Here is a 114887-nt window from a genome sequence, read left to right as displayed (position 1 = left end):
GTGGGTGTGGTGGGTGCCCTCGGGTGCGGGCGTCGTACGGGCGCGGGTCTCGTCGACGAGGACGGTCCAGCGGTCGTCCAGGAGGGCGGCGACCTCGGCGGGCTTGTAGTAGGCGTGCGGGTCGAAGCCGTGGGTGTCGTCAGCGGTGAGGCCGGCGACGTCGTGGCCGACGTACAGCAGGGTCCCGCCCGGTGCGACGGCGGCCAGCAGTGCGCGCAGGGCCGCGTGACCGGGCTCGACCTCCAGCGGGAAGTAGTGGGCGTTCACCAGATCGAAGGAGTCGGCGGGCGGCGGGGTGCGCGAGAGGTCGGCGTGGGTCCAGGTCACCCTCTCGGTGAGGCCCGCCTCGGCGGCGGTGGCGGCGGCACGGTCGAGCGCCGTGCGGGAGATGTCGGTCGCCGTCACCTGCCAGCCCCGGCCGGCCAGCCACAGCGCGTCGCCGCCCTCGCCGCAGCCGAGGTCCAGGGCCCGGCCGACCGGGAGTTCGGCGGTCTCGGTGACCAGTACGCCGTTGACGGCTCCGCTGAAGAGCTGCTCGCGGCTGCCGTAGAGCTCGTCCCAGAACTGCTGGTCCATGGTGATGTCCCCTCGGAGAGTGACGGATGTGCTGCTGCGGCCAAGGTGCCCCGAGCGGAAACGGCGCGGCAAAGTTCGTTGCGGTTTCGGCAACTCGTACGGCTGGGGCCCGCGGGGAGCGGGCGGACGCGGCGTACGTGGGCGCGGGGACGCGGGACGGCGACGTTGCGGGCGCGGGTCTCGTCGACGAGACCCGCGCCCGCAACGTCGCCGTCCCGCGTCCCCGCGCCCACGTACGCCGCGTCCGCCCGCTCCCCGCGGGCCCCAGCCGTACGAGTTGCCGAAACCGCAACGAACTTTGCCGCGCCGTTTCCGCTCGGGGCACCTTGGCCGCAGCAGCACATCCGTCACTCTCCGAGGGGACATCACCATGGACCAGCAGTTCTGGGACGAGCTCTACGGCAGCCGCGAGCAGCTCTTCAGCGGAGCCGTCAACGGCGTACTGGTCACCGAGACCGCCGAACTCCCGGTCGGCCGGGCCCTGGACCTCGGCTGCGGCGCGGTGGCCCACAACCGCAACGCCCGCCGCTACTGGGGCGGTTCGGGCGCCACCCGCGATCCAACTGTTGGTGACTGTCTCCGCCTCGGACTGGTCGGCGGCCCGTTGCAGGCGGCGCCCCTCGTTGGCGTGCCAGGTGATCAGCGCCGACCAGGCGGCGGGCAGCGCAGTCGAACTGCCCGCGCCGAAGCGGCGGACGAGCTGGTCGGCCGTCGGCCGGTCGGCGGGGCGCGGTGTGTGCGTCGGCCGCTCGTACGTGGGGCGTTCGGCGGGCTCGTACGGGTCGTCGGTGTCTGTGTCTGCTTCGGTGTCGATTGGGGTCGGTGAACCGGCTGTCGGCGTCGGGGGGTTGCCGGCGCGGTCGCCCGAGGAACTGCTCTTGTCGTTCAGGATCGGCACGAGTATCAGCACGCCGATGACGGCCGCGATGACGGCGAGCACACCACCCGCCCGGTTCGACCCCCCCGGAGCTTCCCGTGCCGCCGGCTCGTCCGGAGGCGGCACCGGACGAGCCGGCGGCACGGGAAGCTCCGGGGGGGTCGAACCGGGCGGGTGGTGTGCTCGCCGTCATCGCGGCCGTCATCGGCGTGCTGATACTCGTGCCGATCCTGAACGACAAGAGCAGTTCCTCGGGCGACCGCGCCGGCAACCCCCCGACGCCGACAGCCGGTTCACCGACCCCAATCGACACCGAAGCAGACACAGACACCGACGACCCGTACGAGCCCGCCGAACGCCCCACGTACGAGCGGCCGACGCACACACCGCGCCCCGCCGACCGGCCGACGGCCGACCAGCTCGTCCGCCGCTTCGGCGCGGGCAGTTCGACTGCGCTGCCCGCCGCCTGCGCCGCCCGGTCCGGTGTTGCGGCGGGTGGCGCCTGCGCCGCCCGCGATCCAACTGTTGGTGACTGTCTCCGCCTCGGACTGGTCGGCGGCCCGTTGCAGGCGGCGCCCCTCGTTGGCGTGCCAGGTGATCAGCGCCGACCAGGCGGCGGGCAGCGCAGTCGAACTGCCCGCGCCGAAGCGGCGGACGAGCTGGTCGGCCGTCGGCCGGTCGGCGGGGCGCGGCGCCGTGCAGTCGCCGATCACGGCGCGCAGCCCCGACGGGAGCGCGCTCAGATCGGTGGCGGCGCGGCGTACGTGGTTGAGCTGCTGCAACGGCTCCTGGGTGTCCGGGTACGGCAGCTTCCCGCACGCCGGGTAGTACAGCGTGATCCCGAGCGAGTAGATGTCGGACGCCGGAGTGCTCGCCTCCCCCTCGGCCTGCTCGGGAGCCGCGAACGCGACCGTGCCGAGCGTGAGTCGGGTGCTCGTGAGGTCGCCGGCGTGAGAGATGCCGAAGTCGATGACCCGCGGGCCGTCGGCGGTCAGCAGCAGGTTCAGCGGTTTGACGTCGCGGTGGACGATGCCCTTGCTGTGCAGCTCCTTGAGCGCACGGGCCACGCCGGCGCCCGGCCAGTGCACGGCGCGCGGGTCGGTGAGCGGCCCGCGCTGTACGACCAGCGCCTCCAGTGACGGCGCCGGTACGTACTCCATCGCCATCCAGGGGCGGGGCGCGGTCAGGTCGCAGTCGAGGATGCTGGCGGTGTACCTGCTGTTGACGCGGCGCGCGAGGCCGACCTCCCGCTCGAAGCGCCTGCGCGCCTCCGCGCTGACGCCCGCCGGAGCGAGCACGGTTTTGAGCGCCGCGATCCGGCCCGTGGTGGTGTTGCGGCCGAGGTGGATCAGGCCCATGCCGCCGGTGGCGAGCTGGGCGAGCAGCCGGTACGGACCGAGCTGTCGCAGTTCGCCGCTCAGCCCGTACACGCCGGTTTCGAATGGTTCTGACACGGTGCGCCCCCGTTCCTCAGTTCACTGGCAGGGACGCCCCGTATCGGCGAACAGTTCCGTACTCCGTTCTGGTGGCGCGCTCAACTGCCCTGTCAGTGAGGGGAGTTGGTGATCGTCCCGGAGCGGTGCGGCGGAGTCGTTTCGGCGGAGTCAGGACGCCGGAGCGCCGGTGGCCGCGGTCTCGGTCCCGCGCTGCCGCCAACCCAGAGGGCTGACGCCGTAGTGCCGTTTGAACGCGGTGCTGAACGTGAACGGGCTGCCGTAGCCCACCTCCGACGCCACCCGGAACACCGGCAGGTCCTGCTGCCGCAGCAGGTCCGCGGCGAGCGCCAGCCGCCAGGAGGTCAGATACGCCATCGGCGGCTCCCCGACGGCGGTCACGAAACGCCGCGAGAAACCGGCCCGGGACAGGCCGACCTGCTGCGCCAACGAGGCGACCGTCCACGGGTGTTCGGCGCGTTCGTGCATGAGATCCAGCGCGGAACCGATCGCCCGGTCCGCACCCGCGTGCAGCCAACCCGGCGCGCCGGAGGCGGACGAGTGGGCCCAGTGGCGGATCGCGCAGACCGTCAGACCGTCCAACAGCCGGTCCAGCAGGGCGGCTTGACCGATCCCCTCCCCCTGGATCTCGTCGGCGAGGACGTCGATCAGCCTCGTACGGTGCTCGTCCGCGCGCACCAGCACCGACGGTGGCAGCGCCCGGATGAGGCGGGCGGCGACCTCGCTGACGCGCGGGTAGCTGCCGACCAGCATCACGTCCCGGCCCTGCGCCGCGTTCCCCCAGCTCCGTACGCCCTGCCTCATCGGCAGGTCCAGGCTGCCGCCCAGCGGTGTCTCGCAGCGGCCACCGGGGTGGATCACCGCCTGTGGCGCACGGTCGGGGGAGTCGGCGAACAGATACGGATCGGGGCGGGCGATGAGCAGCAGATCGCCGGCGCCGAGGTGCACCGGATCGCCGCCTTCCGGTGCGTAGCACGCCCGGCCGCCGGTGACGGCCACCACCGCGAGCGGGGCCTCGTCCTGCACCCGTACCGACCACGGCGGCGACATCGTCACCCGGAGGAGGAACGCGCCACTGGCACGCGGGGCGTCCAGCAGTGCGGTGAGCGGGTCCATGCCCCCACGGTAGACCGCGCACAGGACGAGTACCGAGGGTTGTCCACAGCCCCGCGGGGCCTGTGCGCCCACCGGCTTGCCGCACAGTTGTCCACAGGGGTCGGTGGACATATTCACATGGACGCGAGCTTCGAAGTCATGGAGCGTCTCGGCAAATCGGGCTTTTCTGGATACATGAATGCGCCACCGCAAGACACTGAAAGCACCGCCCGTCCCACTGCGGGCAACAGCACCCTCCGCCTCCTGGTCCTCCTCGCCGCCACCCTGACCACCGGGCTGACCGCGGGCGTCTTCTTCGACTGGTCGAACGCCGTCATGCCCGGTCTGGGCGAGGTCGACGACCGTACCTTCGTCACCGCCTTCCGGGCACTCGACAGGGCGATCGTCGGACCGCTGTTCATCGGCGTCGGCTTCACCGGAGCGCTGCTCCTCACCGCCGTCTCCGCCGTGCTCCACCGCCACCGGAAGCCGCCGAAGGCGGCGGGCGCGGTGGCGGGCCCGGGGGCGCGAAAGTCGGCGCGTACCGCACTGCGCTGGATCCTCGCCGCGCTGCTGTTCCTCGTACTGGCCTGGGTGATCACCGTCGCCGTGCACGAACCGCTCAACCAGGAGCTGAGATCCTTCGGCGAACTCACCACCGAAGCCGACTGGGCCGAGGCCCGTGCGGCTCTCGACGAGAAGCTCTGGACGGTCTGGAACACCGTACGAGCCCTCGCCACCACGCTCGCCTTCGTCTGCCTCGCCCGGGCCCTGGCCCTCCCCCACGGCCCCGGCACCGACCCGGACCCGGAACGAGTCCGTCCTCGACGAGCAGACTGACCGGCCGCGCCCTCGCCCACATCGCCGAAACGCGGCCGGTCCCGGCGAACCCCGGCGATGCGACACCGACCTGCGAGTCCGGCCCACCGGGCCGCCGCCCGCGGGTCGGCGGCTGCGGGTCGCCGCCCGTGCGCCGCCCTGCCGGGTCGGCGGCAGCCCAACTCCTGCGCCACGACGGCGGGTTCACGGCGACGACGGCCGGGAGGCCGGCGCCTGGGCCGCGGGTCGCGGGCTTCTGCCCCGGTTCCTACCGCCCCGACGCCCGTATGCGCCGCCCGCCCGTACGCGCCCGTACGCGCAGGCGTGGCGCTGTGGGATGCGCGAGGGTCACACCCTCAAGGTGGAGTGACCGAAATCACATTTTATGCAATCACAGGCCCGTGGGCTCGGGAGCCTTTGAAAGTAAGGCATTGGACTCCAATGCCCGCTACCTCCACCTTGCCTTCCTAGGAAGGTAGGGGCCGTGGTTATATTTTGCTTGCTTTTGGAGTCTGTATACCTTCGATTCGAAGGTCAAAGCCCGACTCTTGGTATTCCTGCGTGTGTAAAGTGTCTCTAGCCCGGCTGTCTGGAACCGCCGCCGTATAGGTGGCGACCCCCTGCGTCAACAGGGAGCCGCCGGGGTCCCACGGTTGAGGAGAGACCCAATGACACACACTACGCGCCGCCGGTACCGCAAGTTACTGGTAGCTACTGCGTCACTCGCTACCGCAGCGCTCACGCTGCTCACTCTGACAGGCTTCATAGAGGCCGAACGCGTCTCAGCGGCGGCTGCCATCATGACTGCTGGCGTCGGCTTGGCGTTGATTGTGAAGCGCAAAGATCCTGCTCCCACATCCGAGCGCTGAAGGCGCAAGATCTTCCTGAGCGCCGAGAGCTCATGAATCCCCTACCGGGCTGCGCGCACGCTCTGCGGGGTGCCGTTCAGTTGGACGTTGCCGTGGACGCGGCGCGCGTGGACGCGGGCTGGTGAAGCGGCGGGTTGTGACGAGGCGGGCTGGCCCGTGGGGCACACGGCTGATCGCCCGCGAGCAACGCCCGTGTCCCGGGGCCCGGTTGAGGCTCGCCGGTGCGGACGGCATGCGTGCAGCCGCTGTAGGTTCCCGGGTCCGCCGTCGTGCAGGTGACCAGGTGACCGGCCGACCGGCTGACCGGCCGCGTGGAGCCGTTCCCCAACGGACGACACAGCTCCGAGTCCTCAGGGCCGTGACAGATCCTCGCCGTCGCGGTGCTGCCTCAGGACGCGATCGACGGGTGCGCGCAGGGCGGGTGAGGTCAGTTCCAGCTCGCGGTTGTCGCGGCCGTCGAGCATGTGGTCGAGCCAGCGTTCGTACCAGGCCAGGAAGTCAGTGGATGACGAGACGTCGGGGCCCCGGAAGCCGTCGGAGTTGCCGGTGACGACGCGGCCGGCCAGCGGGCCGGTGATGCCGAGCAGCACCAGGTCGGTGCATCCCGCCTCGATGATGTGCAGGAAAAGGTCACTTCGGTGAGGCGGACCGCCTGCGAACGTGAACCCCCAAGGGCGGCCGGTCTCGCAGCGGGGGTCCATCGTGAACAGCCGACACGACTGCAACGGCAGCAGGCCGTGGAACGGCGAGGCTCCGCCCCCGCCCAGCGTGGTCAGGAAGCGGCGGTAGGGATCGGGCAGTTCGATGTGATGGTCGGTCTCCAACTCGGCGACCTTCGAGTCCGACAACGGGGGTTCGAGGCGGAACCCGTGCTTCTCTTCGCCGAAGGAGTGGCTTCGCCACGCGGTGCAGGGCACTTCGGCCAGCTTGCGTCGGATGCGGGCGATCCGGGAGTCCATGCGAACTCTTCTCTCCCTCCGTCCGCGAACCACCTGCTCACCGGCGCGGATGTCACCGGTGCGATCGGCTGCCGTGAGCCGGTTGTGCCCGGTGTTGCGCGCGGTGTCCCTGCTGCCACGAGTCACCCCGGGACAGTCGGCAGCCTCTCCACGAGCGCTGCGTTCGCCTCCGCCCGAGGTTCCCACACCGGGACCGGACAGGTCACCCACCCGAACACGAACAAGCAACCAGCCGGCGACCTACAGGCCGCTCTCCATGTTGACGAAGCGGGAGTAGTGGCCCTGGAAGGCGACGGTGATGGTGGCCGTCGGGCCGTTCCTGTGCTTGGCGACGATCAGGTCGGCCTCGCCCGCGCGCGGGGACTCCTTGTCGTACGCGTCCTCGCGGTGCAGCAGGATGACCATGTCGGCGTCCTGCTCGATCGATCCCGACTCACGAAGGTCGGACACCATCGGCTTCTTGTCGGTGCGCTGCTCGGGGCCACGGTTGAGCTGGCTGAGCGCGATCACGGGGACCTCCAGCTCCTTGGCGAGCAGCTTGAGGTTCCGGGACATGTCCGAGACCTCCTGCTGGCGCGACTCGGGACGTCGGGCGCCGCCGGACTGCATCAGCTGGAGATAGTCGATGACGACGAGCCGCAGGTCGTGACGCTGCTTGAGGCGGCGGCACTTGGCGCGGATCTCCATCATCGACAGGTTCGGCGAGTCGTCGATGTACAGCGGTGCGTCGGTGACCTGAGGCATCTGGCGGGCGACGCGGTTCCAGTCCTCGTCGGTCATGCTGCCGGAGCGCATGTGGTGCAGCGCCACCCGGGCCTCGGCGGACAACAGGCGCATCGCGATCTCGTTCCGGCCCATCTCCAGCGAGAAGATCACGCTGGGCAGGTTGCTCTTGATCGAGCACGCCCGCGCGAAGTCCAGTGCCAGCGTCGACTTGCCCATCGCGGGACGGGCGGCGATGACGATCATCTGGCCGGGGTGGAGACCGTTGGTGAGCGAGTCCAGGTCGGCGAATCCGGTGGGGACGCCGGACATCTGGCCGCTGCGGGATCCGATCGCCTCGATCTCGTCGAGTGCGCCCTCCATGATGTCGACGAGCGGGTGGTAGTCCTCGGAGGTGCGCTGCTCGGTGACCTGGTAGATCTCGGACTGGGCGGAGTTGACGATGTCGTCCACGTCGCCGTCGGCCGCGTATCCCATCTGGGTGATACGGGTGCCGGCTTCCACCAGGCGGCGGAGAACCGCGCGTTCGTGGACGATCTCGGCGTAGTACTCGGCGTTGGCCGCGGTGGGAACGGCCTGGACCAGCGACATCAGATAGCCGTTGCCGCCGACCTTCGCCAACTCGCCACGCTTGGTGAGCTCGTCGGCGACCGTGATGGGGTCCGCCGGCTCGCCCTTGGCGTAGAGGTCGAGGATGGCCTGGTAGACGGTCTCGTGTGCGGGCTTGTAGAAGTCGGCGCCCTTGAGGACCTCGACGACGTCGGCGATGGCGTCCTTGGAGAGCAACATGCCGCCGAGCACGGACTGTTCGGCCGCGGGGTCCTGCGGCGGGACGCGCTCGAAGGCGCTCCCCGGGTAGCCGACCGAGTCACCGCCGGAGGGGTCGGGATGGCTGCCGTAGCCGTTCTCGCCGTAGGAGTCCGGGCCCTCGCGGTGGTCGGCACGGCGCTGCCGGGCGGGCATGCGTTCGCCGGGGTGGCCGCCGCCGGGGCCGGCCGCCCAGGGGCTCTCGAGACGCTCGGGCTGTGTCACCCCGCGCCACCTCCTCACCGGCCGACGGGCCGCACCCGGCGGTGGGCGGTGCTCGTGCGGCGCTTGTCGACTGCTGCCGTGCGGCGGTGCCGTACGGCTGGTTCGTCACGGCACATTGCTACGGCACCGTACTGACAGATCACGTCCTGCCGGCGATGTGGCCGCGCGCCGAACGGGCGGCGAAGCCGAGTCGCACACGGGGCAGGTGCCGGACAACGGTAAGGCGCGCGGGGTCAGACACCAATTCAGTTATCCACAGGCCCCTGTGGGTGATCGCACCGAACCTGTGGAGAACCCCGGTCTTCCTGTGGGCGAGTCAGGGGACAGTGCTGTGGAGAAGTTGGCGCCCAGCTCTGAACTTCCGTTCTGAGCTGGGGTTTTGTCGTCCACGCTCTGTGTAGGAGAAAAAGTTGGCCGAGCTGGTGAAGTTCTCCGCGCCGACCCGTGTCGCATCGCCCGTTCCGCGCAACTGTAATAGCCCAGTGACCATTGCGATCATTACCTGTGGATGATTGGATCAGACGCATGCCAGAGCACCGCACCGGGCCCGACGCCACGCCCGTCGGCACCACCGCAGCACCCGGGCCGAAGGGCGGGCGCAGGGCCGAAGCCCGCCGCCACGACCGCGAGATCATCGCCCTCGCGCTGCCCGCCTTCGGCGCGCTCGTCGCCGAACCGCTCTTCCTGCTGACCGACAGCGCGATCGTCGGCCACCTCGGTACGCCGCAGCTCGCCGGGCTCGGTATCGCGGCGGCGCTGCTCGGCACCGGTGTGCACATCTTCGTCTTCCTCGCCTACGCGACCACCGCCGCTGTCGCCCGCCGCGTCGGCGCCGGCGACCTCGCCGCGGCGATCCGGCAGGGCATGGACGGAGTCTGGCTGGCGCTGCTGCTCGGCACCGCGGTCGCCGCGGTGCTCTGGCCGCTCACCCCCGCGGTGGTGGATGCGTTCGGCGCCTCGGCGACGGCGGCGCCGTCCGCGGTGACCTATCTGCGGATCAGCGCGCTCGGCATCCCCGCGATGCTCGTGGTCCTGGCCGCCACCGGTGTGCTGCGCGGACTCCAGGACACCCGCACCCCGCTCTACGTCGCCATCGGCGGCTTCAGCGCCAACGCCGCGCTGAACGTACTTCTCGTCTACGGGCTCGGGTTCGGGATCGCGGGCTCCGCCTGGGGCACCGTGATCGCCCAGTGCGGCATGGCCGCGGTGTACCTCGCGGTGGTGGTGCGCGGCGCCCGGCGCCACGGCGCCTCGCTGAGGCCCGACGCCGCCGGCATCCGCGCGTGCGCCCAGGCCGGAGTCCCGCTGCTGGTGCGGACGTTGTCGCTGCGCGCGGTGCTGATGATCGCCACCGCGGTCGCCGCTCGACTGGGCGATGTGGAGGTCGCCGCGCACCAGATCACGCTCACCGTGTGGTCCCTGCTGGCCTTCGCCCTGGACGCCATCGCGATCGCCGGGCAGGCCATCATCGGCCGGTATCTGGGCGCCGGCGACGCGGAGGGCGCGCGGGCCGCGTGCCGGCGGATGGTGCAGTGGGGCGTCGCGTCCGGGGCGGTGCTCGGGGTCCTGGTGGCGGTGTCGGCGCCGTTCGTGGGGCGGCTGTTCAGCGGGGATGAAGAGGTGCGCGGGCAGTTGCTCGCCGCACTGCTCGTGGTCGCGGTGACGCAGCCGATCGCGGGCGCCGTCTTCGTCCTGGACGGAGTGCTGATGGGCGCCGGCGACGGTCCGTACCTGGCCTGGGCCATGCTCGCGGTGCTGGTGGTCTTCGCCCCGGCGGCGTTCGCCGTGCCGGCGCTGGGCGGCGGGCTGACCGCGCTCTGGGCTGCGTTGGCGGGACTGATGATGTCGGTCCGGCTGGCCACGCTGTGGTGGCGGGCGCGTTCCGGAGCGTGGGTGGTGACCGGCGCCGTGCGCTGAGGGCGAGCGCCACCCGCCCGTACGCCCGACGCGCTGCGTCGTCGACGGCGCCGTGCGCGCCTCGCCGCGTCGCGCCGCCGAGTCGGGCCCGCCGAAGCAGCGGGCGGACAGCGACCGCGAACGCCGAAGGGGCCGTGCTCTCCGTCGCAACGGAGAGCACGGCCCCTCGGGCTTGCAGCGGCAGGAGCCGCCGACCGCTTACGCGGCCTGGACCTCGATGCCGACCTTGGCGGTGACGTCAGCGTGCAGACGCACGGAGACCTCGTGGCCGCCCAGGCTCTTGATCGGAGAACCGAGCTCGATACGGCGCTTGTCCAGGTCCGGGCCACCGGAGGCCTTCACCGCGGAGGCGATGTCGGCCTGGGTGACGGAACCGAAAAGACGGCCGCCGTCGCCGGCGCGGACCTTGAGCCGCACCTTGGTGGACTCGAGCTGGCCGCGAACGCTGTTGGCCTGCTCGATCGTGGCGATCTCGCGGATCTTGCGACCGCGACGGATCTGCTCGACGTCCTTCTCGCCACCCTTGGTCCAGCGGATCGCAAAACCGCGGGGGAGAAGGTAGTTGCGGGCGTAGCCGTCGCGGACGTCCACGACGTCGCCGGCGATTCCGAGGCCGGAGACCTCGTTGGTCAGGATGATCTTCATCTGTCGGTCACCCTTTCCTTATCGCGCGGTCGAGGTGTAGGGCAGCAGTGCCACCTCACGGCTGTTCTTCACAGCCGTGGCGACGTCCCGCTGGTGCTGGGTGCAGTTGCCGGTGACCCGGCGGGCACGGATCTTGCCGCGGTCGGAAATGAACTTCCGCAGCAGGTTCGTGTCCTTGTAGTCGACGTAGGAGATCTTCTCCTTGCAGAACACGCAAACCTTCTTCTTAGGCTTGCGAGCAGGCGCCTTCGCCATTGTCTCTCTCCAGTGAAATCAAGAAGTGTGTGCTGAGCCGCACTCCCGGAACCCCTGAACGCCCTCGCCGGACGCCCTGGTTGACGGCTCTAGAAGGGGGGCTCGTCCGAGTAGCCGCCGCCCTGGCCGCCGCCGGAGCCACCGCCCCAGCCGCCGCCCTGCTGCTGGCCGCCGCCACCGGCAGGTCCGCCGGTCGCCCAGGGGTCGCCCCCCTGGCCGCCGCCGCCCTGCTGCTGGCCGCCGCCGTTCCAGCCGCCGCCCTGACCGCCCTGACCGCCCTGGCCGCCGCCGAAGCCGCCGCCCTGGCCGCCACCACGGGACCCGGTCTTGGTGACCTTGGCCGTGGCGTACCGCAGCGCGGGCCCGATCTCGTCCACCTCGAGCTCCACGACCGTACGCTTCTCACCCTGCTGGGTCTCGTACGAGCGCTGACGGAGCCGCCCCTGGGCGATCACGCGCATTCCCTTGGTGAGGGACTCCGCGACGTTCTCCGCGGCCTGACGCCAGACCGAGCTGCGCAGGAACAGCGGGTCGCCGTCCTTCCACTCGTTGGTCTGGCGGTCGAACGTCCGAGGCGTCGACGCGATCGTGAAGTTCGCGACGGCGGCACCGGACGGGGTGAAACGCAGCTCGGGGTCGTCGGTCAGGTTGCCGACGACGGTGATGACGGTTTCGCCTGCCATGGGTGAACCTCTCGGCGGTGCGGGGTGTGGCTGCTGGTGCTGGTAGCCGCGTTGCTGCCGCTACTCGCTGGACTCTTCGGCCCGCTGAACCGGAAACCCGTACGTGACGGGCCCTCGCTCAGTGGGTCGAGGGACGGAGGACCTTGGTCCGCAGAACCGACTCGCTCAGGTTCATCTGGCGGTCGAGCTCCTTGACGACCGCAGGCTCGGCCTGCAGGTCGATCACGGAGTAGATGCCCTCGGGCTTCTTGTTGATCTCGTAGGAGAGACGGCGACGGCCCCAGGTGTCGATCTTCTCGACCTTGCCGTTGCCCTCACGGACGACGGCGAGGAAGTTCTCGATCAGCGGGGATACGGAGCGCTCCTCGACATCGGGGTCGAGGATCACCATCACCTCGTAGTGACGCATGTAAAAACCCACCTCCTCTGGACTCAGCGGCCACGGTCGTTCCGTGGCAGGAGGGTCGTGATGCGTACCTGCTTCGCTGTCCACCGTTGTATCCGACGCCACTGACAACCGGCCGGCGGCTGTGGCGGGGCATCGAGGGAACGGTCGGACTTCGACGCAGACGGTACAGAGTAGCCGCCCCGACCCCTCCGCTTGAAATCCGGCCACCCCTGCACGCAATCTGGACACATCGGGTGTGAGCGGCATCGCACTCCCCGGCGCCGCGCACCCGTACGACCGGCAGGAGGTGCCCACATGGCACATGCGGTACGGGAGCGCGCCCCCGCCTCCCCCCTCGGCAGAGTCCTCAACAGCGACGGCAGAGCGCATCCGGCGGCGAACGCGTTCGCCGCGGCGGCGGCGGTGCTCGGTCTTGTCGCCCTCGCCACGGCCTTCTTCCCCGGGCTCCACCTCATCGCCTCCTGGTCGGGCCTGCTCGGCGTCGGCGCGGGGCTGTGGGGCCAGATGATCTCGTCCACCACGGGCGAGCGCTTCCTGTCCGTTCTCGGCCTGGGCGCGTCGGCGGTCGGCCTCTACATCGGCATCGCACACGGCGGCCTCTGGGGCGGCCTCCTCGGCTGAGCCCCGGCGCCGCCCGTGCGTCCGAGGGGTGCGTACCGCCCGCAGCCTGCCTGCGCACTCCTCGGGGCGTACGCACGCCCCCGGCCGCCTCCGGGTGCCCGCGGCCGGCTGCGAGGACCACACGAAAGGACGACAGCTCCGGCGTCCGGCCCCCACCGGGTCGGCGCCACGGCCGTCACCAGCCCCGCCGTCGGGCTTCGGCGGGGGCAGGTACGGCCACGCGTGGCGAGGGCCCCGCGCAGTAGGCTTCGCGCAGACCCGGCGAAGTAAGCGCGGAGGAGCGCCCCCTTATGAGTCTGACCCTGAGGACGATCAGCCGTGAGCAGCATCTGGAGTTCATCCGGAGCCAGCCCTCGGCGAGCCACTGCCAGGTCCCCGCGTGGGCGGATGTGAAGACGGAGTGGCGCTCGGAGAACCTCGGCTGGTTCGACGACCGCAGCGGGGAGCTGGTCGGCGCCGGGCTGGTGCTCTACCGCCAACTGCCCAAGGTCAAGCGCTACCTCGCCTACCTGCCCGAGGGGCCGGTCATCAACTGGTACGCCCCGAATCTGGAGGAGTGGCTCCAGCCGATGCTGGCGCACCTGAAGAACAAGGGTGCGTTCTCGGTGAAGATGGGGCCGCCCGTGGTGATCCGCAGGTGGGATGCTGCGGCGATCAAGAAGGGCATACAGGACACCGAGGTCAAGCGGCTGCGGGACGTGGAGGCGACGCACATCGAGCCCCGCGCCTTCGAAGTCTCCGACCGGCTGCGGAAGATGGGCTGGCAGCAGGGGGAGGACGGCGGCGCCGGATTCGGCGATGTGCAGCCGCGCTACGTCTTCCAGGTGCCGCTGGAGAACCGTTCGCTGGAAGAGGTCCACAAGGGCTTCAACCAGCTGTGGCGGCGCAACATCAAGAAGGCCGACAAAGCCGGCGTCGAGGTCGTCCAGGGCCGCTTCGAGGACCTGGCGGAGTGGCAGCGGCTGTACGAGATCACCGCCGAGCGCGACAAGTTCCGCCCCAGGCCGCTCAGTTACTTCCAGCAGATGTGGAAGGCCCTCAACACCGAGGACCCGAACCGGATGCGGCTGTACTTCGCGATGCACGAGGGCGAGGCCGTGGCGGCGGCGACCATGCTGGTCGTGGGCGGTCACGTCTGGTACTCCTACGGCGCCTCGGCCAACCACAAGCGCGAGGTGCGCCCGTCCAACGCGATGCAGTGGCGGATGCTCCAGGACGCCTACGCGCTCGGTGCGAGCGTGTACGACCTGCGCGGCATCTCGGATTCGCTCGACGACAGCGACCACCTCTTCGGGCTGATCCAGTTCAAGGTCGGCACCGGTGGCGAGGCTGCCGAGTACATCGGCGAGTGGGACTTCCCCCTCAACAAGCTGCTGCACAAGGCGCTGGACATCTACATGTCGCGCCGCTGACACCCCGTCGAGCCGCGGGGCTTGCCGCCTCGGCGGTGACTCCCGCGGGCGGCCCCCGCGGCCTGTCGCCGCTGAGCTGCCGGTGAGGTTCTGCACCCGCGGCTCGGTGGACTTCGTTCCCGCGAAACCCGACAGACAACAAGAGACCCGACAGACCTCAAGAAAGGTGTCCTACCGGCCATGGCGCTCACCCTCTACGTCGATACTGATCGCTGGCGGGCGCATCAGCGCGCGATGCTCCAACGGTTCCCGGGCATAGTCCCGGTCTGCAAGGGCAACGGCTACGGCTTCGGCCACGAGCGCCTGTCCGACGAGGTGTCGCAGTTCGGTTCGGACGTGCTGGCGGTCGGCACGACGTACGAAGCGGCCCGGATGAAGGACTTCTTCAGCGGCGATCTGCTGGTGCTGACGCCGTTCCGTCGCGGTGAGGAGCCAGTGCCGCTGCCGGACCGGGCGATCCGTTCGGTCTCCTCGGTGGACGGTGTCGCCGCGCTGGTGGGCGCTCGCGTCGTGGTCGAGGTCATGAGCAGCATGAAGCGCCACGGAGTGGTGGAGGAGGACCTGGGTCGGCTGCGGGCCGCGATCGAGGACGTGCGGCTGGAGGGCTTCGCGATCCATCTGCCGCTCGACCGGACCGACGGCACCGACGCGGTGGACGAGGTCATCGGCTGGATGGACCGGCTGCGTGCCGCCCGGCTGCCGCTGGACACCATGTTCGTCAGCCACCTCGGGCCGGACGAGTTCGCCCGGCTCCAGCAGCAGTTCCCGCAGACTCGTTTCCGTGCGCGGATCGGGACCAGGCTGTGGCTGGGCGACCACGATGCGACGGAGTACCGCGGCGCTGTGCTGGACGTGACGCGTGTGACCAAGGGGGACAGGTTCGGCTACCGCCAGGCCAAGTCCCCGGGCGACGGCTGGCTCGTGGTGGTCGCCGGCGGTACGTCGCACGGGGTCGGCCTCGAGGCGCCGAAGGCCCTGCACGGGATGACGTCCCGGGCGAAGGGCGTCGCGCGCGCCGGGCTCGCCACGGTGAACCGCAACCTCTCCCCCTTCGTCTGGGGGGGCAAGCAGCGCTGGTTCGCCGAACCGCCGCACATGCAGGTGTCGATTCTCTTCGTGCCCTCGGACGCACCCGAACCGCGGGTGGGCGACGAGCTCACCGCGCATCTGCGGCACACAACGACCCAGTTCGACCGGCTGGTTGAGCGCTGACGCTCCCCCGGCCTGTTTCACGTGAAACGAGCCGCCCGCGGAACCCCCGCACCCCCGGCCCGAGTTGAGCCGTCAACGCCGAACGCCGGCACACGATTGGGGCCCTTCCTCGCGTCGATCTCTCAGGATCTCGGCGAGGAAGGGCCCCACTCGGTTGCGTCCGGCGGCGGTCATCCGCCGCAGGTGCGCGGACGGATCAGCGCTCGACCTCGCCCTTGATGAACTTCTCGACGTTGGCCTGCGCCTCGTCGTCGAAGTACTGCACGGGCGGGGACTTCATGAAGTACGAGGAGGCCGAGAGGATCGGGCCACCGATACCGCGGTCCATCGCGATCTTCGCCGCGCGGACGGCGTCGATGATGACACCGGCGGAGTTCGGGGAGTCCCAGACCTCCAGCTTGTACTCCAGGTTCAGCGGGACGTCGCCGAAGGCACGGCCCTCGAGGCGGACGTAGGCCCACTTGCGGTCGTCCAGCCAGGCCACGTAGTCCGAGGGGCCGATGTGGACGTTGTCCGCACCGAGCTCGCGGTCACGGATCTGGGAGGTGACGGCCTGGGTCTTGGAGATCTTCTTGGACTCCAGCCGCTCCCGCTCCAGCATGTTCTTGAAGTCCATGTTGCCGCCGACGTTCAGCTGCATCGTGCGGTCCAGGACGACGCCGCGGTCCTCGAACAGCTTCGCCATCACGCGGTGCGTGATGGTCGCGCCGACCTGGGACTTGATGTCGTCGCCGACGATCGGCACACCGGCCGCGGTGAACTTGTCCGCCCACTCCTTGGTGCCGGCGATGAAGACCGGGAGCGCGTTGACGAAGGCGACACCGGCGTCGAGGGCGATCTGCGCGTAGTACTCGACGGCGCTCTGGGAGCCGACCGGCAGGTAGCAGACGAGCACGTCGGCCCGCGCGTCCCTGAGTGCCTGGACGACGTCCACCGGCTCGGCGTCGGACTCCTCGATGGTCTCGCGGTAGTACTTGCCGAGGCCGTCGTGGGTCTCGGCGCGCTGGACGGTGACACCGCTCGGCGGCACGTCGCAGATCTTGATGGTGTTGTTCTCGCTGGCGCCGATGGCGTCCGCGAGATCGAGGCCCACCTTCTTGCCGTCCACGTCGAAGGCGGCGACGAACTCGACGTCCTTGACGTGGTAGTCGCCGAACTGAACGTGCATCAGACCCGGGACGCGGCTGTCCGCGGCGGCGTCCTTGTAGTACTCGACGCCCTGCACAAGCGAGGCGGCGCAGTTGCCCACGCCGGCGATGGCTACGCGAACCGAACCCATTCCGGTTGCTCCCTGTTCGTTCTCGGAGAAGACCCGCGGACGCGGAGTCCCTACTTGATGTCCTCGGACGAGTCCGGCCGGGCACTACCCCGATGCCGGGGCAGCCCGCCCGTGTTCTCTGACTGACGCCGACCTTCGGCGGGTCCGTCCTCGGCCCGGGCCTCCTGCGAGGAGGCTCTTTCGGGCGGGGACTGGTCCCGCTTGTCGCGCCCGGCCCGCTCGCTCTCGATGAGCTCGTTGAGCCAGCGGACCTCACGCTCCACGGACTCCATGCCGTGTCGCTGCAACTCGAGGGTGTAGTCGTCCAGACGCTCCCTGGTGCGTGCCAGCGAGGCGCGCATCTTGTCCAGGCGCTCCTCCAGGCGGCTGCGACGTCCTTCCAGGACCCGCATCCGTACGTCCCGCGAGGTCTGGCCGAAGAAGGCGAAACGCACGCCGAAGTGCTCGTCCTCCCAGGTGTCGGGACCTGTCTGGGCGAGCAACTCCTCGAAGTGGTCCTTGCCTTCGGCGGTGATCGCGTACACGATCTTCGCCCGGCGACCGGTGAGCTGTGCGGTGAGGGGCTCGGTAGTCGCGCTACCCGGCTCCTCGGCGATCCACCCCTGCTGAAGCAGTGCCTTGAGGCAGGGGTAGAGGGTGCCGTAGCTGAACGCCCGGAAGACGCCCAGCGAAGTGTTGAGTCGCTTGCGCAGCTCGTACCCGTGCATGGGGGACTCACGCAGCAGACCGAGAACGGCGAACTCCAGGACGCCCGACCGTCTGCTCATCGAGGTCGACCCATCCCTTCCGCTGTCGCTGTCCGTGTGCGGTGGACCGCCGGTCGTGGTGATGACCACCTGCGACCTGTGTCCGCCGTGTGCCCTATGCCGAGTTGATGTATCGACTCGATACATCCAGACGATAGGGCGCAGGGACACGGTCGGCAAGGTCGGGATCGGCGAAAGGGATTCAGATCACGGAATCGCCAGGCCCCAACTGCCCTGTTTGATAAGGGATGACCTGTTGAGCATCTTCTGTACGTGCGTAACCTGACGCTGTGCAGAACACCACCGGGAACCGATCGGCGTCCCCACGCGTCGTCGTCCTGGATGTAGTGCGCCCTCTTCACCTGGTGGGTCGCACTTCGGGGGGCCGGAAGTACACTGCCGCCTTCAGGCGTGGGTGCCTGACCGAGGAGTAGCTTTTCCCATGAGCGAGCACCGTCGCAAACCGCCGCAGCGCGGTCGTCGTGCCGTGCAGCCGCCGTCCGGCGGCAGGCGTGCGACACCACCCCGGGGCGGGACACCAGCCCCGGGCGGCACACCGCCCCCGGGCGGGACACCGCCCCAGGGCGCCACCACCAGTTCGTACGGTGCGGCGCCGGAGGGGCGCCCCGTCGGCGGCAGAGCCGAGGCGCGCAGAGCCGCGCAGCGCGGTCGCCGCCGCGGAGCCGAGAGCGCCGAGAACGCTTCCGCGCCCGCCTCGACTGCCGCGGCCGGTGGGCGCCGTGGCCGCAGGGCCGAACCGCCGGCAGCGTCCGGCAGGAAGCGTCTGATCGACTATCCGCGTGCGGGCAAGTCGGGGGTGCGGCGCTGGCTGCCGTCCTGGAAACAGGTCATGGCCATGTGTATCGGCTTCGTCGCCCTGCTGCTCGGTGCCGCGGGCATCGGCTACGCCTGGGTCGACGTCCCCGACGAGACCGAGGCGGCCAAGGCCCAGAACAACGTCTACTACTGGGCGAACGACCAGATCCTGGGTCGTGAGGGCGAGACGAACCGGCAGAACGTCGATATCGGCGAGATCCCGAAGTCGATGCAGAGCGCCGTGATCGCCGCCGAGAACCAGACGTTCTACGACGACCCGGGCATCGACCCCAAGGGCATCGCCCGCGCCGTGTTCAACATGGCCAGGGGCAAGGAGACCCAGGGCGGTTCGACGATCACCCAGCAGTTCGTCAAGAACTCCATGCTGAGCCAGGAGCAGACGATCAGCCGCAAGGTGAGCGAGCTGTTCATCTCCATCAAGGCCGGCACCGAGCTGAGCAAGGACGAGATCCTTCAGGGCTATCTCAACACCAGCTACTACGGGCGCCACGCGTACGGCATCCAGGCCGCGGCTCAGGCGTACTACGGCAAGGACGCGGTGGACCTGGAGCCGGACGAGTCGGCTCTGCTGACCACCGTGCTCAAGGGCGCCGACCTCTACGATCCGCACGGCGGCGTCGGGCCCAACAGCTCGGCCAAGGAGAACCGCAAGCGGGCCGAGGCCCGTTGGAAGTGGGTGCTGGACCGCCAGGTCGAGACCGGCGCGATGACCAAGTCGGATCGGGAGAAGTACACCGAGTTCCCCGAGCCGCAGCAGCGGCAGGACCAGAGCGGCAAGGTCGGCCAGGTCGGCTACCTCATGGACATCGCCCGCGCCGAGGTGCTCAACAAGACCAGCATCACCAAGGAGCGCTTCGACCGCGGCGGTTACAAGATCTACACGACCTTCGACAAGAAGAAGGTCGGGCAGCTGGAGAAGTCGGTCAAGCGGGTCCGCAAGGAGAACCTGGACACCGACAAGCGGGACGTGGACAAGCATGTCCAGTTCGGTGCCGCCTCGGTGGTGCCGGGAGACGGCAGAATCATCGCCGTCTACGGCGGTGAGGGCTTCGACAAGGGCCACTACGCCAACAACGCCAACACTCTCGGTGTACCGGTCGGTTCGACCTGGAAGCCGTTCGTGCTGGCGGCGGCGATGGAGAACGGCACCGCCAAGAGCCAGGGCCAGGGGATCTCGCCGGAGAGCAAGTACAACGGCGACAACAAGATCACCATCAAGAACCAGGACGGCTCGGAGTACCTCGACAGCAAGAACGAGAAGTTCCGCCAGGTCAACATGAACGACAAGGACTGGGGACCGATCTCGCTGCGCAAGGCCATGGAGGTCTCGGCCAACACCCCCTTCGTCCAGCTCGGCATGGACGCCGGCATGGCGGAGGTCAGAGACACCGCGATGGCCGCCGGCATCAAGAAGGAGAGCACCAACCCGCACCTCAACCCCTCCTTCGCGCTGGGCACTTCGACCCCGAGCGCGATCCGGATGGCCGATGCGTACGCCACCTTCGCCGCTTCCGGCACCCAGACCGAGCCGTACTCGGTGACCCGGGTGGTCAGCGAGAGCGAGGAGCTGGAGGGCTTCGACAAGCCGACCAAGCGCAGCGCCATCGACTCCAACGTCGCGGACACCGTCACCGACGTGCTCCAGGACGTCATCGAGGGCGAGGAGGGCTCCGGCAAGGCGGCCAGGGCGCTCGGCCGCCCGGCGGCCGGCAAGACCGGCACCACCGACCGCAACGAGTCGGCCTGGTGGGTCGGTTACACGCCGCAGCTCTCCACCTCCGTCGCGATGTTCCGCTCCGACCCCAAGGACGGCACCCCGCTGTCCATGCGCGGGGTCGGCGGCTTCGAGGCGATCAACGGTGGTGCCCTGCCCACCGAGGTGTGGACCGAGTACATGACGGCGGCGCTCAAGGGCAAGGAGGCGGAGGAGTTCCCGCAGCCGAGCCCGATCGACAACGTCGAGGACAGCGAGGGCGTACCGTCCCCGAGCCCGTCACCCGATCCGACCCCCGATCCGACGCCCGACCCGACCGAGTCCGAGGAGGAGCCCTCGGACGAGCCGTCCGAGCCGTCCGAGAGCCCCTCGCCCAGCGACCCCGCGACGCCCTGTCTCCCCTGGGAGCCGGACTGCGACGAGGACGATGCCGGCGGTACCAACGAGGGGCCGGACGGCGGTCAGGACGGCGGCCAGGACGGCGGCCAGGACGGTGGTACCGACGTCGGGGCCTCCAACGGCCAACGCGGCGGCACGCTCTTCGGGGGCTCGCGAAGCCAGGACGATTAGCCGCGAGTGGCCGTCGGGGCAGTGCCCCGCGCGGCCCCGGAGCGCGACCTGTTGACGACAGCGGGCCGGGCGGGTGTGCAGAACACCCGCCCGGCCCGCTGTCAGTCCCCCTCCGGCCGCTGTCCGTCCGCGGCCGGTTGTTCCGTCTGCGGGCCGCTGCCCGGCCCGCGTCCGGTCTGCTGCCCGGTCCGCGCTCGGTCCGCGCTCGGACCGCCGGCGTGCGTCGTGTGCGCCGCCGCGTGCCGGCACGGCGCAACGGGCCTTAGTCCAGGGGGAGTTTGAAGCCCAGGTGGGTCGCCTCGAAGCCGAGCCGCTCGTAGAAGCGGTGCGCGTCCACCCGGGTCCTGTCCGAGGTGAGCTGCACCAGCGAGCACCCGCGCGAACGGGCCTGGTCCACCGCCCAGTTGGTCAGCTCGGTGCCGAGGCCCGAGCCGCGCTCGTCGCTGTGCACCCGGACGCCTTCGATCAGTGCGCGGGTGAGTCCCTTGCGGGAGAGGCCGGGTACGAAGGTCAGCTGCATGGTGCCGACCACCCGGCCGTCGCGCTCGGCCACGGCGAGCAGCTGCTGGGGGTCGGCGTCGATCGCCGCGAACGCCGTACGGTACGGGCCGAGTTCGTTCGGGCTCTCGCGGGTGGCGCCCAGCGGATCGTCGGCGAGCATCGCCACTATGGCCTCGATGTCCTGTTCCATCGCCCGACGGAAGATGAAGTCGCTCATGTCGGAAACCCTAAGTCGCCGTCGCGAGCACCTTCCCGGTGGCCACGGCGCCGAGGAACCGTGCGGTCGTTCGCCGTACGCGCAGGTGTCCGGGAGTGACGGAGCGGATGCTTGTGCCTCTTGTCCGCTGTTGTCGTTCTTGTGAACTTTCCTCGGGATGCGCTGGGTTACCGTACCGCAGCGTGGACTGGCTGATTCCGGGTTCGTGGAGATTTCTTCCTGCGGCACTTGTGTGCGGTTCTGCTGGCGGTATGGTCGACGACGCATCGTGCCGCGCATTGTGAGAAGAGCAGCCGTCCCTGCCCGGACAAATGCACGGCACTCCAGCTGAGAAGAGATTGGGAACTACCGCACACACTTTCGTCACTCCTGTGTGCAGAACCGGTCGCATATGTAAGGGACGAGGGCAGCGCATGACCACGATGTCGGAGGATCACGACATACCGACGCGGGGCAGCAGCGGTGACGAGGGTGGCTGGTTCGCCGCCTCCGCCCGCCCCTCGCCCGCGGGTTCGGGAGCCGCGCGCACCGCACCCGCCGCTCAAACGACGGATTCAGGCCGAACTCGGGAGCGCCCGCTCACTCCCACGCCCGAACCGCACCCCGCCGACGGTGTCGAGGCCGTACCGCTGCCGCCCGTCGCAGTGCCGAGCGCGGCAGAGATCGAGCTGATCCAGCAGACGCTGGCCGAGATCGAACCGGTCGCCAACGCGGTCACCAGCCATTTCTACTCCCTGCTCTTCGTCCGGAACCCCCAGCTGCGCGATCTCTTCCCGGCCGCCATGGACACCCAACGCGACCGGCTCTTCCGGGCGTTGCTGACCACGGCTCGCCACGCCGGCAACCCGGCCGTACTGACCTCGTACCTCTCCGGCCTCGGCCGCGGCCACCGGAAGTACGGCACGAGGGCGGAGTACTATCCGGTGCTCGGCGAGTGCCTGCTCGGCGCGCTGGAGCGGTTCGCCCACTTCACCTGGTCGCCGGCGGCCGAGACCGCCTGGGTCAAGGCGTACACGCTGATCTCGCAGATCATGATCGACGCCGCGGCGGTGGACGAGCAGCGCGCGCCCGCCAGTTGGCAGGCCGAGGTGGTCTCGCACGAGCGGCGGAGCTCGGACACCGCGGTCATCACGCTGCGGACCGACCAGCCGTACGCCTTCCGCGCGGGCCAGTACACCAGCATCGAGACCCCCTGGTGGCCCAGGGTCTGGCGGCACTACTCCTTCGCGGGGGCACCGCGCTCGGACGGGCTGATCACGCTGCACGTCAAGGCCGTCCCCGCCGGCTGGGTCTCCGGTGCGCTGGTCAACCGCGCGCAGCCGGGCGACGTGGTGCGGCTGGGCGGGCCCGCGGGCACCATGACCGTCAACCACCGCAGCGAAAACGGGCTGCTCTGCCTCGGCGGCGGAACCGGCATCGCCCCGATCAAGGCGATGATCGAGGAAGTCGCCGAGTACGGCAGGCGCCGGCTGTTCGACGTCTTCTACGGCGCGCGCAGCGCCCACGAGCTCTACGACCTGGAAACCATGCGGCAGTTGGAGGCCGAGCACTCGTGGCTCTCCGTGCACCCCGTGGTCGGCGACGGCTGCCCGGTCCGCGCGAGCGTGCTGACCGGGCAGGTGCCGGACGTGATTCGCGGTTCGGGGCACTGGAGCGGGCACGACGGCTACGTCTCGGGCCCACCCGGCATGATCCGCAGCGGAATCGACGCCCTGCGCGACGTCGGTATCCCCCAGGAGCGGATACGGCACGACGCACTCGACGAACTGGCCTTCGCGGGAGATTGAGAAGTGGTAGACGACGTGGCTGACGACCGTCATCCGGAAGACACTTCGGGGCCGGCCGCCTGGCCGCTCCCGGCGCAGCACGAGGCGCCGGGAGCAGGTACGCCCAGCGATCCGCTGACCGATCCGCTGACCGATCCGCTGACCGGCCCGTACCCGGGGCCGCCGGCGGAACCGTACGCGAGGCGGCCGAGCTGGGCGTACGACCCGGCGCCCACCGGGGCGCACGCGCCGCAGCCCGGGGCGGGCGCAACGGCACCGCACGCTCGGAACGGGGCCGAAACGGTGCGTGAGCCCGCCGACCGGCCCCGGGAGCGGCCGGGCAGCGACGGCGAACACGAGGTCCAGCGAAGGCTCGGGTCGACCAAGCGGGCGGACCGCTTCTACGACACCCAGATGCTCGACCATCTCAACGCCAACATGCGGGAGTTCGTCGGCGAGCAGGAGATGTTCTTCCTGGCCACGGCCGACGCCGAGGGCGAATGCGACAACACTTTCCGCGCCGGGCCGCCCGGCTTTCTGCGGGTGCTCGACAAAAAGACACTCGTGTTCCCCGAGTACCGCGGGAACGGCGTTCACGCGAGCCTCGGAAACATCGAGGAGAACCCGCATCTGGGCATCATTCTGGTGGACTTCTTCCGAGCCAGGATCGGGCTGCACATCAACGGCAAGGCCCGGATCGTGCCGGACGCGGAACTCCGCGAGCAGCACCAGGACCTGCCGGTGGAGACCGTTCCCGGTCGGCGCGCCGAGCTGTGGGTGCAGGTCACCGTGGAAGAGGCGTACATCCACTGCGCCAAGCACATACCGCAGTTGCAGAAGGCGCCGAAGGGCACCCCGAGGGACTGGGGCACCGACGACGCCGGACGCAAGGGCGGTGACTTCTTCGGCGTGAGCCGCGACCGCACAGCCGCCGGCAGCTCGTCGAAGCCCGAGCGCGCGCCTGCCCCGGTGTCCGCGCAGGAGTCGGCGGCAGTGTCGGCGCAGGTGTCGGCGGCCGGATCGCCGGCGCCGGTGACCGCGGCGGCCACCGAGCCCGCGCCGATTGCCGCCTCCGAGTACGGGCCCGAGCCCGAGTACGGGCCAGCGTCCGGGCGGACGGCGGAAGCCGGTTCGGGTTCTTGGGCGGCGGCGCCGTCGCCTTCGGCCGGCCCCGCTCCGTCGGCCGGGAATCCGCCGGCGCCCGGATTCCCGCCGGCTCCCGTGTCGCGGCCGGTACGCGCGTTCCCCTCGGCACCGTCCTCAGCCGTCCCGCCGGCGCCGCCGTTCCCGGCCGGGCGGCCGGACGACCGCGGCGGCAACTCGGCCGGTTCGTTCGGCGAGAACGCCGCACGCGTCCGGCGCCGCGAGTGGACGGGCGCCGCGGGACCGCCCCACGTTCCCGCGCCGCCGGCCGACCGGCCCACCACCGGGTGGTCCGCCGACACCGACGCGGCTCCGAACACCCGCCCCCGCACCGGGCCCACCGACGACCGCACCCGGTCCGACGACGGGCGCACCGGGCCCACCGACGGGCGGTACGGCGTCGAGCGGTTCGGGCGGTCGGCGGAGTCGGCGGAGTCTGCGGGTACGCCGGTGCAGCCGCGCGCACCGCTCGTACCGCCGCCGATGCCCGCCGCCGCGCCCCCGCCCGCTCGGGAGCGGCGGTCGTCAGCGGCCGAACCCCCGGCGTACGCCGGGGAGTTGCCGCCCGTGGAGCCCTCCGCGCACTCGCGCCGGGCGGGGCCCGCCGAGCTGTCGGGCCCGCCCGCCGGTTCCGGACCGTGGTCCGCCCCGCACGAGTCGCCGAGCCCGGAGCTCGAGCCCGGAGTGCAGGGGCGATCGTGGGAGCACGGGCCGAGCACGGCGCGGGAACACGACCCTTCGAGCGGTTCCGGGGCCGGGCGGACGTCCGGCAGCGGGCTCGGGGATCTTCGCGTACGGGGGCCGCAGGAGCCTCCCGCCGGCCTGCCCGCGCTTCCCCCGCTGCCGCTGCCCACCAGTGGCGACCGGTCCTTCGGCCGTGGGAACCAGGCCGGGGACGCGCACCCCGGACAGTCCGCCCTGCCCGTGCCGAGGGAACACCTCGCTCCCGCCCCGGTGCCTTCGGTGTGGCAGGACCACGCCGCCTGGCAGGCGCCTTCCGACCGGCCCGCCCGGCAGGAGCTGCCCGGCCGTCGGGAGCGGGCGGCGCACGTCGACGAGTCGGCCGCCGTCGCCCGCAACCGTGAACTGATGCCGCCGCAGCCGGTGTTGGACTGGCGGGAGGAGGCGCAGCGGGTGCTCGCCGAGGCCGAGGCCCGCGGGCCGGCGACCGTACGCGACCCGCAGCCGCCGGACCCGGTCGACGGAGGCGGCGAGGAGCTGAGCGCCGACGCCGAGTTCGAGGGCTGGTTCGCCCGCACCGACTGACGGACAGCTGCTCGGCCCCCGCCCGCCGGCGTCGTCGGCGCATCCGAATCGCCGGCCGGCGCCGGCGCCGGACAGCGGACAGCCGGAAACCGGTGCCGCCCGCCCCGATCGTGCCGACGCTCAGCCGAGGTCGTCGGCGAACAGGGCCCGTACGCCCTCGATGTTGCGGCGCAGATGCGCGCTGAGCGTCGGGGGCACGACGTCGACCGAGGCGATGCCCTCGCGGGTGAACGGGATGCGGACGATCTCGTAGGAGCCGCGCGGCTCGTCGACCTCCGGGCCGTGGCGCCGCGAGGTGTCCATCGACTCCAGGCGGCAGACGAAGAAGTGCTGCACCTTCACGGCGTCGGCCGGCAGCGGGCGGCCGTCGGCCGGTTCGCCGTCGTCGGCGAGCGAGTAGGGCACCGTGTCGACGAAGGCCGGCACCACGTCGCCCACCTTGGCGCCGAGCTCCTCGTCCACCTCGCGGTGCAGTGCGGCGACCACGCTCTCGTCGCAGGGCTCCACGCCGCCGCCCGGAGTGATCCAGTACGGCGGTCGGTCGGGCTTGGTGCGCTTGATCAGCAGGAGCTCGCCGCCGTCGAGCAGGATCGCGCGAGCAGTGCGTTTGACCACGGGACGTTCAGCCGCCATGCCTGGAAATCTGCCGCACCCCGGCGGCGTCGAAACCTTTCTGCTGCCCGAACCCGGCCCCGACCGCCCTCAGCCGCGCCCGGGACGCGCCCGCCGCACGACGCGGCCCGGCGCGCGGACGCGCCCGCCGACAACTCCGCCGACGCCCCTCCCGACCCCGTGCTCAGCCCTCCCGGGCGCTGTCCCGGGCCTGCCGCAGATCGGCGATCAGATCGGCCGCGTCCTCCACACCTGCCGAAAGCCGGACGAAACCGTCGGGCACGTCGTCGCCGCCCCAGCGTCCGCGCCGCTCGGCGGTGGTGCGCACGCCACCGAAGCTGGTGGCGCTCTCCACAATGCGCGCCGCACCCAACAGCCGTTCCGCGAAGCCGAGATCGGGCAGGGTGAAGGAGACCACGCAGCCGTAGCGCCGCATCTGCCGTGCCGCCACCTCGTGCGAGGGGTCCTCGGGCAGCCCGGGGTAGCGCACGACGCTCACCTCGGGCCAGTCGTGCAGCTCCCGCGCGAGGGCGAGGGCGTTCTCCTGCTGCCGGGCGACCCGCAGATGCAGCGTCGCCAGACTGCGGTGGGCCAGCCACGCCTCCATGGGGCCGGGGACGGCTCCGACGAGCTTCCGCCAGCGTCGCACCGGCGCGGCCAACTCCCCGCCCCGGCAGGCGACATAGCCCAGGAGTACGTCCCCGTGGCCGTTGAGCGCCTTGGTGCCGCTGGCCACCGAGTAGTCGGCGCCCAGCTCCAGCGGGCGCTGGCCGAGCGGGGTGGCCAGGGTGTTGTCCACCGCGACGAGCGCGCCGGCGCGGTGGGCCGCCTCGACGACCTCGCGCAGATCGCACACGTCCAGACCGGGGTTGGACGGGGTCTCCAGCCACACCAGGGCGGCGCCCTCGACGGCCGCGAGCAGCTCGGGACCGTGCGTGGGCACCCGCCGCACGTGCGCGCCCTGCGCGGTCAGTTGCTCGCCGAGCGGGCCGAGCAGGTTGTACCCGTCGTCCGGCAGCACCACGGTGTCCCCGGGGTGCACCCGGGAGAGCAGCACCGCGGAGATCGCCGCCATCCCCGAGGAGAAGGCGAGCACTTCGACGTCCTCGCCGGGAGCCTCCAGCTCGCCGATCGCGCGCTCCAGCGCGGTCCAGGTCGGGTTGCCGTCGCGCCCGTACGTGTAGGGGGCGTCGGCGGGATCGCCGGGCAGATGGAAGTGCGAGGTCAGCACCGGGCCCGGCATGGGCGGGGCGTACGGCTCGCTCTCCGGCAGCCCGGCGTGCACCGCGCGGGTGCCCTCCCCGGCGGGCTGCGGGGCGCGAGTCGCGGCGTACGGGGTGTCCTCGGTGGTGCCGCTCATCGCGCGGTCTCCATCCGTCCGGCGTCGGCCCCGCCGGGACGCTCGTCGACCCCGGGGCCCCGGTCCGCAACGGCCTTCCCGGCCGCGCCGGCCTTCCCGCCCGCGCCGGGCTTCCCGGCCGCGTCCGTGGCGCTCCCGGCGGCGGCCCGGCGACCGGTGAGGTCCTCGTGCACGGCCCGGAGCAGTCCCGGGACGGCGGCCTCGACCTGCTCCAGCACGATGTCGAAATCCGCTCGGGTGCCGTAGTACGGATCCGCGACTTCCGGCGAACCCGCGCTCTTCGGATCGTAGGAGCGAAGCAGCCGCACCTTCGCCGCGTCGGCGGCGGTGGGGGCGAGGTTCTTGAGATCCCGCTCGTGGCCGAGGTCGAGGGCGATCACCAGATCGAGCCCGTCGAACCACTCGGCCTGAAACTGCTGTGCGCTGTGCGCGGACTCGTAGCCTGCCTCTTCCAGCACCTCCACGGTCCGGTGGTCGGCGACGCTGCCGGTGTGCCAACCGCCGGTGCCTGCGCTGGAGACGCGGACCTCGTCCGCGAGCCCGTCCTCCGCGAGCTTGGCGCGGAAGACGGACTCGGCGAGGGGCGAGCGGCAGATGTTGCCCGTGCACACGAAGCAGACGTGGTACGGGGGTTCCGGTCGGTCGGTACGGGGGGTCGATGCGTCCATGCACCCATCATCGGCGATGCGCCGACGAGCACGCCGCCCGGTGGTGTGCCTGCGGCGGGCGCCGGCTCACTTGCCGTCGGGCAGCACCATCTCCATGCCCCAGGAAACGATGGAGACGATCAGGCCGCCGAGCAGCGCGGTGCCGAATCCCTCCACGTGGAAGCCGACGTCGACCTTGTCCGCCAGCCAGGAGGTCAGCAGCAGCATCAGGGCGTTGATCACCAGGGCGAAGAGGCCCAGTGTGAGGACGAGCACAGGGAAGGACAGCACTTTGGCGACGGGCTTGACCACGACGTTGACGACACCGAAGATCAGCGCGACCAGCACGAGGGTGATGGTCCGCTCTCCGGAGGTGTCGCCGGAGACGGTGATGTCGGCCAGCAGCCACACGGCCACCGCGAGCGCGACGGCGTTGGCGATTGTCTTGAGAAGGAAGCTCTTCATGCAGCAGATCGTTTCAGAGTCGGGCGTGTGCTGGGCAGGGGGGCGGCGCCGGTGAAGGCGTTTCGCCTGGAGGAACTGGAGGCCGAGCGCCTCGCCAACGACGGTGCGTACCTGCAGTTTCTGCGGGAACGGAACATGTCGGTCGGGCTCTACGCCCTCGACCGCACCGCGCAGGACACCCAGAAGCCGCACGACCAGGACGAGGTGTACTTCGTCGTCAGCGGTCGGGCGGTGATCACTGTCGGCGAGGAGTCCACCCCGGTGGCGCGGGGGAGCGTGGTCTACGTGCCGGCCGGACAGCCGCACCGCTTCCACCACATCAGCGAGGACCTGCGGGTGCTGGTGGTCTTCTCCCCGCCCGGCTGATCCCCGCCTGATCCCCGCCTGCGCGGCCGGCTCCCGTGCGGTCGGGGCGCCGTCCCGCCCCGGGCCGTCCCGCCCCGGCGGGCCCGTCCGGCGGCGACCGGCAGACCGCCGTCCGGCGGCCGGGTGCTCACTCCCGGGTCGGAGCGCCGAACTCAGGGGCGCCTCAGGGTCGGTTCAGGGGAGGACCGGGGCAGCGGGCCCTCCCGTCCGCCCCGGTGTCCCGCTTAGCATCGAAGGCACAGCGACACAGCGGCCGACCACCGAAGCGGCGGCCGAGAAGGCAAGGCGAACGGCGCCCGGCCGACGCAGTCAAGAGGCAACACCAGGAGCCGTGCCACACGGCAACAGGAGGCAGGACACCATGAGCTCGACAGGAACCTTCGCCGGACTCCCCTCGTGGGTGAAGTGGGTCGCGATCATCGTCGTCGCGCTCCTCGTCTTCAAGGTGGTGACCTGGATTCTGACGACGGTGATCGCCCTGCTCTTCAAGGTGCTGCTCTTCGCCGCGATCGTCGCCGGACTCGTCTTCCTCGTACGCAAGTTCACCTCGTCCTCCTCCAGCAGCAGCTGGTAAGGACCGACTGAGGCCTCCGAACCTGCCGGCCGTGCCCCCAGCGGTGCCAACACCGTTGTCAAACGGGTGACTTTGAAGCATCCGGGATTGTGGGGTTTGTGGATCTTCGTAGACGATTCACCTGAGTTCCACAGCTACCGATCACGGCCGAGTACGAGAAATCGGGGGCAGCGCAATGGGTGACACGGTCCGGGCTCAGGTCATGATGAGCTTCCTGGCCTCAGAGGAGCTCGCCTTCCTCATCCCGGTCGATCTCGTCTACGAGACAGAGGATCCGTACGCCGTGCGCTTCACCTTCTGCCTGCCGGGCGACGCCCCGGTGAGCTGGGTGTTCGGGCGGGAGCTGCTGGTCGACGGAATCAGCCATCCCTCGGGCGAGGGCGATGTGCACATCGCTCCGGTCTGCGCCGAGCGACTGGCGGATCTGCACATCCAGCTGTTCGCCGGTTCGGAGCGCGCGGTCTTCCGGGTGAGTGCGCCGCCGCTGGTGGCGTTCCTCGACCGTACGGACCGCCTGGTGCCGCTCGGGCACGAGGAGGCGCAGCAGGACATCGACGCCGAGCTGGACCGGATTCTGGCCGGCGGGCGCATGCCGTAACGGTTCATCAGCAGGCGGTGCGGTTCGGGAAGTCACCCGAGCCGCGCCGCCCGCTGTCGTCCCGCGCCCGCCGGCGCCCGCCACGGGCGCCGGCGGAGACGCGGCACGGGGCTGTCCGTCCGCCGCGTTCCCGCCCCGCCGCGTTCCCGCGTGCGGGGCCTGCGGCCGGCGTATGCGCGGCCGGCGTCTCCGCGTGCCGTGTCTCCGCGTGCCGCGTCACCGTTTGGCGCGTCTGCGGCGACCGCTGCCGCCGCCGAGCCCGCCCCGTACCGATCCGGGCCCGCTCGAAGTCCCCGCGCCGGCCGGGGCGTTGCCGTCGCTCGCACCGCCGCTGCCCGGCCCGTGCCCGTCTCGCGCGCCGCCGCTGCCGCCGCCCCAGGTGTCGCCGGGCTGCCCACCGCCCGTGCCGTCGGCCCCGTCGCCGCCGGCCGGCCGGATCGGCGGTTCGCCGTCCCTGCCGAAGCCGGCCGAGACGACCAGCGCCGCCAGGACCGTGGTGACCGGTACGGAGGCGACCAGACCGATCGAGCCGACCAGCGTCCGTACGATCTCCTCCGCCACCAGCTCGCTCGTCGCCACGGTCGCGGTGTCCGCCTTGGCGATGGAGAAGAGCAGCAGCAGCGGCATCGCCGCGCCCGCGTAGGCCAGTACGAGGGTGTTGACGACCGAGGCGATGTGGTCGCGGCCGATGCGCATCGCCGAGCGGTACACCTGCCGCCAACTCGCCGACGGGTCGGCCGCCTTGAGCTCCCAGACCGCCGAGGTCTGGGTGACCGTCACATCGTCGAGCACGCCGAGCGAACCGATCAGCACACTCGCGAGCAGCAGTCCGCGGATCTCGATGTCGGGGTAGAGGCTGTGGACGAGCGCGGTCTGGTCGTCGGTGTTGCCGGAGAGGTTCGCCCAGCCGATGAAGAGCGAGCCGAGCAGCCCGATCAGCACCAGCGAGATCAGCGTGCCCAGCACCGCCACCGAGGTTCTCGCTGTCAGCCCGTGGCATAGGTAGAGCGTGACGAGCATGATCAGGCTGCCGCCGATGACCGCCACCACCAGCGGGTTCGAGCCCTGGAGGATGCCCGGCAGGATGAAGAGGGTCAGCACCCCGAAGGTGATCACCAGGCCGACGAGCGCCAGCAGTCCGCGCAGCCGCCCGACGCCGACCACCACCAGCGCGAAGATGATCGCGAGCAGCACCATCGGGAAGTCGCGATCCACGTCGATGACGCTGTACTGGAGTTCCTCGGGCGCCTGCGGTGCGTGGGCGACCACCACGTCCTGGCCGGTGGAGAGCCTGCGGGTGTCGTCCGGCGTGATGACCTCGGTGAACTCCCGCCCCTCGTGCGGTCCCGAGGTGACCTTGATCGTCGCCTGCCGGCAGAGGCCCTTCGCGGAGGTGTCGCCCTCCTGCCTGCCCTCGGCGTTGACGTCCCCGCAGTCGACCTCCTGGACCTGTACGACCCTGGCCTGCTCCATCTGCCGGTCGAAGCCGACGCCGCTGCGTCCGCCGTCGCTTCCGGGCGCGCCGCCCGGCCACATCAGGACAAGTCCGGCGAGGACCACGGCGGCGAACGGGACCAGTACGGCTGCGATGACCTTCCGCAGATGACGGGAGACGGGCGCGGCCGGTCCGTGTCCGTGGGCGTGCGCGTGGCTGTGCGCGTGTCCGTGGGCATGCGCGTGCGCGGCCGGGTCGCCGGGCCCGGACGTGTCCGCGGGCTCCGTCCTCCGTCGCTTCGGCGGTCTGGGTCCCCAGGCGGCACCGCCGCCCTGACCTGAGTTCTCGTCGCCGGGCCACTGGCCGGGGCGGTCACCGTCGTGCTCGCTGTGGGACTGGTTCACGGTCAGATCATCGCAAGGCCCCCTGGCGTGGTGGGAAGTCGAACCGCTAGCGTGAGAGTGCATTTGCACATCGCGGGAGCTCCGAGCACGGGGCTGAGAGGGCGCTGACCTCCGTACGAGCGCGTACGGGCACAGCTGCGTCGACCGCCGAACCTGTTACCGGGTAATGCCGGCGTAGGGAGTGGGTCTCATGACCATGCAGGAATCACGCATGCCCCAAGGGCCGGGTGAGGACGAGACGGCCGGGCAGCCGATCGAGATCGGCTGGCACAAGGGCTATCTGAGCGGTTCGCGCCCCGACATCCGGGTCCCGGTCCGCCGGGTGCACCTGACCAACGGCAAGGACGTGACGCTGTACGACACTTCGGGCGCGCACACCGATCCCGACATCGACACCGAGGTGCGCCGCGGGCTCGACCCGCTGCGGGAGAACTGGATCGTCGCCCGCGGTGACACCGAGGAGTACCCGGGCCGGGAGGTGCGGCCCGAGGACGACGGCGTCAAGCACACCAGCCCGCGCGGCGGTCTGCGCAATCTGGACGCGGTCTTCCCCGGCCGCCCGCGGCTGCCGCGCCGCGCCCGTACCGCGGCCGACGGGAGCCGCCCCGCGGTGACCCAACTCGGGTACGCGCTGCGGGGCGAGGTCACTCCGGAGATGGAGTACGTCGCGCTGCGGGAGGGCCTGGAGCCGGAAACGGTGCGCGAGGAGATCGCGCGCGGCCGGGCGGTGCTGCCGGCCAACATCAACCACCCGGAGATCGAGCCGATGATCATCGGCCGGAAGTTCCTGGTGAAGGTCAACGCCAACATCGGCAACTCGGCGGTCACCTCCTCCATCGAGGAGGAGGTGGAGAAGATGACCTGGGCGACGCGCTGGGGCGCGGACACCGTCATGGACCTCTCCACCGGCCGCAACATCCACACCACCCGCGAGTGGATCCTGCGCAACTCCCCGGTGCCGATCGGCACCGTGCCGCTCTACCAGGCGCTGGAGAAGGTCGAGGGCCGGGCCGAGGAGCTGAACTGGGAGGTCTACCGGGACACCGTGATCGAGCAGTGTGAGCAGGGCGTGGACTACATGACCGTTCACGCGGGCGTACTGCTGCGCCACGTGCCGCTGACGGCCAACCGCCGCACCGGCATCGTCTCGCGCGGCGGCTCGATCATGGCCGCCTGGTGCCTGGCGCACCACCGGGAGAGCTTCCTCTACACCCACTTCGAGGAGCTCTGCGAGATCCTGCGCAGCTACGACGTCACCTTCTCGCTCGGCGACGGGCTACGGCCCGGCTCCGTCGCGGACGCCAACGACGAGGCGCAGTTCGCCGAGTTGAGGACCCTCGGTGAACTGACCGGGATCGCGCGGCAACACGAGGTGCAGACCATGGTCGAGGGGCCCGGGCACGTCCCGATGCATCTGATCAAGGAGAACATCGACCTCCAGCAGGAGATCTGCGACGAGGCGCCCTTCTACACGCTCGGCCCGCTGACCACCGACATCGCGCCCGGCTACGACCACATCACCTCGGGCATCGGTGCGGCGATGATCGGCTGGTGGGGCACGGCGATGCTCTGCTACGTCACGCCCAAGGAGCATCTGGGCCTGCCGAACCGGGACGACGTCAAGACCGGCGTGATCACGTACCGGATCGCCGCGCACGCGGCCGATGTGGCCAAGGGCCACCCGGGCGCGCGGAGTTGGGACGACGCGCTCTCCGACGCGAGGTTCGAGTTCCGTTGGGAGGACCAGTTCAACCTGGCCCTCGACCCGGAGACGGCCCGGGAGTTCCACGACGAGACGCTGCCCGCCGAACCGGCCAAGACGGCGCACTTCTGCTCCATGTGCGGGCCGAAGTTCTGCTCGATGAAGATCTCGCACGAGATCCGCCGCGACCACGGAACGGACATGGGAGCGGCGGAGATCGAGGCCGGGATGGCGCAGAAGTCGAGGGAGTTCAACGAGTCCGGAAACCGCGTCTACCTTCCGATGGCTGACTGACCGGAGCAAACGTGGCTGACCGACGGCATTCCGCGGGTGCCGTCGGTCAGCCCTCGTCGATCTGTGGACCGATCGCCCGACGCTGGAGCGTCACACCGCATCTCACGAGTGGGGGGCCTGCCGGAGCCATCCGCGAGAGGGCCAGGCGGGGGCCGGGTCAGGCATCAGGGTCAACCTCGGGATGCGTGAACCGCACGGGCTTGCCCAGCGACCGGGCGTAGGCAATTTCGGCTCGGGTGCTGTCTCCGATGTAGTCGCCGACCACGAGCGCCTCGTCAGCGAGCCGGATCTTCGCCCGGTGCAGATCGTCGAGTCGAAGTTTCAGCGCCTCGGCCCCGGCCGGATCGGACCAGAGGCCGTGCGGCGACTTCAGGTCGCAGCCCGGCTTGACGACGATCTTTCCGGCTGCGGTCTCCCGCAGATCGGCCTCGCCCATCTCGGGCATGAAACGGGTGGAGCCACAGATCACCACGATCTGTGGCAGGCCCAACCGCCTCTTTGCGTCGGCGAGTTTCTCCTCAGGGGCAAGCGGTTGCGGGTGTGACACCGAGTCCTCTGGTGGTTGTGGTCCAAGGGGCGCCTGCGAAGACGCGAACGAACGCGGCGGCATGAGCAGCCTGATCACAGAGTCGGTATTGCGCTCCGTGTGCCCAGGAGCTGCGACGCATGAAGATCTCGCACGATATCCGCCGAGACCACGTAACCGACATGGGGCGGCGGAGTCGTCGCGCCGCGCCGCCCGGCCGTCCGTGGCGGCCGTCCGCCACGACGCGTGCGGAGGAGGCGGCGGGACGGGCGCGGGAGATGTCACGAACCGGTCGGAGAGGCGGGTCAACGTGGCCCGCGCGCACGGGGTTTGATACCCAGTGGGGACGAGGAGCACGGGGAGGGGCGGATCGTGCAGAACCCGCCGCAGTACGGGGTGTTGACCGAGGCGACCGAGCTGCTGGCCGAGGCCGCGGAGCAGCAGGGCGGGGCCCTGTGGAATCTCGCGGTGCGGCAACGGCAGTTGGACGCCAACCTGATCCGGCTGCCCGCCGGTGCCGAGGTCGCCGCGCACACCGAACCCGATCTGGACGTGCTGCTCGTCGTCTTCGAGGGCGAGGGCCGGCTCACCACCGTCGAGGGCGAGCAGGCGCTGACTCGAGGCGCGGTCGCCTGGCTGGCCCACGGTACGGAACGCGCCCTGGTCGCCGGGAGCGGAGGGCTGGCGTACTTCACCGTTCACCGGCGCCGCCCCGGGATGAGCATCGGGCGGCCCTCCGGCGGCCGGGTGGAGGAGGAGGGCGGCGAGGCGGCCTGCCTGCTCCAGCAGGTGTGTCCGGAGTGCGGCCGACCGGCCACCGAGCGAACCGCGCGTTTCTGCGCCCGCTGCGGCACCGAACTCCCCGCCGACTGACCGCGGTTGCGCTACCGCGCCGCCGCCCGAACGCGTGAGCGGCGCGGCCGGGCGGCGCGTCGGTGCGCGTACGCCCGACTCCGTACGTGTCCGTACGGAGCGAGGCCCGCACACGGGACGCCCTCCGAGCGAGGAGGGACGCACCGTACGCGACCTGCGTGCCGGTCACGCGCCGCACGCCGTGCGCGCCGCACGCGCCACGTGTCGGGAACGACGGCGTACCTGCCGGGAGGGCGTACGTGCTGCGTGGCGTACGTGCTGCGTGGCGTACGTGGCGCGGGCTAGCGCGAGCGGGCGTCGTCCCCGTCGGGCACCGGGCCCGGATCCTCGTCGTCCCGGGCGTCCCGGGCGTCCTCGGCGCGGTCACGGCCCGTGGAGCCGGATTTGAAGCCGGGGCTGGAGAACTTGCGGCCCTCCGAGGAGCTGTCCGTGGACCCGCTCTGGTAGCTCGGGCTGTAGAAGCGGCCCCCGGAGCTCTTCGAGCCCGAGTCCGAGGCATCGCCGGAACCCGCGCCCTCGGACTCGCCCGAAGCCGGGCCGTCCGTCGAGTACTTGGGGCTGGAGAAACGTGAACTCCCGTACTTGGGACTGGAGAAGCGGTTGCGCTCGACGGTGCTCTCCTGCGCCGCGCCGGACTTCTGCGCGGAGAAGTCCGGGCCGGAGTAGCCGAGCCGGGGCGTGCGGTGGTCGTCCTCGGGAAGTCGGGGGCCGGGGGTGCGGTACCCCTCCCGGCCCTCTGCGGCACGCTCCTGGGCGTCTCGGAGGAAGGGCAGGATGCCGCGCTGGAGCAGCGCGTGCCGCCATGCTGCGCGGGCGACGGTGATCTCGTCGGACGGGCCGTCGTTCCGTCCGGAATTCGACCCCCGCCTGGCGGTTGGTGCGTTCCTGGAAGCGGACAGCAACAGGCTGACGGCGCCGACGAGTCCGGTCGCGACGGTGATCACGGCGAAGACCCAGCCGACGTTGCGCATCGCCACGGCGAGCGCCGGTTCGGGTGAGACCACACCGAGGGCGTAGCCGACGAGCAGGAAGATGACCGCGGCCGTGCCGGAGAGCACTGGCAGCAGCAGGGAGAGCACCACGAAGACACCGGCGCCGGTGCTGTCCGTGGGGCTGTCGGCCGGCCCGGGCGCGTCACCGGGGGCGTTGCCGCCGGACGGATCGGCGTGGTCGGAGGAGGTGCCGGAGGGAGAGGTGCCGGAGGGCGGCGCGGCAGTACCGGCGGGACGGCGCAGCAGCTCGCGCACGCGGACGAACTCGCCGTACTCCTGGGAGGCGTGGGCCGCGATCGCGTCGGCGTCGGCGACCGCGAGAGTGCGCAGGTCGGCGGTGGCGAGCGGCGGCGCGGTGTCGGTTTCGGCCCTGGCCATGGTGCGGAGCGCCTCGTCGAGCACTCGCTCGAACTCGGGGCGGTCCTCAAGGCGCAGGTGCGGAGCGCTGTTCATGTGTGCATCCCCCGATGCTCCGTAGGACCGGGGCGCGGGTCGGCTCCGGAATCGGTGGGGTCGGGTGTCGGGCCCCCGACCTCAGGGGTGGTGGGCCGGGCGGCTGTGGCAGTGGGCTGTGGCACAGCGCGCGGGCGGCTGGACTGATGTTAGATCGCTTCGCGCGCGGGGTGACAGGGTGTCGTCGAAATTGCTCACGCCGTGAAGGCGCGAACGGCTGACTCCCCGTAAGTGGCTTGCCCACTGTATGGCCAGGTCAAGCGGTTTCCTCGACACCTGTGGAGAGTTCGTGCAGAGGGAGTTCCGCGATGAGTAGCTTTCCGGCCATTGTGACGCCGCCGTCCATGGCGATCGCGAGCCCGTCGGCGTAGACGTACGGTTCGTGGACCTGCACGGCGCCCTCCTCGTCCTTCTCCGCCTCCTCGGTGGCGGTCTCGCCGAGCAGGTACGGGATCGGGCTGTGCCCGTGCACGATCCGTGCGCCGCCGTAGGTGGCGAGCAGATCGCGGACCGCCCGCGGCCCTTCCTCGTCGCGGAAGGCGAAGCGCTTGGTGAACTTGCGGAACAGGTCCCAGGTGATGTCCGGGTCGCGCTGGTCCAGCGCCTCCGTGATGGCGTCGTTCACTTCCTCGATGGTGTCGCCGTAGTCGAGGTAGGCCGAGCAGTCGGAGTGGATCAGCAGGTGCTCGTCGGCGAGCGCCATCGCGTCGAGCCGGGACATCCAGCGGATGTGGTGCTCCTGCAACCTCTCCATGTCGGTGCGCTGGCCGCCGTTGAGCAGCCAGGCGGCCTGGAAGGAGGCCGTGCCCGCACCGGAGTTGATCGGGGTGTCCGCGAAGCGCCGGGCTCCGAGCAGCAGCAGCTCGTGGTTGCCGAGCAGCGCCTTGCAGTAGCCCCCTGTCGCAGCGGCCTCGGCGGAGAGCTGCATCACCAGGTCGATGACGCCGATGCCGTCGGGCCCGCGGTCGGTGAAGTCCCCGAGGAACCACAGTCGTGCCTTGCCGGCCGCCCAGTGGTCCTCCGCGTCGGTCAGGCCGGCTTCGCGCAGCGCCCGCCTCAGCTCGTCGAGGTAGCCGTGGACGTCGCCCACGACGTAGAGCGGGCCGGGCGCGCTGCTCTGCCCCTCGGCCGAGGCGGCGGGGGCGGGCCCCGGTCCGGGGACCGGCGAGACGGCGGCGGGTACGGGCGTGAGCCGTACCGCGGTGAGCGGCGCGGGCGCGGGCCGCTCCGGAACGGCTGCGGCAGCCACGGCGACGACCGGACCTCCGGGCACTCCGGCAGGAGCCCCCGGTGCGGTGTTCGCGTGTACCTGCTGCCACCCATCGGGTCCCTGACCGGCCCCCTGAGTCATCGACCCCTCCACCGTTTTCCGCCGCTGTGCACCCTGGGTACGTCCTGTGGACCGCGTCCGACGCGGATGCTGTCCGCCCATCATAGGAACGAGGGACGGGAGTTGTGACGCACCAGGGGGTGGCAATTGAAGCGGGCGCGACCCGGGTGCGCGAATTCCTCCTGAATTCTCCGTTTGTGCGACGGGAACCCGCGGTGGCGGAATCCCGCCCTCCGTCGGTCGGGCACGTCGCCCGCGGCGCGCCCTGCCCGGTCAGTCATCGCCGGACGGGGCCCTCGGCGCACTGACGGTGGTACGCCTGGTCCGGCGCTGCGAACTGGTCCGCACGATCAGGTCGGTGGGCATGATCTGCTGCCGCGGGTCGCCCGTCGTCGCGCTGTCGCCGGCCTCCGCGAAGGGGCCCGAGTCCTCGCCCTCGATCGCGTCGATGAGCAGCTGCACGACGGTGGTCCCGATGCGTCCGGGCTTGAGCGAGAGCGTGGTGATGGGGGGCTCGGTCGCGGCGTAGACGGTCGACTCGCTGCAGCACACCAGCAGCAGGTCCTCGGGCACGCGCAGGCCGTAGCGGCGGGCGGCGGCCAGCAGGTCCGTGCCGTTGGGGTCGAAGAGCCCGTACACCGCGTCGGGCCGGTCCGGCCTGGCGAGCAGGCGGTCGGCGGCGACGGCGCCCTGGCGGGGGTCGTGCGCGGGGTAGGCCTCGTAGACCGGATCCTGGCCGACCCGCTCGCACCAGCGCAGATAGGCGGTGGTGGAGAGCCGGGTGTAGGTGTCGGTGCTGGTGCCGGTGAGCAGCCCGATGCGCCGGGCGCCGGACTCGGCGAGGTGGTCCAACAGGTGGGTGACGGCCGCCTCGTGGTCGTTGTCGACCCAGGCGGTGACGGGCAGCGAGTCGGCCGGCCGGCCGTCGGAGACGACCGGGATGCCCTGCTGGACGAGCTCGGTGACGACCGGGTCGTGGTCTGCCGGGTCGATGACGACGGTGCCGTCCAGCGCGACGTTCGACCAGACGTCGACGGTGCGCTGGCGTGCGGGCGCGGGCAGGATCACCAGCGCGTAACCGCGTGCGAGCGCGGTGGAGGTGGCGGCCCTGACCATGTCCGCGAAGTAGGCGAACTCGGTGAAGGTGAAGGGCTCTTCGCCGTAGGTGGTCACCGTCAGCCCGATGAGGCCGGACTTTCCGGTGCGCAGTGTGCGGGCGGCGGCGGAGGGTCGATAGCCGAGGCGGTCGGCGACTTCGCGGACGTGCCGTCTCGTGGCGTCGGGCAGTCTGCCCTTGCCGTTGAGGGCGTCGGAGACCGTAGTGATGGAGACGCCGGCGGCTGCGGCGACGTCTCGGATCCCGGCTCGCCCCAGCCGACGGCCGCTGGAACGGCTCACCTGGTGCTTCCCTGCTGCTGTCATGGCGTGCTGATAGTAGAGCTGACTCCGAACGTTGACGGGAGCGCTCGACGGAGGGTCGAAAGTCACGATTCTGCAAGATCATAAACGATGAACTGCCTTGGAAACTACGTCAGTTGACGGTCCGACAGATTATTTGTGCGGTCCTTCGGGGCTTGGTTCCCCGTGTTCTCTGCAGGTTGCGAACAGGTCTCAACTCACCTTCACGGGTGACGAGCGCCAGGGATTGCGCTACCGGCGTGCGTACGTCGGCGTGCGCCGTGCGGAGAGAGCGCGTTGTCCGTACATGTTTTCCGGCGTGCCACGACGACGCGGCGCCCCCGCCGTCTTCGACCGGGCCGGTCAGTGCCGGGATGAGTGCTCCGCACGGGTACGCCGCCGCGCCTATTCCTCTTATGGTGGATAGGAATCGACTGCGAACGACGTCGGACGACGGCGCACCGCGTGCGGAGGCAGAGACGCCGCCCACGCCGCACGCCTTGTCAAGGAGGATGGGGATGGCCGACCAGAAGACGGACACGACGCCCAGGCTGCGTGCGGCGCTCGACGGCGTGCCGACGTACCGGCCCGGCCGGCCGGCGAACGCGGGCGAGGGCGGGCCCGTCGGATACAAGCTCTCCTCCAACGAGAACCCGCACCCTCCGCTGCCCGGCGTGCTGGAGTCGGCGGTCGCGGCGGCGTCCAGCTTCAACCGCTACCCGGACATGGCCTGCACCGAGCTCTTCGAGGAGCTCTCGCGGCGCTTCGACGTCCCGGTGGCCCACCTGGCGACCGGCACCGGATCGGTGGGCGTCGCCCAGCAACTGCTCCAGGCCACGGCGGGCCCCGGTGACGAGGTGATCTACGCCTGGCGCTCGTTCGAGGCGTACCCGATCATCACCCAGATCTCCGGTGCCACCTCGGTCAAGGTGCCGCTCACCACCGGCGAGGAGCACGACCTCGACGCGATGGCCGCCGCGATCACCGACCGCACCCGCCTGATCTTCGTCTGCAACCCCAACAACCCGACCGGCGCCTCGATCCGCCGTGCGGAACTGGAGCGCTTCCTGGACCGGGTGCCCGCCGAGGTGCTGGTCGTGCTCGACGAGGCGTACCGGGAGTTCGTGCGCGACGAGGAGGTGCCGGACGGCATCGAGCTCTACCGCGACCGGCCGAACGTCTGCGTGCTGCGCACCTTCTCCAAGGCGTACGGCCTGGCCGGTCTGCGGGTCGGTTTCGCGGTGGCGCACGAGCCGGTGGCGGCGGCGCTGCGCAAGACCGCGGTGCCCTTCGGTGTCAGCCAGATCGCACAGAACGCCGCCGTCGCCTCGTTGCGCAGCGAGGCCGCACTGCTGGAGCGGGTCGACGGACTGGTCGCCGAACGCACCAGGGTGCAGGCCGAGTTGGCCGCACAGGGCTGGACCGTTCCGGACTCGCAGGCCAACTTCGTCTGGCTGCGGCTGGGCGAGCGCACGGTGGAGTTCGGGGAGGCCGCGGACCGCGCCGGCGTCGTTCTGCGGCCGTTCCCGGGCGAGGGCCTGCGGGTGACGATCGGGGAGCGGGAGGCGAACGACATCTTCCTCAAGGCGGCTCGGGCGCCTGCTCCGACCTGCGCTTTCACCTCGGGGCCGACCCTCCCTCGGAGATCGTTGCAGGGTGCGCCATAATGGGTCTTGTGAATGCATTCACATTCACAAGCGCGGTGGCTTCCTCCGTATTCGCGGAAGAAGATCCTCTATGTCGAAGGGCCCGGCGACGGACCCGCGCATCCGGAAGGAGAACGCGACGTGGACCTCGCACTGGCACCGGAGACCCTGGCGCGATGGCAGTTCGGCATCACGACCGTCTACCACTTCCTCTTCGTGCCGCTCACGATCTCGCTGGCCTCGCTCACCGCCGGCCTCCAGACCGCCTGGGTGCGGACGGGCAAGGAGAAGTACCTCAGGGCGACGAAGTTCTGGGGAAAGCTCTTCCTGATCAACATCGCGCTGGGCGTGGTCACCGGCATCCTGCAGGAGTTCCAGTTCGGCATGAACTGGTCCGACTACTCGCGCTTCGTCGGCGACGTCTTCGGGGCGCCGCTCGCCTTCGAGGCGCTGATCGCCTTCTTCTTCGAATCGACCTTCATCGGGCTGTGGATCTTCGGCTGGGACCGGCTGCCGCAGCGGATCCACCTCGCCTGCATCTGGATGGTCGCGATCGGCACCATCCTCTCCGCGTACTTCATCCTGGCCGCCAACTCCTGGATGCAGCACCCGGTCGGCTACCGGATCGACGAGGAGAGCGGGCGCGCGGAGCTGACCGACATCGTCGCCGTACTGACCCAGAACACCGCGGTGGCGCAGTTCTTCCACACCATCGCCGCGGCCTTCCTCGCGGGCGGCGCCTTCATGGTCGGCATCGCGGCCTGGCATCTGATGCGCGGCAACCACGTCCCGGTGATGCGCAGTTCGCTGCGGGTGGGCCTGGTGACGCTGGTGGTCTCCGGGCTGCTCGTCGCCGCCAGCGGCGACCGGCTGGGCAAGATCATGTACGAGCAGCAGCCGATGAAGATGGCGGCTGCCGAGGCGCTGTGGGACACCGAGGCGCCCGCGCCGTTCTCGCTGTTCGCGATCGGGGACGTCGACAAGGGGCACAACACGGTCGCCATCGAGCTGCCCGGAATTCTCTCCTTCCTCGCCCACGACAACTTCTACGAGGCCGTCCCCGGCATCAACGACACCAACGAGGAGCTGAAGGAGAAGTACGGCGAGAAGTTCGGCATCGACGACTTCCGGCCGAACATCGCCGTCACCTACTGGGGCTTCCGCTGGATGATCGGCTTCGGCATGGCCTCGCTCGGCGTCGGCCTGCTCGGACTCTGGCTGACGCGGCGCAGGTTCCTGCTCGCGCCCGAACTGCGCACCGGCGAGGACGAGGTGCCCCGGCTCGCGCTCACCCGCGGCCGGGTACTGGGCAGCCGGCTGGAGCGCTGGTACTGGCGGCTCGCCGTCCTCACCATCGGCTTTCCGCTGATCGCCAGCTCCTGGGGCTGGATCTTCACCGAGATGGGCCGCCAGCCCTGGGTGGTGTACGGGGTGCTGCCCACCTCCTCGGCGGTCTCCCCCGGGGTCTCGCAGGGCGAGGTGATCACCTCGATGGCGATCTACACGCTGCTCTACGGGGTGCTGGCCGTCGTCGAGATCAAGCTGCTGCTGAAGTACGCCAAGGCCGGGCCGCCGGAGCTCACGGAGGCGGATCTGAACCCGCCCAAGCGGATCGGCGGGGACCATCACGACCCCGAACAGCAGGACAGGCCCATGGCGTTCTCGTACTGACCCCCGCCGCGGCGCACACCGGTGCCCGCCGCCCGTATCCGCCGGGTCGAGGACGACGGCCCGCGCCCCGCCACCTGCTCTGGAGTGTGTGATGGAACTCCCCCACCTGTGGTTCGTGCTGATCGCCGTGTTGTGGACCGGCTACTTCTTCCTGGAGGGCTTCGACTTCGGCATCGGCGTGCTCACCGGGCTCCTCGCCCGCGACCGCCGCGAGAAGCGGGTGCTGATCAACACCATCGGCCCGGTCTGGGACGGCAACGAGGTCTGGCTGCTGAGCGCGGCCGGGGCCACTTTCGCCGCGTTCCCCGACTGGTACGCGACGCTCTTCTCCGGCTTCTACCTGCCGCTGCTGGTCATCCTGGTCTGCCTGATCGTGCGGGGCGTCGCCTTCGAGTACCGGGCGAAGCGGCCCGAGGAGCGCTGGCAGCGCAACTGGGAGCGGGCCATCTTCTGGACCTCGCTCGGGCCCGCGTTCCTGTGGGGCGTCGTCTTCGCCAACCTGGTGCACGGCACACCGATCGGCGAGAGCGGTGAGATCGAGGGCAGCGTGCTCGAACTGCTCGGCCCGCACGCGCTGTTGGGCGGGGTGCTGACGCTGGTGCTCTTCACCTTCCACGGAGCGGTGTTCGCCGCGCTCAAGACGGTCGGCGAGATCCGGCTGCGGGCACGGCGCACGGCCGGCGGTCTGGGGCTTGCCGCCGCGGCGCTGGCGGTGGTCTCGCTCGGCTGGACCCAGGCGGAGCGCGGCAGCACGGCGAGCGCGGTGGCCATGGCCGTCTCGGTGGGTGCGCTGGTGGCGGCGCTGATCGCCAACGGCAGCGGCCGGGAGGGCTGGTCGTTCGGCTGGTCCGGGGTGGCGATCGCGGCGTTCTCCGCAATGCTCTTTCTCGCGCTGTTCCCCGACGTGATGCCGTCCTCGCTGGGGGCGGAGTGGAGTCTGACCGTCGAGGGGGCTGCCTCCAGCCCGTACACACTGCGGATCATGACCTGGTGCGCCGCGATCGCGACGCCGGTGGTGATGCTCTACCAGGGCTGGACGTACTGGGTGTTCCGCAAGCGCATCGGTGTGCAGCACATCGCGGAGCCGGTGCATCCGAAGACGACGGCGGAGTGAGCCGTGGGTCCCGTCGATCCGAGGCTGCTGCGCTACGCGCGCGCCACCCGCGGCTTTCTGCTCGCCTCCGTGGCGCTGGGTCTGTTGACGTCAGGGTTGGTGGTCGCGCAGGCGATGCTCATCGCCGAACTGGTCGTACGGTCCTTCCAACAGGGGTCAGGCGCCGACGAGTTGACCGGACCGCTCGGGCTGCTGGCGGCCGTCTCGGTGGGCCGGGGAGTGGTCGGCTGGCTGACCGGGCTGGCGGCGCACCGGTCGAGCGCGGCGGTGAAGTCGGAGCTGCGGATGCGGCTGCTGCAACGGGCGGCGGCGCTGGGGCCGAGCGCCCCGGCCGCTCGGCGCACCGGTGAGCTGACCGCGCTGGCCACCCGCGGGGTGGACGCGCTGGACGACTACTTCGGTCGCTATCTGCCGCAACTGGGGCTCGCGGTGGTGGTACCGGTCGCGGTACTGGCCCGGATCGTGTGGTCCGACTGGATCGCCGCGTTGACGATCGCGTTGACGCTGCCGCTCATCCCGGTCTTCATGGTGCTGATCGGCTGGGCGACCCGGGCGCGGATGGACCGGCAGTGGCGGATGCTCTCGCGGCTCTCGCACCACTTCCTCGACGTGGTCGCGGGACTGCCCACGCTGAAGGTGTTCGGCCGCGCCAAGGCCCAGGCGGAGAGCGTACGGCGGATCACCGGCGAGTACCGGCGGGCGACGATGCGCACGCTGCGGGTGGCCTTCGTCTCCTCCTTCGCCCTGGAACTGCTCGCGACGATCTCGGTCGCGCTGGTCGCGGTGGGCATCGGCACCCGGCTCGTGCACGGCCAACTCGACCTCTACACCGGCCTGGTGGTGCTGATCCTGGCGCCCGAGGCGTATCTGCCGCTGCGGCAGGTCGGCACGCACTACCACGCGGCGGCGGAGGGGCTGGCCGCAGCGGAGCAGGTCTTCGAGGTGCTCGCCGAGCCGCTGCCGGAGGACGGCGGGCACCGGGTGGCGGGCAACGGGCCGTACGCGCTCGCCGTACAGGGGCTGACGGTGCGCCGCCCCGGTCGCGGCGAACCGGCGCCGTACGACGCGTCGTTCACCGTGGCGCCCGGCGAGACGGTGGCGCTGACCGGTCCGTCGGGAGCGGGGAAGTCGACCGTGCTGAGTGCGGTGCTGGGCTTCGTGAGCCCGACCGGGGGTCGGGTGCTGGTGGGCGGCACGGGTACGGGCCCGGGCCCGGGCCCGGAGTGTGCGGGCTCGACGTCGGTGGCGGGGCCGGGCGGGGTGGCCGCAGGGGTCGAGTGGACGCCGCTCGCGGCACTCTCGCGGGAGGGCTGGCACCGCCGGGTGGCGTGGGTGCCGCAGCATCCGACGCTCTTCGCCGGAACGGTCGCCGACAACGTCCGGCTTGCGCGTCCCGACGCCGACGAGGAGCAGGTGCGCGCCGCGCTGCGGGACGCCGCGGCGCCGGAGCTGTCGCCGGACCGCACGGTCGGCGAGGGCGGCACCGGGCTGTCGGCCGGCCAGCGCCAACGTGTCGCGCTGGCAAGGGCGTTCCTCGCCGACCGGCCCGTACTCCTGCTGGACGAGCCGACGGCCGCGCTGGACGGCGAGACCGAGGCGTCGGTGGTGGCGGCGGTGCGGCGGCTGGCCGTCGGCCGCACCGTACTGCTGGTGGTGCACCGGCCCGCGCTGCTGGAGGTGGCGGACCGGGTGGTGGAGCTGCCGGGCCCGCCCCGTCGCCCGGCGCCGGGGGACCCCGTTCCAGCGGAATCCGCCGCGCGCACGGAGGCCGGTTCGCCGATCTCCTCCGTCCGCGCCGGTGCGGACGCCGCCGCGGTCGACCGCACCGGCGGGGGTCCCGCCGCCGTACGGGAGAGCGCGGCGGCCGGGATGTGCGCGGCGACGGAGACGCCTGCTGGAGTGGAGGCGTGCCCTGCCGCGGAGGCGTCCGCGGCGACAGAGACGTGCGCGCCGGACGAGCGGGGCGCGCCGGACGAGCGGGGCGAGCCGGACGAACGGGGCGAGCCGGACGAGCGGGGCGAGCCGGACGAGCGGGGCGGTGCGGCGGTGCGTCGGGGTGGCGGGGCGGCGGCGCGGCCTTCGGAACCGGCGCTGCGGCGGGTACGGGCCGGATGGCACGGGCAGCGGGGCAGGTTCGTACTGGCCGGGGTGCTCGGCGCGCTGGCGCTGGGCAGCGCGGTGGCGCTGCTGGCGACCTCCGGCTGGCTGATCTCGCGCGCCTCCGAGCAGCCGCCGATCCTGTACCTGCTGGTCGCGGTGACGCTGACCCGGGCGTTCGGCATCGGCCGGGCCGTCTTCCGGTACGCGGAGCGCCTGGTCTCCCACGACGCCGCGCTGAGGGTGCTGGCCGATCTTCGGGTCGGCGTCCATCGGCGCCTGGAGAAGCTGTCGCCGGCGGGTCTGCGCGAGAGCCGGCGCGGCGATCTGCTGGCCCGGTTGGTGAGCGATGTGGACGACTTCCAGGACTACTTCCTGCGCTGGCTGCTGCCGGCCTGGGTGGCGGCCGGCGTCTCGCTGGCGGCGGTCGCCTTCACCTCGTGGCTGCTGCCCGTGGCGGGCGCGGTACTGGCGGTGGGCCTGCTGGTCGCCGGAGTCGCCGTACCGCTGCTGACCGTGCTGGTCGCAGGGCGCACCGAGTCGCAACTCGCCCCCGCGCGCGGTGAGTTGCACGTGCGGATCGTCGATCTGCTCTCCGGCGTGGGCGAGTTGACGGTTGCGGGCGCGCTGGGCGATCGGTTCGACGCCCTCCGGGGGAGCGACACCGAGCTGACACGGCTGGCCCGGCGGTCCGCGGCGGGCACCGCGCTTGCGGGCGGACTCATCCTGCTCACCGCCGGGTTGACGGTCGCGGTGGCGGCGCTGGTCGGCGTCGCCGCGGTGGCGGACGGCCGGTTGGCCGGGGTGTGGCTCGCGGTGGTCGTACTGACGCCGCTGGCCGCGTTCGAGGCGGTGCTGGACCTGCCGCAGGCCGTACAGCACCGCCAACGGGTGCGCCGCAGCGCGCAGCGGGTGTACGAGGTGCTGGACGCACCCGTACCGGTGGCGGAGCCTGCCCGGCCCGAGCCGGCCCCGGGGACGCCGTTCCCGGTGGAGGTGCGCGGACTGTCGGTGCGTCACCCCGGCACCGCCCAACTCGTCCTGGAGGACGTGGACCTGCGGCTGGACGCCGGGCGCAGAGTGGCCGTGGTGGGGCGTTCGGGCGCGGGTAAGACGACGCTCGCCCAGGCCATGCTGCGGTTCGTCGAACCGGCGGCGGGCCGGGTGCTGCTCGGCGGCCGGGACACCCGGCGGCTGGACTCCGACGAGGTGCGGCGGAGCATCGGGCTCTGTGCGCAGGACGCGCACCTCTTCGACAGCACGCTGCGGGAGAACCTGCGGCTTGCGCGTCCCGACGCCGACGAGGCGGCGCTGCGGTCCGCCCTCGCCGGTGCGCGGCTGCTGGAGTGGGTGGACGGGCTGCCGGACGGCCTGGACACGGAGGTCGGCGAACACGGTGCCAGGCTCTCCGGCGGTCAGCGTCAGCGGCTTGCGCTCGCAAGGGCGTTGCTCGCCGACTTCCCGGTGCTCCTGCTCGACGAACCGGCCGAGCACCTCGATCTGGCGACCGCCGACGCACTGGCCGCGGACCTCCTCGCGGCCACCGAGGGACGTACGACGCTGCTGATCACGCACCGCCTGCGAGGGCTCGACGCGGTGGACGAGATCGTGGTGCTGGAGTCCGGCCGGGTCGCCGAACGCGGCACGTACGCCGAACTCCTCGCCCGGCGCGGGGCGTTCGCCACGATGCTCGCGCGGGAACGGGCACAGGACGCCCTGCTCACCACAGCCGGCCGGCCTCTCGGCGAACGCCCCGGCGTCGAGCGTTCCGGCGGTGACCGGTCCGGTGTCGAGCGGTCCGGAGGGGCGGGCGCGGATCGGGTCGCGGCGGCGAAGCCCGCCTGACGCGGGCTGTTGCGGCCGGTGAGCCGAGCCCGGCACCCGCGACCGGGTGGGCGGCGAACCGCCCGGCACCCGCGCCCGTCGGCGGTGAACTCCGCGCTGTGGCGCGATATCGACGCGACGGTATGTCGAACTCGGTTTGCGGGAAGCCCTGTTGACCGGTCGCCCGGTGTGGTGACTCGCGCATGAGGGACGTCCGCCCGGTCCTGGCGGGACCGGGCGGACGTGCGCAACTCGGTTACACCCGGGCGCCGTTGTCGTCCAGAGCCTTGTGTGCGGCGGTACGGTCCTTGGCCGCGCCGGAGGTGCGGGAGACGGGTCGCGGCGGAGGTGCGTTGCGACGGGCGGCCTCCAGCTCGATCGCCAGCGGCACGGCGGTGAAGACCGAGGAGTAGGTGCCCACGACGATGCCGATCAGCAGTGCCAGCGCGAAGTCGGCCAGCGAATCTCCGCCCAGCACCAGCAGCGTGCCCAGGATGAAGATCGCGCCCATCCCGGTGTTGACGGTGCGTGGCACGGTCTGGAGCACGGCGGTGTTCGCCACTTCGGGGAACGGGCTGCGGCGAGCGGCCCCCCACAACTCCCGCACCCGGTCGAAGACCACCACCGAGTCGTTGACCGAATAGCCGATGACGGTCAGCAGCGAGGCCAGGAAGATGCCGTCGATCGGTTTGCCCAGCCAGGCGAACACGCCGAGCAGCACCACCACGTCGTGGGTCATCGCCACCACCGAACCCGCCCCGAACGTCCAGCGGAACCGGAAGGCCAGATAGGCGAGTTGGGCGAGTACGGCGACCCCGAGGGCGATCAGCGCGTTGCGGCGCAGCTCGTCGCCGAGGCTGGGGCCGATGAGTTCGTCGTTGAGCTTGGTGACCTCGCCGCCCTCCTCGGCCAGGGCCGCGCGTACCTTCGCCTCGTCCTCGTTGCTGAGATCAGCCATCCGGACGCTGAGGTCGCTGTCGCCGGAGGTGGTGACCTCCGCATCGTCGAAGCCGGCGTCGGCGAGCGCGGAGCGGGCCGCCTCCACGTCGACGGGTTGTGCGGTGGCGTACTCGGTGAGTCGGCCGCCGGTGAACTCGACGCCCCACTCCAGACCGCGCAGCACCACCCCCGAACCGGCGACGATCACGACCACGGCGGAGACGGTCAGCAGCAGCCGCGTGCGGCGCAGCACGTCCGGTTTGCGCTTCGTCAGCCAGGTGCGGACGCGTCCGGGGAAGGCGATGCCGTTCAGCCGGGGACGCCGTACCAGGGCGTCGCGCTCGCTCGCGATCTCGGCCAGCGCACGGGCGATGACCAGTGCGGAGACCATCGAGGCCAGTACGCCGATGGCGAGCGTGACGCCGAAGCCCTTGACCGGGCCCGAGGCGAGGAAGAAGAGCAGACCGGCCGCGATCAGCGTGGTGATGTTGGAGTCCGCGATGGCGCTGAAGGCGTTGCGGAAACCGGCGGTGACGGCCGTGCGCAGGGAGCGCTTGGTGCGTTTGTTCCGCCGACCGCCCGTTCCGGCGGCGTACTCCTCTCTGGCGCGTTCGAAGACGAGGACGTTGGCGTCCACCGCCATTCCGATCGCCAGCACGAAGCCGGCCAGCCCGGGGAGGGTCAGGGTGACGCCGAGCGCCAGCAGCGCGGCGTAGGAGATCAGCCCGTACGCGGCGAGCGCGAGTGCGGCGAGCGCGCCGAAGAACCGGTAGATCACGATGACGAAGAGCGAGGTCAGCACGACGCCGATCACCGCCGCCTTGGCACTCGCCTCGATCGCGTCGGCGCCGAGTGTCGGGCCGACCGTGCGCTGCTCCACCAGGTCGACCGGTACCGGCAGCGCGCCGCCCTTGATCAGCAACGCCAGTTCCTTGGCCTCCTGTTGGCCGAAGGAGCCGGTGATCTGGGTTGATCCGCCCGAGATGCCGGACCCGCAGCGCACGCCCGGGTCCACCTGCGGCGAGGAGATGACCTCCTGGTCCAGGACGATCGCCACCCGGCGGCGGTCGTCGCCCGGCGGGTGGCAGGCGGCCTTGCCGGTCAACGCGGCCCAGTCCTTGCCGCCTCCGTGGAAGTCGAGCCCGACGAACCAGCCGGCGGCGCCCTGCTGGTCGATCTGCGCCTCCGCCTCCTTGACGGTGGAGCCGGTCATCTCCGCCTTGCCGAGCTTCAGCATCCGGCCCGACTCGTCGAGGAAGGAGCCGGCCCGGGACTGGTCCCTGCGCTCGTCGGGCTCCTCGCCGCCGCCGTCCTTTCCGTCCTTGCCGGCCTCGGCGGACTTGTCCTCGGCGTCCTTCGGGGAGCCGGGCCCTTCGACGGGGTGGAAGGTGAGCTGTGCGGTGCGGCCGAGAACCTTCACGGCTTCGCGCGGGTCCTGCACATCGGGCAGTTCCACGACGATCCGGTTCTCGCCGGAGCGGGTCAGGGTCGGTTCGGCGACGCCGAGGGCGTCGACGCGATGGCGCAGCACCTCCATCGTGCGGTCGGTGGTGTCGGCGTCGGCCTTGGTGGTACTGGTGCTCCGGGTCTCGACGACCAGGCGGGTGCCGCCCTGGAGGTCGAGCCCGAGCCGTGGCGAGCCGGTGAGGACGAGGAACGCGGAGACGAGCAGTACGACGACAGCGACGACTGCTCGCACCACGGTGGGGCGAGACATACGGGGCCTCCATCAGGCGGCGGCCACTCACCGGTTCGGGTTCGGCGCGGTTCCCGTGCGCGGCGCCCGGAGCCGGATCGGGCGTACGCCGCGTACGGGCGTACGGGCGTACGGCGTACGGGCGCGGGCCGGCGGTGCGGGGCGTGACGCCGGCGCGCTCGTAGGCCCGACTGCGGACGGAGTGCCCGCGGGGTGTCGCGCGCGTACTCGGAACCTCTGCTCACGGGCCCGGTGGAGCCGCTCGCGCAGTGGGCGCGGGTGCTCGGCCGGGGCCTCGGAGAGGGCGAACGGGGGTGGTGGCCAGGGCGGTTGTGACGTCCTGGGGTCGGGGCACCGCCCGGAGCCGCCACGACCGGCCGGTTGGCAGGGCGGGGGTTCGGTCAGTGTCCGGGCGCTCCCGGAGGCCCGCGTACGTCCGGCAGCGCGCCGCCTGCCGAACCGGGCAGCAGCGAGGGCACGTCCTCCGCGGCGATGCCGGGCTGCGCCGGAAGGTGCTGGTGCGCGGCCGGCGGCAGCAGCCCGCCGGGACCGCCGGGACCGTGCTGCTCGCGCGGGGCGTAGGGCAGCGTGCCGGGGACCGTCGTCGCCACCGGCGAGTGCCGCAGCTGCTCGCTGTGCCGCTCCGACCGCTCCTGCCCGGTGCTGTCCCGCTCAATGCGGTCCCGCTCAATGCGGTCCCGCTCCTGTGCCCGGCCCTCGTCGCCGCCGAGGTGCTGTTCGGCCGAGGCAGGCGCGGAGGCGGAGGCGGAGGCGGTTGTGGCGAGGGCCGTCTGTGCGGCGTACGCCGTCTGCGGCGCGACGCCGAGGCCGAGCAGCGCGGCGAGCAGCGCGGCGAAGGCCAGCCTGCTTCGCGCGGCGAAGGCGGGCTTCGCTCGCCTCGTCCTGTCGCCGGCGATGTTCACCACCGCACCGTAGCCACGCGCGGGCGGGCCGGGCAATGCCGCGCCCCTTCGCGCCCCCGTGGAGCGGCACGTCCCGGGCCGCTCCCCCGCGACTGTCCGCCCGCCGACACCGGCGCAGCCACCGCTTCGCCGGCGTCACTGTCGAAGGTGGGGCCGACAGCCGAGCCGGCCGCCCGCCGGTTGTGCGGTGGTCGTCGCGGGTCAGAGCGGGTCAGCGCGGGTCAGCGCGGGTCAGCGCGGGAGGTCGGCGGCCAGGAGGCGTTCGATGACGGCGGCCACGCCGTCCTCGTTGTTGCCGACGGTGCGGTGGCTGGTGGCGGCGAGCACGGCGGGGTGGGCGTTGGACATGGCGTAGGAGCGACCGGCCCAGTTCAGCATCTCCAGATCGTTCGGCATGTCCCCGAACGCGATGACGTCCTCGGGCTCGATGCCGCGCTCGGCGCAGCACTGCGCCAGGGTGCTGGCCTTGCTCACTCCCCGGCCGCTGATCTCCAGCAGTGTGGTGGGACTCGATCGGGTGATCTCCGCGAGATCGCCCGCCACCGCTCTCGCCAGCTCCAGGAACCCGTCCGGCGACAACTCGGCGTGCCGCACCAGCAGTTTGAGCACCGGGTCCCCGCACTGCCCGCCGCCGGGCTGTCCGTCGTGCTGCCCGACGGGCGCGTCCGAGGCGAGCAGCTTGTCGATGGGGGCGGTGGCGACCGGCCCGTCGTCACCGTGGAAGTACGGCGTGTACTGCGGCTCGTACGTCATGCCGCTCGTCCGTTCGAGTGCGAAGGTCGCCCCGGGCGCCGCGCTCCGAAGAGCGGCCACCACCTCGCGGGCGGTCGGCACCGGCAGCTCCCGCACCTTCACCAGGCTGCGGCCGGCGTGCAGGTCGACGACCGCCGCGCCGTTGGCGCAGATCGCCAGGCCGTGACCGTGGACGTGCTCGCTGACCACGTCCATCCAGCGCGCCGGCCGTCCCGTGACGAAGAAGACCTCCACACCGGCCCGTTCCGCGGCGGCGAGCGCGGCGACCGTACGGGCGGAGACGGACTTGTCGTCGTGCAGCAACGTTCCGTCAAGATCGGTGGCGATGAGTCGGGGAAGACGCTGTACACGGTGAGTAACGGGGAGTCGAGTCACGGTCATCATCCTCGCGCAGCACATGCACACTCGTGCGCCCTCGTGCCCGATTGAGCGCTTTCTCACGTACTGGTCTGCCCGTTCCGGACCGGGAATGCTCCCTTCCGGTGCGGTCGAGTTGCTGCGGCCCACTGTCTCCGGGTGCCGAACTGACCGCCACCGAAAGGGGTTAGGTTGGCTGGATGCGGCTCAGTACGGTGATCCTTCCGGTCAGGCGGTGGCACGAGGGCGGGCGCGAGAGGTGGCGTCGCGCCGAGGAACTCGGCTTTCACACCGCGTACACCTACGACCACCTCTCCTGGCGCATGCCCTTCCGCGACGGCCCGTGGTTCGGCGCGCTGCCGACGCTCACCGCCGCTGCGGGCGTCACCGACCGGATCCGCCTCGGCACCATGGTCACCTCGCCGAACTTCCGGCATCCGGTGACGCTGGCCAAGGAACTCCTCACCCTGGACGACATCTCGGCCGGCCGGGTCACGCTCGGTATCGGAGCGGGCGGCAGCGGTTTCGACGCGACGACGCTGCTCCCCGAGGGCGAGGAGCCCTGGACCCCGAAGGAGCGGGCAGACCGCTTCGCCGAGTTCACCTCGCTGCTGGACCGGCTGCTGTCCGAGGACGAGACCACGCACCGCGGCGCGCACTACTCGGTGCACGAGGCGCGCAACATCCCCGGCTGCGTCCAACTGCCGCGGCTGCCGTTCACCGTGGCGGCGACCGGCCCGCGAGGAATGCGGCTCGCCGCGCGCCACGGCCAGGGCTGGGTCACCACCGGCGACGGGCGCATCGGTCCGGACGCCGGCGCGCAGGAGTCGAGGGCGGCACTGCGCGGTCAGCTCGAACGGCTCGCGACCGCCTGCGAGAAGGAGGGCCGCGACCCCGCCGCCCTCAGCCGCACCCTGTTGACCGGCTTTGTGCCCGAGCGGGTGCTGGAGTCGGTGGATTCCTTCGTCGACTTCGCCGGTGCCCACGCCGAGCTGGGTTTCGACGAGATCATCCTGCACTGGCCGCTGCCGGGCACCCGGTTCGAGGCCGACGAGCGAGTGTTCGAGGAGATCGCGACGCGCGGTGTCCAGCAGATCGGGAGCTGACAGCCATGGGATTCCTCGACGCGATTCTCGGCCGCAAGAAGCCCGTACGGCCCGACCTCGACCGGCTCTTCTCCCTGCCGTCGGCGGCGATCACGCTGGAGGCGGCAGCCGGTTTCAAGCCGACCGGAGTGGGCTCGGTCTGCTTCGCCGGAGTCGAGGGCGGCGCCTTCAACCGACTCCAGGACGAGGTGCGAGGACTGCTCGGCGAGGCCGAGTTCACCCGCGACTCCTACGGTTACACCTGGGTCGTCTCCCGCCACGAGCCCGAGCAGTCGGGGGAGTTGGCCGCGCTCGTGAACGACCTGCACGCGGTCAACACCTTCCTCCAGGACGGCGGCTTCGGACCGCAGCTGCTCTGCTCGCTGATCACCTTCCGTGACGAGGAGCAGCGCTCGCTGGCGCTGGTCTACCTCTACAAGCGGGGCACGTTCTACCCGTTCGCGCCGTCGCCCGGAGAGAAGCGCGACAACGCGCTGGAGCTCCAGATGCGGTCGACGCTCGGTGAGGATCTGCCGATGGAGGACGATCTGAGCCGCTGGTTCCCGGTCTGGGGCGCCCCGGGCATGTAGCGCGCCGAGGCGTGCCGCCGGGCCGCGCCGCGAACCGGGCCGCGGGCCGGGCCGGGCACGCGCCGTCTCGCGCACCGGCCGTCTCGCGCACCGGCCGTCTCGCGCACCGGGCCGTATCGCGCACCGGGCCGTATCGCGGCCGATGTGCTGTGTGCCGGTGCCGCGTTCCCGGCGCTGCAGGGTGCGTCTCCGGTGCGTACAGGCGGGCGGGTGCACCGGGTGCGGGCGCGTTACGCTCCAGAGGTGAAGGGGTGACGCAGATGGCACAGACCCGGTACGCGCCCGACCGAGGGCTGACCCGCCGCATGGTGTTCACGATGTTCCTCATCGGCCTGCTGTACGTGGCCTTCATGGGGGTCCTGATCGCGCTGCTGGGCAAGGCCTGGCCGCTGATCCTGCTGTTCACCGGCGGCATGTTCATCGCACAGTTCTGGTTCAGCGACCGGATCGCGGCGTACAGCATGGGCGCCCGCGAGGTCACCCCGGAGCAGGCACCCGAGCTGCACGGCGCCATCGACCGTCTGTGCGCGCTCGCGGACATGCCGAAGCCGCGAGTGGCCATCGCCGACAGCGACGTACCGAACGCGTTCGCCACCGGCCGCAACCAGAAGAAGGCACTGGTCTGCGCCACCACGGGACTGCTGCGCCGGCTGGAGCCCGAGGAGCTCGACGGCGTGCTGGCGCACGAGCTCTCCCACGTCGCGCACCGGGACGTCGCGGTGATGACCTTCGCGTCGTTCCTCGGAGTGCTCGCCGGATCGCTCACCCGGATGGCGTTGTGGAGCGGCATGATGCGCGGAGGCGGGCGGAACAACAACACCGCGATCCTGGCGCTGATCATTCCGCTGGTGAGCGTGGTGGTGTACGTGATCAGCTTCCTGCTCACCCGGCTGCTGTCCCGCTACCGCGAGCTGTCCGCCGACCGCGGCGCCGCCCTGCTGACCGGCCGCCCCTCCGCGCTCGCCGCGGCGCTGACGAAGATCACCGGGCAGATGTCGCAGATTCCGACCCGGGACCTGCGCCAGGCCGAGCCGTTCAACGCGTTCTTCTTCGCCCCCGCGGTCTCCGGCCAGTCCTTCAGCAAGCTCCTCTCCTCGCACCCCACGCTGGAGCAGCGGCTGGACCAGCTCTCCCGCATCTCCCGGGACCTGGGCCGCCCGTAGCCCGCGCCACCGGCGCCTGGCGGGGCGGGAGCCCGGCGGCCCTGCCGGTGCCGGCGGCGGAGCGGGCGTTCGCGGTGCCTGCCGAGGTGTCCGCGGGGACGAGCAGCAGAATCGCCGTGACGGTGGTCGCGCCCACCGGGGTCAGATCCGCGCCGAGTGCGGCGAGGGCCCGCTGCGCCGCCGTGTTGCCGGTGGTCGTACTGGCCACCACGTGCCGGAAACCCAGTGAGCGAGCCTCCTCCATCAGCCCCAGCAGCACCTTGTGGGCCATGCCGCGACCGCGCACCGAACGCCCCAGCCACACCCCGAGCTCCACCGAGCCCGGCTCGTCCGGCAACCGCTCCAGACGGGCGGCGCCGACGACCGTGTGCTCGTGCAGTATCGCGAACGTCACCTCCACCGGATCCGGTGCCAGCGCCCGTTCGCGGTGGAACTGCACAAACGCCTCGCGGCGCCGTCTCGTCCAACCCGGCGGCCCTCCGACCGGAGGCATCACCTCACCGGGGTCCGCGTCTCGTACGGCTGCCTCCTGCAACTCCTGCAGCAGCTCCTCGTTCAGCTGTCGTAGCTCCACGTGCCCCCCTCTGTGAGTCTCTGCTCTGCCGTTGGTATGTATCGACGTCGGTGTGCGGGTGTGCGGGTGTGCGTGCGGGTGGTTCGGGTGTGCGGGTGGTTCGGATGTGCGGTGTGCGGTGTGCGGTGTGCGGTGTGCGGTGTCCGGTGAGCGGCGGCTGGTCCGGGACGTCACCGGGGCCGGGCTCGATCAGCACGTGCCGGACGTGGGCCCGTGTGGCCCGTGGACCGACGCGTGGGGGCGGCAGTCCGGGGGGCGGCTCCGACGTCCACCCGGATGCGGTCGGCGGGCGGGCGGTTCTGATCAGCGTGTACGGCCGGTGGGGAGGCGGTCAGCCGTCCTCCTGCCGCAGTCGGGGCCCCGTGCCCGACGGGCCGGGCACGGCGTCGTACGAGTGGTGCGTGCCGCCGTGGGTGCCGTGCTCGTACCTGTCGCGCCTGTCGCGCTCGTACCTGTGGTGTCCGTACGCGTCGCCGGTCGGGGCCTCGGGCTGGAACGGCCCGGTGCGCAGGCTCCGGCGGTCGGCCGGGTGCAGTGGGTGCCGGGTCCTCATCCACTGAACGTTCGGTGTGTGCTGTGCATTTCCTGTACCTCCCCGCGGCCGACCCGCCCTTGGAGTTGTTCCGCGGCGCTTCTACCCGGTTCGCGGCAACCCAGTCCAGCCGGTTGGAGCGTCTCGGCGGTTGCGGACTCGTCGTGGACGCGGGAGGAGCCCGGCGCCGCACACCCGCCGTGGGCGGCGGCCGGGACTCCGGGTCGCGGGGCGGGCGTCCGAGGCGCGCGTCGGGCTGGGGCGCCCGGGCTGGGCGTCGGTTCCGGCAGGGTCGACCGGCACCGGGGAGCCGGGGCGTTCAGGAGTGCCCGCGTTCAGGAGTGCCCGCGCTCAGGGGTGACCGCGTTCAGGGGTGACCGCGTTCAGGAGTGCCCGTGAGCCACCGAGGGGGCCTGGTGCGTCCTCGTCCACTCCTCCCGGCTGATCGCGTACTCGACCTCACCGTGTTCGGAGCCCGGCAACGGATGGGGCCACTCCTGAAAGAAGGTGCGCACATGGCGCATCCCGACCTTCTCCATCACGCGGCGCGAACGAGCGTTGACCGACATCGTCTCGGCGACGACCGTTTCGGCGGCCGACGCGGTGAACGCCCTGCGCAGCAAGGCGGTTGAACCCTCGGTGGCGTAACCGTGACCCCAGGCAACCCGTCCGAGCCGGTAGCCGAGCTCCAGAACGGACGCATCGCCCCCGTTCACCGGCCGCAGCTCGAACCAGCCGATGAAGCGACCGCTCTGCGACTCCTCGGCCGCGAAGTAGGCCTGACCGCCCACGCAGTGGTGGTGGCGCATCAGGTGCGGAAGGGTGCGCTCCTCGATCGTCTGCGGAGTCGCGGGCTCCGCATCATCGAGGTAGCGCATGACCTCGGGGTCGGTGTGCAGCGCGAACAGCTCCTCCGCGTCCCGGAAAACGAAGGGACGCAGCCGCAGGCGCTCGGTTGTCAGAGCGGCGCACGCCGGAGCGGCGGACGCCGGAGCGGCGAGGGACGGAGCGGTGAACGGCGGCGCGGCGAGGGACGGAGCGGTGAGGGACGGAGCGGTGAACGTCGATGGTGCGGGGTGCGGTTGGTGCCGGTCCATCTGTCGATGGTGGTACGCACGTCGGCCGGACGCGAGCGAATTGCGGACGGTTGCGGCATCGCCGGGCGAGCGCGACCCTCCGCGGTCCTGCCCCCGGACCGAGGGAAGGAACGCGGGGAGGCGTCGGTGCGCGGGAGCACCGGGCGGGGACTGCCGGGCGGGCGACGAATGTCTTCACCGGCGGGCGTTCCCTCGCGATCGCTCCGGAACGCCCGCGACGGGGTCGGTCAGCTGCGTCGTTCGATCCGCGGGGTGTTGTCGCCCAGGTGTCCGACGGACCAGTAGCCGCCTGTGGTCCCCGGGACGGCGGCCAGCGCGCTCTGGGTGACGCTGCTCCCGGTGCCGGCGTCCGGTCCGCGCTCGCTGACCCATGCGCCGCTGCCGGAGCCGGCGGGCTCCCAACAGGCGTAGTGGGCGCTGGTCTGCTCCCAGAAGTCCCAACCACAGAGCAGCTCGGGGACGCCCTGGCCGTCCGCGGTGATCGCGGTCAGCGCGCCCGGGCTGAAGGGCTTGTCCGGCGAGGACCAGCCCGTGCCGTCGTAGCGGCTGAGCACAGGCGCGGGCGGTTTGCCGGGCGGCCCGCCGACTCCGTAAGCCCAGCCGATCAACCAGACGTCGTCGGGTGCGGTGGGCACCAGCCCGGTGATGCCGGAACGTATGGAGGGGGTGAAGTCGACCGGTGTCCAGCCGCCGTCCCAACGCACGACCGCTTCGGCGCCGTAGACCCAGACACTGCCGTCCAGCGCGCGGTTGAGACCGTGCAGGCTGGGGCTGACCCCGGCGGGGAGCGGGTCCGTCCACTGCCAGACGCTGCCGTTCCACCGCAGCAGTGCGGGCTCGCTGCCCTCGCCGCGCGAGCCGACAGCCCACGCCTCTCCGCCCGCCACCGCGAGCACGGCGTTGAGCCCGCCGCCCGGGCGGCCCTCGTCCGGGTACGGGGTGTGCTGCCAGGTGGTGCCGTCCCAGCCGAGCAACTGACCGCCACCGTCCGGGCCGTGGCTCACCGCCCAGGCGTTGTCGCCGCCGGCGGAACTGACCGAGCGTATGCCGCCGTTGCGCCCCAGATGGCCGGTGTCCGTCTCGGACCAGGAGGTGCCGTCCCAGACCAGCGCCAGCGGTGCCGCCGGATTGTCGCCCTCGTCTCTGAGCTGGGAACCGACCGCCCAAGCGCGGCTCGCGCTCTGCGCCGCCACCGACTCCAGGCGGGCGCTGCCCGAGGCCGGCGGCACTGCAACCTCCGTCCAACCGCTGCTCGTTGACGAGGCTGCTGACGAGCCGGTGGACGAACGGGCCTTTGCCTGAGCCGGGTTGGCCGCGACCGAGCCCAACGTCATCCCGGCGGCACCGGCAGCTCCCGCCACACCGGTGAGGAACTGACGTCTTCGCATGGTGGATCCCCCCTTGAACGCATACGGACGTGTACGCACTGAAGGTCTTACTCTGGTCGCGCTCCTGAGCTCTGTCTACGCTGCGAAGTGAGCGTTCCGGCGACTTCGGTGCCGGGGCTTCCCGCCTCTCGCCGCTCATGTCCCGGTGCGACGGACCCACTGCTCCCGCGGTTCAACTGCCGGACTCTCCGCCCTCGTTCGCGGGCACGTTCACTGCGGTGTCAGCCGGGGGTCTGCTGAGACGGTCGAGTGTGCGTGCCTGCACCTCGCGCTCGGCGGCAGCGGCGATGAACGCCGACAGGCGTTCCTCGGCTCCTGCCTCGTCGCCGCCAACCAGCTGCCGCACTGCGCCCACGGTCGCCTCCGGCAGCACGACGGACACGGCAGGCACGGCAGGAACGGCGGATCTGGCAGGCACGGCGGATCTGGTGGAGGCGGCGGGTGCGGCAGACAGGGCGGACACGGCGGGACCGGTGGGCACGGCGGGTTCCCCCGGCAGCCCGGAAGTCGCGCAAGCCTCCGCGGCCACGGCCTCCCCGCCGTCCTGCGTCCCGCGCTGCTGAGCTATCGGCTCGCCGACAGCTCCGACAGCTCCGACAGCTCCGGCAGCTCCGACAGCTCCGGCAGCTCCGGCAGCTCCGACAGCTCCGACAGTGGTCTCGGGTGCGCCGACGCCGCGGTGACCGGCGGCCGGCGCTGCCGAAGCCGACAGTGGGAAGGGGCGTGCCCCTGCCGTCGGTCGGGGAACGGGCTCGCCGGTGAGGGGGAGCGCCGACAGGTGCTGGCGCAGCTGCTCGGAGGCCAACTGGCTCATCGCTCGGGCCAGTTCCGCTTCGACGGTCTGCTGTGCCAAAGGGCGCAGCCGGCGTACGAGGTCGGCCGCTTCGGTGACCTCGTGATCCGACGGGGTGTGGTCGAGGTACCGGGCGAACACATGGGCGTTGGTGAGGTCCAGAAAACGCCCGGCGATGTGCTCGATCTGCCCGCGCAGCTCGCGCAGATGCCCGGTGACCGCGCCCAACGGCACGCCCGCCGCGTGCAGTTCCGTCGCGACGGCCAGCTCCTGAGGGCTGGGGACGTGGTAGACGCCGGCTTTTCCGGGCACCGGCATCAACACCCCCAGCTCGACGGCCTCGGCCAACGCCTCTTCGTCCAGCTCTCCTCCTTCCGCCTCCTCTCGCTCTCCGTCCGTCGACTCCTCACCGGAGGCATCGATGGCCCCAGACCGGCAGCCCCGCGGCCCTCCGTGCTCAGGCCCCCGCTCACTCGGCTCCCCGACAGGCCGCTTCGGGCGAGACTCCTCGCGCTCGGCCACGCCGAACCGGTCGGCAAGCTCAGCCCGGGTCACCACCGTCGGGGACTCGGCCGACCACGGCCCGTCCACTTCGGCCACCAGGCCCAGGACTCCGGCGAGCCCGACTCCTGAATCCCAAGCTCCCAGCAGCTCCTTGATGCTCGCCAGCGTGAACCCGCGCTCCAGCAGAGCGCTGATCCGGTGCAGCCGGGAGAGATGCGAGTCGTCGTAGACGTTCGCCCGGCCGCGCCGCTCCGGCTTCGGCAGCAACCCGCGGTCCTGGTAGGCGCGGATCGTGCGCACCGAGGTGCCACTGTGCTGGGCCAGACCCTCGATGCGGTACGGCGCACGGGAATCGGGGGACACGAGAACTCCTGGGCTAGGTCTTCCGTTTGGATCTTTGGCGGGTCAGGGGCGGAGTCGGATGCGGGCGCCGGGCGTCGCGAGCCCGGCGGAGGACCCGAACGACAGGGCCTGGGCGAGACCGGCGAGCGTCACCGGAGAAGAACCAACCCGACGACGTACGGCCGACTCCGCGCCGCCGACTGTGCGTCACCGACTCCGCGCCGCGACTCCGCGCCGCCGACTGCGTGCGCGGGACAGCGCGCCGCGGGGCCCGCAGCAGGCGGGACGCTCGCCGGAGGGGGTCGCTCGCCGGGACGGGCGGGCCCACAGCCTCGACCTCTACAGCTGCGTTCACGGCCGCTGCCCGGCCAACCACATGCGCCTCCACCCGCCCGTGCGTCCGCCGACCGTGCCTGCCCGGTCCGCCGAAGCCCGTCCGGCCGGTCCGCCCAGGCCTGCCTGCCCGCTCGTACGGCCGTCCGGAGACGCGGAGTTGGGGCCGTTGGCTGCCGGCTGGCCGGACGATCAGACCGGAGGCTTCAGTCTGGCCATCGCCCGGAGTGCGCGCGGGGAGAGGCGGGCGACCACTCGGGCCGCCCGGGCCTCCGGGGTGACCGGCACCACTGCCTCGTCCCGCACCACGGCTCGCAGGATGGCGGCGGCCACCTTCTCCGGCGGGTACCCGCGGCGGGCGTACAGCTTGGCCGCCTTCTCCTGGCGTCGCCGCTCCTCGCCCGGGTCGGCGCCGGCGAAGGTACTGGTACGGGTGATGTTGGTGTTCACCACGCCGGGGCAGATCGCCGAGACTCCGATACCCCTGCCGGCCAACTCCGCCCGCAGCGACTCGCTGAGCATCAGCACCGCAGCCTTGGAGGTGCCGTACGCACCGAGCGCCCGGGAGGGCAGATACGCCGCTGCCGAGGCGGTGTTGACGATGTGGCCGCCCTGCCCGCGCTCGACCATCTGACGGCCGAACAGCCGACAGCCGTGGATGACTCCCCACAGATTGACGTCCAGCACCTTCTTCCACTGCTCGGTGGTGGTGTCCAGGATGCCGCCGCCGAGGCCGACTCCCGCGTTGTTGACCAGGACGTCCACCACGCCGTACTCCGCCGCGACCCGGGCGGCCAGCTTCTCCATGGCCTGCTCGTCGGAGACGTCCACCACCTCGGACCACGCCTCGCTCGCACCCGCCGCACGCGCCTTCTCGGCGGTGCTCGCCGCGCCCCGCTCGTCGAGGTCGACCGCGACGACCCTTGCGCCGGCGGCGCCGAAGGCGAGCGCGGTGGCCGCTCCGATGCCGCTGGCCGCGCCGGTGACCAGCACCAGCTGCCCGGCGAACCGGTCCGCGTGCGGGCCGGCGGCGAGGACCTGCCGCTCCGACTTCCTGCCACCCTCCCGGGCGGCGGCGAACTCCGCGATCCACCCGGCGAGTTGGTCGGGACGGGTGCGTGGAACCCAGTGCTTGGCCGGCAGCGTGCGGCGGGTGAGCTCGGGCACCCACAGCTCCAGATCGTCGTAGAGCCGCGGCGAGAGAAAGGCGTCCTCGGTGGGCGTGATCAGCTGCACGGGGACGTGGGCGTACGCGTCGGTGCGCGGCCGGGCGAGGCGGGTGCGCACGTTGTCCCGGTAGAGCCAGGCGCCGTGCGCGGCATCGGTGGGCAGCGATTTGGTGGGGTAGTCGTCGGTGGGCAGCTTCTCCATCCGCTCCAGCAGCCGGGGCCACCAGCGCTTGCCCAACGGGCCCTTCCAGGCCAGCTCCGGCAGGGCCGGGGTGTGGAGGGCGTAGACGTACCAGGACTTGGCGGTCTGACCGAGGAGCTGGCCCGCGCGACGGGGAGTGGGCCGAGCGGCTCGCTTCTTGATCCAGTGCCCGAAGTGGTCGAGCGAGGGCCCGGAGATCGAGGTGAAGGAGGCGATCCGACCCTCGGTGCGGCGCACGGTGGCGAACTCCCAGCCCTGGACCGATCCCCAGTCGTGACCGACCAGATGCACCGGGTGGTCGGGGCTGACGGCGTCCACGACGGTGAGGAAGTCGTCGGTGAGCTTCTCCAGGGTGAACCCGCCGCGCAGCGGCACGGGCGCGGTGGAGGAGCCGCTGCCGCGCACGTCGTAGAGGACCACGTGGAAGCGGTCGGCGAGGCGCGGAGCCACCTCGCTCCAGACCTCCTTGGAGTCCGGATAGCCGTGCACCAGCATCACCGTGGGCAGGGCGGGGTCGCCCAGCTCCAGCACCGCCAGCTCCACGCCCTCCTCGGTGCGCAGCCGCCGACCGGTCGCACCTTCGAGTCCGCTTCCCATGCGCTTCCCTCCTGCCCGCCGCACAGCACGCGTCACCGACGGCACCGCAACGCCGAACGGACGCGCACCGGTCACGAGTTCGACACTATGCCAGTACCCGGCCGTTGACGTCCGCCCCTGCGTCGGCTTTCTTGGCGCCGCACGTCCGAACGCGGCGTGGCGCCCCAAACCGGCCACCGCAGCGAAGTTCACATCCGGAGCCGCTCCCGGCTCCCCATCCCTCCCGACTCGCCTCCCCTCCCCACCGCTCCCGCCACCCCGGGCTCGTCCAGAACCTCACACCCCACCCGTCCCGCCGCCCGCGCCCCCGGCGGTCAACTCCCCTGCCCCGTCGAGACTTTCGTCATGGAGGTCGGCGACCAACGGGCGTCCCGGAGGGGGTAACCCCTACAACCTGAGGCGGACTTGCGGCGCCGAGAAAGCCGACGCAGGGGCGGACGTCAACGGCCGGGTACTGGCATAGCGTCGAACTCGTGACAGTGATCGCGACGGAAAGCCTCAGCAAGCGGTACCCACGGGTGACCGCACTGGACCGGCTGAACCTCGGCATTGCGCCGGGGGTCACCGGTCTGGTCGGAGCCAACGGGGCCGGCAAATCCACTCTGATCAAGATTTTGCTGGGGCTGGCGCCCGCCACGGAGGGCAGCGCCAGTGTCCTCGGCATGGACGTACGGGTCGACGGAGCCCGTATCCGCGAGCGGGTCGGCTACATGCCGGAGCACGACTGCCTGCCACCCGACGTGTCGGCGACGGAGTTCGTCGTGCACATGGCCCGGATGTCGGGCCTGCCGCCCACCGCTGCCCGCGAGCGCACCGCGGACACCCTGCGGCACGTCGGTCTCTACGAGGAGCGCTACCGTCCCATCGGTGGCTACTCGACCGGTATGAAGCAGCGGGTCAAGCTCGCCCAGGCGCTGGTGCACGACCCCGACCTGGTCTTCCTCGACGAGCCCACCAACGGCCTCGACCCGGTCGGCCGCGACGACATGCTCGGGCTGATCCGGCGCGTCCACACCGACTTCGGCATCTCGGTGCTGGTGACCTCGCACCTCCTCGGCGAGTTGGAGCGCACCTGCGACCACGTCGTCATCATCGACGGCGGCAAACTGCTGCGGTCCTCCTCGACCGCCGACTTCACCCAGGCCACCGCGACTCTGGCGGTGGAGGTGACCGACTACGCCGAAACCCCCGCGACCGCCGGCAGCAACGAGACCCCCGCCAATGCCGAGCAGCCCGCGAATGCCGAGCACACCGCGAATGCCGAGCACACCGCGAATGCCGAGGCCCACGAGCACACCGCGAACTCCGAGCAGCCCGCCCGGCTCGACGGCGCCGCCGCGCTCCGCGAGGCGTTGACCGCGGCCGGCCTGCGGGTCGCGGCGCCCGGATCCGGCGAGCAGACCCTGCCCGGCGCGGGTCATCTGGTGATGGTCGACGCCGCCGATGAGAGCACGTACGACATCGTCCGCGACACGGTCGTCGAACTCGGCCTGGGGCTCGTACGGATGGAACAGCGACGGCACCGCATCGCCGAGGTCTTCCAGGACGATCCGCAATCCGCAACGGACCCCGCCGCAACCGACTCCGCCACGACGGACCCCGCCACAACCGACCCCGCCGCGACCGAGCCCACTGCCGGCCCGACCGCCGCCGGCCGGCTCACCGAGTCCGGCGGCCGGGACGACACGGAAGGAGGCGGCAGCCATGTCCGCTGACCCCACCCCCGGCGCGTCCGGCAGCACCGCCGCGACGGGTCCCGTCGCACCGCCGCGGACTCCCGCGGCGTCCATCCACAACATCGGCTACCGCAAGTACGACGGCGAACGCCTCGGGCGCGGCTACGCCATGCGCTCGCTCTTCGTGCAGTCGCTGCGCGGAGCGTACGGACTCGGCCGCTCGGCCAAGTCGAAGGTTTTGCCGATGGTCCTCTTCGGCGTGGTGCTGGCGCCCTCGCTGATCATGGTCGCGATCGCGGTGGCGACCGACGCCAAGGAACTGCCCGCGGAGTACACCGCCTACCCGTTGATCATGCTGCCGCTGATCGGGCTCTACGTCGCGGCGATGGCGCCGCAGTCGGTCTCCCGCGATCTGCGCTTCCGCACCACTCCGCTCTACTTCTCCCGCCCGATCGAGCGTACCGACTACGTGATCGCCAAGTACTCGGCGATGTCGGTGGCGTTGCTGATCTTCGTCGGTACGCCGATGCTCGTGATGTACGTGGGCGGGCTGCTGGCCAAACTGGGCTTCGTCGACCAGACCAAGGGCTTCGCGCTCGGTCTCGTGATGGCGCTGGTCTTCTCGGTGCTGCACGCCGGTATCGGCCTGCTCGTGGCTGCCGTCACGCCCCGTCGCGGCTTCGGTGTCGCGGCGATCATCGGGGTGCTGACCATCCCCTACTTCGCCACCACCATCATGCAGTTCATCGTCTACGACGAGGGTTCGCGCGAGGCCGTCAGCTGGCTCGGCCTGGCTTCGCCGGGCACGCTGATGGACGGTTTCCAGTCGAAGTTCCTGGACGGCAGCACCGACTTCCCGGGCTCCATCGTGCCGTCGAACACGGCGGGCATCTGCTACCTGCTGGTGATCGCCGCGGTGATCGCGGGCTCGTACCTGCTGCTGAACGCCCGCTACCGGAAGGCCGGACTGTGAACCACCGGCCCGACCCCCGCACCAGCGGCCCGCGTTGCCGCACGAGCCCTACGGCTTTCCGTACGCACCGCCCGCGTTGCCGCACGAGCCCTACGGCTTTCCGCACGATTCGCCCGGCAGCCAGGATGGAGACCCCGTGAGCACGATCGACATCGAGCACGCTTCCCGCTGGTTCGGGAACGTCGTCGCCGTCAACGACGTCAGTGTCCGGATCGGCCCGGGCGTCACCGGGCTGCTGGGACCCAACGGTGCCGGCAAGTCGACCCTCATCAACATGATGGGCGGCTTCCTCGCCCCTTCCGTCGGCACCGTCACCCTGGACGGCGAGCAGATCTGGCGCAACGAGTCGATCTACCGGCGGATGGGCATCGTCCCCGAGCGGGAGGCGATGTACGACTTCCTCACCGGCCGCGAGTTCGTCCTCGCCAACGCCGAGCTGCACGGACTGGACGACCCCGGCGCGGCCGGCGCCCGTGCGCTGGCCACGGTGGAGATGGAGTACGCGGCCGACCGGCAGATCTCCACGTACAGCAAGGGCATGCGCCAGCGCGTCAAGATGGCGTCGGCGCTGGTGCACGAGCCCTCGGTGCTGCTGCTGGACGAGCCGTTCAACGGGATGGACCCGCGCCAGCGCATGCAACTCATGGAGCTGCTGCGGCAGATGGGCGCCGCCGGGCGGACCGTGCTGTTCTCCTCGCACATTCTGGAGGAGGTCGAGCAGCTCGCCGCCCACATCGAGGTGATCGTCGCCGGCCGGCACGCGGCCAGCGGCGACTTCCGGCGCATCCGCCGGCTGATGACGGACCGTCCGCACCGTTACCTCATCCGCTCCACCGACGACCGCGCGCTCGCCGCGGCGCTGATCGCCGACGACTCGACCGCCGGCATCGAACTCGACTGGAGCGAGAAGGCGTTGCGCGTCCAGGCCATCGACTTCGGCCGCTTCACCAGGGAACTCCCGCGGATCGCCCGCAGCCACGACATCCGGCTGCTCACGGTGTCCCCCTCGGACGAGTCCCTGGAGTCCGTCTTCTCCTACCTCGTCTCGGCCTGAGCGACGGACTGGTCCGTCCCGGCCTCACAAGGAGCCATGCCATGTACGACCCCACGGTCGCCCGGCTCACCTACCGGGCGCTGCTCGGCCGACGCCGTGCTCTCATCCTCATGGTGCTGCCCGCACTGCTGCTGCTCATCGCGACGCTGGTGCGTGTCTTCGACGCGTCGAGCGACGACGTCGCGACCCAGCTGCTGAGCGGTTTCGCCCTCGCCACGCTGGTGCCGCTGATCGGCGTGATCGCCGGTACGGGCGCCATCGGTCCGGAGATCGACGACGGGTCGATCGTCTATCTGCTGTCCAAGCCGCTGAAGCGGTCGACCATCATCTGCACCAAGCTCTTCGTCGCGATCGGGGTGACGCTGCTCTTCTCCGCGCTGCCCGTGCTGTTGGCCGGATTCATCCTGGTCGGGGCCAGCCAGCAGATCGCCGTCGCCTTCGCGATCGCGGCCGTGGTCGCCTCGATCGCGTACTGCGCGCTGTTCCTGCTGCTCGGCACGGTCAGCCGGAACGCTGTCGTCATCGGCCTCGTGTACGCGCTGGTGTGGGAGGCGCTGTTCGGCTCGCTCGTGCCGGGCGCCCGTACGCTCAGCGTCCAGCAGTGGGCGCTCGCGCTGGCCGAGAAGGTCACCGGCAGCGGGGTGGACGTCAGCTCCGCGGTGTCGCTGCCCACGGCCGCCGTGCTGCTGGTGGTGGTGACGGTCGGCGGCACCTGGTTCGCCGTGGACCGGCTGCGGGTGCTCAAGCTCGCCGGCGAGGAGTAGCCGTACGGGTGCGCCCGGGCCCGGAGCGGAGTTCCGGACGCCGCGGCGGGGCCCGTCGGGATCCGGAGTGCGGGAGGGGCGCGGTGAGTCGATCGCCGCGCCCCTCCCGCACTCTCGTGCCCCCTTGCGCGTTCGGGTGCTCGCCGCGCGGGGCCGTGACGGGTGGGGGTGGTGCGGCGTTATGGCGGCGTCGATCCACCGAACCCAGCGAGGGGAACCCACCCGATGTCGTTGCAGCTCCGCGCGCCGCGTGCCGTCACCGGCGCCGTACTGGCCACCGCGCTCGCCGCGGCCGTCGCCGTACCGGCCGCCGCCACCGCAGCACCGAAGGACTCCGGCTGGCAGAAGGACGGCCTGCGCCTGAACGCCCAGGAGAACAGGGCCGTCGACGCGTTCCTGGACCGTGCGAAGGACGCCGAGAAGGAGATCAGCGCCCAGGTGCGCACGGTCGCCTCCTGGAGCGACGCCGAACTCGTCGGCTTCGACAAGCGGTTGAAGACCGAGGACTCGCTCAAGCGCAAGATCGCCACCTGGCTGCGGGCGGACCCGGAGCAGAGCGTGCACGACGCACTCGGCGACATCAACGACTCGATCCGGTACACCTTCCAGTGGCCCGACGAGGCGTACACCGGTGGCGCGGAGACGGCCGCCCGCATGCTCACCGACTACGGCCACACCAACGTGCGGTGGAGCAACACCTGGAAGAACCGCGCCAGTTACAAGGCCATCAACACCGCCTGGGCCGACGCCCGGACCAAGCACAAGTTCGAGATCCAGCTGCACACCCCCGCGAGCCGCCAGGCGGCCACCGACACCCACCCGCTCTACGAGGAGCAGCGCCTGCCGGACACCCCGCCGAAGCGGGTGGAGGAGCTCGCCAGGCAGCAGGGCGAGATCTTCGCCGCGGTCCCGGTGCCCGAGGGTGCGGCCGAACTGACCGCCCCCGCCGCACGCGTCCCCGCGGGCGGCTGACCCGGGCAGAGTCCCGCCCCGCGTCGGCGGTCACGCCCTCGGCGCCCCGCCGCCCGTACCCGCCGCCCGTACCCGCCGCCTCCGCGGCCGGTACGGGCGTGCGTGCGCAACGGGTGGTGCGCACGCCCGGCGGGCCGCCCCGGCCGGTCGGATGCATACGTCACGGCATGCATACGCCACGGGCTGGGTGCGCCCACGCCCCAGCGGGCCCCGCCTGCGCCCAGCCCGTACCGCGGCTTCAGCGGGTGGGGGCGACGCCTCCGGCGGACGGGGTCGGCCCCGGCGGAACGTCGTCCTCGTACCAGGGGTCGATGGGGGCGCTGGAGAGCCGCCGGCCGAGGTCGTCCAGAATCCAGCCCTGCCGCTTGACGGTGCGCATCACCATGGCGTGGTCGGCCCGTTCGAAGGCGGGGCACGCGACCGCGACACGTTCCTCGAGGTCCAGCGCGGCGTCCAGGGAGTGCAGCCAGCAGCTGAGGAAGACGTTGGTGGAGCCGCTGGTGGTGGTCAACAGGCGTACCTGAGGCAGCCGTCCGAGCTGTTCGCAGGCGCGCCGCCAGTCCGCCGAGGGGACGCTGCCCCACATCAGCGAGGTCACCGGCCAGCCGGTGACGTGCTGCGCGACCTCGCAGCGGAACGACACGGCCCCCTCGCGTTCGAGGCGGTGCAGGCGCCGACGGGCGGCGGTCTCGTTGGTGCCGGTCAGTCGGGCGAGATCGGCGATGTTGCGCCGGGCGTCCGGGGCCAGCGCCAGCAGCAGCGCGCGGTCGGCGTCGCTCAGACGGGGCATGGGCGCGGCGCCCGCCTCTCCCGCGTACCGCTGCAGGGCCTGCTGCTGCGCGCGCGAGAGGGCGTCCAGGCGCCAGGCACTGCCCGCGGTCAGGATGCGGGTGGTGATCTGGGTCTCCACCCGCAGCACCCCGGGGATGCGACTGACCTGGTCGAGGACGAAGCGGGAGAGGCCGGGGAGGTCGCGGGTCACCGCGTTGACGTGGATGTCCGGCCCGCTGGCGAGCTCCATCACCGACTTCGTCCGCGGGTCGCGGGCGAGCGAGAGTGCGACCTCGGAACGCAGCGCCGGCTCGCAGTTCACACTGATGAACGCGTTGCACAGGGAGCGCCAGAGTTCGGGCGAACCGGTGGCCGTGACCCAGGCGACCCCGGCGTCGGTGATACGGCTCCAGCGCCGCGCCACCGTCACCGGGCTCAGCTCCAGCACCGCGCCCACGGTCGCCCACGGCGCGCGGGGAGCGATTTGCAGGGCGTGCGCGAGCGCCAGGTCGGTTTCGTCCAGCTCGACCGGCGTTCTGACGGAATCCTTCATCCGGGCCGGCCCCCTGACGGTTCCCAACGATTTGGCGGTTGTCCGATTGTGCTCGCCACGATGGAGCACCACACGACGACCTCGCAACTGCGGGCCCCGAGCGGTCCCGTCGAGGTGCTCGTCGGAACAACCGGGAGCACGATCCGAGGCAGCGACTCGGCGGAGAGGAAACGGTGCACCATGCCTCAGCAGGATGCGCAGCAGCCGTGGGAGTGGAGCGAGACAACCTGGCGCGGCCACGTCGAACACGTGCGCGCCGGCCGTTCCCTCGCCCCCGGGAGCTGGCCCGGCGGCGCGCGGTGCGCGGTGGCGGTGTCGTTCGACTCCGACCACGAGACGCCCGCCCTGAGGGACGCCGACACCAGCCCCGCGAAGATGGCCCAGGGCGAGTACGGCGCCCGCGTCGCGGTGCCGCGCATTCTGCGGCTGCTGGAGCACCACGGGGTGCCCGCCAGTTTCTTCGTCCCCGCCGTCTGCGCGCTGCTGCGCCCCGAGGAGGCCCGCTCCTGCGTCGCGGCGGGCCACGAAGTGGCGCTGCACGGCTGGATCCACGAGCGCAACACCGCCCTCTCCGAGGACGAGGAGCGCACGCTCCAGTACCGCGCCGCGGAGGTGCTGGAGAGCGTCACCGGCACCGCCCCCGCCGGCATCCGTACGCCCTCCTGGGACTTCTCCGCCCACACGCTGGCGATCACGCGCGAGATGGGTCTGCGCTACGACTCCTCGCTCATGGCCGACGACGAGCCGTACGAGCTGCTGGAGCGCGGCGAACCCACGGGCGTCGTGGAGCTCCCGGTGGAGTGGATCCGCGATGACGCGCCGTACTTCATGATGGAACGCTTCGCTTCGTTGCGTCCGTACACGCCACCGCGCAGTGTGCTGGGCATCTGGCGGGACGAGTTCGACGCCGCGTACGAACAGGGCGGTGTTTTCCAGCTGACCCTGCATCCGCACATCATCGGGCACCGTTCACGACTGCTGGTGCTGGACGAGTTGCTGACGCACATCTCCGAGCGCGGCAAGGTGTGGTTCACGACCCATCGCGAACTGGCGGACCACTGAACTCCCCTCCCCGGAACCAGGAGCAGACTTCGTGAGCACCGAACTCTCCACCTCCCAGGACCCACCCGGCGACAGCCACCGGCTCTCGCCGCGCCAGCGCAAGGCGATCATCGCCGGCACCATCGGCAACACGGTCGAATGGGTCGACTGGGCGCTGTACTCGATCTTCGCGGCCGTCATCGCGGACGTCTTCTTTCCGAAGTCCGAGGGTGCGGTCGGCCTGCTGGCCACCCTCGCCGTCTTCGCGGTCGGCTTCGTGATGCGCCCGGTGGGCGCGGCCGTGCTGGGCGCGTACGCCGACCGGGTCGGCCGCAAGAAGGGCCTCACGCTCACCATCGGTCTGATGGCCGGCTCGGGCTTCGTCATCGCGTTCACTCCGAGCTACGAGGCGATCGGTGTTCTCGCGCCGCTGGTCCTGCTGCTGGCCAGGCTGGTGCAGGGCTTCTCGGCCGGCGGTGAGTTCGGGTCCTCCTCCGCCTTCCTGGTGGAGTCGGCAGCGCGCGGCCGTCGTGCCTTCGCCGGCTCCTGGCAGCAGGTCTCGGTGGCCGGCGGTGTCCTGATCGCCTCGTTGCTGGGCACCCTCAGCACCTCGCTGCTCAGCGAGGACGCCCTGCACTCCTGGGGGTGGCGGGCGGCCTTCGTCGTCGGCGGTCTGCTCGGACTGGTCGGCCTGTGGCTGCGGGTGTCGGTGGAGGACACGGAGTCCTTCCAGCAGACCCAGAGCGCCGGACGGGCCCGCTCGAACCCGGTGAAGGCGATGTTCGTCGAGCACCCCGTCGCCGCGCTGCGGGTCGCCGGCATCACCATCGCCGGCACCCTGACGTACTACATCTGGGTCAACTACCTGCCCACGTACGCCAATCTGACCACCGGCATCCCGCTGGAGACCGCGCTGCTCTCGCAGACCTTCTGTCTGGTCATCTTCGTGATCCTGCTGCCGTTCGTCGGGCTGCTCTCCGACAAGGTGGGCCGGAAGCCGACCATGGCGGGCTTCGCCCTCGGCTTCGTGGTGCTGGCCTGGCCGATGCTGCACCTGCTCAACGACAGCTTCCTCTCGCTCTTCCTCGTGCAGCTCACCGGAATGCTGCTGATCCTCGGCTACTCCGCGAACTGCGCCGTGATCATGGCCGAGCAGTTCCCGCCGGAGGTACGGGCGACCGGTATCGCCCTGCCGTACGCGCTGGCGGTCGCGCTCTTCGGTGGTACGGCGCCGTACTTCACCACCTGGCTCAGCGACTCCGGTCACGCCGATCTGCTGTGGCTCTACGTCTCGGGCGCGGCTCTGGCATCGCTGCTGGTCTACCTGACCATGCCGGAGACGAAGGACAAGGAGTTCTCCTGATGAGCGTCCACCCGCACCGAACTCCCGACTCCCCCGGGGCCTTCGAGGCAGCGGGCGCCCCCGCCACGGCGGGCGCGGTCCTGATCACCGGTGCCGCGAGCGGCATCGGCCGGGCCGTCGCCGAACGGTACGCGGAGCAGGGCCGGCACCGGCTGGAACTGGTCGACGCGGACGGTGACCGGCTCGCCGCGGTGGCCCAGGAGCTGGACGCCCGCCACCAGTGCCTCGATCTGACGGACGCGGGCGCCCCGGCCGCGGCGGTCCGCCGGGCCGGGGCCGCCGGACCGGTGGAGATCCTGGTCAACGCGGCGGGCGTCTACCCCTCGCTGGAGATGGCCGGGGTCACCGCCGACCAGTGGGACCGGCTGTTCGCGCTCAACGTCCGTGCCCCCGTACTCGCGACGGCCGAACTCGCCCGCCTCGCCCGTACGGCCGGGCGGTCCGCCTCGGTGGTGAACATCTCCTCCGGTGCCGCGCTGCGCTCCCGGCCCGGTGGCGGGCCGTACGCCGCGTCCAAGGCTGCGCTGGAGATGGCCACCCGCGCCGCCGCGCTGGAGCTCGGGCCGTACGGCATCCGCGTCAACGCCGTCAGCCCCGGTTTCGTCCGGGTGGACAGCGACTGCAACCCGGTGACGGAGGAGTACACGGCCGCCGTCACGCCCAACCCGCTCGGCCGGCCCGGCACTCCGCAGGACGTCGCCCGGGCCGTGCACTGGATCGCCGGGCCGGAGGCGTCCTGGGTGACCGGCGAGATCCTGCGGGTCGACGGCGGCAGCAGCACCGGGGCGCCCGGCCTGCCCCGCCTCTGGCCCCCGCCCGACGAACCCGACGGACCCGACGGACGCGTCGGACCCGACGGACGCGACGGACGCGACTGACGCGCGTGCGGCGAACCCGACGGGCCGCCGCCCGAGCGACCGACCGGCCCGGCCGGCCCGACCGGACCGCTCCCCACCCCCCCCAACCGACCGACGTACCACCCCTACCCGCGCGGCGAACGAGCCGTTCACCCGCGCACGGAGGCACCGCGAATCATGAGCGTCCCCGAACAGACCGGCTACACCGTGGTGGGAGGCGGGGCCATCGGCGGCACCCTGGCCCACAGCCTCATCGCGGCCGGACACCCCGTCACCCTCGTCGACACCGACGCCGAGCACGTCGCGCAGGTGCGTGCACACGGTCTGACCGTGCTGCGCGGGCAGGAGCGCGAGACCGTCGCACCCCGGGCGGTCACCACCCCCGAGCAGTACGCGGGCCCACCGCTGGGGCGGGTGCTGCTGGCGGTCAAGGCGCAGGCCACCGAGGCCGCGATGGACTGGATCGCGCCACGGCTGGCGGAGGACGGCTGCGTGGTGTCGGTTCAGAACGGGTTCAACGAGGACCTGATCGCCTCGTACGTCGGTGTCGGTCGTACGGTCGCCGCCTTCGTCAACATCTTCGCGGACCTCGCCGAGCCGGGGGTGATCCGCTACGGCGGTCCCGGCGCCCTGGTCCTCGGCGAGGTCGGCGGCGCGCCCGTCTCACCGCGGGTCCGCTCGATCGTGGCCGATCTCCGGGCGTGGGGCCCGGCCCTGGCGAGCGACAACGTGGAGGGCTATCTGTGGGCGAAGGCCGGGTTCGGCGCGATGCTCTCGGCCACCGCCCTCGCGGACGCGCCGATGGCCGATCTCATCGACCGGCACCGTCCGGCGATGTACGCGCTGGTGCGGGAGATCTTCGCGGTGGCCGACGCATCGGGCGTACGACGCGAGTCCTTCGACGCCTTCGACGCCGTCGCGATGGGGCCGCAGTCCTCTCCCGCCGTCCGCGAAGCCGCCTGCGACGAACTCGTACGCTGGCTGCGCGGGCAGCCCAAGGACCGCAGCGGCATCTGGCGCGATCTCGCCGTCCGGCGCCGCCCGGTCGAGGTGACCACGCACTACGGGTCCGTGCTGGCCGGCGCCGAACAGGCGGGGCTGGAGGCACCTGTGCTGCGGGCGGTGCTGGAGGGTCTGCGCGCACTGGAGCGCGACCCGGCCGGCATGTCCGAGCAGCTCCTGGACGAACTCGACCGCCTCGCCGCCGACCTCGCCGCCTACACCTCCGTCGAGAGCGCCAGCGACGACCTGGACGCGCTCCGCACCTGCCTGGAGCATCTGCGCGGCTGGCTGGACCGCTCGCTGGGCGCACCCGCACAGGAGGAGCGCCGCGAACGTCCCGGCGCCGCCGACGTGTTGATACGCCGCTACGCCGGCACCGGCGCGCTGCGCGACGCCCCGCCGGTGCTGCTCCTCGCCCACTACGACACCGTCTGGCCGACCGGCACGCTGGAGCAGTGGCCGTTCGGCCGGGACGGCGACCGGATCGTCGGCCCGGGGGTCTTCGACATGAAGGCCGGCCTGGTGCAGGTGGTGTGGGCGCTCCGGGCGCTGCACGCGCTCGGCCTGCCCGCGCCACCCTGCACCCTGCTGCTCAACGGCGACGAGGAGACCGGAAGCGCCGCCTCTCAGGCGGTGATCGAGGCGGAGGCGCGGGCGGCACGCGCGGTGCTGGTCTTCGAGGCGAGCGCCGACGGCGGCGCGCTGAAGACCACCCGAAAGGGCGTCGGCCTCTTCACCCTGACCGTGGAGGGCGTCGAGGCCCACGCGGGGCTCGACCCGGCCGACGGGGCGAGCGCGGTGCTGGAGGCGGCCCACCGGATCATCGCGCTGGACCGCCTGCAGGACCTCAGCCTCGGCACCTCGGTCAACGTCGGTGTGGTCGCGGGCGGCACCCGGAGCAACGTCACCGCCGGGCACTTCCGGGCCGAGCTGGACATACGGGTGGCCACCGGCGAGGAGCGCGACCGGATCTCCCGCGCGCTGGCCGAGATCGCCCCGCTCGACGCGCGCACCACGGTGCGCCTCACCGGTGGCTGGAACCGGCCGGTCTTCGAGCGGACCCCCGGCGTAGCCCGTCTGTACGAACTGGCGCGCGCCTGTGCCCGTCCGCTCGGTGTGGACCTGCGCGAGACGGCGGTGGGCGGTGCCAGCGACGGGAACTTCGCCCTCGCCACGGGTACGCCGGTGCTGGACGGACTGGGCGCGATCGGCGGCGGGGCGCACGCGCGCAGCGAGCACGTGTCGGCGGCCGGGATGGTCGAACGCTCCGCGCTGGCCGCCGGAGTCCTCGCAGCCTTCGCCGCGGACCGCCCGGCCGAGGCGGCCTGAACCTCCCCGACGGCGTACGGGCGCGTACGGGCGCGTACGGGCCCGGCGGAGCAGCGGGAGCAGGCGGGGCAGGTCCGGGCGCCGTCGCGGGGAGGTTCTGGACGCCACCCGGCTCGCCGGTTGTGGCACGGCGCACAGCCCGCATCATGGACGGCATGGACCTCTTTGACGTGATCGTGCTCGGCGCGGGTCCGGTCGGCGAGAACCTCGTCGACCGGGCCCGCGCCGCTGGCTTGTCCGCCGCCGTCGTGGAGAGCGAACTGGCCGGCGGCGAGTGCTCCTACTGGGCGTGCATGCCCAGCAAGGCGCTGCTGCGTCCGGCGGCGGCGCTGGACGAGGCCCGGCAGGTGCCCGGTGTCGCCGGCGCCGTGACCGGCTCGCTCGACGTGTCGGCCGTGCTCGCCACCCGCGACTCCTTCGCCGCGCAGTGGGACGACTCCGGGCAGGTCGACTGGATCGACTCCACCGGCGCCGAGTTCGTACGCGGCCACGGGCGCCTCGACGGGCCGCGCCGGGTCGTGGTCGAGACGCCCGAGGGCGTGCGGCGCACCCTCACCGCCCGACACGCGGTGGCGGTCTGCACCGGCAGCGCCGCGGCGCTGCCGGACCTGCCCGGGATCGACGGTGCCGAGCCGTGGACCAACCGCCGCGGCACCTCCGCCGAGCAGGTGCCCGGCCGTCTCGCCGTGGTGGGCGGCGGCCCCGTCGGCGTCGAACTCGCCACCGCCTGGCAGTCGCTCGGCTCCGAGGTCACGATGCTGGTGCGCGACGACGGGCTGCTCTCGCGGATGGAGCCGTTCGTCGGTGAGGAGGTCCACCGCGCCCTGTCCGATGCCGGCACCGAGGTGCGGCTGGGCGTTTCGGTGACGGAGGTGCGCCGCCCGCAGCCGGACGGCGAGATGACCCTGACCCTCGACGACGGGGGCCGACTCGTCTGCGACGAGGTGCTGTTCGCGACCGGGCGCAGGCCTCGTACCGACGACATCGGGCTGGAGACCGTCGACCTGCAGCCGGGCGGCTGGCTGGAGACCGACGACACCCTCCGGGTCGGCGAGGTCTCCGGGGGCTGGCTGTACGCGGTGGGCGACGTCAACCACCGTGCGCTCCTGACCCACCAGGGCAAGTACCAGGCCCGGATCGCCGCCGCCGCGATCGTCGCCCGCGCCCAGGGCGTACCGCTGCTGGAGGACGACCGCTGGGGCGCCCACGCGGCCACCGCCGACCACGACGCCGTACCGCAGGTGGTCTTCTCCCATCCCGAGGCGGCGTCCGTCGGGCTCACCGCGCGGGAGGCCGAGCAGCGCGGCGTCAACGCGCGCGCCGTCGACTTCGACCTGGGCAGCGTCGCCGGTGCGGCCGTGCACGCGGACGGCTATCGCGGGCGGGCGCGGATGATCGTGGACGAGGACCGGCAGGTGGTGGTCGGCGTGACCTTCGTCGGGCCGGGCGTCGCGGAGCTGCTGCACGCCGCTTCGATCGCGGTCGCCGCGGAGGTGCCGATCGAGCGCCTGTGGCACGCGGTACCGGCGTTCCCGACGATGAGCGAGATCTGGCTGCGGCTGCTGGAGACCTACCGAGGCTGACCGCCCGGCCGTGCGCACCGCCCCGGACGGCGCGTACACCTGCGGGAACGGCGAACGCCCCGCTCTGCGACCGGAGTTGTACCGGCCGCAGAGCGGGGCTCCGTCGTGCGGGGCTCCGTCGTGCGGTGCGTCGTCGTGCGGTGCGTCGTCGTGCGGTGCGCCGTACGGGATCCGGGACCCGAAGGTGGGCTACTTGCCGGACTGGAGCGCGGTCCAGGTCTCGTTGCCGACCGCGCCGTCCACGCCCAGGCCGCGGGCGGTCTGGTAGTCGCGCACCGCCTGGTCGGTCGCCGGCCCGAAACTGCCGTCGATGCCCACGGTCTTGCCGAGCGCCGCGGTGAGCGCGCGCTGGACCCGGGAGACCGCCGCGCCCGAACTGCCCTGCTTCAGCGTCGGCTTGTCGCCGGCCGAGAGCAGCGCCGTCCAGGTCTGCTTGCCCACGGTGCCGTCGGCGGACAGGCCCTTGGAGCTCTGGAACGCCTTCACCGCGGCGGTGGTGGTGGGGCCGAACGCCCCGTCGACCGCGCCGGCGTCGTGGCCGTTGGTGTTCAACAGGTGCTGGACGGCCTTGACCTGGGCGCCCGAGGAACCGTCCTTCAGCGTCTCGTACGAGCCGAAGTCCAGCTCGACCGGGTCGTCCGGGTCGCCCGGGTCACCGGGGTCGCCGTCGATCAGCTCCATGTAGTAGTCCCAGTCCCAGTGCGGGCCGGGGTCGGTGTGGTCGTTGCCGGGCACCTCGACGTGGCCGACGATGTGCTGACGGTCCTTGGGGATGTTGTGCTTGGCGGCCAGGTGGCTGGTGAGCGCGGCCGACGAGCGGTACATGGAGTCGGTGAACCACGCGGCGTCGTCCACGTAGCCCTCGTGCTCGATGCCCACGCTGTGCGAGTTGGCGTTCCGGGCGTGCCAGGCGGTGTCGGCGTCGCGGACGCTCTGGGTCACCTCGCCGTCCGAGGAGCGGATCGTGTAGTGGGCGCTGACGTTGGACTCGGGGTTCTGGTACCAGCTGATGGACCCGGCGTACGAGCCCTGCGTGACGTGGACGACGACCGTGTCGATGGACTGGGTGCGGCCCGCGGTGAAGTTGGAGCTGTGCGCCGGGGCCCATTTGGCGGGGCCGTAGTCGTCGCTGCTGGGCGCGACGTCCAGGGAGTCGACGGAGGCGTAGCGGCCCCGGTCGGGCGTCGTCTCGCGGGGCGCGACCGAGACGTGCTCGCCCTTGCCGACCTCGGCGGCGAGGCCGTACTCCAGCAGCTCGTAGACGTGGTCGGCGTAGAGCTTGGCGCCGCCGTCCTCGCTCGCGCCGCTGTACTCGGCGACGACCGGGTACCAGGCGTTCACGTCGTCGCGGTCGGAGTCCGCGACGCCGAGCCGGTCGGCGGCGCTGCTCAACACCGCGGCGCTGCCGCGGATGTTGGCTGCCGGGTCGGTGCGCAGCTCGGCCTCGGCCAGGCCGGTGAGTTCGGCGGCCCGGTCGAGAGTGCGGTGGGTGGGGTTGCTGACCAGGTGCATCGGGCCGTAGCCGCCGGCCTGACTGGCCTTGCCGCCGTGGTCCTTCAGCCGGGTCTCGCCGTAGCCGACGGCCAGCAGCAGGTCCTCGGGGACCTGGTACTCCTTCGCCGCGTCGCCGAAGGCGTCGGCCACGGAGGCGGTGTCCGCCTTCGCGGGTGCCGGTGCGGCGCCCGCGAGTTGGCCGGTGACGACGAGGCTTCCGGCGGCGACGACGGCGAGCGCCGCGAGGGCGGTGCGTCTGGCTTTCGGACCGCTGGAACGGGGACGGTGGTTTGTCATCAGCTCTCCATGCCTGCGTGAGGGGGGCCGCCGGTTGTCCGGCGAACGGAGACACACGTGGTCGCCCTGTCTACCCACGAGGCATGGGCACGTCAATCATGGTTTCGTGGTACATCTCGTCCGCGGCACTGCGCGCGAACGGTCCGGGATGCCGCCCGGGGCGCGGCGCGGTGCGCTGTCGGCGTGCCCCGAAGGGTCAACGCCCCAGCTGCGCACCGCCGTTGACCTGGACACACTGGCCGGTCAGATGGCCCGCGGCGTGCGAGGCCAGCCAGTACAGGGTCTCCGCCACGTCCCCCGGGGTGCCGATGCGGCCGGTGAAGGTCTCGGCCGCCAGCTCCTCGCGCCGCTCCGACGGCATCCCCTCCGGGCCGAAGAAACCGGTGCCCTCGACGTAGCCGGGTGCGACCAGATTGACCGTGATGCCGTGCCGGCCGAGCTGCCGGGCCAGGTCGAAGGCGTACGGGTGCAGCGCCGCCTTGCTCGCGGCGTACGCGGTCGAGCCCGAACCGCGGTACGCGGCGATCGAGCTGAGGAAGAGAACCCGTCCGCCCGGGCTCGCCAGCCGGTGGCGCAGGGCCTCGGTGAGCAGCACGGCGGTGAGGACGTTGAGACGGAAGTTGGCCGTCCAGTGGTGGGCCGCGTCGGCCACCGGGCCGCTCCCGCCGACGGCGGCGTCCGGTTCGAGCAGGCCGTTCCCGCCGGCGCCGTGCACCAGCACGTCGACCGCGCCGTACTCGGCCTTCACCAACTGTGCCACCTGCTCGGCACCTTCGGCGGTCGCCAGATCGGCGGCGACCGCGTGCGCGCCGGGCACCCGCTCGGCCGCCTCCCGCACCACCCGCGCGCGGCGACCCACCAGCAGCACCTGGTCCCCGTCGGCTGCGAACCGGTGTGCGGTGGCCAGTCCGATGCCCGTCCCACCGCCGCTGATCACCACAGTCCGAGTCATACGCGGAGAGTAACCCACCGCTTCTGCCACTGTTCCGACGCGCGTGCAACGGCCGCCGGAGCGCGGGCGGTTGCCGGCACGGCGCCGTGGCGCGGGGGCGTACGCCCGCGGCGCCGGGGGGCGGGGCGCCGGACGCAGCGTCGGGCACCGGTGGTGCCGGACGCAGGTCGTACGGGCCGAGGTGCTGCCGGAACATCCGCCGCAGTGCCGCTGTCGCACCGCCGGGGCCACGGCCTGCGCCGCATGCCGAACACCGGGCAGCCGACGGTCCCCCGGGGCGTACGGCCGGTCAGCAGGCGGGCCGGCCGTACGTCAGCCGGACTCGGCGAGGAGCCGCTCCAGGACCAGCGCGATGCCGTCGTCCTCGTGCGAGCCGGTGACCTCGTCGGCGACGGCCAGCAGCTCCGCGTGGGCGTTCGCCATCGCGACGCCGTGGGCGGCCCAGCGGAACATCGGGATGTCGTTCGGCATGTCGCCGAAGGCGATCGTCCCGGCCGCCTTCACGCCCAGCCGTCGCGCGGCGAGCGACAGGCCGGTGGCCTTGCTCAGCCCCAGCGGAATCAGCTCGACGATGCCCGGACCGGCCATCACCACGTCGACCAGGTGACCCGCCAGATCGCGGCCCTTCTTGGCCAGTTCGTCGTCGCTCGTCCCGGCGCTCTGGATGTAGATCTTCGACAGCGGTTCGGCCCAGACCTCCGCAGGGTCCTCGAACCTGCGGAACGGCAGACCGCCCTCGTACGCCCGGTAGTCGGGGCTGAGCAGCACCTCGCCCTCCAGCCCGTCCCGGGAGGCGGCCACCGCGAGCGGGCCGGTGACCCGCTCGATCTCGGCGAGCGCCGAGGCCGCGACCCTGCGGTCCAGGGTGACCGAGGTCAACAGGCGGCGTTCACCGGCGTGGTAGACCTGCCCGCCCTGGCCGCAGACGGCGAGGCCGACGTGGCCGAGGTCCTCCAGTATCGGACGGGCCCAGGGGACGTTCCGGCCGGTGACGACGATGTGCGCGGCGCCCGCGGCGACGCTCGCGTCCAGCGCGGCCCTGGTGCGCGGCGAGACGGTGTCGTCGCCGCGCAGCAGGGTTCCGTCGAGATCGGTGGCGACCAGCCGGTAGGGAAAGCTCACTTGGCGACCGGCTCCAGCACCTCGCGGCCACCGAGATAGGGCCTGAGCATGGCGGGCACCCGCACCGAGCCGTCGGCGAGCTGGTGGTTCTCCAGCAGCGCGACGATGGTGCGCGGTACGGCGCAGAGCGTGCCGTTCAGCGTCGCGAGCGGGCGGACCTGCTTGCCGTCGCGGTACCGGATCGAGAGCCTGCGCGCCTGGAACTCGTTGCAGTTCGAGGCGGAGGTCAGCTCGCGGTACTTGCCCTGGGTCGGGATCCACGCCTCGCAGTCGTACTTGCGCGAGGCCGAGGCGCCGAGGTCGCCGGTCGCCACATCGATGACCTGGAAGGGCAGTTCGAGGCCGGTCAGCCACTGCTTCTCCCACTCCAGCAGCCGCAGGTGCTCGGCCTCCGCGTCCTCGGGCGCGACGTAGGTGAACATCTCGACCTTGTCGAACTGGTGCACCCGGAAGATGCCCCGGGTGTCCTTGCCGTAGGTGCCGGCCTCGCGGCGGAAGCAGGGCGAGAAGCCCGCGTACCGCTTCGGGAGCTGGTCCACGGAGAGGATCTCGTCCATGTGGTAGCCGGCGAGGGCGACCTCGGAGGTGCCGACCAGGTAGAGCTCGTCCTTCTCCAACTGGTAGACGTTCTCGGCGGCCTGGCCGAGGAAGCCGGTGCCCTCCATGGCGCGGGGCTTGACCAGCGCAGGGGTGAGCATCGGGGTGAAGCCGGCCTCGGTGGCCTGGGCGATCGCGGCGTTGACCAGGGCGAGCTCCAGGAGCGCGCCGATGCCGGTGAGGTAGTAGAAGCGCGAACCGGAGACCTTGGCGCCGCGCTCGACGTCGATGGCGCCGAGCAGCTGGCCGAGCTCCAGGTGGTCCCGGGGAGTGAAGCCCTCGGCCTCGAAGTCGCGGACGGTGCCGAGCGTCTCCCGCACGGTGAAGTCGTCCTCGCCGCCCACCGGAACCTCGGGGTGGACCAGGTTCCCGAGCCGGAGCAGCAGCCGCTGGGTCTCCTCGGCCGCCTCGTTCTGTGCGGCGTCGGCCTCCTTGACGGCGGTCGACAGCTCCCCGGCCTTCTTCAGGAGCGCGGCCTTCTCCTCGCCCTGTGCCTTGGGGACGAGCTTGCCGAGGGTCTTCTGCTCGGCGCGCAGCTCGTCGAAGCGAGCGCTGGAGGACCGGCGTCGCTCGTCGGCGCTGAGCAAGGCGTCGACGAGGTCGACGTCCTCTCCTCGGGCGCGCTGCGAAGCGCGCACACGGTCGGGGTCCTCACGAAGCTGGCGAAGGTCAATCACCGGGCCAGGCTACCGGTGCGGCACGGCGGAGAGCCATGCGATATCCCACCGCAGGCGATAGTTCCTTTTAGTGGCGAGTGTGGCTTTTTACTGCAATGAGAGGTGATTTCCGTCGGAGGGGGTTCGGTTCGGTGAACCGGTGGGGTGCGGTCCGGTGTCGGGGGAGTCGGCGCGCGGCGGAGTGGGTCGGAGCGCGTCGGAGTGCGGCGGGACGAGTCGGAGTGAGCCGTGTGGGTCGGGGCGGGTCGTGTGTGTTGTTGGTGTCGGCGCGGCCGGCGCTGCGGAGCGGAAAGGGCGCGGCGAGGCGGTGGCTCCGAAGCTGCTGAACTCACCGGACCCGCCCGGAGCCGCCGGGACCCGCCCGGAGCCCTCGGGCCTGTCGGGCCCGCCGGCTCCGGGCGGACCTGCCGGGCCCGCCGGGCCGGCTGAACCGCCTGTCGGGCCCGCTCGACCGCCGTACCCGCACCCTGTGGAAGAAGGTCGTCGCCCTGTGTTATCCACAGGCAGGGTGACGCTCGCACATTCTGTCCACAGTTCACCTGGGCAAGCTGTGGAAATCTCGAAGATCATTTCAATGGCGGCGCGATGTCCCTTTGGCGGCAATTATTCGGGCCCGGTTGGCGCGCGTTCTCCTGGGCTTTCCCCTGTGGCCGAGAGTTACTTGAAGGGAAATGATCGAGAAGTGATGACATCTCGAAGTCTGTGATGATTCATGGCTATCGAGCGGTAATGTCCCATTCTTCTTCGCGGGGAAGTCGACTTGTGCACAGCGCGCCGGTCGTCCTGTGGATAACTTTTCCGGGGGTGGCCGGTGCGGCGGAACCGTACCGGCCATGGGGCCGGAGCCCTCAGCCGCGGCCGTCCATGCAGCGCATCACCCAGTCCGCAGCCGTGCTGAACGCCTCGTCGGTGGTGCCCGCCCGTACGGTCGGTGCCTGCCGATCGGCCCGCGGGTACGAACCGAGGAAACGCACCTTGCGCGACAGCCGTTGCAGCCCCATCAGCGCGTCCGCCACCCGACGGTCCTGGATGTGGCCCTCGCAGTCGACCGAGAAGCAGTACTGGCCGATGCCCTCACCGGTCGGGCGCGACTCGATTCGCATCATGTTCACCCCGCGCGAGGCGTACTCCTGCAGCAGGTCCAGCAGTGCGCCCGGGTGGTTCTCGGTCAGCCAGAAGACCACGGAGGTCTTGTCCGTGCCGGTCGGAGCCGGGGGACGGGCGGGCCGGCCGACCAGCACGAAACGGGTCTCCGCGTTCTCCGCGTCGTGGATGTCGCTCACCAGGGCTTCCAGCCCGTAGGTCGCCGCCGCGAACTCCCCCGCGAACGCGGCGTCGTAGCGGCCCTCCTGCACCAGACGTGCTCCGTCCGCGTTGGAGGCGGCCGACTCCCAGGTGACGTTCGGCAGATGACGTGCCAGCCACCTGCGGACCTGGGGCTGCGCGACCGGATGGCCGGTCACCGTCTTGATCTCCTCCAGCCGGGTACCCGGCCGCACCAGCAGCGCGAAGGAGATCGGGAGGACGACCTCGCGGTAGATCATCAGCGCCTCGCCGGCGGCGAGTTCGTCGATGGTGGCGGTGACTCCGCCCTCCACCGAGTTCTCGATCGGTACGAGCGCGCCCGCGGCCTCGCCGCCGCGCACGGCGTCCAGCGCGGCCGGCACCGAGACCATCGGAATCAGCTCGCGCGTCGCGGCCTCGGGCAGGGTGCGGATCGCGGCTTCGGTGAAGGTGCCCTCGGGCCCCAGGTACGTGTAGCGACTGGCGGGTGACATGCCGCCACACTAACCAGCGCGTCCGCCCCCGGAAGCCGGGTCTCACCCCGCGAACGGTTGCGCTCCCCGCCCGGCCGACGGCTCCCCACCGCCCTCGGCCGACGGTCCCACCCCCGTCCGCCCGTCGGCCCGCCCGCAACCGTCCACCGGTCCGCGGCCGTCAACCTTCCAGCAGTCGCTGGCCCACGTACTCGCCCTCGCCGGGCCCGCCCGGCACCGCGAACAGCGCGCTCGCCTCGTGGCGGATGAAGCGCGAGAGCGCGTCCCCGCGGTCGAGCTTGCGCTGTACCGGTACGAAGCCCTTCTGCGGATCGGCCTGCCAGGCGATGAAGAGCAGTCCGGCGTCCTCGGCGCCGTCCTCGCGGATCCCGTCGTGGTACGAGAACGGCCGCCGCAGCATTGTGGCGCCGCCGCTGGTCTCCGGCGCGGAGACCCGGGCGTGCGCGTCGAAGGGGATGGCCAGTTCGCCCTCGCCGTTCTGCTTCTCCAGATCCATCGGGGTCCGCTCCTGCCCGCCGGAGAGCGGTGCGCCGTCGGACTTGCGGCGGCCGATGACGGCCTCCTGCCGGGCCGTGGACTGCTCGTCCCACTTCTCCAGCAGCATCCGGATGCGGCGGACGACGGCGTACGAGCCGCCCTCCATCCACGCGGGGCTGCGGGAGTCGCCGCCGCGCGGCACGAAGACATGGCCGTCGAAGTCCTCGTCAGCAGGGGCGGGGTTGTTGGTGCCGTCGACCTGGCCCATCAGGTTGCGGGTGGTGCGCGGCCGGTCGGTCGCCCCGCGGGCGCGGTTGAACCCGGCCATCTGCCAGCGCTGCCGGGCCGCGTCGCCGACCTCGCGCCGCAGCGCACGCAGCGCGTGCACGACCACCAGGGCGTCGTCCGCGCCGATCTGCACCCACAGGTCCCCGCCCGAACGCCCGCTCTCCAGCGCGTCGTTGCTGAACTCCGGCAGTGGTGCGAGCGCTGCCGGGCGTCGGTCGGTGAGTTTGGTGCGGTCGAAGAACCCCGCGCCGAAACCGAAGGTGACGGTCAGCGAGGAGGGGCCCGCATCCAGGGCGATGCCGGTGTCCGGGGCGCCGCCAGACGTCACCGGCTCGCCCGCCATCAGCTTCTCCGCCGCCGCCGACCAGCGCCGCAGCAGCGCGGCGGCCTCCTTCGCGCCCGCGCCGGGAGCGAGGTCGAAGGCGACCAACTGCCCGTGCGCCTGGAGTGGTTCGACGATTCCCGCCTGGTGCGGACCGCGGAACCCGACCCGAGTGCTGCCGACCGCCGACAGCGGTGTCGGCGGTTCGTCGCGGACCAGCGCCGTCGTCGCGGCGCCGCCCGCCGCGCCGACCACCAGCCCGGTCGCGCCCGCCGCGCCGACGGTGCCGATCAGCCGGCGGCGGGTGAGGCCCGAGGTCTCGTTGTCCGGTGCGGGGACGGGGGGTGTCTCTGCCATGGTGGTGCCTCAGCCGATCTTCACGGTTCTGGTCTCGGTGATCTGGTCGATGTCCGAGGTGCGTACGGTCACGGCGAGCTCCCACTCGCCGGGGCGGGGCAGCTGGACTCCCTCGCCGGTCCAGTGCCGCTCGCTCCCCTCCACCGGCTCGGGGGAGAACTGAAGAGGCCCGATCCCCTCCTTCGCCAGAGTGAGGGAGACCCGTACCTCCTCGGCGTCCACATCCGTGCGGACGTGCAGCACGTTGTCGCCGGTGCGGCCGGGGTCCAGCTCCACCAGCGCCGTGCCCTCGCCGTTCTCGCCCCCGGTGTCGAAGGGGACGGAGAGCTCAACCGGCCGGTCCGGTACGGCTGTTGAGGTGTCGCCGGCGCGCTCGGCCGCCTCCGCGGTGCGTCCGGGCTCGGTGCCGGTGAGCACGGTGGTCACCGCCAGCAGCACGGCCGCCACGGCCGCCTCGACGAGCACGCCGCGCCGCAGCCCGGCACGCTCCGGGTCGGCGTCCCGCTCCTTGCGCCGCCGGGCCTGTTCCACCGCCGTCGCCTGCCGGGCGAGCTGCGCCGCCCGTACGGGGTCCGCCTCCGACCGGTCGCTGCCGCTTCCGTCTCTGCCACCGGGCCGGTCGCCGTCGCTGCCGGTCGCGGCCTGCCGGTCGGTCTCCGTCGAACTGCCCTCCTCCGCCACGGAGTTCACCGCTGTCGCTGTCGCTGTCGCTGTCGCTGTCGCTGTCTCGGCGCTCGAGTCGGAGGGCCCGGCGCGCGCGTCCTCCTCGCCGCCGGGCACGGGGGCCAGCGCGGCGACCCAGCGGCGCGAGTACCGGGCGGCGACCAGCAGCACCGCCAGCAGCGCCAGCTTCGCCAGCAGCAGCCGCCCGTACTCCGTACCGGTCAGCGCGGACCAGCTGCCCAGCTGCCGCCACGACTGGTACAGCCCGGTCGCGACCAGCACCACCACGGCGCCGAACGCCACCGCGGAGAAGCGCTGCACCGCCGCGCGCGGCACCGGTGTCTCGCCGCGGTACAGCACGCTCAGCAGCGCCGCGAGCCCGCCCAACCAGACGGCCATCGCCAGCAGATGGATGACCGAGACCGGTACCGCCACCTGTGGCTGCGGGCCGGTCGAGGCGTGCTCGGCCAGCGCCCAGGTGGCCGCGACGCCGAGCGTCAGCACGGAACCGCCCAGTACGAGGCCGAAGTGCAGATCGCGCTGCTGCCGCTCTCCGCGCGCCCGGGCTCCGCTCCGGTACGACCCGAACAGCACCGCGACGAAGAGTGCCGCCACCGCGCACAGCAGCAGCCGCGAAACCAGCGCCGTACCGGTCCTGGTCTCCACGACCGCCGCCAGTCCGGACAGGTCGAACGCGTCCGGCACCCCGCCGCCGGTGGTGTACGGATGCCGCAGCAGCAGCGCCAGCAGCGTCGACACCACGAGCGTCAGCCAGCCGCCGACGACCAGCCGCCGCAGCACCGCAGAGCCCGCCCCCTCGCGCCACACCGCGAGCACGAACGCGCAGCCGCCGACCAGCAGCAGGAAGCCGCCGTACGCGAAGTACCGCGCCGCCTCGTACAGTCCGCCGACCGGACCGCCGCCGGCCTGCTGCTCCGGCAGCTCGACCGAGGTCTCCGACGGCGCGCCGATCGAGAAGGTGAAGGCGCCGGACACCGGGTGGCTGTCCGCCGAAACGGCCTGCCAGGCCACGGTGTACGTGCCGTCGGTGGCGCCGGTGCGCAGGCCGACGCCGTAGCGGATCACCGACTCGCTGCACAGGTCCTGGAGTTCACCGGTGTCGACCCGCTCGCCGTCCGGATCGAGGATGCGGATCGAGTCGTTGTTCATCGCGACCTGCTCGGAGAAGGTCAGGGTCACGGTGTCCGGGGCCGATGCCACCACCGCACCCTGCGCCGGATCGCTGCCGGTCAGCGCGGCGTGCGCGGCTGCCTCGGTGGCGGTGCCGAGCACGCCGAGCAGGGCCGCGAACACCACTGCCGCGACGGCCGACAGCCGTGCGAGCAGGGGGCGTTGAGGCGGCCCGGCGGTCGTGCCGACGGCGCGGGGTGCGGTGGCGGTCATCGTTTCTCTCTTCTGCGGCCGGTCAACTCGCGGACAGGCAGAGCCTGTTCACTCCGGCCGTGCTCAATGCGCGTGCGGGTTGTGGGTCTTGGCCTCGACCGTCATCTCGACGGTGATCGGATCGGAGTCCTCGAACTCCAGCTCCACCTCCACCCGGTCGCCCTCGGACACCTCTCGCTTGAGTTCCATGAACATCAGGTGGTCGCCGCCCCGGCTGAGTTCGAGGCTGCCGCCGGCAGGCACCTCGAAGGACTCCACCTCGCGCATCTTGTTGTCCACGGTCTCGTGCAGCTGGACGTCGTCGGAGAAGTCGCTGGAGACCCCGACGAGGGTGTCGTCCGCGTCGCCCTTGTTCTGCACGGTCAGGAAGCCGCCGGCCATCTTGTCGTTCAGCGGCTCCGGCACGAAGGCGCCGGCGACGGTCAGCTCGGCTCGCGCCGAGTCCGCGCCCGAACTGCCCGAGTCCGAACCGGAGTCCGAGTCCTCGGAGCCGCAGCCGGCCAGGACGAGCGCGGCGGTGAGCGCGAGAGCGGCGGGAAGTGCGGTACGTCGCATCACGGGGTCTCTCCCTCGACGAGCTTCGGCAGGTCCTCGGTGTACGTCTCCTGGGTCACCTTGTCGGTGTAGAGCACCCGGGCCTTGTCGTCCTTCGGCGAGAAGAACAGCACCTGGGAGCCGTGGTTGGAGACGATCTGGCCCTTCTTGTCCTTGGTGGAGGGCTCGACGGAGATGCCGAGCGTGCGGGCGCCGGCCTGGATGGTGTCGAAGTCACCGGTCAGCCCGACCGAGCCGGGCGCGGCGCTCTTGAGCCACTTGCCGAGCTCCTCGGGGGTGTCCCGGTCGGGGTCGGTGGTCACGAAGACGACCCTGAGCTTCTCCTGGTCCTTCTTCGGCAGCTCGTTCCTGGCGACGGCGATGTTGCTCATCGTCAGCGGGCAGACGTCCGGGCAGTTGGTGTAGCCGAAGTAGATCAGCGTCGGCCTGCCCCTGGTCTCCTCGATGAAGTCGTACTCCTCGCCCTCGGTGTCGGTCAGCACGAGGTCGGGCTTCTCGAACGGGCGGTCCAGGACGGTGGCCCTCTTGGTGCCGCTGTCCTGCGAACCCTCGACGATGGCGTCGCCCTTGTCGCCCGAGTCCTTCCCCGAGCCGGAGTCGGCCCCGCAGGCGGTGAGACCGAGCGCGAGCGCGGCGGCGAGGGCCGCGGCGTACACGCCCCGGCGTGGGCGTCGGCCGCGAGGTGGCGCGGCGGTGGTGCGTTGCATGGAGGTTCCTTGCTCTGGTGATGACGTGTGGTGTGGGCGCGGCCCGGCGCGAGGCACCGGTTCTCCCATGGATACCGGCGCGCACGACCGCCTTCCGGGACCCGGCCCGCGCGTACCGAACCCGCCCCCGCGCACTGTGCGAGGCACCCCGCGCACGGGACGGGCCGGCACACGGGATGGGCCGGCGCACGGGACGGACCCCGCGCACGGGAGTGGCCGGTGCTGCGTGCGGCGGTCAGCCCGTGGCGTCCCGGCGGCGGCCGGCGAGGACGCCGTACGCGACGCCGGCGACGCCCAGCGCGATACCGACGCCGCCCAGCACCCGGGCGGTGGTGTCCGTCGTCGAGGTGCTCTCCTGCGCCGAGTCCGTACCGTCCTGCTCCGCGGCGCTCTCCCGGCCGGCCTTGCCGTCCGAGTCGGCGGAGCCGCCGTGCCCGTCGTCCGCGGCCTTGCCGAGGGCGAGGACCGGCGCCGGGAACTCCGGCTCCCGGTCGCCCTCGGGCACCTCGATCCAGCGCACGACCTCCTTGTTGTCGTACGTCTGGAGCGCCTTGAACGCGATCCGGTCGGTGTCGTCGGGCAGTTGGCCGACCGAGACAGGGAAGCGCTGGAAGGTGCCGGGCTCGATCTCGCCGCCGGACCAGGTGATCCTGGTCGGCGCCTCTTCGATCCGGTTGCCGTGCGACTCGATCGGCTTGTCGAGCTTTCCGGTCTCCACCTCGATCTTCCAACCCGGCACCGGCTCGGGCATGACCGACGCCATCGGATGGTCGGTCGGCAGGGTGATCTCCAGCTTCACGGTGGAGGCGTTGTCCCTCTCGTTGGGGACCTTGAAGTTGAGGGTGGCGTAGCCGCCGCCGGGTACCTCGGCCGGATCGACGCTGACATGCGCCAACGCCGGTGTGCCCAGGGCCAGTACGGCGACGGCGGTGACGCCGCCGACTGCGGCGATGCGTCGGACAGTGGTGTTCATCTGTGGTCGTGTGCCTTCGTGGTCTCGGTTGCCGCGCACGGGTCGCGGCGCCGCGAAGGCGGCGCACGACGTGCGGAGGCGCGAACGGACGGTCGGAGCACGGCCCGCCGGCACCCCCGTACGTACGGGGCACGTGCGCTCAGGCCGTGAGGGCGAAGTCCTCCGCGTCCGACGGCGGTCCGCGACGGCTCACCGAATGCCGCAGCGCCTCCGCCTCCACCGGTACGGGCGCCCCGGCGGGCGGCGCCGGGCGTACCGGTCGGCAGCCTTTCGCGAGCCCGGCGCCGAGCGCACGCAGCCAGTGCAGCACGTCCCGCAGCGCTCGCAGCAGCAGCTCGTCGACGGCGAGCACCGACAGCCGTACCAGCCGCCACAGCGCCGCCTCGCCGCGCCGCAGCAGCACACCGGTGACCACCGCGGCGGCCAGGTGGGCGAGCAGCATCGGGCTGGTCGCGGTGGCGAACGCGGCGTTCAGGGCAGGCGCCGCGACGTCGGAGACGGCCGGATCGGCCGACCCGTGCGAGGCGTGCGCTCCGTGCGAGGCGCTCTCGGCGAGGTGACCCAGGCCCGCTTCGCTCAGCGAGCGGCGGGCGTGGGCGACGGTCAGTGATCCGGCGAGCTGGTCGTTGCACAACAGTGCCCGCGCCAGCTCGATGATCCGCCGGTCGTCGCCGGCTCCACCCGTCGCCCGTACCGACAGCGTCTGGCCGGCGGCGAAGAGGCCGTGCAGGGCCAGCTGTCCGAGCGCGAGCCCGGCGGCGATGCCGGGAAGCGCGCGTTCGCGGCCGGCCAGCGGTGCGGCGACAGTGAAGGTCAGCAGCGCGGCCAGCCCCAGCGTCCACAGCGGTACCGGGGTGCCGCCGCCGACGGTGTGCGCCGCGGCCGACAACGCCACACAGGCCGCGGTGAAGACCGCGGCCCTCAGCAGTCGCAGATCGGCGCCGGCGCGCACCACGGGCAGGTTCATGGCGGCTCCCATCTTCTCACCACCGCCAGGACCGCCCGCACCGGGCCCGCCCCGCACGGACCTGAACCGCCCCGCACCGGACCGCACCGGGTCTGACCGCCCCCGGGCCGCTGTTCCCCTTCTCCTTCTCCTCGGACGCACCCCGGGCCGGTCCTCCTCATCAGGGCCGCTGGGGCGGGCCTACACCGAGTCGGCGACCACCGCATCCGCCATCCGGGCGCTTCGGCGGCGGCGGCACGCTTACACCGGGACAACCGGGGCAATACGTAACGATATGTCGAGCCTCTGTTCGTCCAGCCGCAGCCTGGGGGCTGGAGTATGAGCATCTGGTGGTCGCTGCACCTGCGGCGCGAGGCGGCGAGCGTTCCGCTCGCCCGGCGTCTGCTGCTCGGCGCGATGGAGACCGCGGGGGTGGAGGACGAAATCGCCCACGATCTCTCCCTCGCCCTCTCCGAGGCGTGCGCCAACGCGGTCGAGCACGGGGGTGAGCCCGGCCACTCGGACCATTACCGGGTGACGGCCTTCCTCGACGGGGACATGTGCCGGATCGAGGTCACCGACCACGGCCCCGGCTTCCCGCTGCGCCGGCGGCGCGAGCTCCCGGGCCCGCCGCCGCCGTTGGAGCTGGAGTGCGGCCGGGGCATGCACCTCATCGAGACGCTCTGCGATCACGCGCGGTTCGGCAACCAGCCCGGTGACGGCGCGGTGGTCAGCTTCGACAAGATCCTCAAGTGGCGCGCCGACGCCCTGCTGCACGCCTCCTGAGCCCGTCGGAGCGGCACTGCCGGGCCCGCCGGGCGCGATGGTGACAACCAGTGATGAATCACGTGCCGTACGTGGAGGATTCGCTGGGTCGGTGGTTGGTGCTGTGTTACCTTTGGCGGCAGTTGCAGTGTGGTACTCATGAACGTGATGTGCGCCCGATGGGATGTGACCGTCGGGCGTATCTGTTTTTCCGGGTCTCCCCGGATGGGGCTTGCGGCAACAGGGAGTTCGCAGGGTGCGGACTCCGCAATTTCCCCGTATGGAGGAGATCATTATGGCTACCGGTACCGTGAAGTGGTTCAACTCGGAAAAGGGCTTCGGCTTCATCGCGCAGGACGGCGGCGGCCCCGACGTCTTCGCGCACTACTCGAACATTGCTGCTCAGGGCTTCCGTGAGCTGTTCGAGGGCCAGACCGTGAACTTCGACGTCACGCAGGGCCCGAAGGGCCCGCAGGCGGAGAACATCACCATCGCCTGAAGTGCCTGAGGCCCCCGAGGCCACGTGCACAGCACGCGTCTGACGCGTCCGGCGGGCCCGCACCCCGAGCAAGGGGTGCGGGCCCGCCGTCGTGTGCGCGGGTGTGCGCGTACTGCTGGCGCGCGCCTGCCGTACCTGCGCGCCGCCGCCGTACGTGCCCCGGGAGAGGTCCGGAGGGGGAAAACGAGCTTGCGGGCAGGGGGAGTTGAACGCCCGGAGCGCGCCGTCTGCGCGGTGCCGGGCGGAGCGCCTCAGCGCTCGGGACACCCCGCGGAGCGCGTGCGCCCGAGGTCGACGTGGAGCCGACGGCGCAGGTGGGTATGGCTGTTCCTGCCGGTCATGGTCGAATCATCGGCGGACGCGGAACCGCTCCACACGCCCCGTCTCAAGGGATGGTGCGCACGGTGCGGCCCCCCGCGCACCCGTATCCCGCACCCGGAGGGCAAGAGATGGCGCAGTCGGTCCACTTCGTACGCTTCCAGGGGGTGGAGCCGCATCCGGCCGGCCATCGCCTCGGCATCTTCGTCCTGGTGAACGGGCTGTCCCGGGAGGGCAGGCTCACCGCGGAGCAGGAGCACTTCAGGCGCACCAACAACGCCTGGTACGACGCCGCGTACACCAACCCCAGCCACGTGGACACCACTGTCTACGACCGTGCGGTCAACCCCGGAGCGGTCGCCTGGTTCAGGAACACCTCGCGCGAACTCATCGCCCGGGTCGACGGGTACCTCGACATCCTCGCCGCGCACGCCGTGCCGTGGGAGCGGCTCTCCTCGGTCGACCCCGGACGGATCGTGTACGAGGACGCGCACCAGATCGTCGTCGTACCTCACCCGCCCGCAGCCGGCCCCGTCGCCCGGTAGCTCCTCGGGACGTACCGGGGGACACGGTTCCGCGCGGCTCGGCGTACTCTGCCCGGTGCAGAGTGTGGCCGTGTCGTGAAGTCGATCCGTGAAGGTGTGAGGGGTGTGCAACGTCCTGGCAGAGTCGCGTCCGTCGCCTGCGGGGTGGCACTCGCCGTGATCGCCGCGGCGGTGACGTTCGGGGTGCTGTCGACGGACGACGCCGACGGCGGTCCGGACGGCGCGGGCGGCACGTCGCGCGCGGTCACCGGTGAGGCCCGGGAGGTGCTCACACGGATCGAGCAGGCCGGCCTCCCGATCGAGCAGCCGATACTGCACCGTCCGGAGACCGACCCGGACCATCTGCTGGGCGAACAGGACGGCTACCGCAGCAAGTTGAGCTTCGAGGACGGCCGGGTGGACGGCGGCCTGGTCGTCGACAACGACCCGGGCAGCGTCGCGCTGGGCGGGGTCATCGAGGTGTTCGACAGTCCGCGCGAGGCACGCACCCGCGCCCAGCAGCTCCAGCGCGACGCGGAGGGCATCCCGACCCGCTCCGAGCGGGCCTACGTGCTGCGCGGTGTGCTGCTGCGCCTCTCGCCCTACCTCAGCGAGTACCAGGCGGAGCAGTACCGGCGGGCACTGGACGCCTCGCCCGCCCCGAGCGCCTCACCCACCTCGGACGTCCGCGAAGCGTGAGCGAGGCGTGAGCCGGGCCGGGCCGTACCTCCGGCGCCGCACCGTACCTCCGGCGCCGCACCGCCGGCGCCGCACCGCCCGCGCGCTCGGCGCCAACCGCCCGCGGTGCGTCCACCGCTCGACGCGGGCCGCTCGCCCCGTACGAACCGTGAGGGCCGCGACGCCCGGTGTCAGGAGCGCAGGCCGCGGAAGTCGTCGCCGATGGTGAGCGTCAGCCCGCCCGGCACACCGCCGCCGGCCTTGGTGTCCGAGCCCGGCACTCGGCCGCTCAGCACGCTGGCGTGGGAGCGCAGCCCCTGCGGGTAGCTGATCGTGGTCCGGTCGGTCGGGGTGGGGGCGTTGCCCGTCGTGGCGACCTGGAAGCCTGCCGCGCGCAGCTGCTCGGCGACCTCTGCCGCCTTCCCGGCCGTGTCGGTGCCGTTGAGCACGTTCACCCGGATCTGGGAGGGCGTGAGGGCCGCGGTCTCCTCGGCGCTCTGCTCCAGCTTCTTCTTGCTGATCGGCTTGTCCTTGGCGAGCGAGGTGAAGAGCGTCTCGGCCTGCGGGTACTGCCAGACGACGTTCGCCCTGTCGGTGGGGACGTCCCGCTCGCGCGGGTAGTTGGGCACGGTCAGGAAGGTGAGCCGCTTGGTCGGGATGCCCTGGACCTCGCGGGCCAGGTCGTAGAGCGGCCGGACGCCGGCCAGCTTCGGGTCGGTGGTCAGCGAGCCGGTGAACGCCTCCATGAAGCTGTACATCGCCTTGCCGTTGGTGAGCTTGGACTTCGCCTTCGCGGCGAGCGCATCCATGAACTCCTGCTGGCGGCCGATACGGGAGGTGTCGCTGCCGTCGCCGACGCTGTAGCGGGCGCGGACGTAGCCGAGCGCGTCCTCGCCCTTGATGTTCTGGCAGCCCGCGGGGAGCTTGAGGTGGGCCTTCTTGTCGTCGATCGGCTCCTCGGGGCAGACCTCGACGCCGTCGAGCGCGTCGACCATGCCCTTGAAGCCCTGGAAGTCCATCGACATGAAGTGGTCCATCCGCAGCCCGGTGTTGTGCTCGACCGTGCGGATGGTGCAGGCGGCGGCGCCGGCGATGTCGCCGTCCATGCCGCCGATCGCGAAGGACTCGTTGATCTTCGAGTGGTGGCTCTTGGAGTCGTTGCCGTTGCCCTTGTCACAGCTGGGGATCTCGACCCAGGAGTCGCGGGGGAGCGAGACGACGCTGGCCCAGTCGCGGTCCGCGGAGATGTGGACGACCATCAGGGTGTCCGACTGCATGGTCTCGAAGCCCTTGCCGTACTTGCCGTCCGTGCCGTCGCGGCTGTCGGAGCCGACGACGAGGATGTTCTTGGCGCCGGGGCTGAGGGAGACGGGGCGGTTGTCACCGAGGCGGCCGTCGATGTCGGCCTCGTTGATGTTGCCGTCGAGCTTCTGGTAGATCCAGGTCGCGGCGCCGCCGCCGACGACCACCAGCACGGCGAGGACGGCGCACGTCCAGGCGACGATCCGGCCGCGGCGGGTGAGGCGGGTCTGCTGCGCCCGGCGTCCGCGGCGCGAACCGGCCGCGGCGCGGCCCCTGCCGCCCGCATCGTCGGCACCGCCCGCGGCACCGCCCGCACCGGACTCCGGTCGGGCCGCCCTGCGCTGGCCGCTCTCCGCACGGCGGGGCGCTCGGCGGCGGCCACGGCCCGGCCGCGGACCTTCGCTTATTCCACCCGCGCTCATGCCTGTGCACCTCCAGCCCCGCCAGGGGCACCTGTCGCCTGCTGCCTGCACTGGCGCGTGCGTACGGCAGCCGCAAGTGGGCTGTCGGCGTACGCGCGGGGTCGTCGGGGTCACGGGGATGAGCCCGACAAACCGATGCCAGAGGTCCGCCCGTCCCCTCGCGAATGGCGCGAGGCTGAGTACGGCGAGCTGACAGTACCAATAGCGCAACGATCTGCGGGAGTCCCCTAATCAAGTAGTTGACCTGCATGTTGTGACAGTGAACAACACAATGCGGAGGGTGATCGCAATCGCGCAGACAACACCCGTGAGCTCTGCCGAAGTCTTTGCTGCTCCTTTACGATGCTTTTCACCAGGAGCACCACAGTGGGTGCATCCGCGTTCGAAAGGAGTTCCAGACCCATCATGGGCGAACCTCCCAGTATCAGCCGTGCCACACCTCTCCCGAAGCTTCCGGACGGTCCACTCGGACACCGCGGAACGCGGCTCGCGGATCGGGGGTGGCACGGACTCCGGCAGACGTCCTCGCCGCTCCCCCGTCGCAGCGCCGGCCCTTCGGGCGTTCCGGGTGGTGAGCGGTGAACGCCGTTCTGGGTCTGCTCGCGGTTGTCGTGCTCACCGCGGGCACCGGCTATTTCGTTGCTCAGGAATTCGCTTACGTCGCCGCCGACCGGGTCGCGCTCGCGCGTGACGCCGACGCGGGCGACAAGCGCGCCGCGCGGGCCCTCAAGGTGCTCGGCAGGCTTTCCTTCATGCTTTCCGGCGCACAGCTCGGCATCACGGTCACCGGCCTCATCGTCGGCTTCCTCGCAGAGCCCGCGCTCGCGGAGCTGCTGCGCCCGATGCTCACCGGAATCGGTGTGCCCGACGCGGCGGTGGGCGGCGTAGCGCTGACACTCGCCTTCGTCTCCGCCACCGTGCTGCAGATGGTGCTCGGCGAGCTCGCGCCGAAGAACCTGGCACTGGCGATCCCCGAACGGCTCGCCAAGTCGCTGGCACCCTCCACCCTGGCGTACCTCAAGGTCGCCGGGCCGCTCATCCGCATCTTCGACAACTCGGCCAACAGAATCCTGCGCAGAGTGGGCATCGAGCCGGTCGAGGAGCTGCACCACGGCGCCACCCTGGAAGAGCTCGGCCACCTCGTGGACACCTCCCACGAGCACGGCCACCTTCCCCAGCACACCGCCGAACTCATCGACCACGTACTCGAGTTCGGCGAGCGCACCGTCGGCGAGACGATGGTGCCGCGGGTGGACGTCGCCTACCTGGCCGCCGCCGCACCGGCCGCGGACGCGGTGGAGCTGATCGCCCGCTACGGCCACTCCACCTACCCCGTGCACGGCGAACGGCCCGACGACATCGTCGGGTTGATCGGCGTACGGGAGCTGATGCGCGTGGACGCCGACCGGATCGCCGAGGTCACCGCGGGCGAGCTGGCCAGGCCGGCGCTGCTGCTGCCGGAGACCCTGCCGCTGCCCGACGCGGTGCGCCAACTGGAGGAGCAGGGCGACGAGTTCGCGGTCGTGCTGGACGAGCACGGCGGACTCGCCGGCATCATCACCTTCGAGGACATCGCCGAGGAGCTGGTGGGCGAGATCAACGACGAGTCCGACCGGGTCGTCGAGGTCGCGGTCGCGCTGGGCGACCGCTGGCTGGTGGACGCCCACCGCAGGCTCGACGAGGTGGCCGAGGCCACCGGCGTCGTACTGCCCGAGGACGAGGACTACGACACCGTCGCCGGGCTCGTCATCGACCGGCTCGGCCGCTTCCCGACGATCGGTGACCGGCTGAGTCTGGATCTGCCCGAGACCGGTACGGCGGAGATCGAGGTCGTGACGCTCGACCGCCACGTTCCCGGCCGGGTACGGATCGCCACCCACGGCGCACCGGCCACGCGGGAGGAAGTCGCATGAGCCCCCTGACGGCAACTTTCATCACCCTGCTGCTGCTGGTCGGCAGCGGGTTCTTCGTCGCCGCCGAGTTCGCGCTCGTCGCTGCCAAGCACCACCGCATGGAGCAGGCCGCGGCCGAGAAGAAGCGCGGCGCCAAATCCGCGCTGGCCGGTATGCGGGAGCTCTCGCTGATGCTCGCCGGCGCCCAACTCGGCATCACCGTCTGCACGTTGGGGCTGGGAAGCATCTCCAAGCCGGCGATCTCGCACCAGCTGGACCCGCTGCTGGTCTCGGCCGGACTGCCCACTTCGCTCAGCTATGTGGTCGCGTTCATCCTCGCGATGATCGTGGTCGTCTTCCTGCACATGGTCCTCGGTGAGATGGCGCCGAAGTCCTGGGCCATCGCCCACCCGGAGAGTTCGGCGATGCTGCTCGCACCGCCGTTCCGCGCGATCACCACCTTCGTGCGTCCGCTGATCTGGGTGCTCAACAAGATCAGCAACGGGCTGGTGCGGATGTGCCGCGTCACCCCCCGCGAGGAGCTGACCTCGGTGCACAACCGGGAGCAGCTGACGCATCTGATCACCGAGTCCTCGCGGCTGGGCCTGATCAGCCGGGACGACTCCACGCTGCTCACCCGCAGCCTCACGGAACCGCAGACCGAGGTCGGCGAGCTGATGGTGGCGGCCGTCCGCATCCACTCGGTCACGCCGGAGTCGGACGTGGACACGCTGCTCGCCGCGGCGGCCGAGCACGATCTGACGCGGCTGCTGGTGCGCGATGGCGACCGGGTGCTCGGCTCCGTGCACGCCAGGGACGCCATGGTGGCGCGGTCGAGGGGACGGCAGACCACCGCCGGAATGCTCGCCCGGCCGGTGCCCGAGCTCTCGCCCGGCGACACCACCGCCCACGCGATCGAGCAACTGCGCCAGCGCAGGGCCTCGCTCGCGGTCATCCGGGACGCCGAGGCCCGCCTGGTCGGGCTCATCAGCCTGGACGACCTCATCGTCCGGCTGACCGGCCCGCTGGTCGCCGACCGCGGCACCGGTGCGACCGCGGTGGCGAAGAGCTAGCCGACGCCCGGGCCGGACGCAGAGCCGACCGGCCCGGGCGCAACCGAGGAGCGGACACGAAAGCGTCCTCGTCCGGTGCGTGGGCACGGGACGAGGACGCTTTCTTTCCTCCCCGGGAGAGCGGGGCGGAGCTGTTCCGGTGCGGGTCGACGGGGGCGGGGCGCCCGTCGAGGGGCGTGCGCGTGCGTACGGGCGGGGCGCTCGTGGTCGTACGAACAGATGCGGGCCGCGCGTCTACGCGTGGTGTCGGCTCAGCGGGCGGCGGACTCGCCCGCGGGCGGCGGCTTGAGCTGCTGCTCCTCGGCCGGCCGGCTCGCGGCGGTGTCCGGCTGGGACTTGGTCGCGCCGACCTCCGACTTGAGGATGCGCAGTGCCTGACCCAGGCCGCGTGCCGCTCCCGGCAGCCTGCTGGAGCCGAACACGACAACCGCGACGAGCACCAGCAGAAGCAGGTGCCAGGGGGCGAGTCCGTTGCTTAGCATGCGATCCACTATGCCGGGGGCCGCTTCCGGACATGGCAAAGCAAACGCATGGAGTTGGAAAAGACCCAGGTAAGTCTTGGTGCGGGCTGCAGGCTGCGGGCTGCGAGACCCGGCCGCGCCGGCGACGGCGAAGGCCGGGCGCGGAGTCAGCGGCGGCCGAGGCGTCCGCGGACTCGCGCCCGGCCCTTCGGAGCCGGGGAGCGGGAAGGGAGTCAGCCCTTCAGCCGGGCCATCCACTCCTCCACGTCCTGCGAACGGCGCGGGAGGCCGTCGGACATGTTGCGGTTGCCGTCCTCCGTCACGAGGATGTCGTCCTCGATCCGCACGCCGATGCCGCGGTACTCCTCGGGGACCGTCAGATCGTCCGGCTGGAAGTAGAGCCCGGGCTCGACCGTCAGGCACATGCCGGGCTCCAGGGTCCCGTCCGCGTACGTCTCGCGCCGGGCCACCGCGCAGTCGTGCACGTCCATGCCGAGCATGTGGCCGGTGCCGTGCAGCGACCAGCGCCGCTGGAGGCCCAGCTCCAGCACCCTCTCCACCGGGCCCTCCAACAGGCCCCACTCCACCAGGCGTTCGGCGAGGACGCGCTGGGAGGCGTGGTGGAAGTCGAGGTACTTCGCGCCGGGCCGGACGGCGGCGATGCCCGCCTCCTGCGCGTCGTACACCGCGTCGTAGATCTTGCGCTGGAGGTCGTCGAAACGGCCGTTGATCGGCATGGTGCGGGTGACGTCCGCCGTGTAGAGGCTGTGCGTCTCCACGCCGGCGTCCAGCAGCAGCAGCTCGCCGGAGCGCACCGCCCCGTCGTTGCGCACCCAGTGCAGGGTGGTGGCGTGCGGACCGGCGGCGCAGATCGAGCCGTAGCCGATGTCGTTGCCCTCGACGCGGGCGCGGAGGAAGAAGGTGCCCTCGATGTACCGCTCGGAGGTGGCCTCCGCCCGGTCCAGCACCTTCACGACGTCCTCGAAGCCGCGCACCGTGGAGTCCACGGCCTTCTGCAGCTCGGCGACCTCGAAGGCGTCCTTGACCAGCCGCATCTCGGAGAGGAAGCCGCGCAGCTCCTCGTCGCCGTCGGCTGTGGCGCTGCCGGCCAGCGCCGCCTCGACACCGGCGTCGTGGCCGCGCACCACCCGGACCGGCCCGGCCGCGGCGCCCAGCTCTCCGGTGAGGTCGCGGACGTCGGAGCAGGGGATGCCGTAGAGCTGCTCGGCCTCGGCCAGGCTGTGACGGCGGCCGACCCACAGCTCGCCCTGGCCGTCCAGCCAGAACTCGCCGTTCTCCCGGTCGGAGCGCGGCAGCAGGTAGAGCGTGGCGTCGTGCGCCCGGCCGCCGTCCTGCGGCTCCAGCACCAGGACGCCGTTCTCGGTCTGGTCACCGGTGAGGTAGGTGTACTCGACCGAGGAGCGGAACGCGTACTCCGTGTCGTTGGAACGGGTCTTGAGGTTGCCCGCGGGGATCACGAGGCGCTCGCCGGGGAACTGGGCGGAGAGCTTTGCGCGGCGGCCGGCCGTCTGCCCGGCCTGCTCGATCGGTTCGAGGCCGTGCAGCTCGGTGTCCGCCCAACCCGAGCGCATGTTCTCCGCGAGCTCGTCGGAAACGCCCCCGTACAGACCGTTCTTCCGCTGTTTGATCGGCTGCTCGTCTGCCGGGGTCTCCGGTGACTGCTGCTCGGCCACGTCGCTGCCTCCTTGCGTACGGACTGGAACCGCTGCCCATCGTACGAGCGTTCCCGCGAAGCTCACCCTGCCGCAGGCGCCCCGCCGCCGCGGCGTGCGGCGGCGCAGGGCCCACGCCGCCGCCAAACCCCTTGTACGGGCCCGGCGTTGGGCGCCGCGGCCGGCGCGGCCCGCCGGGCTCCGGGCTCAGAAACGGGCCGCGAGGAGGACGACGTCCTCGGGGTGCGGCTCCTCGCAGCGCTGCCGGCCGAGCACCTTGTGCAACACATGGTCGACGAGGGCGTCCGGATCGTCCCTCACGTCCGGTGCGGCCGTCGACGCGGCGGAGTGCAGCCGACTGAAGGCGCGGTCCATCGACTCGCCGGTGCGCCGCAGCAACCCGTCCGTGTAGAGCAGGAGCGTCTCGCCGGCCTCCGGCCGCACCTCCACGCTGGGCGCCTCCCAGCAGGCCAGCATGCCCAGCGGCGCCGACAGCGTCGTCTCCACGAACTCGCACCGCCGCGGACCCACGATCAGCGGCGGACAGTGGCCGGCACCGGCGATCACGATCTTCCGCGAGGCCGGTTCGGCGTACCCGAAGAGCGCGGTCGCCGAGCGCGCCGGCTCGGTCAGCCGCATCAGCAGCTCCAGATCCGACAGCACGGCCACCGGGTCCTCGCCCTCCATGACGGCGTACGCCCGCAGCGAGGCGCGCAGCCGTCCCATCGCGGCAACGGCACCCGGCCCCGAACCGGTGACCCCGCCGACCGAGAGGCCGAGCGCGGCTTCGGGGAGCGGCAGCACGTCGTACCAGTCGCCACCGCCGTGCGGACCGGCGAAGTGCCGTACCGCCAGCCGTACTCCGGGCACCCGGGGCAGCCTGGCGGGCAGCAGCTCCTCCTGCACGGCGGCCAGCGCGGACTCGGCCCGGAACAGGGACAGCCGCCGGGCGAGGTGCTCGGCGGCGCACTGGAGGTAGAGGCCCAGCAGATGGCGTTGCCGCTCGGTGGGAGCCGCCGGCTCGTCGTACAGCCAGACCACCGCACCGAGCCGGCCCCCCGCCCCGTTCGGCACGGGAACGCGGTGGACGGGCCGTGGCGGTGCTGGCCGGGGTGTGGGTTTCGGGCGGCAGGGCGGCGGGGTGGGTTGCCGCGTCGGTGCCGACGCCGATGCCGCTGGCGGCTCGGGGGTGCGGGTCGGGGTTTACCGGGTGGGCACTGTCCGGGACGCTGCGGGTGGGGACGGGCGCGGTGCCGGTACCGGTCGACGTGGCGCTCGACAGCCCGGGCGATGTCGTCGGCCCGGCAGCCGTGGCGGTGCTCTCGTCGGTGGGCCCGGTGGTGGGCTCGTCGGTGCTCTCGGCGGCGGCCCCGGGTGCGGGGCCGAGCAGCGCCGCGTGCAGCGGTACGGCGTAGCTCGCCGCATAGCCGAGCCGGGCGGCCACCTCGCGGTGGCGCGGGTCGAGTTCGTCCTGCCCGGCGATGTCGGGGTGGCTGATCTCCTCCGGCCGACCCGGCTCGGGCAGCCCCTCCAACAACCGTCCGTAGAAGGCGGAGCTGTCGGTGACGGTCTCGATCTGGCCGATGTCGGCCCTGCCCAGACCCAGCCCCAGCGTCCGGTCCGGGCCCAGCCCGTCGGCGGGTGCCAGCACGATCAGTCCCCGCTGCGCGCCGACCAGTACCGCGCCCCCGCGCAGCGTCTCGTGCAGTGCGTCCTCCAGCGTGGTGGCGCGGACGAGGCCTTCGGTGAGCTCGTGCAGGGTGGTGAGGTCGGAGATCCAGCCGGCCAGCCGGTCCTGCGCGGCGGCCAACTGCTCAACGGGCGTGGGGGCGTCGGCGTACGGAGTGTGCGGGGCGTCCGCCGAGCCGTACGCGCGGTCGTCGGGGTGGCCCGGGTCGGCACGAACGTTTTCGGACTCGGCGATTCGCTCGTGCGTACTGCCCTGTGCCGAACCTGCCGTGGGAGAAGGCGGGTTAGTGTGCTCCGCCCTGGGTAGAGAAGAACTGATTCCAGCCACTTTTGGCAGATGGTGCGTTGTCATGAGCAGCGGCTTTCGCCGGAGGGCGTATCTGTCACTAGCATCGCAAACCCCCATGTAGTGCTGCTCTGCTACCAGTGCCTCCAGAAGTACACGCACTGGTCAGAGAATGTCCAGCAATATTGTGATCCGGGCGATGGTGCCCAGGCGCGTTCCGGCGGTGGGGAGTGACAAGCCGAGTCTCCCGCAACTTGGCGTGAAAAGTACCCCAGTTGCGCCAAAACGAGGTCGACTGGATTCGTTCGGCAGCGCAACGACATCCGGGACGTCGTCCGGGCACCCCCGGCGGGTGTGCGGAGAGCGTGGACACGGGTGCGCTGCGGGGGTAGACCTCCCCGCAGGGGAACCCGATCCCGGTCCCGTGCGTCTCAATCGGGAGTCGAGGGCGACTGGTTCAGCAGTGGCGAGCAGAGATCGCCACGATCGGAAGCACACGCGCAACGCACAGCGGGGAGCACGCGCGACGCCAGGATGCGCCACCTCCCGCCAGGTTCCGCGCTCGGCCCCGAGCATGATGCGCTGCTCCGTACGCACAGTGACACGAGATCCACTCGCGGTGGACCGATGCTTGCGGTCGGTTTCGAGAAGAATGTGAACTTCGCGCTCGTTGCACCACTCTGAACGCGGTACGTCTGGAAGGTCCTGTACGCCCTGCGTACTGTTCGCGCACGCCGGTGAGTCAGCAAGTCGACACGGCACCACGTCCGTACGGCGTGCACCGGCCCCGCGAACGGTCCGCGACCAACGGAAAGGATGAGCGCTCATGCGTGAGATCCCCGGAAGGCAGCGCCTCGGCCGCTGGGCACGGCGGTCCGCCGTCCTCACCACCGCCACCCAGTGGGACTGGCCGGTGGTGCCCGGGGCGGAACTGCGTGAGCCCGTCGGCCGATACGGCTCCGGCAGCTCCTCCCGTTCCTCCGGCAGCTCCTCCCGTTCCTCCGGCGGCTCCGGCGGTGCGCAGCGGTCCGCGGCTCGCGGTGTGCGCGCACGCCTCGCCGCGGCGGCCGGCAGGGGTTCGGCGGAGGCGGAGAGCGACCCGGGCGCGGACGTCGGCTGCGAATGCGGCCGGGCGGACTGCGTGGTGCCGGGCGCCCATCCGTACGACCCGGACCTGCTCGCCGCCACCACCGACGCCCGGATGATCCGCTGGTGGTGGAGCACCCGGCCGCACGCTTCCGTGATCCTCGCGACCGGGGGGCGGGCGCCGTGTGCGCTCAGCCTTCCGGCGGGCGCGGGAGCGGCGGCGCTGCGCACCCTCGACGCCCGGGGCATCCGCACCGGCCCCGTGGTGGCCGGGCCGACGCGCTGGGCGCTGCTGGTCCAGCCGTACGGGCTGGCCGAACTCGGCGAGCTGCTGTACGCGTTGGACCATGTGCCCAGTTCGCTGCGCTTCCACTCGGAGGGCGGCTACATCGCCCTGCCGCCCTCGTCGACGACGGGTGGCCGGGTGAGCTGGGAGCGCCCGCCGCTGACTCCGCGCGGGGCGCGCACGCCGTACCTCCCGCACACGGCCACGTTGCTGGACGTCCTCGTCGAGGCCAGCGCGACCGCGCCGGAGGGCGGCGACAGGTTGACGTACTGACCCGGAGCCCAAGCGGGCGCCGGTGTACGGGTGTTGCGGCGTCCGTCACTCAAAGGGGTGGGAAGCCGCGCGACTTGTCGTGCAACGGGCGGAAGCGGGCGAACGGCACTTCCGCCGGCCCGTATGTTCGCCGCATGCCTCCGCCGAAGCACGCGCCACAGCGGCGCTTCTCCCGAGTACGCCTGGCCGCCCTCTCCGCGGCCGTCGCACTGTCCGCCGTGCTGCCGCTGACCGCGGCGAGCGCGGGGCCCGCCGACGTGCCGCGTGAGGAGGCCCGGCCTCCGGGAGCGGCCGGGGTCGAGTCGATCCACGGCCGACCGGGCGTGCCGTTGCGCGGCCCGCTGGACGGCTCGGGGGGACGGCGCACGCCGCAGGAGCCGGAGCCCGCGGGCCCCTCCGCCGGCGATCGAGAACCCGTACCCGCTGCCGCCGGGGGCCGCGGGCCGGATCCGGTCGCCGAACCGGCTGCCGGGCCCGAACCGGCTGCCGGACCCACCGCCCGGTGCGGCCCGGAGATCGAACTCCGCGAGTGGGTTGTGGCCCAGACATGCGTACTGGAAGAAGAGGACCACACCCGGGGCCGCACCTACTACCGCAATACGAGCGGCGCCCCGCTAATGGGAGTGCTGACACTGCTGCGTCCGGACGGCAGGACGCTTCAGATGAACTGTGAACTCCCGGCTTCCGGTAATCCCGGCAGCTGTGAAACTCCCCGCGAACGCACCGTGCACCCTTTGGAACACGAGGAGCCCTATACGGCGATCGCCGAGATCGCCACCGCCGACGCCGAACGCATGCTGGTGCGCGCCGGCAGCAACCCCGCCGGGGGACAGCCGCGTTGAGTCCGCGGGCGGCGCCGTGAGCCGTGCCACGGGCAGTGCGGTGAGCCGTGCCGCGGCAGGTTCGGCGTCGGGAAGCGGTCCAGGCGGGACGTGCCCCGCGCCGCCACGCGCGGGCGCAGCGCTGCGGAGGTACACCACGTACGGCGCACCCCGGCATCCGGCGCCAGAAGGTCGCTCGCGCGGGAACCCGGTGGGAATCCGGGCCCGACCCCGTGGAAAGCCGACAGGTACCCGGCACACACTCGGCCGGGAAATGGCAACGCCCGATCGCTGGCGACGGGGGATGCACCAGCGATCGGGCTTCGGAAACGGTAACAAGAGATTGGGCTCAGGCAAATTCCTGAGCGCCAATTCCCCTGCCGATTCCCGGGCCTGAATGGCTTCTTGTGATAAGCGTCACGAGTTCCCGCGGAGTATGGCCGGGAGTTCGTGACAGGTGTAATCGACTTGAATCGCGCCCGGTCAGCTGAGGGTGATCTGCCGATTCATCAGCCCGCTGCGGGACTTGCGCTCCTCGGCGGTCAGCGGCACGGTACTGCCGAGAGCCTCGGTCAGCCGCTCCTGGAAGGCGGCGGCAGGCTTCTCGCACTCTTCGGCGGTCATCGCGCTCGGGAGGTCCCACACCGGGACGAGCAGCCCGTGCGCGCGGAACGAGCCGACCAGGCGGGTGTCCTCGCCCAGCGACGAGGCGCCCGCCGCGTGCAGCCGCGAGAGAGCGTCGAGCAGCTCTTCCTCGCCGTGCGGCATGACCCAGCGCAGATGGTTCTTCTCCGGGGTCTCGCACCAGTAGGCGGCCTCGACGCCCCCGAGGCGAAGGGTGGGCAGCGCGGCGGAGTTGGCGCGCTCCAGCGACGCGGCGACCTCGCCCGAGGCGTCCTCGGCGTCGCCCAGCCAGAACTCGAAGCCGGTGTGCACCTCGGGCACCAACTGCACCTGCGCGTCCAGCACGTCCTGGAGGCGCGGGGCGTCGACCGGCGGCCGACCGGTGACGATCGGGCTGCCCGGGTCGGCGGTCAGGCCGCGCAGCAGCACATCGGCGAGGTCGCGGCTGATGTCACCGGAAGGGGTGTCGTTCTGGATGCCGACCAGGACGCTGCCGTCGTCGCGCCGCAGGCCCGGCCAGGCGAGCGGGAGGACGGTGGCGAGCGTCACCGAGGGGACGCCCTCCGGGAGGCCGTCGCGAAGCGTCAGTGAAGCGGTCGCGGCCGGCACCAGCTCGCGCATGGCGACCCAGTCGCACTCGCCCGCCAGGCCCTCGAAGGGGCGGCGCACCAGCTCGGTCGCGGCGTGGGACGCGTCGCGACCGTGACAGGCCTTGTATCGACGGCCCGAACCGCAGGGGCAGGGCTCGCGCGCACCGACGACCGCGACCTCCCCGTCGGCGAGTTGAGGCTTGGCAGCCTTGGACTGGGGGCGACGCTTCTTGGCCATGGCGCGAGTCTCCGTGTCGTGCGAACGCTGTCGCGCGCGAGCTTAGGGCACCGGCTGCCGCCCGTGCTGCGGTATCTGAACGACCGCAACCGAAGGCTGACGCACCTGCGCACGCCCGCCGGCCCCCGGGCGCCGGCGTCCGAGGGGGCCGGCCGTGGTCAGCCGTGGTGCCCCGGAGCGCCGTGCGGTCCCGAAGTGCCGTGTTGGGGCCCGGAGTTGCGCCCGCCGGGAGTGCCGCGCCGCTGAGTGCGGGCCGACGGCTCGTCGAAGCCGGTGAACTCCTCCAGCCCCTCCAGTGACTCCAACGCCTCGGTCTCCAGCGCGGATTCGGGACGGGCCTCCGGTCTGGCCGGCTCGGCCCTTCCCGGCTCGGCCCTTCCCGCATCCGGCCTGCCGGACGCCCGTACGCCGCCGTGGGCCCGCGCCGAGTGCCTCGCCCGGCCGCTGCCCGGCGCCATCGCGCGCAGCCCGCCGCGCCCGCCGCCTCGCAGGCCGAGGCCGCCGGGCAGCCCGGGGAGGCCCCGACCGGTCAGCCGTGCGCTCGGCGAGATGCTCTGCGGGGCGACCACGGCCCACACGGTGACGCTGCCGTCCTCGCCGCGGTCCTCGACTCCCCAGTCCCGCGCGAGCGAGGTGATGATCGAGAGCCCCCTGCCGCCGTGTGCGCTCACCGACGGTGTGGCTGGAAGAGGTCTGGTGGGACCGCCGCCGTCCGTGACAGAAATGGTCAGACGCCCGTCGGAGGTGTGCGCCCAGTCCGCGCGCACCGAGTCGTCGGGAGGGAGAGGGGACGCATGGCGGCAGGAGTTGCTCAGCAGCTCGGAGAGGATGAGCAGTGCGTCGTCCACCACGCTGTCGGGCGCGCCATGTGCCCGTAGTTCTTCGCGCATACGCCGCCGCGCCAGACCGACGCCCATTGGTCCATAGGGCACGGCCATGGTTGACGAAGCCGGCACTTCCTGTGCCATTACGAACGCCACCCCCGAGACCTCCTCATTGCCCCATGCCAAGAAGATGGATGCCCTTCGCGGCGCGAGGGGAAACCGACAGGCAACGGACGTTTGTCACTCACGTCATGAACTGATACGGAACGCGTCCGCAACTGTGCGACGAGTGAGGAAAAACGACCGGGTGAATGCCCCTAAAGGCGTCCAAGGTCGGACAGTTGGGACAGTACCTGTTGTGGTCTGTTCGTGATGAGCGCGTCCACTCCCAGCCGTGCGCACAGCTCGACGTCGATCGGGTCGTCCACCGTCCAGACGTGCACCTGGTGCCCGGCGCGCTGCGCGTGGATGACGTACTCCGGATGGTTCCGGACGATCCGCACGCTCGGCCCCGCGATGCCGACGCCCACCGGGAGCCGCCCGTCGCGGTAGCGCGGCAGCAGGAACTGCATCAGATAGACGGTCGGCAGATGCGGTGCCGCCGCACGCACCCGGTGCAGCGAACGGGCGGAGAAGCTCATCACCCGTACCGGAGTGGGCAGTCGGTGCTCCGCGAGCAGCTCGACCAACCGCTCCTCGACCTGCCCCGCCCAGCGGGTCGGGTGCTTGGTCTCGATCGCCAGCTCCACCGGTCGTCCGGCGTCGGCGTACTCGCGCACCAGGCGCAACAGCCGGTCGAGCGTCAACACCGAGGCGCGCTCCGGGTCCTCGGTCTCGGGCTGCTCGTCCGCGTCCTTCCAGGAACCGAAGTCCAGGGTCGCCAACTCGGAGAGCTCCAGCGTGGAGACCGCGCCCCGCCCGTTGGAGACGCGATTGACGCGGCGGTCGTGGACACAGACCAGATGGCCGTCGGCGGTGAGGCGGACGTCGCACTCCAGCGCGTGGGCGCCATCCTCGATGGCTTTGCGGTAGGCGGCCAGAGTGTGCTCGGGAGCGTCCTCGGACGCCCCTCGATGGGCGATGACGGAAAGGGGGCGCACTGCGTCATCGTGCCACTTTCGTGCACCCGCGGTCGTCGGCGCGGGGCCGCAAACCCGGCCGCGCGCGGCCGGGTTTGCGGCCCCGCGCCGACGACCGCGGGTGCACGAAAGTGGCACGATGACGCAGTGCGCCCCCGTACGGCGGCGCCCTCGGCGGAACGTACGGCGCAGGCGTTCCCGGCGGCACGTACGGCTTACGCCGCCTTGACGTGCCGTGGGAAAAGCTGACCGCAGACTGGTTCTAGGGTGAACAGCCCAGGCGTGACTGTCGTGTACCTGAGGAGAGAGCTGTGAGCACCGAGCACGAGGGTGTCGGCCGACCGTCGGACGAGGGCCCTGGCGACGAAACGGCCCCCGCCGACCGGGGCTGCGCCGGGCGGTACGGGCGAGCAGCCCGGATCCGGAACGCCGACGCCCGGCGGTGGCGGTGTCTGCGGTACGGAGGACTCCGGCCTCCCCGCCCCACCATCCGCACCCGCCCCGGGCGGCGCACCCCAGTAGTCGCCGCTGTCGCCGGAGTGGCCGGTGCTGCCGTACGGGCCGTTGCCGCCCTGGCCGCCGTAGGTTCCGTCGCCGGCGTACGGGCTGTCGGCGCCGTGTGCGCCGTGCGCGCCGCCGTACGTACCGCCCGCACCGGTGCGGGCGGTACGTACGGCGCAGGCGTTCCCGGCGGCACGTACGGCGGCGCGCACGGCGCACACGGCGCCGACAGCCCGTACGCCGGCGACGGAACCTACGGCGGCCAGGGCGGCACCGGTGGCCAGGGCGGTCACGGCGGTCAGGGCGGCAACGGCCCGTACGGCGGCGGTGGCGACAGCGGCGACTACTGGGGTGCGCCCGTACCGCCGCCGCAGCGCAAGAAGGGCCGCGGCGGACTGGTCGCCGCCGTCCTCGCCGCCGCGCTGCTGGCCGGCGGTATCGGCGGCGGCGTCGGCCACTGGGCCGCCGACCGTTCCTCCGGCAGCTCCCCCGACACCGTCTCCGCGCCCGGCAACGCCGGGGACCGCGCGGCCGATTCGGTGGCCGGCATCGCCTCCAAGGCGCTGCCGAGCGTGGTCACCATCCAGGTCAACGGCGGGACGGGCACCCAGGGCGGCGGCACCGGCACCGGCTTCGTCTTCGACAAGCAGGGCCACATCATGACCAACAACCACGTGGTGGCCGCGGGCGACGGCGACGCGGAGCTGACGGTCGTCTTCTCCGACGGCGAGAAGTACGAGGCCGAGGTCGTCGGCCGTGCCGAGGGCTACGACGTGGCCGTCATCAAGCTCCGCAACCCCGGCGACGCCAAGCTCGCCCCGCTGCCGCTCGGCAAGTCCGGCGATGTGGCGGTGGGCGATGCGACGGTCGCGATCGGCGCACCGTTCGGCCTCTCCGGCACAGTCACCACCGGAATCGTCAGCGCACTCAAGCGCCCCGTCGCCTCCAGCGACGGCGAGAGCTCCGCCGCCTCGTACATGAGCGCGCTCCAGACCGACGCCTCCATCAACCCCGGCAACTCCGGCGGCCCGCTGCTCAACGACTCCGGCGCCGTCATCGGCGTCAACTCCGCGATCCAGTCGGCAGGAGACGGCATGGGCGGCGGCTCGGCCGGCAGCATCGGCCTGGGCTTCGCGATCCCGATCGACCAGGCCAAACGCGTCGCCCAGAACCTCATCGAGACCGGCGAACCCGTCTATCCGATCATCGGCGCCACCGTCGACATGCGCGGACAGGGCAAGGGCGCCGAAGTCATCGAGGAGGCCGAGGACGGCAGCGACTCCGTCATCTCCGGCGGACCCGCGGACAAGGCGGGCCTGCGCGGCGGCGACGTCATCACCAAGCTCGGCAACACCCAGATCGACAGCGGGCCCACGCTCATCAGCGAGATCTGGACCTACAAGCCGGGCAACAAGGTGAAGCTCACGTACGAGCGCAACGGCAACGAGAACACCACCACCATCACCCTCGGCAAGCGCACCGGCGACTGACCGGCGCCCTCCCGACGCCCTCCAGGCGGCGGGTGCCCGGCGACGACAACCGCCGGACACCCGCCGATGACCGAGGAGTTAAGCTGTCGCCGTACCGCCCGCGCGGCGATACCGGGAGGTGTGCCCGAGCGGCCGAAGGGAACGGTCTTGAAAACCGTCGTGAGGTAACCCCTCACCGTGGGTTCAAATCCCACCGCCTCCGCACACGTAGGCAAAGCAGCACGTCGGAAGGGGTGACCGTCAGCAGACGGGCGCCCCTTCCGACGTTTTCTTGCGCCTCGAGTCGCTCGGATTTCGCTCTTGGGCGGTTGCTGTTCCGGGCGGGCCGGCGCCCTCGCGCGGTGACCGGTGCACCAGATCAGGAGCGGTGGACGCGTTGACGGGCTGATCAGTCCGGAGAACGGCTGATCGGCACTTCGTGGACGACTTCCCAGCGGCCGCTTGGAACCACGATGTCCGCGGTCTCGACCGGCCGATGCGTGCCTACGGGGTGTCGCTGGGGATGACGCAGTTCTCCGGTTGTTCCTTGCCGGTGGGCCAGGCCAGGCCGGCGAACTTCAAAGTTCCGCGGCCGTCCTTGCCCGGATGCAGCCGCACCACGGAGACGGGCTTGTTGTACGGATGCCCGTCGCTGGTCAGGCAGATCAGGCCGCTCGTTCCTTTGATGCGGTGTTCCGAGTGGAGCTTCGACCACTGCTGGCTGAGGTCGGTGAGGCTGGGGACCTTCGACTCGTCGGTGCCCTGGACCTTGTGCAGGGCGGTGCCGACGGTGAGGACGCCGTCGTGGACGAGCATGGTGCGCGAGTCCGCGAGATCCGGTGTGGAACCGATGTCGGTGCCCTCTCCGGCCGTGGTCGCGATCAGCTTTTTGAGTTTGTCCAGGGCTGTCTTGGGTTCGTCGAGGTACTGGGGGCGGGGGCTCGGGCCGCCCTCCTCGGTCTTCTTCCGGTTCTCGGCCCACGCGGCCAGTTCCGTGTCCCAGGCGTCGGGGTGGGCGGGAGCGGCGTACTGGACCGTCACCTTCGCGCTGCCGTCCTCACCGCGCAGCTCCGCCCAGTCCTTCTTGGTCATGTTCTGGGCCAGCGAGGCGGCGTCGGAGCCGCTGATCAGGGTGAAGTGCCGGTCTGCACAGGCCTGTTTGGCAAGGGTGAGGGCGAAGGTCTTGAGGTGCGTGTGGCGCCCCGCGAAGTACACGGTGTCGGCCTTGGAGGCGCAGATGTTGTTGGCGATCTGGTCGAACTGATTGCCGGTCGTGCCCAGTTCGTTGATCGACGGTGAGGTGAAGGGTGCGTCCGTGGGGCCGGCCGGGCCGGTCTCCTCGATGCCGCGGAACGCGCTGGCCAGCGACCTGTTGTAGGTGTCCCCGCGGGTGTCGTGCACCAGGACCGTTCTGGCGTTCTCTCGGCCCTCCTCGCCGAGGAAGCTCGCCAGGGCCTTGGCCGCGTTGTCGTTGGTGGGGAGTATTCGGGCCAGGCCGGGGAAGCGCTGCTGCTCGGCTCCCTCGACGTTCGCGATGTCGTCCCCGGTGATCCGGGAGGCCAGCACCGGCACTCCGTTTTTCGTCAGGCGCTCCACGGCCTTCTCGGTCGCTTCGAGGCTGAGGTTGAAGCCGGTGACGGCCCGCAGGTTGTCGCTGCCGGACTTCGACATGTCCAGGAGCGTGCTCACGACCTTGTCCTGATGGGCGTAGTAGCGCCCGGGGTTGGCCAGCACCAGACGCATCATGGGCTTCCTGCCGCTCGCGTTGGACTGCCGCTGACCCAGGTACGCGCCCTGGAGGTCGCTGCGCATCTGCCGTCGGAGCCCGGCCGTCTGCGACTGGAGGGGCAGCATGACCGCCACCGTGACATGGGGCTGGCCGGCGATCCTCTCGTTCTCCGCGGCGATGGCCTCGGCGACGGCGCTGATCTCGGGTGTGCCGAAGTCGTAGCCCGCGCCGTCGACTCCGATGCACTGGTCGTCGATCTTCTCGATGCCGTCGTGGCAGGTGTCCGGCTTCTGGAGCGCGGGAACGACGTACACCAGGGCGGCCAGGAGCGCCGCGGTCGCCGTCAGCGCGTAGAGGATCTTGCCCCATCGGGGCAGCCTGTTCCATCTGGGCAAAGGGCTGGGCATCGTCGCTACCTCCGTCGGGCGAGCTGGTCGGTGCAGTCGCAGCGGAGCAGCGGTTGCTCGTTCGCGGCCAGGTGGCTCCATCCGGTGGCGGTCGGGCCGAACTCCCCGGCGCCGTCGAAGTCGAGGGACGACAGCTGCCTCAGCAGCTGCTCCAGTGTGCGGGCCATCTCGCCGCCCGTCGCGGTGGTGCGCTCCTCGCACAGCCATACGGCGTGCAGCAGTTGGTCGACGGTGCGGCGCAGCGGCGGCCCGTCCACCCGTACGAGTCCCTGGGCGCGTTCGCGTCGTTCGTCCGCTTCGCTCGGGTAGGGCGCCTGGGCGATCTCCAGCAGCTCCTCGCACCAGGTGCGGGGGTCGGTGGGGAGTGTGTCGGCGAGGTGGCGGGCGACGTCGTCCACACCTCCGGAGACGAGGTGGTGGTTCATCCGGTGGGACGTCCCCGACCGGAACGCGCCGCCGCTGCGCTCGTCGCCGGCGTAGTGGTCGCGCAGCAGGTGGTGGTCGGCGTACCAGGCGGCGCCGTCGGGTTCGAGCCCGTACAACCGGTGCACCAGCAGTTGGCGCAGGCCGAAGTCTCCGATGAAGTGCCGTGTGCAGCTGGGCCATCCGGTGTCGTGGAGCAGCCGCGCGACCTCGTGCGCGGTCAGGCGCAGGACGCGTCCGGCCTGGTGGTGGCGGAGGAGGACGTCCGCGCACTCCGGATCGTGGGCCGCCGAGAGGTGGGTGAGGAGGTCGAGCCACTGGCTGTGGTGCTCGTCCGGCAGCTGGACGGGCAGTTGGTCCAGGACCAGCTCCTGGAGGAGGACGTCGGTCACCGGCTGCTCGGGAGCGCCGTCCGGGCGGCGCAGCACGGCGTCGAGGACGGCCCGGTCGTTGGCGTCCGTCTCCATCCGGTGGTCAGCGGCGGCGGTGGCCAGTTGGATCACCGTATGGGGCCGTCCGCCGCTCAGTTGGGCCACGGCGGCGGTGACCCGGCGGCGGTGGGTGCCGCCCTCCCGCTCCGCGCCCAGCTGGATTCGTTCGGTCGCGCGGCGGAGCCGGTCGCCGGTGAGGAAGGGCATCCGCAGGATGAGCACCCCGGCCGACAGCGGCCCGCGGTCCTCCTCCGGGTCTCTGCGGCGGACCCAGCCGGGCGGAACGCCGTCCGCGGGGCGGAACGTCGCCACCTCCCTCGGCGGCAGACCTCCGTGCAGGAAGTCGCCGCCGTCCGCACGGCGTGCGGTGCCGACGACCACCACGCGGTCGCGCTGCCCGTCCCGGCGGTCGGTGAGTACACCCCGCAACAGGCTTTCGCCCAGGGGCTGTTCGGCGTGGTCGAGCAGCAGCCCGGGCCGGCCGACGCGGCCGAGCCAGCCGCCCAGGCCGTTGTACGCCGCCTCCAGGTCCTCGCGCAGCGCCCGGAAGAGGAAGCGCTCCGCGTCCTCCCGCCGCTCGCCGCCGGCCCGGAAGTCGGCGGCGAGCCGGTGCAGCCCGTGCTTGGGCTGGCCGGCGGCGCCGGGGTACTCGCCGTAGATGCGGGCGAGTTCCGCCTCGCCGCGGGGCGTCAGGCGCTCGAAGAGCACGTCGAGCAGTCCGGTGAGCGCGGCGGCTCCGTATGGGCCGAGCGTCTGTCCGGCAAGCACTTCCAGCATCTTGCGCAAGGCGCCGAGAAGCGAGCCGTGCCAGAAGTCGCGTGTCCCCAGGCCGCGCAGCCGGGGCCGTTCGATCAGCTTCTCGTACCGGTCGACCTCAGCCCTGACCGCCGCGTCGGTGTCGGTCGCGACCCCGGTCGCGATCACGGCCAGGCCCGCGAAGCACCGCGGGAAGCTGAACGCCCCGCCGGTGCCCCGCCAGGTGTGCAGGAGCGTGGCGATCTCGACCAGCGCCTCCGTCACCGCGGAGCGGGCGCCGGGCTCGGGCCCGGCCCGGAAGGAGTGCACCGGTGAGGCGCAGTCCAGGTGGATCACCGGTACCTGGCGGGCGAACCGCGAGTGCACCGTCCGCAGCAGCCGGCCCTTGCCCATCCCCGGCCCGCCGGTGAGCAGCACCACGGGCAGGTCGGGGCCGTACAGCGCCTTGCAGTCGGCGCCCGAGGGCGACCGCCCCAACAGTCGAGCGAAGAACCCGTCCGCTGCGAGGAGTTCTTCGAAGCCGAGATCCTCGTACACGCATCCCCCGTGGATGCTCTACCGCCCGAAAGCGGGTGGCCGATGTGGTGGGTGGAGGTTAGCGGAGCGCAAGAGCTGTTGTCAGGGAAACGGCAATTCTTGCGGGGCGGCGGGAAGTTGACGGTGGAGTTCCGGTTATGAATTCCGCCTGGGTGTTTCGGTGGTGGTGGCGGCGCTATTGGCCAAGGGTGTTTGTTCCGGGGCTTCGGTGTCGAGTGTCGTGGCGGTACGGGTGGGGTGCGGGGAGTGTGCTCGAGTGCGCCGGGGCGCGGCGTAGGACGGGGTCGTGGCGGGGGAGACGGGGGCGCGACCGGTGGTCCCGTTGCAGGGCGCGGGTTCTTCGATGTCCGGCGAATGTCGGCCGATGGAAGGGGTCGGCGCCTCGGTGGGTGTGTTTGGTGATTGGGGCTGTTTTCGGCGGGATTTCGCGTGGCTTCGCGTGGCTTCGTGCGAGCGGTGGAAATTCCTGTGAACCGTTGCGCGTTCTGGTGGATGGCGCCGGGGTCGGAGTTGCGCGCGTTTTCCTTGTGGGCTCGTCGAGTTGTGGAGTGGGAGTGGGAGTTGTGGACTCCGGGGATTCGCGGGAATTGAGGGGTTCGTGTGCGTGGTGGGATTCGTGCGTGCCGTGGGGCCCGTGTGAATTGCCGTCGGTGGGGCCGCCGGTGGGGC

At 71.7% G+C, this 114887-nt stretch carries 88 protein-coding genes, 1 tRNA gene and 3 pseudogenes (1 of these 92 only partly in view); 41 read left to right on the top strand and 51 right to left on the bottom strand.

From position 1 onward, the window contains the following. Positions 1–576 carry the 5' portion of a class I SAM-dependent methyltransferase gene (locus JGS22_RS09160; RefSeq protein ID WP_211043729.1) on the bottom strand. Its footprint begins 33 nt before the window's first position, so the window shows 576 of its 609 coding nt (coding positions 1–576); the start codon lies at positions 574–576; the stop codon falls past the left edge of the window. Between the two features lie 370 nt (positions 577–946). Here JGS22_RS09160 and JGS22_RS27360 point away from each other — a divergent pair, with 370 nt between their 5' ends. Further along, positions 947–1402 (top strand): hypothetical protein, encoded by a 456-nt coding sequence (locus tag JGS22_RS27360; RefSeq protein ID WP_372454210.1) that lies wholly within the window; start codon positions 947–949, stop codon positions 1400–1402. A 344-nt stretch (positions 1403–1746) separates the two neighbouring features. Here the strand turns inward: JGS22_RS27360 and JGS22_RS09150 are convergent, their stop codons facing one another. Both JGS22_RS09150 and JGS22_RS09145 read right to left on the bottom strand, forming a co-directional pair. Continuing rightward, complete coding sequence (locus tag JGS22_RS09150) at positions 1747–2907, bottom strand: serine/threonine-protein kinase (RefSeq protein ID WP_216814909.1); 1161 nt, start codon at positions 2905–2907, stop codon at positions 1747–1749. 150 nt (positions 2908–3057) lie between these two features. Next, entirely contained in the window at positions 3058–4023 is a 966-nt protein-coding gene (locus tag JGS22_RS09145) for an AraC family transcriptional regulator (protein ID WP_211039711.1), read from the bottom strand. Between the two features lie 174 nt (positions 4024–4197). Between JGS22_RS09145 and JGS22_RS09140 the strand changes: the two genes are divergently transcribed. Beyond that, positions 4198–4842: an anthrone oxygenase family protein gene (locus JGS22_RS09140; RefSeq protein ID WP_211039710.1), complete on the top strand. Its 645-nt coding sequence runs from the start codon at positions 4198–4200 to the stop codon at positions 4840–4842. A gap of 1198 nt (positions 4843–6040) precedes the next feature. Here the strand turns inward: JGS22_RS09140 and JGS22_RS09135 are convergent. Beyond that, positions 6041–6649: an SMI1/KNR4 family protein gene (locus JGS22_RS09135; protein ID WP_211039709.1), complete on the bottom strand. Its 609-nt coding sequence runs from the start codon at positions 6647–6649 to the stop codon at positions 6041–6043. 240 nt (positions 6650–6889) lie between these two features. Further along, positions 6890–8335, bottom strand: a complete 1446-nt coding sequence (dnaB, locus tag JGS22_RS09130; protein WP_236073616.1) for a replicative DNA helicase — start codon at positions 8333–8335, stop codon at positions 6890–6892. 594 nt (positions 8336–8929) lie between these two features. Between dnaB and JGS22_RS09125 the strand changes: the two genes are divergently transcribed. Beyond that, the gene (locus JGS22_RS09125; protein ID WP_211039707.1) at positions 8930–10321 is read left to right on the top strand and encodes an MATE family efflux transporter; all 1392 of its coding nucleotides are present in this window, start codon (positions 8930–8932) and stop codon (positions 10319–10321) included. A gap of 198 nt (positions 10322–10519) precedes the next feature. Here the strand turns inward: JGS22_RS09125 and rplI are convergent, their stop codons facing one another. The 4 genes from rplI to rpsF form a co-directional block, all read right to left on the bottom strand. Next, positions 10520–10966: a 50S ribosomal protein L9 gene (gene rplI / locus JGS22_RS09120; RefSeq protein ID WP_211039706.1), complete on the bottom strand. Its 447-nt coding sequence runs from the start codon at positions 10964–10966 to the stop codon at positions 10520–10522. Between the two features lie 18 nt (positions 10967–10984). Then, positions 10985–11221 (bottom strand): 30S ribosomal protein S18, encoded by a 237-nt coding sequence (gene rpsR / locus JGS22_RS09115; protein ID WP_211039705.1) that lies wholly within the window; start codon positions 11219–11221, stop codon positions 10985–10987. A gap of 89 nt (positions 11222–11310) precedes the next feature. Next, positions 11311–11904 carry a single-stranded DNA-binding protein gene (locus JGS22_RS09110; protein ID WP_211039704.1) on the bottom strand — a complete coding sequence of 198 codons (594 nt, stop codon included), beginning with the start codon at positions 11902–11904 and terminating at the stop codon, positions 11311–11313. Between the two features lie 118 nt (positions 11905–12022). After that, on the bottom strand, positions 12023–12313 hold the full coding sequence (rpsF, locus tag JGS22_RS09105) for a 30S ribosomal protein S6 (RefSeq protein ID WP_211039703.1): 291 nt from the start codon (positions 12311–12313) through the stop codon (positions 12023–12025). Positions 12314–12607: 294 nt separating this feature from the next. Between rpsF and JGS22_RS09100 the strand changes: the two genes are divergently transcribed. The 3 genes from JGS22_RS09100 (at position 12608) to JGS22_RS09090 (ending at position 15558) form a co-directional block, all read left to right on the top strand. Beyond that, a complete protein-coding gene (locus JGS22_RS09100; RefSeq protein ID WP_211039702.1) occupies positions 12608–12934 on the top strand; it encodes a hypothetical protein in 327 nt (108 codons plus the stop codon). A gap of 290 nt (positions 12935–13224) precedes the next feature. Then, positions 13225–14346 (top strand): lipid II:glycine glycyltransferase FemX, encoded by a 1122-nt coding sequence (locus JGS22_RS09095; RefSeq protein ID WP_211039701.1) that lies wholly within the window; start codon positions 13225–13227, stop codon positions 14344–14346. A gap of 180 nt (positions 14347–14526) precedes the next feature. Next, entirely contained in the window at positions 14527–15558 is a 1032-nt protein-coding gene (locus tag JGS22_RS09090; protein ID WP_211039700.1) for an alanine racemase, read from the top strand. A 196-nt stretch (positions 15559–15754) separates the two neighbouring features. On the opposite strand, the gene JGS22_RS09085 is transcribed toward JGS22_RS09090, so the two are convergent. Both JGS22_RS09085 and JGS22_RS09080 read right to left on the bottom strand, forming a co-directional pair. Then, positions 15755–16837: an inositol-3-phosphate synthase gene (locus JGS22_RS09085; protein WP_211039699.1), complete on the bottom strand. Its 1083-nt coding sequence runs from the start codon at positions 16835–16837 to the stop codon at positions 15755–15757. A gap of 50 nt (positions 16838–16887) precedes the next feature. After that, positions 16888–17604 carry a PadR family transcriptional regulator gene (locus tag JGS22_RS09080; protein ID WP_211039698.1) on the bottom strand — a complete coding sequence of 239 codons (717 nt, stop codon included), beginning with the start codon at positions 17602–17604 and terminating at the stop codon, positions 16888–16890. 421 nt (positions 17605–18025) lie between these two features. On the opposite strand from JGS22_RS09080, the gene JGS22_RS09075 reads away from it, so the two are divergent. Continuing rightward, the gene (locus JGS22_RS09075; RefSeq protein WP_211039697.1) at positions 18026–20704 is read left to right on the top strand and encodes a transglycosylase domain-containing protein; all 2679 of its coding nucleotides are present in this window, start codon (positions 18026–18028) and stop codon (positions 20702–20704) included. Between the two features lie 262 nt (positions 20705–20966). Here the strand turns inward: JGS22_RS09075 and JGS22_RS09070 are convergent, their stop codons facing one another. Further along, positions 20967–21422: a GNAT family N-acetyltransferase gene (locus JGS22_RS09070; protein ID WP_211039696.1), complete on the bottom strand. Its 456-nt coding sequence runs from the start codon at positions 21420–21422 to the stop codon at positions 20967–20969. Between the two features lie 413 nt (positions 21423–21835). Between JGS22_RS09070 and JGS22_RS09065 the strand changes: the two genes are divergently transcribed. Both JGS22_RS09065 and JGS22_RS27070 read left to right on the top strand, forming a co-directional pair. After that, positions 21836–23209, top strand: coding sequence for a globin domain-containing protein (locus tag JGS22_RS09065; protein WP_236073088.1), 1374 nt, complete (start codon positions 21836–21838; stop codon positions 23207–23209). 15 nt (positions 23210–23224) lie between these two features. Continuing rightward, on the top strand, positions 23225–25597 hold the full coding sequence (locus JGS22_RS27070) for a pyridoxamine 5'-phosphate oxidase family protein (RefSeq protein ID WP_308405583.1): 2373 nt from the start codon (positions 23225–23227) through the stop codon (positions 25595–25597). A gap of 120 nt (positions 25598–25717) precedes the next feature. Here JGS22_RS27070 and JGS22_RS09055 read toward each other — a convergent pair whose 3' ends face one another. The 4 genes and pseudogenes from JGS22_RS09055 to JGS22_RS09040 form a co-directional block, all read right to left on the bottom strand. After that, the gene (locus JGS22_RS09055) at positions 25718–26230 is read right to left on the bottom strand and encodes an NUDIX domain-containing protein (protein WP_211039694.1); all 513 of its coding nucleotides are present in this window, start codon (positions 26228–26230) and stop codon (positions 25718–25720) included. 163 nt (positions 26231–26393) lie between these two features. Further along, positions 26394–27569, bottom strand: a complete 1176-nt coding sequence (locus tag JGS22_RS09050; RefSeq protein WP_211039693.1) for a cystathionine gamma-lyase — start codon at positions 27567–27569, stop codon at positions 26394–26396. A 143-nt stretch (positions 27570–27712) separates the two neighbouring features. After that, positions 27713–28237: pseudogene (locus JGS22_RS09045) on the bottom strand (low molecular weight protein-tyrosine-phosphatase); the annotation flags it as partial. 66 nt (positions 28238–28303) lie between these two features. Continuing rightward, entirely contained in the window at positions 28304–28681 is a 378-nt protein-coding gene (locus JGS22_RS09040) for a phage holin family protein (RefSeq protein ID WP_211039691.1), read from the bottom strand. A 51-nt stretch (positions 28682–28732) separates the two neighbouring features. On the opposite strand from JGS22_RS09040, the gene JGS22_RS09035 reads away from it, so the two are divergent. The 3 genes from JGS22_RS09035 (at position 28733) to JGS22_RS09025 (ending at position 30219) form a co-directional block, all read left to right on the top strand. Further along, complete coding sequence (locus tag JGS22_RS09035; protein WP_211039715.1) at positions 28733–29047, top strand: cupin domain-containing protein; 315 nt, start codon at positions 28733–28735, stop codon at positions 29045–29047. 361 nt (positions 29048–29408) lie between these two features. Next, positions 29409–29621: a DUF5326 family protein gene (locus JGS22_RS09030; RefSeq protein WP_211039690.1), complete on the top strand. Its 213-nt coding sequence runs from the start codon at positions 29409–29411 to the stop codon at positions 29619–29621. Between the two features lie 175 nt (positions 29622–29796). Beyond that, positions 29797–30219 (top strand): SsgA family sporulation/cell division regulator, encoded by a 423-nt coding sequence (locus tag JGS22_RS09025; RefSeq protein WP_211039689.1) that lies wholly within the window; start codon positions 29797–29799, stop codon positions 30217–30219. A gap of 216 nt (positions 30220–30435) precedes the next feature. Here the strand turns inward: JGS22_RS09025 and JGS22_RS09020 are convergent, their stop codons facing one another. Continuing rightward, positions 30436–32064 carry a YibE/F family protein gene (locus JGS22_RS09020; protein ID WP_236073612.1) on the bottom strand — a complete coding sequence of 543 codons (1629 nt, stop codon included), beginning with the start codon at positions 32062–32064 and terminating at the stop codon, positions 30436–30438. 205 nt (positions 32065–32269) lie between these two features. Between JGS22_RS09020 and thiC the strand changes: the two genes are divergently transcribed. Beyond that, entirely contained in the window at positions 32270–34054 is a 1785-nt protein-coding gene (thiC, locus tag JGS22_RS09015) for a phosphomethylpyrimidine synthase ThiC (protein WP_236073087.1), read from the top strand. Between the two features lie 157 nt (positions 34055–34211). Here thiC and JGS22_RS09010 read toward each other — a convergent pair whose 3' ends face one another. Further along, positions 34212–34601, bottom strand: coding sequence for a hypothetical protein (locus JGS22_RS09010; RefSeq protein ID WP_211039714.1), 390 nt, complete (start codon positions 34599–34601; stop codon positions 34212–34214). A 351-nt stretch (positions 34602–34952) separates the two neighbouring features. Between JGS22_RS09010 and JGS22_RS09005 the strand changes: the two genes are divergently transcribed. Continuing rightward, a complete protein-coding gene (locus tag JGS22_RS09005) occupies positions 34953–35453 on the top strand; it encodes a zinc-ribbon domain-containing protein (protein ID WP_308405582.1) in 501 nt (166 codons plus the stop codon). Between the two features lie 281 nt (positions 35454–35734). On the opposite strand, the gene JGS22_RS09000 is transcribed toward JGS22_RS09005, so the two are convergent. From JGS22_RS09000 to JGS22_RS08990, 3 genes are all read right to left on the bottom strand, one after another. Continuing rightward, a complete protein-coding gene (locus JGS22_RS09000) occupies positions 35735–36898 on the bottom strand; it encodes a hypothetical protein (protein WP_211039686.1) in 1164 nt (387 codons plus the stop codon). A 256-nt stretch (positions 36899–37154) separates the two neighbouring features. Then, a complete protein-coding gene (locus tag JGS22_RS08995; RefSeq protein WP_216814908.1) occupies positions 37155–38249 on the bottom strand; it encodes a metallophosphoesterase in 1095 nt (364 codons plus the stop codon). A gap of 252 nt (positions 38250–38501) precedes the next feature. Continuing rightward, a complete protein-coding gene (locus tag JGS22_RS08990; protein ID WP_211043472.1) occupies positions 38502–39650 on the bottom strand; it encodes a LacI family DNA-binding transcriptional regulator in 1149 nt (382 codons plus the stop codon). Between the two features lie 494 nt (positions 39651–40144). Here JGS22_RS08990 and hisC point away from each other — a divergent pair, with 494 nt between their 5' ends. From hisC to cydD, 4 genes are all read left to right on the top strand, one after another. Continuing rightward, positions 40145–41293 (top strand): histidinol-phosphate transaminase, encoded by a 1149-nt coding sequence (hisC, locus tag JGS22_RS08985; RefSeq protein ID WP_216814907.1) that lies wholly within the window; start codon positions 40145–40147, stop codon positions 41291–41293. A gap of 120 nt (positions 41294–41413) precedes the next feature. Continuing rightward, complete coding sequence (locus JGS22_RS08980; RefSeq protein ID WP_211042276.1) at positions 41414–42943, top strand: cytochrome ubiquinol oxidase subunit I; 1530 nt, start codon at positions 41414–41416, stop codon at positions 42941–42943. A 91-nt stretch (positions 42944–43034) separates the two neighbouring features. Beyond that, entirely contained in the window at positions 43035–44057 is a 1023-nt protein-coding gene (gene cydB / locus JGS22_RS08975; protein WP_211042275.1) for a cytochrome d ubiquinol oxidase subunit II, read from the top strand. A 3-nt stretch (positions 44058–44060) separates the two neighbouring features. Continuing rightward, positions 44061–47999 carry a thiol reductant ABC exporter subunit CydD gene (gene cydD / locus JGS22_RS08970; RefSeq protein WP_211042274.1) on the top strand — a complete coding sequence of 1313 codons (3939 nt, stop codon included), beginning with the start codon at positions 44061–44063 and terminating at the stop codon, positions 47997–47999. Between the two features lie 235 nt (positions 48000–48234). Here cydD and secD read toward each other — a convergent pair whose 3' ends face one another. The 3 genes from secD to JGS22_RS08955 form a co-directional block, all read right to left on the bottom strand. Further along, positions 48235–50634 (bottom strand): protein translocase subunit SecD, encoded by a 2400-nt coding sequence (gene secD, locus JGS22_RS08965; RefSeq protein WP_211042273.1) that lies wholly within the window; start codon positions 50632–50634, stop codon positions 48235–48237. 380 nt (positions 50635–51014) lie between these two features. Continuing rightward, positions 51015–51536, bottom strand: coding sequence for a hypothetical protein (locus tag JGS22_RS08960; RefSeq protein WP_211042272.1), 522 nt, complete (start codon positions 51534–51536; stop codon positions 51015–51017). Positions 51537–51767: 231 nt separating this feature from the next. Beyond that, complete coding sequence (locus tag JGS22_RS08955) at positions 51768–52664, bottom strand: HAD family hydrolase (protein WP_308405579.1); 897 nt, start codon at positions 52662–52664, stop codon at positions 51768–51770. 182 nt (positions 52665–52846) lie between these two features. Between JGS22_RS08955 and JGS22_RS08950 the strand changes: the two genes are divergently transcribed. From JGS22_RS08950 to htpX, 3 genes are all read left to right on the top strand, one after another. Next, positions 52847–53752, top strand: a complete 906-nt coding sequence (locus JGS22_RS08950; RefSeq protein WP_211042270.1) for an LLM class flavin-dependent oxidoreductase — start codon at positions 52847–52849, stop codon at positions 53750–53752. Positions 53753–53757: 5 nt separating this feature from the next. Continuing rightward, positions 53758–54321, top strand: a complete 564-nt coding sequence (pspAB, locus tag JGS22_RS08945; protein ID WP_211042269.1) for a PspA-associated protein PspAB — start codon at positions 53758–53760, stop codon at positions 54319–54321. A gap of 260 nt (positions 54322–54581) precedes the next feature. Continuing rightward, complete coding sequence (gene htpX / locus JGS22_RS08940; protein WP_216814905.1) at positions 54582–55484, top strand: zinc metalloprotease HtpX; 903 nt, start codon at positions 54582–54584, stop codon at positions 55482–55484. Here the strand turns inward: htpX and JGS22_RS08935 are convergent. From JGS22_RS08935 to JGS22_RS08910, 6 genes and pseudogenes are all read right to left on the bottom strand, one after another. Next, positions 55399–56058: a GNAT family N-acetyltransferase gene (locus tag JGS22_RS08935; protein ID WP_216814904.1), complete on the bottom strand. Its 660-nt coding sequence runs from the start codon at positions 56056–56058 to the stop codon at positions 55399–55401. The two genes, htpX and JGS22_RS08935, sit on opposite strands and share 86 nt — an antisense overlap. A gap of 331 nt (positions 56059–56389) precedes the next feature. Next, entirely contained in the window at positions 56390–56611 is a 222-nt protein-coding gene (locus JGS22_RS08930; protein WP_211042624.1) for a hypothetical protein, read from the bottom strand. A 362-nt stretch (positions 56612–56973) separates the two neighbouring features. After that, positions 56974–57687: a GNAT family N-acetyltransferase gene (locus JGS22_RS08925; RefSeq protein ID WP_211042623.1), complete on the bottom strand. Its 714-nt coding sequence runs from the start codon at positions 57685–57687 to the stop codon at positions 56974–56976. A gap of 227 nt (positions 57688–57914) precedes the next feature. Further along, the gene (locus JGS22_RS08920; protein WP_211042622.1) at positions 57915–59075 is read right to left on the bottom strand and encodes a hypothetical protein; all 1161 of its coding nucleotides are present in this window, start codon (positions 59073–59075) and stop codon (positions 57915–57917) included. Between the two features lie 832 nt (positions 59076–59907). After that, positions 59908–60735: pseudogene (locus tag JGS22_RS08915) on the bottom strand (MerR family transcriptional regulator); the annotation flags it as partial. Positions 60736–61239: 504 nt separating this feature from the next. Beyond that, positions 61240–63015, bottom strand: a complete 1776-nt coding sequence (locus JGS22_RS08910; protein WP_211042621.1) for an SDR family oxidoreductase — start codon at positions 63013–63015, stop codon at positions 61240–61242. 479 nt (positions 63016–63494) lie between these two features. On the opposite strand from JGS22_RS08910, the gene JGS22_RS26165 reads away from it, so the two are divergent. The 5 genes from JGS22_RS26165 to JGS22_RS08885 all read left to right on the top strand — a co-directional run bounded on the left by JGS22_RS26165 (position 63495) and on the right by JGS22_RS08885 (position 68454). After that, a complete protein-coding gene (locus JGS22_RS26165) occupies positions 63495–64730 on the top strand; it encodes an ABC transporter ATP-binding protein (protein WP_308405803.1) in 1236 nt (411 codons plus the stop codon). Beyond that, positions 64720–65664: an ABC transporter permease gene (locus tag JGS22_RS08900; RefSeq protein WP_216814903.1), complete on the top strand. Its 945-nt coding sequence runs from the start codon at positions 64720–64722 to the stop codon at positions 65662–65664. Before JGS22_RS26165 ends, JGS22_RS08900 begins: the two co-directional genes overlap by 11 nt. Positions 65665–65800: 136 nt before the next feature. Continuing rightward, positions 65801–66718, top strand: a complete 918-nt coding sequence (locus JGS22_RS08895; RefSeq protein WP_211042969.1) for an ABC transporter ATP-binding protein — start codon at positions 65801–65803, stop codon at positions 66716–66718. A gap of 41 nt (positions 66719–66759) precedes the next feature. Further along, positions 66760–67482 carry an ABC transporter permease subunit gene (locus JGS22_RS08890; RefSeq protein ID WP_211042967.1) on the top strand — a complete coding sequence of 241 codons (723 nt, stop codon included), beginning with the start codon at positions 66760–66762 and terminating at the stop codon, positions 67480–67482. A 225-nt stretch (positions 67483–67707) separates the two neighbouring features. Continuing rightward, complete coding sequence (locus JGS22_RS08885; RefSeq protein WP_211042965.1) at positions 67708–68454, top strand: ATP nucleotide 3'-pyrophosphokinase; 747 nt, start codon at positions 67708–67710, stop codon at positions 68452–68454. 238 nt (positions 68455–68692) lie between these two features. Here the strand turns inward: JGS22_RS08885 and JGS22_RS08880 are convergent, their stop codons facing one another. Next, positions 68693–69778 (bottom strand): Lrp/AsnC family transcriptional regulator, encoded by a 1086-nt coding sequence (locus tag JGS22_RS08880; RefSeq protein ID WP_211042963.1) that lies wholly within the window; start codon positions 69776–69778, stop codon positions 68693–68695. A 180-nt stretch (positions 69779–69958) separates the two neighbouring features. On the opposite strand from JGS22_RS08880, the gene JGS22_RS08875 reads away from it, so the two are divergent. From JGS22_RS08875 to JGS22_RS08855, 5 genes are all read left to right on the top strand, one after another. Continuing rightward, the gene (locus JGS22_RS08875; protein ID WP_216814902.1) at positions 69959–70840 is read left to right on the top strand and encodes a polysaccharide deacetylase family protein; all 882 of its coding nucleotides are present in this window, start codon (positions 69959–69961) and stop codon (positions 70838–70840) included. Between the two features lie 31 nt (positions 70841–70871). After that, positions 70872–72182, top strand: coding sequence for an MFS transporter (locus JGS22_RS08870; protein WP_211043535.1), 1311 nt, complete (start codon positions 70872–70874; stop codon positions 72180–72182). Next, a complete protein-coding gene (locus tag JGS22_RS08865) occupies positions 72182–73060 on the top strand; it encodes an SDR family NAD(P)-dependent oxidoreductase (protein WP_211043537.1) in 879 nt (292 codons plus the stop codon). The genes JGS22_RS08870 and JGS22_RS08865 overlap by 1 nt, the downstream gene beginning before the upstream one ends. 156 nt (positions 73061–73216) lie before the next feature. After that, entirely contained in the window at positions 73217–75370 is a 2154-nt protein-coding gene (locus tag JGS22_RS08860) for a 2-dehydropantoate 2-reductase (RefSeq protein WP_216814901.1), read from the top strand. 155 nt (positions 75371–75525) lie between these two features. Beyond that, positions 75526–76953 (top strand): dihydrolipoyl dehydrogenase family protein, encoded by a 1428-nt coding sequence (locus tag JGS22_RS08855; RefSeq protein WP_372454208.1) that lies wholly within the window; start codon positions 75526–75528, stop codon positions 76951–76953. Positions 76954–77142: 189 nt separating this feature from the next. Here JGS22_RS08855 and JGS22_RS08850 read toward each other — a convergent pair whose 3' ends face one another. The 11 genes from JGS22_RS08850 to JGS22_RS08800 all read right to left on the bottom strand — a co-directional run bounded on the left by JGS22_RS08850 (position 77143) and on the right by JGS22_RS08800 (position 90583). Beyond that, entirely contained in the window at positions 77143–78744 is a 1602-nt protein-coding gene (locus JGS22_RS08850) for a peptidoglycan-binding protein (protein WP_211042489.1), read from the bottom strand. A 196-nt stretch (positions 78745–78940) separates the two neighbouring features. Further along, on the bottom strand, positions 78941–79696 hold the full coding sequence (locus JGS22_RS08845) for an SDR family NAD(P)-dependent oxidoreductase (RefSeq protein ID WP_211042488.1): 756 nt from the start codon (positions 79694–79696) through the stop codon (positions 78941–78943). Between the two features lie 312 nt (positions 79697–80008). After that, complete coding sequence (locus JGS22_RS08840) at positions 80009–80818, bottom strand: HAD family hydrolase (protein WP_211042487.1); 810 nt, start codon at positions 80816–80818, stop codon at positions 80009–80011. Continuing rightward, on the bottom strand, positions 80815–82092 hold the full coding sequence (serS, locus tag JGS22_RS08835; RefSeq protein ID WP_211042486.1) for a serine--tRNA ligase: 1278 nt from the start codon (positions 82090–82092) through the stop codon (positions 80815–80817). The genes JGS22_RS08840 and serS overlap by 4 nt, the downstream gene beginning before the upstream one ends. Before the next feature lie 848 nt (positions 82093–82940). Next, positions 82941–83870, bottom strand: coding sequence for a prephenate dehydratase (gene pheA / locus JGS22_RS08830; protein ID WP_211042485.1), 930 nt, complete (start codon positions 83868–83870; stop codon positions 82941–82943). 160 nt (positions 83871–84030) lie between these two features. Beyond that, positions 84031–85314, bottom strand: a complete 1284-nt coding sequence (efeB, locus tag JGS22_RS08825) for an iron uptake transporter deferrochelatase/peroxidase subunit (RefSeq protein ID WP_211042259.1) — start codon at positions 85312–85314, stop codon at positions 84031–84033. Positions 85315–85323: 9 nt separating this feature from the next. Next, positions 85324–87381 (bottom strand): copper resistance CopC/CopD family protein, encoded by a 2058-nt coding sequence (locus JGS22_RS08820; RefSeq protein WP_211042258.1) that lies wholly within the window; start codon positions 87379–87381, stop codon positions 85324–85326. 63 nt (positions 87382–87444) lie between these two features. Next, on the bottom strand, positions 87445–87936 hold the full coding sequence (locus tag JGS22_RS08815; protein ID WP_211042257.1) for a copper chaperone PCu(A)C: 492 nt from the start codon (positions 87934–87936) through the stop codon (positions 87445–87447). After that, positions 87936–88643, bottom strand: coding sequence for an SCO family protein (locus JGS22_RS08810; RefSeq protein ID WP_211042256.1), 708 nt, complete (start codon positions 88641–88643; stop codon positions 87936–87938). The genes JGS22_RS08815 and JGS22_RS08810 overlap by 1 nt, the downstream gene beginning before the upstream one ends. A 235-nt stretch (positions 88644–88878) precedes the next feature. Beyond that, a complete protein-coding gene (locus tag JGS22_RS08805) occupies positions 88879–89616 on the bottom strand; it encodes a YcnI family copper-binding membrane protein (protein ID WP_211042255.1) in 738 nt (245 codons plus the stop codon). 139 nt (positions 89617–89755) lie between these two features. Then, positions 89756–90583: a hypothetical protein gene (locus JGS22_RS08800; RefSeq protein ID WP_236073086.1), complete on the bottom strand. Its 828-nt coding sequence runs from the start codon at positions 90581–90583 to the stop codon at positions 89756–89758. A 318-nt stretch (positions 90584–90901) separates the two neighbouring features. Here JGS22_RS08800 and JGS22_RS08795 point away from each other — a divergent pair, with 318 nt between their 5' ends. The 4 genes from JGS22_RS08795 to JGS22_RS08780 all read left to right on the top strand — a co-directional run bounded on the left by JGS22_RS08795 (position 90902) and on the right by JGS22_RS08780 (position 93367). Then, positions 90902–91348, top strand: a complete 447-nt coding sequence (locus JGS22_RS08795) for an ATP-binding protein (RefSeq protein ID WP_211042253.1) — start codon at positions 90902–90904, stop codon at positions 91346–91348. 274 nt (positions 91349–91622) lie between these two features. Beyond that, positions 91623–91826 (top strand): cold-shock protein, encoded by a 204-nt coding sequence (locus JGS22_RS08790; protein WP_211042252.1) that lies wholly within the window; start codon positions 91623–91625, stop codon positions 91824–91826. 449 nt (positions 91827–92275) lie between these two features. Next, on the top strand, positions 92276–92689 hold the full coding sequence (locus tag JGS22_RS08785) for a hypothetical protein (RefSeq protein ID WP_211042251.1): 414 nt from the start codon (positions 92276–92278) through the stop codon (positions 92687–92689). 105 nt (positions 92690–92794) lie between these two features. After that, positions 92795–93367, top strand: a complete 573-nt coding sequence (locus JGS22_RS08780; RefSeq protein ID WP_211042250.1) for a hypothetical protein — start codon at positions 92795–92797, stop codon at positions 93365–93367. A 170-nt stretch (positions 93368–93537) separates the two neighbouring features. On the opposite strand, the gene JGS22_RS08775 is transcribed toward JGS22_RS08780, so the two are convergent. After that, positions 93538–95070 (bottom strand): LCP family protein, encoded by a 1533-nt coding sequence (locus JGS22_RS08775; protein WP_211042249.1) that lies wholly within the window; start codon positions 95068–95070, stop codon positions 93538–93540. Between the two features lie 578 nt (positions 95071–95648). Between JGS22_RS08775 and JGS22_RS08770 the strand changes: the two genes are divergently transcribed. Together JGS22_RS08770 and JGS22_RS08765 are read left to right on the top strand one after the other, a co-directional pair. Next, positions 95649–96983 (top strand): hemolysin family protein, encoded by a 1335-nt coding sequence (locus JGS22_RS08770; protein WP_211042248.1) that lies wholly within the window; start codon positions 95649–95651, stop codon positions 96981–96983. Then, positions 96980–98035 carry a hemolysin family protein gene (locus JGS22_RS08765; protein ID WP_211042247.1) on the top strand — a complete coding sequence of 352 codons (1056 nt, stop codon included), beginning with the start codon at positions 96980–96982 and terminating at the stop codon, positions 98033–98035. Before JGS22_RS08770 ends, JGS22_RS08765 begins: the two co-directional genes overlap by 4 nt. A 251-nt stretch (positions 98036–98286) precedes the next feature. Here JGS22_RS08765 and JGS22_RS08760 read toward each other — a convergent pair whose 3' ends face one another. The 3 genes and pseudogenes from JGS22_RS08760 to JGS22_RS27355 form a co-directional block, all read right to left on the bottom strand. Beyond that, the gene (locus tag JGS22_RS08760; protein ID WP_211042246.1) at positions 98287–98517 is read right to left on the bottom strand and encodes a twin-arginine translocase TatA/TatE family subunit; all 231 of its coding nucleotides are present in this window, start codon (positions 98515–98517) and stop codon (positions 98287–98289) included. A 212-nt stretch (positions 98518–98729) separates the two neighbouring features. Continuing rightward, positions 98730–100190 carry an aminopeptidase P family protein gene (locus tag JGS22_RS08755; RefSeq protein ID WP_211042245.1) on the bottom strand — a complete coding sequence of 487 codons (1461 nt, stop codon included), beginning with the start codon at positions 100188–100190 and terminating at the stop codon, positions 98730–98732. 186 nt (positions 100191–100376) lie between these two features. Then, a pseudogene (locus JGS22_RS27355) lies at positions 100377–102210 on the bottom strand (PP2C family protein-serine/threonine phosphatase). A 760-nt stretch (positions 102211–102970) separates the two neighbouring features. On the opposite strand from JGS22_RS27355, the gene JGS22_RS08740 reads away from it, so the two are divergent. Both JGS22_RS08740 and JGS22_RS08735 read left to right on the top strand, forming a co-directional pair. Beyond that, on the top strand, positions 102971–103789 hold the full coding sequence (locus JGS22_RS08740) for a bifunctional DNA primase/polymerase (protein ID WP_211043352.1): 819 nt from the start codon (positions 102971–102973) through the stop codon (positions 103787–103789). Between the two features lie 134 nt (positions 103790–103923). Further along, positions 103924–104631, top strand: coding sequence for a hypothetical protein (locus JGS22_RS08735; protein WP_211043350.1), 708 nt, complete (start codon positions 103924–103926; stop codon positions 104629–104631). A gap of 462 nt (positions 104632–105093) precedes the next feature. On the opposite strand, the gene JGS22_RS08730 is transcribed toward JGS22_RS08735, so the two are convergent. From JGS22_RS08730 to JGS22_RS08720, 3 genes are all read right to left on the bottom strand, one after another. After that, complete coding sequence (locus tag JGS22_RS08730; protein WP_211043341.1) at positions 105094–106062, bottom strand: DUF5926 family protein; 969 nt, start codon at positions 106060–106062, stop codon at positions 105094–105096. Positions 106063–106220: 158 nt separating this feature from the next. Then, on the bottom strand, positions 106221–107042 hold the full coding sequence (locus JGS22_RS27350; protein ID WP_372454207.1) for an ATP-binding protein: 822 nt from the start codon (positions 107040–107042) through the stop codon (positions 106221–106223). A gap of 161 nt (positions 107043–107203) precedes the next feature. Beyond that, complete coding sequence (locus tag JGS22_RS08720; RefSeq protein ID WP_211043339.1) at positions 107204–107986, bottom strand: glycerophosphodiester phosphodiesterase; 783 nt, start codon at positions 107984–107986, stop codon at positions 107204–107206. A 290-nt stretch (positions 107987–108276) separates the two neighbouring features. On the opposite strand from JGS22_RS08720, the gene JGS22_RS08715 reads away from it, so the two are divergent. Beyond that, positions 108277–109956: a S1C family serine protease gene (locus JGS22_RS08715; RefSeq protein ID WP_308405577.1), complete on the top strand. Its 1680-nt coding sequence runs from the start codon at positions 108277–108279 to the stop codon at positions 109954–109956. Between the two features lie 114 nt (positions 109957–110070). Then, positions 110071–110158 (top strand) — tRNA-Ser (locus JGS22_RS08710). 281 nt (positions 110159–110439) lie between these two features. Here the strand turns inward: JGS22_RS08710 and JGS22_RS08705 are convergent. Continuing rightward, complete coding sequence (locus tag JGS22_RS08705) at positions 110440–112071, bottom strand: type 1 periplasmic-binding domain-containing protein (protein ID WP_211042749.1); 1632 nt, start codon at positions 112069–112071, stop codon at positions 110440–110442. 5 nt (positions 112072–112076) lie between these two features. Further along, on the bottom strand, positions 112077–114218 hold the full coding sequence (locus tag JGS22_RS08700) for a hypothetical protein (RefSeq protein ID WP_211042751.1): 2142 nt from the start codon (positions 114216–114218) through the stop codon (positions 112077–112079). Positions 114219–114887 lie beyond the last annotated feature (669 nt).

This window comes from Streptomyces tardus (assembly GCF_018101125.2).
Classification (GTDB): Bacteria; Actinomycetota; Actinomycetes; order Streptomycetales; family Streptomycetaceae; genus Streptomyces; species Streptomyces tardus.
Note: the sequence above shows the minus strand (reverse complement) of the source record. Positions and strands in the feature narration are given on the sequence as shown.

What these genes read in the sequence shown, in the direction of transcription:
- JGS22_RS27360 (WP_372454210.1), top strand. Translation starts at nt 947, where the DNA reads ATGGACCAGCAGTTCTGGGACGAGCTCTACGGCAGCCGCGAGCAGCTC.
- JGS22_RS09145 (WP_211039711.1), bottom strand. Translation starts at nt 4,023, where the DNA reads ATGGACCCGCTCACCGCACTGCTGGACGCCCCGCGTGCCAGTGGCGCG.
- JGS22_RS09140 (WP_211039710.1), top strand. Translation starts at nt 4,198, where the DNA reads ATGAATGCGCCACCGCAAGACACTGAAAGCACCGCCCGTCCCACTGCG.
- JGS22_RS09135 (WP_211039709.1), bottom strand. Translation starts at nt 6,649, where the DNA reads ATGGACTCCCGGATCGCCCGCATCCGACGCAAGCTGGCCGAAGTGCCC.
- dnaB (WP_236073616.1), bottom strand. Translation starts at nt 8,335, where the DNA reads ATGCCCGCCCGGCAGCGCCGTGCCGACCACCGCGAGGGCCCGGACTCC.
- JGS22_RS09125 (WP_211039707.1), top strand. Translation starts at nt 8,930, where the DNA reads ATGCCAGAGCACCGCACCGGGCCCGACGCCACGCCCGTCGGCACCACC.
- rplI (WP_211039706.1), bottom strand. Translation starts at nt 10,966, where the DNA reads ATGAAGATCATCCTGACCAACGAGGTCTCCGGCCTCGGAATCGCCGGC.
- rpsR (WP_211039705.1), bottom strand. Translation starts at nt 11,221, where the DNA reads ATGGCGAAGGCGCCTGCTCGCAAGCCTAAGAAGAAGGTTTGCGTGTTC.
- JGS22_RS09110 (WP_211039704.1), bottom strand. Translation starts at nt 11,904, where the DNA reads ATGGCAGGCGAAACCGTCATCACCGTCGTCGGCAACCTGACCGACGAC.
- rpsF (WP_211039703.1), bottom strand. Translation starts at nt 12,313, where the DNA reads ATGCGTCACTACGAGGTGATGGTGATCCTCGACCCCGATGTCGAGGAG.
- JGS22_RS09100 (WP_211039702.1), top strand. Translation starts at nt 12,608, where the DNA reads ATGGCACATGCGGTACGGGAGCGCGCCCCCGCCTCCCCCCTCGGCAGA.
- JGS22_RS09095 (WP_211039701.1), top strand. Translation starts at nt 13,225, where the DNA reads ATGAGTCTGACCCTGAGGACGATCAGCCGTGAGCAGCATCTGGAGTTC.
- JGS22_RS09090 (WP_211039700.1), top strand. Translation starts at nt 14,527, where the DNA reads ATGGCGCTCACCCTCTACGTCGATACTGATCGCTGGCGGGCGCATCAG.
- JGS22_RS09085 (WP_211039699.1), bottom strand. Translation starts at nt 16,837, where the DNA reads ATGGGTTCGGTTCGCGTAGCCATCGCCGGCGTGGGCAACTGCGCCGCC.
- JGS22_RS09080 (WP_211039698.1), bottom strand. Translation starts at nt 17,604, where the DNA reads ATGAGCAGACGGTCGGGCGTCCTGGAGTTCGCCGTTCTCGGTCTGCTG.
- JGS22_RS09075 (WP_211039697.1), top strand. Translation starts at nt 18,026, where the DNA reads ATGAGCGAGCACCGTCGCAAACCGCCGCAGCGCGGTCGTCGTGCCGTG.
- JGS22_RS09070 (WP_211039696.1), bottom strand. Translation starts at nt 21,422, where the DNA reads ATGAGCGACTTCATCTTCCGTCGGGCGATGGAACAGGACATCGAGGCC.
- JGS22_RS09065 (WP_236073088.1), top strand. Translation starts at nt 21,836, where the DNA reads ATGACCACGATGTCGGAGGATCACGACATACCGACGCGGGGCAGCAGC.
- JGS22_RS09055 (WP_211039694.1), bottom strand. Translation starts at nt 26,230, where the DNA reads ATGGCGGCTGAACGTCCCGTGGTCAAACGCACTGCTCGCGCGATCCTG.
- JGS22_RS09050 (WP_211039693.1), bottom strand. Translation starts at nt 27,569, where the DNA reads ATGAGCGGCACCACCGAGGACACCCCGTACGCCGCGACTCGCGCCCCG.
- JGS22_RS09040 (WP_211039691.1), bottom strand. Translation starts at nt 28,681, where the DNA reads ATGAAGAGCTTCCTTCTCAAGACAATCGCCAACGCCGTCGCGCTCGCG.
- JGS22_RS09030 (WP_211039690.1), top strand. Translation starts at nt 29,409, where the DNA reads ATGAGCTCGACAGGAACCTTCGCCGGACTCCCCTCGTGGGTGAAGTGG.
- JGS22_RS09025 (WP_211039689.1), top strand. Translation starts at nt 29,797, where the DNA reads ATGGGTGACACGGTCCGGGCTCAGGTCATGATGAGCTTCCTGGCCTCA.
- thiC (WP_236073087.1), top strand. Translation starts at nt 32,270, where the DNA reads ATGCCCCAAGGGCCGGGTGAGGACGAGACGGCCGGGCAGCCGATCGAG.
- JGS22_RS09000 (WP_211039686.1), bottom strand. Translation starts at nt 36,898, where the DNA reads ATGAACAGCGCTCCGCACCTGCGCCTTGAGGACCGCCCCGAGTTCGAG.
- JGS22_RS08995 (WP_216814908.1), bottom strand. Translation starts at nt 38,249, where the DNA reads ATGACTCAGGGGGCCGGTCAGGGACCCGATGGGTGGCAGCAGGTACAC.
- JGS22_RS08990 (WP_211043472.1), bottom strand. Translation starts at nt 39,650, where the DNA reads ATGACAGCAGCAGGGAAGCACCAGGTGAGCCGTTCCAGCGGCCGTCGG.
- hisC (WP_216814907.1), top strand. Translation starts at nt 40,145, where the DNA reads ATGGCCGACCAGAAGACGGACACGACGCCCAGGCTGCGTGCGGCGCTC.
- cydB (WP_211042275.1), top strand. Translation starts at nt 43,035, where the DNA reads ATGGAACTCCCCCACCTGTGGTTCGTGCTGATCGCCGTGTTGTGGACC.
- secD (WP_211042273.1), bottom strand. Translation starts at nt 50,634, where the DNA reads ATGTCTCGCCCCACCGTGGTGCGAGCAGTCGTCGCTGTCGTCGTACTG.
- JGS22_RS08950 (WP_211042270.1), top strand. Translation starts at nt 52,847, where the DNA reads ATGCGGCTCAGTACGGTGATCCTTCCGGTCAGGCGGTGGCACGAGGGC.
- pspAB (WP_211042269.1), top strand. Translation starts at nt 53,758, where the DNA reads ATGGGATTCCTCGACGCGATTCTCGGCCGCAAGAAGCCCGTACGGCCC.
- htpX (WP_216814905.1), top strand. Translation starts at nt 54,582, where the DNA reads ATGGCACAGACCCGGTACGCGCCCGACCGAGGGCTGACCCGCCGCATG.
- JGS22_RS08930 (WP_211042624.1), bottom strand. Translation starts at nt 56,611, where the DNA reads ATGAGGACCCGGCACCCACTGCACCCGGCCGACCGCCGGAGCCTGCGC.
- JGS22_RS08925 (WP_211042623.1), bottom strand. Translation starts at nt 57,687, where the DNA reads ATGGACCGGCACCAACCGCACCCCGCACCATCGACGTTCACCGCTCCG.
- JGS22_RS08920 (WP_211042622.1), bottom strand. Translation starts at nt 59,075, where the DNA reads ATGCGAAGACGTCAGTTCCTCACCGGTGTGGCGGGAGCTGCCGGTGCC.
- JGS22_RS08910 (WP_211042621.1), bottom strand. Translation starts at nt 63,015, where the DNA reads ATGGGAAGCGGACTCGAAGGTGCGACCGGTCGGCGGCTGCGCACCGAG.
- JGS22_RS08900 (WP_216814903.1), top strand. Translation starts at nt 64,720, where the DNA reads ATGTCCGCTGACCCCACCCCCGGCGCGTCCGGCAGCACCGCCGCGACG.
- JGS22_RS08890 (WP_211042967.1), top strand. Translation starts at nt 66,760, where the DNA reads ATGTACGACCCCACGGTCGCCCGGCTCACCTACCGGGCGCTGCTCGGC.
- JGS22_RS08885 (WP_211042965.1), top strand. Translation starts at nt 67,708, where the DNA reads ATGTCGTTGCAGCTCCGCGCGCCGCGTGCCGTCACCGGCGCCGTACTG.
- JGS22_RS08880 (WP_211042963.1), bottom strand. Translation starts at nt 69,778, where the DNA reads ATGAAGGATTCCGTCAGAACGCCGGTCGAGCTGGACGAAACCGACCTG.
- JGS22_RS08875 (WP_216814902.1), top strand. Translation starts at nt 69,959, where the DNA reads ATGCCTCAGCAGGATGCGCAGCAGCCGTGGGAGTGGAGCGAGACAACC.
- JGS22_RS08865 (WP_211043537.1), top strand. Translation starts at nt 72,182, where the DNA reads ATGAGCGTCCACCCGCACCGAACTCCCGACTCCCCCGGGGCCTTCGAG.
- JGS22_RS08860 (WP_216814901.1), top strand. Translation starts at nt 73,217, where the DNA reads ATGAGCGTCCCCGAACAGACCGGCTACACCGTGGTGGGAGGCGGGGCC.
- JGS22_RS08855 (WP_372454208.1), top strand. Translation starts at nt 75,526, where the DNA reads ATGGACCTCTTTGACGTGATCGTGCTCGGCGCGGGTCCGGTCGGCGAG.
- JGS22_RS08850 (WP_211042489.1), bottom strand. Translation starts at nt 78,744, where the DNA reads ATGACAAACCACCGTCCCCGTTCCAGCGGTCCGAAAGCCAGACGCACC.
- JGS22_RS08845 (WP_211042488.1), bottom strand. Translation starts at nt 79,696, where the DNA reads ATGACTCGGACTGTGGTGATCAGCGGCGGTGGGACGGGCATCGGACTG.
- pheA (WP_211042485.1), bottom strand. Translation starts at nt 83,870, where the DNA reads ATGTCACCCGCCAGTCGCTACACGTACCTGGGGCCCGAGGGCACCTTC.
- efeB (WP_211042259.1), bottom strand. Translation starts at nt 85,314, where the DNA reads ATGGCAGAGACACCCCCCGTCCCCGCACCGGACAACGAGACCTCGGGC.
- JGS22_RS08820 (WP_211042258.1), bottom strand. Translation starts at nt 87,381, where the DNA reads ATGACCGCCACCGCACCCCGCGCCGTCGGCACGACCGCCGGGCCGCCT.
- JGS22_RS08815 (WP_211042257.1), bottom strand. Translation starts at nt 87,936, where the DNA reads ATGCGACGTACCGCACTTCCCGCCGCTCTCGCGCTCACCGCCGCGCTC.
- JGS22_RS08810 (WP_211042256.1), bottom strand. Translation starts at nt 88,643, where the DNA reads ATGCAACGCACCACCGCCGCGCCACCTCGCGGCCGACGCCCACGCCGG.
- JGS22_RS08805 (WP_211042255.1), bottom strand. Translation starts at nt 89,616, where the DNA reads ATGAACACCACTGTCCGACGCATCGCCGCAGTCGGCGGCGTCACCGCC.
- JGS22_RS08800 (WP_236073086.1), bottom strand. Translation starts at nt 90,583, where the DNA reads ATGAACCTGCCCGTGGTGCGCGCCGGCGCCGATCTGCGACTGCTGAGG.
- JGS22_RS08795 (WP_211042253.1), top strand. Translation starts at nt 90,902, where the DNA reads ATGAGCATCTGGTGGTCGCTGCACCTGCGGCGCGAGGCGGCGAGCGTT.
- JGS22_RS08790 (WP_211042252.1), top strand. Translation starts at nt 91,623, where the DNA reads ATGGCTACCGGTACCGTGAAGTGGTTCAACTCGGAAAAGGGCTTCGGC.
- JGS22_RS08785 (WP_211042251.1), top strand. Translation starts at nt 92,276, where the DNA reads ATGGCGCAGTCGGTCCACTTCGTACGCTTCCAGGGGGTGGAGCCGCAT.
- JGS22_RS08775 (WP_211042249.1), bottom strand. Translation starts at nt 95,070, where the DNA reads ATGAGCGCGGGTGGAATAAGCGAAGGTCCGCGGCCGGGCCGTGGCCGC.
- JGS22_RS08765 (WP_211042247.1), top strand. Translation starts at nt 96,980, where the DNA reads ATGAGCCCCCTGACGGCAACTTTCATCACCCTGCTGCTGCTGGTCGGC.
- JGS22_RS08760 (WP_211042246.1), bottom strand. Translation starts at nt 98,517, where the DNA reads ATGCTAAGCAACGGACTCGCCCCCTGGCACCTGCTTCTGCTGGTGCTC.
- JGS22_RS08740 (WP_211043352.1), top strand. Translation starts at nt 102,971, where the DNA reads ATGCGTGAGATCCCCGGAAGGCAGCGCCTCGGCCGCTGGGCACGGCGG.
- JGS22_RS08735 (WP_211043350.1), top strand. Translation starts at nt 103,924, where the DNA reads ATGCCTCCGCCGAAGCACGCGCCACAGCGGCGCTTCTCCCGAGTACGC.
- JGS22_RS08730 (WP_211043341.1), bottom strand. Translation starts at nt 106,062, where the DNA reads ATGGCCAAGAAGCGTCGCCCCCAGTCCAAGGCTGCCAAGCCTCAACTC.
- JGS22_RS08705 (WP_211042749.1), bottom strand. Translation starts at nt 112,071, where the DNA reads ATGCCCAGCCCTTTGCCCAGATGGAACAGGCTGCCCCGATGGGGCAAG.